Source organism: Pseudomonas jinjuensis (assembly GCF_900103845.1).
Classification (GTDB): Bacteria; Pseudomonadota; Gammaproteobacteria; order Pseudomonadales; family Pseudomonadaceae; genus Pseudomonas; species Pseudomonas jinjuensis.
Map to the genome: position 1 here is coordinate 114,092 of NZ_FNIJ01000008.1, position 112,816 is coordinate 226,907.

Consider the following 112,816-nt stretch of genomic DNA (forward strand, 5'->3'; position numbering starts at 1 on the left):
GACCGGCTTGCGGCGCAGGTGGTCGAGTGGACCATCCAGCAGGGTGCGGCACGCCAGTAGCCGCAGCGGAAACGTAACGGAGTATTTCTTCCAGGGAACCCCGCAAAAATGCGCCAGCCCCCATGCCTGGCGGGGTTCGGTGCGATCTCCGGAATCTCCCGGCTACGCATATTTTCCACGCCGTCCGCGACCACCCGATACGGGTAGCAACCCGCCGCAAAACCCGTCTGTACTCTCCCGCCAGAACGCGCCCACCCTGGGCGCCCTCGGTGAATACACAACAAGAACCAAAGGAGAACGACATGACCCGCGCAGGGAAATGGCTGTCCGGTTTGACCCTGGCGGCCTCCATGCTTGGCGCTGCCTCGAGTGCCCTTGCAGCAGACAAGCCCAACATTCTGGTGATCTTCGGCGACGACGTCGGCTACTTCAACATCAGTGCCTACAACAACGGGATGATGGGTTACGAAACCCCGAACATCGACCGCATCGCCCGCGAGGGCGCGATGTTCACCCACGCCTATGGCGAGCAGTCCTGCACCGCCGGCCGTTCCGCCTTCGCCCTCGGCCAGCACCCGTTCCGCACCGGCCTCTTGACCGTCGGCCTGCCGGGCTCCGAGCACGGCATCCCGGACTGGGCGCCGACCATCGGCGACGTGATGAAGCAGCAGGGCTACACCACCGGCCAGTTCGGCAAGAACCACCTCGGCGACCGCGACAAGCACCTGCCGACCAACCACGGCTTCGACGAATTCTTCGGCAACCTCTACCACATGAACGCCGAGGAAGAGCCCGAGACCTACCACTATCCGAAGGATCCGGAATTCCGCAAGAAGTACGGCCCGCGTGGGGTGATCCACTCCTATGCCGACGGCAGGATCGAGGACACCGGCCCGCTGACCCGCAAGCGCATGGAAACCATCGACGACGAACTGGTGCAGGCCACCGAGAACTTCATCGACAAGGCGCACAAGGCCGACAAGCCCTTCTTCGTCTGGTTCAACAGCACCCGCATGCACGTCTGGACCCACCTGAAGAAGGAATATGACGGCAAGACCGGCATCGGCCTGTATCCGGACGGCATGGTCGAGCACGACGACCACGTCGGCAAACTGCTGAAGAAGCTGGATGACCTCGGCATCGCCGACAACACCATCATCGTCTACACCACCGACAACGGTGCACAGAAGGTCTCCTGGCCGGATGCCGGCACCTCGCCGTTCCATGGCGAGAAAGGCACCTCCAACGAGGGCGGCCACCGGGTACCGCTGCTGCTCAAGTGGCCGGGCGTGCTCAAGCCGGGCAGCCGCTACGCCGACATGATCGCGCACAACGACTGGATGCCGACCCTGGCCGCCGCCGCTGGTGACAACACGCTCGTTGCCGACATGGCGAAAGGCGCCAAGCTCAATGGCAAGCAGTACAAGGTGCACCTGGACGGCTACAACTTCCTGCCGTACCTCAAGGGTGAAGCCAAGGACAGCCCGCGCGAGGAGTACTTCTACTTCAGCATGGGCGGCGACCTCGACGCGATCCGCTGGAAGGAGTGGAAAGTGTCGTTCGCGAAGATGGATGGCGACTTCGGTTCTGGAGTACGCAAGGTCACCAACGTACCGGAGCTGACCAACCTGCTGGCCGACCCGTTCCAGACCGCCCGCAGGGACTCGCCGATGGCGCGCCGCTGGGCCGCTGACCAGATGTGGCTGTTCGTGCCGGTCCAGGACAAGGTCAAGCAGTTCATGGCGACCATTCCGCAGTATCCGTTCCAGGAAGGCGTGACCTTCGGCGTGGGCAACATCAACTACCAGAGCCTGGCGGTGCGCAAGGCGATGATGGGGCTGCAGCAGCTGAAACAGCAGCAGGCCGAGTGATCTGACGCCGCGATGAAAAATGCCAGCCGGGTGATCCGGCTGGCATTTTTCGTTTTGAAGGGGGCACTAGGGCGGCACTCCCTGTAGGAGCAACTGTCTTCTGGTTTCCCGCTTTCCCGGGACAGCGCTTGCGCTGAACGCACTTCAGGCCCGAAGGGCGAGCGCAGCGAGTAATGACGGATTTTCCGGATGACTCCGTGCGGCTCTCAACTCCGTCTTCCCCGCGAACGCGGGGATCCAATAAATCGGTGACGTTGTAGGAGCAACTGTCTTCACATCGGCGCGGTGCATCCCCTCACCCTAACCCTCTCCCGAAGGGAGAGGGGACTGTCCTGAGTTGCCGGTTGGCACGTCATTTATCCCGACGCCGATCCGCCCCCTCTCCCTCTGGAGCGGGGCGCGCAGCCAGGGCTGGGGTGAGGGAGCCCTCAACGCCGAACGTCCTGTAGGAGCGGGCCATGCCCGCGACCGGTCGCGCCCAGGTGCGCTCCTACGGATGCCACCTCTGCCACGGGCCGCGCGGGAACCGCGACATCGTCCCCGCGCTCCTCCGGCCGGACGAGAGCCTCAGCCCACGTACTTCTGCAGGTTCGCCATCATCTCCCGCAGCGCCTCGACGTTGTCCGCCGGATGCGCCGCGCCTTCGAAATCGCAGATGCGCGCCCAGTTCTCCGCCACGTCCGCCACGTCGAACCCGGCCCGCGGGTCGAAGCCCACGCCCAAGCTGCGCTCCCAGCGCACCTTGCCGATCCAGCCGCCGCCGACCTCGAACAGGCCGGAAGTTTCCCGGCAGGCCTCGCTGCCCAGGTACACCACCAGCGGGCTGACCAGCTCGGGCTTGAGCTGCTCGAACACCTGCGGCGGGATCAGGCCCTCGGTCATGCGGGTGCCGCCGGTGGGGGCGATGGCGTTGACCAGGATGTTGCTCTTGCCGCCTTCCAGGGCCAGCGTGCGGGTCAGGCCGTAGAGGCCGAGCTTGGCCATGCCGTAGTTGCTCTGGCCGAAGTTGCCGTAGATGCCGGAGGTGGACGAGGTGAAGATCACCCGCCCGTAGCCCTGCTCGCGCATGAACGGCCAGGCGGCGCGGGTCACCTTGTAGGCGCCTTCCACGTGGACCTTGTAGACCAGGTCCCAGTCGGCGTCGTCCATCTTGTGGAAGGTCTTGTCGCGCAGGATGCCGGCGTTGTTCACCACCACGTCGACGCGGCCGAAGGCTTCGATCGCGCTGCGCACGATGTTTTCCCCGTCGGTCACCGAATCGTGGTTGGCCACCGCGGTGCCGCCGGCGGCGCGGATTTCCGCCACCACGCGGTCGGCGGCGGAGGCGCTGGCGCCCTCGCCATGGGTGCTGCCGCCGAGATCGTTGACCACCACCTTCGCGCCATGACGGGCGAACAGCAGCGCATGGGCGCGTCCGAGGCCGCCACCGGCGCCGGTGACGATCACCACCTTGTCGTCGAAACGCAGGGCATCACTCATGGTTGTACTCCTTGGCAGGGATGTCTTTCCGCGAGTGTCGGGCAGCGGCCGGTGCCTCACAAGGAAGACCGGCAGCCCTGAATGGTGGCGAATAAGGCGTGGGGATGATGGGGGCTGGCTTACAGGCAGTGCACCAGCAATGGCGCGAGGGCGAGGTTGAACAGGCCGGTGAGGACCATCAGCAGCCCCGCCGCGGAGCCCTCCTCGCCGCCGAACTCGTAGGCGCGGCTGGTGCCCGCGCCATGCGCACCGACACCCAGCAGCGCGCCGCGGGCCAGGGTGGTGCGCAGGCGCAGCAGGCGCATCAGCACGCCGCCGACCAGGGCGCCGAACACCCCGGTGATCATCACGAAGGCCGCGGTCAGCGCCGGCACGCCGCCGATGTCGTGGGACATTTCCATCGCCAGCGGCGTGGTGATCGAGCGCGGCAGCAGCGACAGGGTCACCTGGCCGTCCAGCGCCAGCGCATGGGCCAGCGCCCAGGAACTGCCGATCGCCACCGCCGAGCCGGCGCACATCCCGGCCAGCAGTGCCGGCCAGTGGCGGGCGAGCAAGGCGCGCTGTTCCCAGATCGGCACGGCGAAGGCCACGGTGGCCGGGCCGAGCAGCGCCACCAGCCAGGAGGTGTCGCGCGAGTAGTCGGCGTAGCTGGCGTGCAGCGGGATCGCCACGGCGAACAGCAGCGCCGGGACGAAGACGATGGGCGACAGCCAGTAGGAACGGAAGCGGCCGTAGAGGAAACGGCTGAGCAGATAGCCGCCGAGGGTCAGTACCAGCCAGAACAGCGGTTGTTCAACGAGGTTCACGGGCAGTCCTCCAGCGGCACATCCATTCCACCGCGAACGCGGTGGCCAGCATCACCAGCAGCGTGCTGCACATGATCACCAGCAGGATCTTCCAGCCCTCGCTGCGCAGCAGCTGGCCGTAGTCCAGCAGGCTCATCAGCGCGGGGATGAAGAACAGCAGCATCTCCGCCAGCAGCAGGCCGGCGCCGCCCTTCAGCAGGGCCGGACGGATCGCGCCGCAGGCGAACAGCACCAGCAGCAGCGCCAGGCCGATCACCCCGCCCGGAATCGGCAGGCCGGTGACCCCGGCGATCCAGCCGCCCAGCCACCAGAACGCGGCGAGGGCGGCGAGTTCTGCGAAGAGACGTAATCCACGGCGGAACATGGCGGCGAATCCGGAAATGAAGGGAGTTGACGCAAAGGATAAGACCGGGCTTACCATCCCCAAAGCGAATAGTTCGAATAGAGGCCATTCCAGAATGGAATTCCGTCAGCTGCGCAGCTTCGTCGAGGTGGTGCGCCAGGGCAGCTTCACCCAGGCCGCCGTTCACCTGCACGCCAGCCAGTCCGCCGTCAGCAAGCAGGTCGCCCAGCTGGAACAGCGCCTGCACGTGCAACTGCTGGAACGCAACGGGCCGAACGTGCGCCTGACCGCAGCCGGCGAGCTGACCCTGCGCCGCGCCGAGGAAATCCTCCGCCTGCAGCGCGAACTGCATACCGAACTGGACGACCTCAGCCAGCTCAACCGCGGCGAACTGCGCCTCGGCCTGCCGCAGCTGGGCGCCGACGCGCTGTTCGCCAGCCGCTTCGCCGAGTACCGGCGGCGCTACCCGAACATCGCCGTGCATCTGCTGGAGGGCGGCAGCAAGACCATGGAAGAGCTGGTGCACTCCGGCGAACTGGAACTGGGCGGCGGCCTGACGCCCGGCGGCGACGCCTTCGACTGGCAGCCCTTCTGCAACGAGCCGCTGGACGCCCTGCTGCCCACCGACCACCCGCTGGCAAGCCGCGACAGCCTGAGCCTGGAGGAGCTGGCCGAGACGCCATTCCTGCTCTACCAGCAGAGTTTCACCCTCAACGACCGCCTGCTGCGCGCCTGCCGCGAGGCCGGCTTCGAACCGCGCGAAGGCGGCCGCAGCGGCCAGGCGGACTTCCTCGGCGCGCTGGTCGCCGCCGGCCAGGGCGTGGTGCTGCTGCCGCGGGTGGTGGCGCGGGAACTGGAACGCCCCGGCGTGGCGCGGGTGGTGCTCAGCGAGCCGGACCTGCGCTGGGACATCTGCTTCATCTGGCGCCGCGGCGCCTACCTGTCCCGCGCGGCGCAGGCATGGCTGGAGTTGATGAAGGAGTTTCCGCTGGAGGCGGAATGAAGGGAGCGTTTGGCTCCCCCTGCAGGAGCGCACCTGGGCGCGACCAGTCGCGGGCATGGCCCGCTCCTACAGGTACGGCACACGTAGGGTGGATGGCGCTCTTCCATCCACCATTGCGGGGCCGCCTGCGCGGCCGTGGTGGATCGATGGAGCGTGATCCACCCTACAGCAGCTCGGGAAACTCTTGCGCCAGTCGCGGCCAATCCCGCTGCGCCTGCGCGTCGTCAGCGAGCAATTCGAACCCGGCGAACTCGAACGCCGGCGACACCGTGCAGCCCACCAGCACGTAGTCGCCCAGGCAGCGCGCCGCCTGCCAGGCATGGGCCGGGACGGCGCGTTGCGGCAGGCTGCCCTCGCCCACCGGGCCGAGGATTTCGCTACGCACGGCGGCGTCCGGCTGCCCGGCGATCAGCAGCTCCAGCGGGCCGCCTTCGTGGTAGTGCCAGAGCTCGTCCGCATCCACCCGGTGCCAGCGGCTCACGCTGCCGGCGGGCAGCAGGAAGAGAATGGCCGATGATTGCGGCCGGCCATCGGCGCCACGCAGGCTGGACTCGAACACGCGGCGGTAGAAACCGCCCTCCGGATGCGGGGCGAGCTTCAGCCTGTCGATCAGCTCGCGGGCGCGCGGATGCATCAGGCCTTCAGCGCTGCAATGAAGTCGGCCAGCCACGGCTCGGAATCGGTTTCCTGGTCCACCGTCTCGCTGCCGTCCAGGCGCAGCATGGGCACGACTTCGCGCACGCCCAGTTCGGCGAACAGCTCGCGGATCTGCTCGCCGCCGCCGCAGTAGGTGTCGCCATAGCTGGTGTCGCCGAGGCCGATCACCCCGCCGGGCAGGCCGCGCCAGGCGGCGGGCAGGCGCTCGCGGATGCTGTGGAAGAGCGGCTGGAAGGTGTCCGGCAGCTCGCCCATGCCGGTGGTGGAGGTCACCACCAGGAAGGCTTCCGGGGCGAACTCGAGGAGCCCTTCGAAGGTGGCGCGCGGGTCGTGCCAGGCCTGCAGGCCTGCTGCCTCGAGCAGGCGCTTGGCGTGGCGGGCGACCTCTTCGGCGGTGCCATAGACGGATCCGGACAGAATGGCGACTTTCATGAACGATTCTCTCTTCGCACGGCAAGGCCGCCCATTATGCCGCAAAGCACGGGAAGCATCCCGTCATCACGGCGGAGCTTGTACCTGTACTGGCAACGTATCAGCAAGAACGCAGCCCTTGTAGGAGCCAGCAAGCTGGCTCCTACAAGGGCCGTGCCATGCCAAGGCCGTGCCACGCCAGTCGGCCGGCTGGTATAGTTCCTCAATTTCCCCAGCGGGGCGCTCGGATATCGGCGTCCCCTCGAACCGCACGAGGCTCGCATGGGCACTGCTTCGGCCCCCATCCTGATCACCGGCGCCAGCCAGCGCGTCGGCCTGCATTGCGCGCTGCGCCTGTTGCAGGACGGCCACCGGCTGATCGTCAGCTACCGCAGCGAGAAGCCCGGCGTCGAGCAGCTGCGCGCCCAGGGCGCCCTCTGCCTGCAGGCGGATTTCGCCGACGAGGCCGGCATCCTCGCCTTCATCGAACAGGTCCGGGAGCACACCGACAGCCTGCGCGCCGTCGTCCACAACGCGTCCGACTGGCTGACCGAAGCGCCGGGCCACGAGGCCGGGGCGTTCCGCGAGATGTTCAACGTGCACATGCTCGCGCCGTACCTGATCAACCTGCGCTGCGCTGCGCTGCTGGAACGCTCGCAGCCGGCGGACATCATCCACATCGGCGACGACGTGGCGCGCAAGGGCAGCGCCAAGCGCATCGCCTACTGCGCCAGCAAGGCCGGGCTGGACAACCTCACCCTGTCCTTCGCCGCGCGTTTCGCGCCGCGCATCAAGGTCAACACCATCGCCCCGGCGCTGGTGATGTTCAACGCCGGGGACGACGCCGCCTACCGCGAGCGGACCCTGGCGAAGTCCGCGCTGGGCATCGAGCCCGGCCCGGAAGTGATCTACCAGAGCATCCGCTACCTGCTCGACAACCCCTACGTCACCGGCACCACCCTGACCGTCAACGGCGGGCGCCATCTCAAATAGGCGCCGTCGCGGCGCGAGGATGCACGATGAACGAATCGCTCACCCAGCATTACCGCGGGATTCTCCAGGGCCTCGGCGAGAACCCGGAGCGCGAAGGCCTGCGGGATACGCCCAAGCGCGCGGCCAAGGCCATGCGCTACCTCTGCCACGGCTACGAGCTGACCCTGGAGGAAATCGTCAACGGCGCGCTGTTCGCCTCGGACAACGACGAGATGGTGATGGTCAAGGACATCGAGCTCTACTCGCTGTGCGAACACCACCTGCTGCCCTTCATCGGCAAGGCCCACGTGGCCTACATCCCCACCGGCAAGGTGCTCGGCCTGTCGAAGGTGGCGCGGATCGTCGACATGTACGCGCGGCGCCTGCAGATCCAGGAGAACCTCACCCGCGAGATCGCCGAGGCGGTGCAGAGCGTGACCGGCGCGGCCGGCGTGGCGGTGGTGATCGAGGCGCAGCACATGTGCATGATGATGCGCGGGGTGGAGAAGCAGAACTCGGTGATGAACACGTCGGTGATGCTTGGCGCGTTCCGCGCATCCAACACCACCCGCCAGGAATTCCTGCAACTGATCGGACGGAGCAAGTGAAATGACACGACTGGAGCCGGGCATGGCGCGAATCCGGGTCAAGGATCTGCGCGTGCGCACCTACATCGGCATCAAGGAGGAAGAAATCCTCAACAAGCAGGATGTGCTGATCAACCTGACCATCCTCTACCCCTCGGACGACGCCGTGCAGGTCAACGACATCGACCACGCGCTGAACTACCGCACCATCACCAAGGCGGTGATCCAGCACGTCGAGGAGAACCGCTTCGCCCTGCTGGAACGCCTCACCCAGGAAATCCTCGACCTGGTGATGGCCCACCCGGCGGTGCATTACGCCGAAGTGGAAGTGGACAAGCCGCACGCCCTGCGCTTCGCCGAATCGGTGTCGATCGCCCTGGCCGCCGAGCGCTGAGACGCCACGGCCATCCGGCCAGCGGACATTGCTGGCGAAGCGAGCCACTCTTATCATCTCGCCAGCCCCGGAATACCGTGCGTACCAATAAGAGAGCCCTGCCATGAGCAAGCCCAGCGAACTCACCGACGAACAACGTACCGAACTCGAGGCCGCCGCCTTCCGCACCCTGATCCTGCACCTGCGCAGCCGCAAGGACGTGCAGAACATCGACCTGATGAACCTCGCCGGCTTCTGTCGCAACTGCCTGTCCAAGTGGTACAAGGCGGCGGCCGACGACATGGGTGTGGAGATCAGCGCCGACCAGGCCCGCGAGGAAATCTACGGCATGCCGTATGCCGAGTGGAAAGCCAAATACCAGAAGGAAGCCACGCCAGAGCAGCAGGCCGCCTTCGACACCGCGAAAAAGCACTAAGAGCCAGCCTTGATGACCCTGACCGATTTCCGCGCGCGCCTGCGCAGCGAGCAGCACCTGTTCTCCGACACCCTGCAGTACATCGCCGAGCACTACAGCTACACGCCCAGCGCCTTCACCAACGGCGATGTGGAGAATCCGGCCGGGCAGAACGAAGGTTCCTGCAAGACCCTCGCCTTCGCCATCCTCGAAGGGCTGAGCCTGGAAGAGACCCTGCTGGCCTTCGGCGAGCACTACCGCGCCGTGCGCGACAACCCGGACGGCACCGACCACGCCAACATCCGCGCCCTGCAGGCCACCGGCCTGGCCGGCGTGCGCTTCGAGCGCCAGCCGCTGTCGCGCCGCGGCTGAAGCCGCACCGACATGAAAAAGCCCCGGATTTCCGGGGCTTTTTCATGTCGGCTCGCGGGCATGGCCCGCTCCAGGTACGGGCGCATCCCGGACGCTCCTTCCCAAACGGCGGATGACGCTGGCGCGTCATGCGCCCTACAGGTCGGCTCGGTGTAATGCGAACCCTTGTAGCGGGCCATGCCCGCGACCCGTGCGTATGGCGCGCTACAGTGGCTTGACGCCGCGAATACAAAGGAAAGAGCCCCGACCAGCGGGGCTCCTTCCTGCACGCCGGCTCTTCGGGCCGTTATAGCGAATCCAGGTAGCGTTCCACATCCAGTGCCGCCATGCAGCCGGCGCCGGCGGAAGTGATCGCCTGGCGATAGACATGGTCGGCCACGTCGCCCGCGGCGAACACGCCGGGGACACTGGTCGCCGTGGCGTTGCCGTCGCGGCCGCCGTTGACCACCAGGTAGCCGTCCTTCAGCTGCAGCTGGCCTTCGAACAGCGAGGTGTTCGGCGTATGGCCGATGGCGACGAACAGGCCGTCGACCCTCAGCTCGTCGCTGCTGCCGTCGTTGTTCTTCAGGCGCACGCCGGTGACGCCCATGTCGTCGCCCAGCACTTCGTCCACCTGGGCATTCAGCTTGAGCACGATCTTTCCTTCGGCGACCCGCGCACGCAGCTTGTCCTGCAGGATCTTCTCGGCGCGGAAGCTGTCGCGGCGGTGCACCAGGGTTACCCGGCTGGCGATGTTGGCCAGGTACAGCGCCTCTTCCACCGCCGTGTTGCCGCCGCCGACCACCGCCACTTCGCGGTTGCGATAGAAGAAACCGTCGCAGGTGGCGCAGGCGGAAACGCCCTTGCCCATGAATGTCTCTTCCGACGGCAGGCCGAGGTAACGGGCGCTGGCGCCGGTGGCGATGATCAGCGCGTCGCAGCTGTAGGTGCCGCTGTCGCCCTTGAGGATGAACGGCTTGCCGGCCAGGTCGACGGCGTCGATATGGTCGAAGACGATCTCGGTCTCGAAGCGCTCGGCATGCTCCTGCATGCGCTGCATCAGCGCAGGGCCGGTGAGGCCGTGGGGGTCGCCCGGCCAGTTGTCGACTTCGGTGGTGGTGGTGAGCTGGCCCCCGGCCTGCAGGCCGGTGATCAGCAGCGGCCTGAGGTTGGCGCGGGCCGCGTAGACGGCGGCGCTGTAGCCGGCGGGACCGGAGCCCAGGATGATGACGCGTGCATGACGGGTTTCGGACATCGAGGACTCCTGCCGGCCTGGCCACGGAAAGAAAAGGGAGCTGCCAGAATACCGGGGGAAGGTTTGAACAGCGGCAGCTCCGGGAAAAACTCCTGCAAGGCTTCGAGGTCGCCAAGTATCGCCAGAAAAATCCGAACTACCGTTGAGATATCTCAGACATATCCGAACCACTGCGGTGGCGTTGCCCGTTGCCAAGCTGGAGCGAAGGTTACGGGACGTCCCTGCGCAGCGGAAATGTGACCTTTCAATTCATCCGATAGAACCTGCCTATCCGCCTGAGGTCGATTGATCGATCGGCCGCGGAGGCATGAGGAAGCGGAATGACACTGCGCAAGCGCCTGTTCTGGCTGTTTTTGCCATTGCTGGCCGTCACCCTTTCCAGCGTCTGGCTATTGTCCGAGCGGATTCTGCTCGTCCGCTACGACAGCGTGGACAAGCAGCGTCTCTACGACCAGGTGCGCATTCTCAACAACCGGCTCAACTTCGAGCGCAAGCGCAATCTCGAACTCCTGCGCATCTATTCCTGGTGGGACGAGACCCGGGAATTCCTCGCCAAGCCGAATCGCCAGTACATCGAGGAAAATCTCGAACTCGACATGCTCGAACACATAGGGCTGGATTTCGTCTTCTTCCTCAACCCGAAGGGCGAGGTGGTAGCGCAAAAATGGCAGCTGCCGGCCCCGGGCGAACGCATCACCGCCGGCCCCTCGCCGATGAGCAGGGAGCCTCTCCAGGCGGCGATCGTTTCCCGGGCGAAGGCCGTAGGAGCGCTGGATTTCGCCAGCAGCCCGCTCGGCTTCACCCAGATGCTGATGATCGGCGGCTCCCCGGTGATGCTGATCAGCCATCCCATCAGCAGCAACCTCGGCACCCTTCCACCCAACGGCGCCATGGTGGCGGGCATCGTGCTCGGCAATGCCCGGCTCGAACACCTGCAACTGCAGGTGGGCGCGGAAATGAAGGTATCCGCCAGCACGGTCCCGAATGCCAGCTGGCGGGCCCTCACCCCGCCCAGGGCCAACGGCGGGGTATTGCTCAGCGAGGTCAGGGCCGACGACACGCGCCGGCGGATCGACATGATGTTTCTCGACTCCCGCGCCGAGCCGCAATTCCGCATCCAGCTCAGCACGCCGCGGCAGGTCTTTCTGCAGGGCCAGGCCGCCATACGCCTGTTTCTCGACCAGGCGCTGGCGATCCTGCTCAGCGTGCTCGCCCTTGCCTACCTCGTCCTCGAACTATGGATCATCCGCCCACTGAACCGCCTGAACCGCGAGGCCGCCAGCATCGGCCAGAACCATCATCCGGAGCGGCTGAGCGAAGTGGGCGCCGACGAGTTCCGCCGCCTTACCGGCGAACTGAACCGGATGATCGCGCGCCTGGAGCGGAGCGAGGAACGCGACCGGGCCCTGCTCGACGCGATCCGCGAGGGCTATTTCGAAATGGACAGCGCCGGCCGCTTCCTCATGGTCAATGCCGCGTTCTGCAAGATGGTCGGTCGAAACGAGGACGAGCTGGTCGGCCAGCCCTGCGGCATGCTGCTGAACCGGGAGGATGTCGCGCGCGCCCTGGGTGTGCGCAACCAGGCCCTGCGGGGGGAAACGGAGCTGACCTTTTCCGCCCCCTTCAAGCGGCCGGACGGCAGCCTGGTCATTCTCGAAACGAACATGTCGGTCCTGCCCAGCGTGGACGGCGAACTGGCCGGGGTGCGCGGCATCATTCGCGACATCAGCGTCCAGGTGGCCTACCAGAACCAGCTGCTCGGCATGGCCTACCAGGATGCCCTGACCGGCCTGGGCAACCGCAAGGCCTTCAGCGAACAGCTTGCCCAGGCCCTGCACGGCCCCGCGGGGCAGCAGATCCTTGCACTGCTGTATTTCGATCTCGACAAGTTCAAGCAGGTCAACGACCAGCTCGGCCACGCCGCCGGCGACGCCGTGCTCGGCGCCGTGGGCGTGCGGCTGCGCAATCATCTGCGCGGCCAGGACAAGGCCTACCGGCTCGGCGGCGACGAATTCGCCGTGATCCTCGCCAATGCCGACGCTACCCATGCGCTGCAGATCGCCAGCCGTCTGCTGGGCGTGCTCGGCGAACCCTACGAATTCGGCACCCGCTCGATCGACTACATCACGCCGAGCATCGGCATCGCCCTCGCCCCCCGGGATGCCCAGGACCCGGAAGCCCTCACCCGCGCGGCGGACCAGGCCATGTATGCGGCCAAGCGCCAGCGCAACGCCTGCTGCCTGTATTCCGAAACGTCCGGCTGAGCGCGCAACACACCCGGCAAAACAGCCCGCTCGCGGGAGCCGCGCCACGTCTGCTAAGGTCGCCGACTGCACACCGATGGAGATGCCCATGTCGACCCTGCACGGCCCGCAATACCTCGGCGAAGGCCTGAAACTGATGCTGCGCCCCAACCTGCGCCTGTTCGTCCTGCTGCCGCTGACCGTGAACATCCTGATCTTCGCCGGCCTGATCGGCTTCGCCGTCAGCGAATTCGGCGGCTGGGTGGACCATCTGATGCCCAGCCTGCCGAGCTGGCTGAGCTTCCTCGAATTCATCCTCTGGCCGCTGTTCGTGGCGCTGGTGCTGCTGATCCTGTTCTTCACCTTCACCCTGGTGGCCAACCTCATCGCCGCGCCGTTCAACGGCTTCCTCGCGGAAAAGGTCGAGGTGGTGGTACGCGGCCAGGACAACTTCCCCGAATTCAGCTGGGGCGAACTGGCCGCCATGGTGCCGCGCACGGTCGGCCGCGAACTGCGCAAGCTGGCCTACTTCCTGCCGCGCGCCATCGGCCTGTTCGTCCTCTCCCTGATCCCCGGCCTGAACATCATCGCCGCGCCGCTGTGGCTGCTGTTCGGCGTATGGATGATGGCCGTGCAGTACATCGACTACCCGGCGGACAACCACAAGCTCGGCTGGAACGAGATGCTCGCCTGGCTGCGCAGCAAGCGCTGGTCGTGCATGGGCTTCGGCGGGGTGACCTACCTGGCGCTGCTGGTCCCGGTGGTGAACCTGCTGGTGATGCCCGCCGCCGTGGCAGGGGCGACGCTGTTCTGGGTGCGCGAGGGTGGGGATAAGGCGCTCAGCACGCAGCGCTGAGCGCCCTGTTCTTCAGTTGAAAGGAACCGGCGGCGCGGCGAAGCCGATGCTCATGGCGCCGGCGCCGAGGTTGATTCCGCCGGTGGGGCTGAGCATCGCCAGGTGTACCTGGATGCCTTTCGCCCGGCAGCTCGCCTCCAGGGCGGCGAAACCGGGCAGGTCGCGCAGCGCCGAGGGATCGCCGGCGTAGCTCAGGCACATGTGCGGCGCCAGCAGCTCGCCGGCTTCCACCCGTGCCGTGGCGAAGGCCAGCAGGCGCTCGGCGGATTTCTCGTAGCTCGGCGATACCGACACCGGCTTGTCCTCGCCCTGCACCAGGCTCAGTACCGGTTTCATGTCGAGCATCGAGCCGATGCCGAGGAAGGCGCCGCGCAGGCGGTCGCTGAGCTTGTTGCGCTCGCCCTTCTGGAAGCCGCGGCGGCGCACGTGGCCGAGATCGTCGGCGATGACGAAGGTACAGAGCTGGTGGCTGAGTTCTTCCAGGCGGGTGCGCACGGCGTTCGGGTGGCCGCCTTCGGCCAGCAGCCGCGCGCCTTCGGCGGCCAGCACGCCGAGGCCGCCGAACACGCTGCGGCTGTCGATCACGCGCAGGGTGAAGGGGCCGCCGATGCCGGCCGCGTTGCGCCGCTCGTGGTAGTTCTGCAGCAGGCCGAAGGAGGCCTGGGTGGCGTTCTCGAAGATCGGGCTGCGCTGGCGGGTCACGGTCAGGCAGATCACGTAGTCGAAATCGGTGACCAGCTCGTCGAGGAACCAGTTCTGGGTCTCGGCCGCGGACAGCGGCACGCTGGCGTCGTCCGGCCCTACCGAGGGCAGTTCCTCGGCGTAGAAGCGCGCGGTGGCTTCGACGTCGCGCGCATCGACGATGCGGCGTTCACCGAGACGGATGCCGATGGGCAGGATGCGGATGTCGTGGGCGGCAAGAAATTCGGGGGGCAGGTCGCAGGTGGCATCGACAACCAGGCCAACTCGCATGGCGTACTCCTCTGGTCTGGCCTTTTAGCGGCCTATTGTTGTGTGATCGCGGCGTACAATGCACTTTTCCGCCCAATCTGTCAGCAAACCGGCCCACAGGTTTCGGAAATTTTTTGTAGCGCGGCGGGAGTTTTCTCTGCGAGTTGCGGGGATGCCCGATCTCCGCCCGCAAGGACGAGGACCGGGGCAAGCGGGGAGATCAGGCCAGCGAGGCCAGCGCCGCGCGGCTGAACGGCTTGATGTCCTGCAGGCGGCCGGCTCGCACCTTCAGCGCCCAGTCGGCATCCACCAGCAGGGCGCGGCCCACGGCGACGAGATCGAACTCCTGCCTGTTCAGACGCTCCAGCAGACCGTCGATGCCGGACGGCTGGGCGACTTCGTCGGTCCTGGTGAAGAACGCCTGGAACTCGCTGCCATCCAGGCCGACGTTGCCGACGGTAATGGTCGGCTTGCCGGTGAGCTTGCGCGTCCAGCCGGCCAGGTTGAGGTCGGAGCCTTCGAACTCGGCAATCCAGAAGCGGCGGGTCGAGCAGTGGAAGATGTCGACGCCGGCCTCGGACAGCGGTTTGAGGAATTCGCCCAGGGCTTCCGGGGTTTCCACCAGCCGCGCGCTGTAGTCCTGCTGCTTCCACTGCGAGTAGCGGAAGATGATCGGGAAGTCCGGGCCGACCGCCTCGCGCACCGCGCGGATCAGCTCGATGGCGAAGCGCGAGCGGTTGGCCAGGCTGCCGCCGTACTCGTCGGTGCGCCTGTTGCTGCCGTCCCAGAAGAACTGGTCGATCAGGTAGCCGTGGGCGCCGTGGATCTCCACGCCGTCCATGCCGATGGCCCTGGCGTCGCGGGCGGCCTGGGCGAAGGCGGCGATGACGTCGCGGATGTCCTCGTGGGTCATCTCGTGGACCAGCACCTTGCCGTCCTTGACCTTGCCGCTCGGGCCGTAGCCCGGAACGCCCGGGTCGGGCTCAGTACCCAGCCGGCGCACCGCGCCGACGTGCCACAGCTGCGGGACGATCCGCCCGCCCTCGGCGTGCACGGCGTCGACCACCTGCTTCCAGCCGGCCAGGGCCTCTTCGCCATGGAACTGCGGCACGTCCGGATAGCCGTTGGCAGCCTGGTGCCCGACGGTGGTGCCCTCGGTGATGATCAGGCCGACCCCGGCCGCCGCGCGGCGCCGGTAGTACTCGACCATCTGCGCGTGCGGCACGCTGCCCGGGCACAGGTTGCGGGTCATCGGCGCCATCACCACGCGGGTCGGCAGTTGCAGGTTGCCGAGCTGGAACGGCTCGAACAGGGCCTCGACGGGTGCACTCATTTGCAGTCTCCACTCAGGACGGTCAGGCGATCGGACGCCGGGCAGGGCCGGCAGGATATGACCGGTCGTCTCGCCCGCCCAGCATCATTGACGCGGATGATCGGGCGTGATGCCTTTCATTGGGTCCCCGCGTTCGCGGGGATGGCGAAAAGACTTACAACCAGCTGACGTGCTGCTCCAGCGGGAAGCGCAGGCGCGGGTTGTAGATGCCCTTCTCGCCCATCCGGCCGACCGCCAGGATCATGACCGGGATGGCCTCGCGGGGGATGTCCAGCACCTGGCGCAGGCGCACCTCGTCGAAGCCTTCCATCGGGCAGGTGGCATAGCCGTGGCTCTGGAACGCCAGCATCAGGTTGGCCGCCGCCAGCGCGGTGGATTTGACCGCCCAGGTGCGCATCTGCGCCTTGCTGTTGGGGGTGCGCATCAGCGGCGTGCGCAGACCCTTGAGGCGCACCAGTTGGCGCTTGACCAGCCCGAGCAGGCCCAGCGGCCCCTGGTTGTACTGGAACTGCGCCCTGCCGGAATAGAAAGCGCGGGTGATTTCCGGGACCTTTTCCTGCGGCCAGTACTTCAGCACGTTGTCACAGGCCTCGCGCCAGGTGTCTGGCCGCGCCAGCACGGCGATCAGCAGCGGAGCCTTCGCCGCATTCTGCTTCAGGCACACCGGATGCAGCCGCTCGCGCAGCTGCGGATCGCGGATCACCTGGAAGCTCCAGGGTTGCAGGTTGCAGGAGCTGGGCGCGAGAACAGCCATCTCCAGGCAGTCGCGGATCACTTCGTCGGGCACCGCCTCGGACGTGAAGCGACGCACCGACCGGCGCTGCTCGATCAGCGCGCGCAGCGCCTCGTGGGTCGCCGGCTGGCAGGAGGTGTCGGAAACGAAACTGTTCATTCGGGGGCTCCTTGGACAAGAGCCCGATTAAGCCGCCGCCCGGCGGGGCGGACAAGGGAATTACGGAAATGCCGGAGGGATTGGCGCTTGTGCCCTGCTCCTCCGGTATCTCCGCGGGATTCGCCCGTTCAGCCGAGCGCCTTCTCGATGGCCTGCACCAGCGCCGGGTCTTCCGGCGGTGTCCGCGGGCTGAAGCGCGCCAGCACGCGGCCGTCGGGGCCGAGGAGGAATTTCTCGAAGTTCCAGGTGATGTCGCCGGGGAACTCCGCGCCCTCGCCGGCGAGCAGGCGATACAGCGGGTGGCGTTCCGACCCGTTGACCTCGATCTTGCCGCTCATCGGGAAGCTGACGCCGTAGTTCAGCGAACAGAACGACTGGATGTCCGCCTCGCTGCCCGGCTCCTGTCCGGCGAACTGGTTGCACGGCAGGCCGAGCACCACGAAGCCCTTGTCGCGGTACTGCTGGTAGAGGTTCTCCAACCCCGCGTACTGCGGCGTCAGCCCGCATTTGGAAGCGACGTTCACCACCAGCACCACCTTCCCCTTGAGAGGCGCCAGCGGCAGATCCTGGCCATCGAGGCCATGGAGAGTCAGATCGTGAAAAGCGCTCATGGATTACTCCTTGACGAGACGGCACGGTGTGCCGCGCACCGCGGCGGACAAGGCGTCCGTTCACGACGCATCCCAATCGGTTCGGGAAAAAAGCCCTAGCGTGAAAAAGGCGCCCGAAAGCGCCTTTCCCATGAACAGCCTAGCAGCTTCGCCGCGGGCGTACCCGCGGCGGCACCGTCATCAGTGGTGATGACCGCCTTCGCCGTGGATGTGGCCGTGGGCGATCTCTTCCGCGGAAGCGTCGCGCACGTTGACCACCTTGACCTTGAAGTTCAGGCGCTGGCCGGCCAGCGGGTGGTTGCCGTCGACGGTCACGTCGTCGCCGTCGATGTCGCGGATGGTGACGATCTGCATGCCGCCGTTCGGAGCGGAAGCATGGAACTGCATGCCGACTTCCAGCTCGTCCACGCCTTCGAACATCTCGCGGCTCAGGGTGGCGACCAGCTCGGCGCTGTACTCGCCGTAGGCTTCTTCCGGCTCGATGATGACGTCCAGCTCGTCGCCGACCTGCTTGCCTTCCAGGGCCTTTTCCAGACCGACGATGATGTTGCCGGCACCCTGCAGGTAGACCAGCGGCGCGCCGCCGGCGGAACTGTCGATGACCTCACCTGCGTCGTTGGTCAGGGTATAGTCGATGGAAACCGCCTTGTTGGCCGCGATCTGCATGGTACGAAACCTTTCTAATAAAGAAGATGAACGCGCAAGTGTACGCCTGGCCGGGGATGAATGCGACCCGACGGCGGACGGACGGCCCTGCGCCGGGCTCCCGCGGCTGCTTGACTTTCATCAGGACGAGGATGGCCACTGGGTGGCAGTCTTGTCCTGCGGTCATACCCAGCACCTGCGCCACCAGCCGCCCTGGCAATTGCGCGCCTGGGTGCTCGACGAGGAACAACGGCACCGCCGCATCGGCCACCCCTTCCCCTGCGGCTGGTGCGCCAGGGAAGACAAGGAGTAAGGCATGCCATCGCGCAACATCCTGGTAATCAATTGCGGTAGTTCATCGATCAAGTTCGCCCTGGTGCGCGAAGGCCGGCGGGACTTCGTCCTGCACGGACTGGCCGAGCGCCTGGGAACGCCAAACGCGGTCCTGCACTGGCAGCAGAACGGCCGCAACGACAGCCAGTCGCTGTCCGGCGGCGATCACCGCGCCGCCCTCGCCAGCCTGCTGCCGCTGGTCTCCGGCGCCGCCCAGGGCGAGCTGCACGCCATCGGCCACCGCGTGGTGCATGGCGGCGAACGCTTCACCCATGCCACCCGGCTCGATGCCGAGGTGATCGAGGCGATCCGCGACACCGCGCCCCTGGCGCCGCTGCACAACCCGGCCAACCTGCTCGGCATCGAAGCGGCCATGGCGCTCTACCCTGCGCTGCCGAACGTCGCCGTGTTCGACACCGCCTTCCACCAGAGCCTGCCGGAGCACGCCTACCGCTACGCCCTGCCGGACAGCCTGTACCGCGAGCAGCACGTGCGCCGCTACGGCTTCCACGGCACCAGCCACCGCTACGTCAGCCACGAGGCGGCGGAGATGTCCGGCCTCGCAGTCGGCGACAGCAACTGGCTGTCCGCGCACCTCGGCAACGGCAGCTCCACCTGCGCCATCGTCAACGGCCAGAGCCGCGATACCAGCATGGGCCTGACCCCGCTGGAAGGCCTGATGATGGGCACCCGCAGCGGCGACGTAGATCCGAACCTGCACAGCCACCTGGCGCGCACCCTCGGCTGGAGCCTGGAGCGCATCGACGACATGCTCAACAACGAGAGCGGCCTGCTCGGCCTCTCCGGGCTGTCCAACGACATGCGCACCCTGGAGCAGGCCCGTGAACAGGGCCACCCCGGCGCCGCGCTGGCGATCGAGGTGTACTGCTACCGGCTGGCCAAGTCGCTGGCGGCGATGAGCTGCGCCCTGCCCCGTCTCGACGGCCTGATCTTCACCGGCGGTATCGGCGAGAACTCGGCGCTGGTGCGCAACAAGACCGTCGCCCACCTGCACCTGCTGAACCTGGAGCTGGACAGCGAGGCCAACGCCCATTGCGTGCGCGGCGTCGGCGGGCCGATCCACGCCGCGGGCCATCCGCGGGTGCTGGTGATCCCGACCAACGAGGAACTCCAGATAGCTCTCGACACGCTGGCCATACTCGACTGAATATCGCCCGTCCGCCTGCGCCCCGCCTCACGAGGGCGGTCATCCGTCACTTGCGCAGCAATCCCGATCAAGGTTCTAAAAAGGAGCCCGGATGCACACGTTTTTCATCGCCCCGACCGGTTTCGGCGTCGGCCTCACTTCCGCCAGCCTGGGCCTGATCCGCGCCCTGCAGCGCGCCGGCCTGAAGGTCGGTTTCTACAAGCCGATCGCCCAGCCGCACCCCGGCGACGAGGGCCCGGAGCGCTCCAGCGAACTGGTCGCCCGCACCCACGGCCTCGACGCACCGAAGCCGCTGTCGCTGGGCAAGGTCGAGCGCATGCTCGGCGAAGGCCAGCTCGACGAACTGCTGGAAGAGATCATCTCGCTGTTCCACAAGGCCGCCGAAGACAAGGACGTGATGATCGTCGAGGGCATGGTGCCGACCCCGCAGGTCAGCTATGCCGCGCGGATCAACTCGCACATGGCGAAGAGCTTCGACGCCGAGGTGATCCTGGTCTCGGCGCCGGAAAGCGAATCGGTTTCCGAACTGTCCGACCGCATCGAGATCCTCGCCCACCTGTTCGGCGGCCCGCGCGATCCCAAGCTGCTCGGGGTGATCGTCAACAAGGTGCGCGCCGCCGACGCCGAAGGCCAGCCGCTGGACAGCGAAGCCGCCGCCAGGGATTTCGCCCGGCGCCTGCAGGAACAGTCGCCGCTGATGCGCGACAGCGAGTTCCGCCTGCTCGGCTGCATTCCCTGGCAGAACGAACTGAACGCCCCGCGCACCCGCGACGTCGCCGACCTGCTCGGCGCCCGCGTGCTCAACGCCGGCGACTACGAACAGCGGCGGGTGCAGAAGATCATCCTCTGCGCGCCCTCGGCGCCGAATACCGCGCACCTGCTCAAGCCCGGCGTGCTGGTGGTGACCCCCGGCGACCGCTACGACATCATCCTCTCCGCCAGCCTGGCGGCGATGAACGGCGTGCCGCTGGCCGGCCTGCTGCTGTGCAGCGACCTGATGCCCGACCCGCGGATCATGGAACTCTGCCGCAGCGCCTTCCACGGCGGCCTGCCGGTGCTGATGGTCGGCACCGGCTCGTTCGACACCGCCGGCAACCTCAGCCAGATGAACAAGGAAATCCCGGTGGACGACCGCGAGCGCGCGGAACTGGTCACCGAGTACGTCGCCGGCCACATCGATTTCGAATGGCTCAAGCAGCGCTGCGGCGAACCCCAGGAACTGCGCCTGTCGCCGCCGGTGTTCCGCTACCAGCTGACGCAGCGGGCGAGCAAGGCGAACAAGCGCATCGTCCTGCCCGAGGGCAGCGAGCCACGCACCGTGCAGGCGGCGGTGATCTGCCATGCGCGCAACATCGCCCGCTGCGTGCTGCTGGCCAAGCCGGACGACGTCCAGGCGGTGGCGCAGATGCTCGGCATGGAGCTGCCGGAAGACCTGGAGATCATCGACCCGGACCTGGTGCGCAGCCGCTACGTCGAGCCGATGTGCGGCCTGCGCAAGGGCAAGAACCTCAACGCGCCGATGGCCGAACAGCAGCTGGAGGACAACGTGGTGCTCGGCACCATGATGCTCGCCCTCGACGAGGTCGACGGGCTGGTCTCCGGCGCCATCCACACCACCGCCAACACCATCCGCCCGGCGCTGCAGCTGATCCGCAACGCGCCCGGCTACAAGCTGGTGTCGTCGGTGTTCTTCATGCTGCTGCCGGACCAGGTGGTGGTCTATGGCGACTGCGCGGTGAATCCCGATCCCAGCGCCAGCGAACTGGCCGACATCGCCCTGCAGAGCGCCGACTCCGCCCTGGCCTTCGGCATCCCGCCGCGGGTGGCGATGATCAGCTACTCCACCGGCGAATCCGGAACCGGCGCAGATGTCGATAAAGTGCGGGAAGCGACGCGCATCGCGCGGGAAAAACGCCCCGATCTGTTGATCGACGGACCCTTGCAGTATGATGCCGCCGCCATCGCCGACGTGGGCCGGCAGAAGGCCCCGGAGAGCCCGGTGGCCGGACGCGCCACGGTGTTCGTGTTCCCCGACCTGAACACCGGCAACACCACCTACAAGGCGGTGCAGCGCAGCGCCGACTGCATCAGCATCGGCCCGATGCTGCAGGGCCTGCGCAAACCGGTGAACGACCTGTCGCGCGGCGCGCTGGTGGAGGACATCGTCTACACCATCGCCCTCACCGCGATCCAGGCAGACAGCGTCAGGGAAGACAGGGGCTGATCGCTCCCGGGCACGAGGATGTGCCGCAACCACGCGCCCGGCCCGTCCGGGCGTTCACGTACAAGGACTCCTCGATGTTGAGCTTTCTTCCCCCTGCCGTTCGCGGTGTGCTGGCCAGCCTGCTGCTGTTCCTCAGCACCGTGTTCTGGGCCCTGCTGCTGTTCTCGATGACGCTGGTCAAGCTGCTCCTGCCCTTCGCCCCGGCCCAGCGCCTGTGCAGCAGGATCATGAGCCTGATCGCCGAAGGCTGGATCGGCTGCAACAAGTTCTGGATGAACCTGGTGCAGGGCACCCGCTGGAACGTCCAGGGCCTGCAGGGACTGCAGTACGGCCACTCGTACCTGGTGACCAGCAATCACCAGAGCTGGGTCGACATCCTCGTCCTGCAGTACCAGCTCAACCGGCGCATCCCGCTGCTGCGCTTCTTCCTCAAGCAGGAACTGATCTGGGTGCCCATCATCGGCCTGTGCTGGTGGGCGCTGGATTTCCCCTTCATGAAGCGCTACAGCAAGGCCTATCTGGCCAGGCACCCGGAGAAGCAGGGCCAGGACCTCGCCACCACGCGCAAGGCCTGCGACAAGTTCAGGCGCATCCCGGTGGCGGTGTTCAACTTCCTCGAAGGCACCCGCTTCACCCGCGCCAAGCACGACCAGCAGCAGTCGCCGTTCGACACCCTGCTCAAGCCCAAGGCCGGCGGCATCGCCTTCGTCCTCGACGCCATGGGCGAACAGCTGCGCACCCTGGTCAACGTCACCATCCACTATCCGGACGGCGCGCCGACCTTCTGGTGCCTGCTGTCCGGCAAGCTGAAGAACGTGGTGGTGCGCTTCGAGGAACTGGAAATCCCGCGCCAGTTCCTCGGCCGCAGCTACGACCAGGACGAGGCCTACCGCCTGGAGTTCCAGCAGTGGGTCAACCAGTTGTGGGAGCGCAAGGACCAGTTGCTGGTGCAGCTGCGCCGTGATTTCCCCGCCGGAGCGCAGGCCTGACACGGGAGCCGCAAGTGGCGGGTTGCACCCGCCCGCGGAACACAAGGGGGTCAGCGAAACGTAGGGTGGATGGCGCTCTTCCATCCACCATCCCGAGGGCCGCATGCGCGGCCATGGTGGATCGATGGAGCGTGATCCACCCTACGCGTGTATTCCCCCGTAACCCGCCATCTGCCCCAAAACGAAGAAACCCGCCAATCGGCGGGTTTCTTCGTCATTGCAACGGTCGCTTACTGCACGGTAGTGCCCTGGGCACCTGGCAGCGCGCGCAGGTTCACTTCCACGCGACGGTTCTGGGCGCGGCCGTCGGCGGTGGAGTTGCTGGCGACCGGCTGGTCCGGGCCCATGCCGCGGGTGGAGACGCGGGTGGCATCGACGCCCTGGGAGGTCAGGTAGGTGGCGACGCTCTGCGCACGACGCTGGGACAGGTCCATGTTGTGCTGGCGGCTGCCGGTGCTGTCGGTGTAGCCGACGATCTCGATGCTGTTCTGGTTGAACTGCTTGAAGGAGTTCGCCAGGTTGTTCAGCGGGCTGTAGAAGGACGGCGCGATGTTCGCCGAGTCGGTGGCGAAGGTGATGTTGCCCGGCATGATCAGCTTGATGTCGTCGCCCTGGCGCTCGACCTGCACGCCGGTGCCCTGCATCTGCCGACGCAGTTCGGCTTCCTGCTTGTCGGCGTAGTAGCCGTAGCCCGCGGCGGCGGCGCCGACCGCGGCGGCGCCGATCAGCGCACCCTTGCCACGGTTGTCATGGTCGATGGCGGCACCGGCGACGGCGCCGGCCAGTGCGCCCAGCGCGCCGTACTTGGCGGTCTTGCTCACGCCACCCTCGGCCGGAGCCTGGGTGTTGGGGTCGTAGGGATTCTGCGAGGCGCAACCGGCCATGAGGGCAAATGCGGTGACGGCCGCGACCATGGACAGACGACGTGCGGTAAACATGAAGGAAAACTCCTTGGAGGAAGGATTCGCCCTGGCGGGCGGTTTTGCTTGGAACCTGCCACGGGGCTGCGGCACGACGCGGCTGCGGCCCCGGAATCGGCCATTGGATCATCGAAGCGGGAGAAAATTCCCTGCCCCGATGCAATTTGCCATCAGGCCCTGACGAAGGGATTCTCGCGCATTTCATCACCCAGGCAAGTCTCCGGGCCATGACCGGTGACAACCGCCGCGTCCTCGTCCAGCGTGTACAGGCGCTGCCTGATCGAGCGCTCGATGGTGGCGTAGTCGCCGCCCCACAGGTCGGTGCGGCCAATGCCACGGAAGAACAGGGTGTCGCCGGCGATTAGCAGTTTCGCCTCGGGGAACCAGAAGCTCATCGAGCCCGGCGTATGCCCCGGCGTGTGCAGCGCCACGCCGCAGCCGCAGGCCAGCTCCTCGTCGTCCTGCAGCCACTGGTCCGGCGCCGGCACCGGCTTGTAGGGAATGCCGAACATGTTGCACTGCATTTCCAGGGCGTCCCAGAGGAACTGGTCGTCCTTGTGCAGGTGCAGGCTGGCGCCGGTGCGCTTCTTCATCTCGCCGGAGGCGAGGAAGTGGTCGAGGTGCGCATGGGTGTGGACGATGCTCACCAGCTTCAGCCCGTGCTTCTCCAGCCGCGCCATGATCAGGTCCGGGTCGCCGCCCGGATCGACGACCATGGCTTTCTTCGTCAGCGGGTCGCCGATCAGGGTGCAGTTGCACTGCAGCGGACCGACGGGGAATGTTTCTCGGATGATGGCGGGCTTCACGGCGTCCATGGGCAATCCTGGTCGATAGGGATGGCGCATTTTCGCGCAATGCGCGGATGAAGGCGACGCCGTTCGATTAGCGAACACTTTCCTGCATGTTCCAGAACCGCTGAAGGCCTTGCCCCACAAGGCTTTCCGGGCGGCTTGCGCAGGCCGGCCAAACCCTGGCTCCCAGGGTCGATTGACGAAAGTAACTAAACGGTACATTTTGCAGGTACGCACCCCACGCCCTATCCGGGCGAGGTCCCATACGAACAAGAGACCCTGCGAAATGACCCTGCCGATCCTCATCCTCAACGGCCCCAACCTCAACCTGCTCGGCACCCGCGAGCCGGCCACCTACGGCCACGAAACCCTCGCCGACGTCGAAGCCCTCTGCCAGCGCACTGCGGCGGGCCTCGGGCTGGAAGTGGAATTCCGCCAGACCAACCACGAGGGCCAGTTGATCGACTGGATCCACCAGGCGCGTGGCCGTTGCGCCGGCATCGTCATCAACCCGGCGGCCTGGACCCACACCTCGGTGGCGATCCGCGACGCCCTGGCCGCGGTGGAGCTGCCGGTGATCGAGGTGCACCTGTCCAACGTGCACAAGCGCGAGGAGTTCCGTCACCACTCCTTCGTCTCCCCGGTCGCCGTCGGCGTCATGGCCGGTTTCGGCTCCAACGGCTATCGCCTGGCCCTCGAACACTTCGCCCACCTGCTGCAGGCCTGACGTCATGACCGAGAAGAAAACCTCCGTACTCGCCGGCCTGATCGGCGCCGGCATCCAGGCCTCGCGCACCCCCGCCCTGCACGAACGCGAAGGCGACGCCCAGGGCATCCGCTACCTGTACCGCCTGATCGACCTCGACCAGCTCAAGCTCGACAGCGCCGCCCTGCCGGACCTGCTCGGCGCCGCCGAGCGCATGGGCTTCACCGGGCTGAACATCACCTTCCCCTGCAAGCAGGCGGTGATCCCGCTGCTCGACGAACTGTCGGACGAAGCGCGCGGCATCGGCGCGGTGAACACCGTGGTGCTGGAGAACGGCAAGCGCATCGGCCACAACACCGACTGCCTGGGCTTCGCCGAAGGCTTCCGGCGCGGCCTGCCGGACGTCTCGCGGCGCCGCGTGGTGCAGATGGGCGCCGGTGGCGCCGGTGCGGCGGTGGCCCATGCGCTGCTCAGCGAGGGTGTCGAAGTGCTGACCATCTTCGAAGTCGACCCCACGCGCGCCCAGGGCCTGGTGGACAACCTCAACGCCCACTTCGGCGACGGCCGCGCCCGGGTCGGCCTGGACCTGCCCGGCGAGATGCAGGAAGCCGACGGCCTGGTCAACACCACCCCGGTGGGCATGGCCAAGCTGCCGGGCACGCCGCTGCCGCCGGAGCTGCTGCACGCCGGCCTGTGGGTCGCCGAGATCATCTATTTCCCGCTGGAAACCGAACTCCTCCGCCACGCCCGCGCCCTCGGCTGCCGCACGCTGGACGGCGGCAACATGGCGGTGTTCCAGGCGGTCAAGGCGTTCGAACTGTTCAGCGGCGCGCCGGCCGATGCGGGGCGGATGCTGGCGCATTTCCATGGCATGAATGCATAGACGTCTGTCGCGGGCATGGCCCGCTCCTACAGGGGGCAGTGCCGGGCTTTACCGTAGGAGCGGGCCATGCCCGCGACCCTTTCAGCCCTGCCAGTTCTGCACCAGCAACTGCACCCCGGTCACCAGCAACCCCAGCCGCGCGATGCGGTAGAACCAGGTGTGGTTGACCTTGTCCTGCAGCCAGATGCCCAGCCATACCCCCGCCACCACAACGGGCGCGAGCATCAGGCTGGCGCCGAGGTTGTGCCAGTTGAACTGGCCGAGCAGCGCGTAGGGAATCAGCTTGATCGCATTGGTCAGCAGGAAGAACACGTTCACCGTGGCGATGTAGCGGATCTTCTCCAGTTGCTGCGGCAGCAGGTACATCAGGACCGGCGGGCCGCCGGCGTGGGCGACGAAGCTGGTGAAGCCGGCGACGCCGGACAGCACCACGCCCTTGCCCACCGCCGCCCGGGCCGGCTGTGCCGCCGCGCGGGAAACCACGGCATTGAGCAGCACGAAGCCGATGGCGATCGCACCGATCAGCAGGCCGATGAAGCGCTCGCTGAGCAGGCCGAAGGTCAGGCTGCCGATCAGCACGCCCAGCAAGGCGCCGGGCAGCATGATCTTCAGGTTGCGCGAATCCCACTTGCCGTAGAAACGCCGCAGCCCGGTGATGTCCGCCATGCACAGGATCGGCAGCATGATCGCCGCGGCCTGGGTCGGCGGCATCGCCAGCGCCATCAGCGGCACGGCGATCCCACCCAGCGCGCCGCCGAAACCACCCTTGGAAACCCCGGTGAGCAGCACGGCGGGCAAGGCGACGAGAAGGAACTGCAGGGTCATGAGGAACTCGCTATGGCAAGGCGGCGGACATTATGAAGCGTTCGCCGCCCAGTCCGGGCAAAAAGTGCGATCAGCGAACGTAATTGCTCGATGCCCACGCACCGAACCCCTACAAAAAGCCGCAGCCATTCAATCCAACACCGGCTTCAACAACGCCTGCGCCTCGTACAGCGGCGCCAGGTAGCGCAGGCGCATCTCGTCCACGCTCAGCCGCGAGGCATGGGTGGTGATCGCCAGCGTCGCCTTCAGGCGGCCGGCGCGGTCCAGCAGCGGCACGCCGAGCACGCGCATGCCGATCTCGTATTCCTGGTCGACGATGCTGAAGCCCTGCTCCGCCACCCGCTGCAGTTCTTCCTTCAGACGCGCCACGTGGGTCTGCGTATAGGGCGTGAGCGGGCGCGGCGGGTTGCGTGCGAAGTAGGCGTCCAGCTCCGCCTCGTCCAGCGACGCCAGCCAGACCCGCCCACCGGCGGTGCAGTACATCGGCACCCGCGAGCCGGGGCGGATCGACAGCGAGGCGATGTGGCTGTAGCGGCTGCGCACCACGTGGATGATCTCGTCGCCGTCGCGGGTGCCCACCGAGACGTGCTCCTGGGTCTGCCGCGCCACCTGCTCGACGATCGGCCGCAGCATGCGCGGCAGCTGCGCTGAATCCACGTAGGCCTGGCCGATGCGCAGCGCCTTGGGCGTCAGCCAGTAATGGCGGTTGTCGGTCTCGGCGAAGCCTTCGTGCACCAGGGTCAGCAGGAAGCGCCGCGTGGCGCTCGGCGTCATCCCGGACAGTTTCGCCGCCTGCGGCACGCTCAGGCGCGGCTGGTCGGCGCTGAATAGCTGCATCAGCGCCAGGCCCTTCTGCAGGCCGGCGATCAGGTCGCGGGGGTGGATGTCGGGTTTGTCCATGGATTTCACTCGCAGGAAGGGGCCATGCCCCCGATTGGATTGTCGCGGGCATGGCCCGCTCCTACAGGGGGAAATTCTATCGATTGATGCGATTACCGATTCATGACTGCGATTATCGCATCAAACAGCCGATAACCGCGTTGTTGCCCTGCCCTACCCGCGTCAACCTTGCCTCCACAACAACGCCAAGAACGGAGGTCAGCATGATCCGTGGTTCAACCGAACTGGTCGCCATCGTCGGTTCGCCCATCGCCCAGGTGAAATCGCCGGAAAACTTCAACATCTGGTTCACCAACAATGGCCGCAACCTGGCGATGCTTCCCATCGACATGCAGGAAACCGCGCTCGACGCCTTCCTCGACAGCCTGCGCGGCTGGCGCAACCTGCGTGGATGCGTGGTCACCGTGCCCTACAAGCAGAGCATCGCCACGCGCCTCGACGGCCTCAGCGTCCGCGCCGCCGCGCTGCGCTCGGTCAACGTGATCCGCCGCGAGGCCGATGGCCGCCTGCTGGGCGACAACGTCGACGGCGCAGGCTTCCTCGGCGCGACGCAGAAGCACGGCTTCCAGGCTGACGACAGGAGCGCGCTGCTGATCGGCGCCGGCGGTGTCGGCAGCGCCATCGCCTATGCGCTGGCCGAGGCCGGTATCCGCCGGCTGACGATCGCCGACCCCGGCACCGAGCGCGCCGGCGCCCTCGGCGAACTGCTCGGCAACGCCTTCCCCGCCCTGCAGATCGCCACGCAGTACAGCTCGCTGGAAGGCTTCGACCTGCTGGTCAACGCCTCGCCGGTGGGCATGGGTGGAACCGGCGAACTGCCGCTCCCGGCCGCGCTGCTGGAAACCCTGCAGCCCTCCACCCTGGTCGCCGACGTGGTCACCTCGCCGGAAATCACCCCGCTGCTGGAAGCGGCGCGCCAGCGCGGCTGCGCCATCCAGACCGGCCCGGAAATGGCCTTCGCCCAGCTCGGCCACCTCGGCGCCTTCATGGGCGTCACGCCGCTGGAGATCTGACGCCATGACCCACTTCGAACAACCCCAGCGCGAGTACGACCTGGTCGTCCTCGGCAGCGGCGCCGGCGGTTTCGCCGCTGCCGCCACCGCCGCCTGCCGTGGCCTCAAGGTGCTGGTCGTGGAAAAGGCCGACACCTTCGGCGGCACCTCGGCGATCTCCGGCGGCGCGGCCTGGATATACGGCACCGACCAGGCCCGCGCGGCCGGCGCCAAGGACTCCCCGGAGGCCATGCGCACCTACCTGAAGACCATCATCGGCGCCGGCTACGACCCCGAGCTGGTGGATGCCTTCATCGAGCGCGGCCACCAGGCGCTGCGCTGGCTGGAGGCCAACACCGAGCTACGCTACGCCCTGCGCCCGCATTCGCCGGACTACTACCCGGACGAGCCCGGCGCCACCGAATCCGGCCGCGCGCTGGAGATGGTCGAGTACGACGGCCGCCACCTCGGCGAACGCTTCAGGGACCTGAAGATGCCGCCGCCGGGGATGCTGCTGTTCGGCGGGATGATGGTCAATCGCGTCGACATCCAGCATTTCCTCAGCTTCCGCCGCTCGCCGAAGTCGCTCTGGCATTGCCTCAAGCTGATGGCGCGCTACGGCCTCGACCGCCTCTCCCACCATCGCGGCACCCGCCTGACCACCGGCAACGCGCTGATCGCCCGCCTCGCCACCAGCGCCTTCGGCAAGGGCGCCGAGCTGTGGCTGAACAGCGAGGCGCAGGAGCTGATCGTCGAGCAGGGCGCGGTGACCGGCGTGGTGGTGAAGCGCGACGGCCGCAGCCAGCGGATTCGCGCCCGCGGCGGCGTGGTCTGCGCCATGGGCGGGTTCGCCGCCGGCGCCATCGCCGCGGCCAACCGCCCGCCCAGCGAGGCGCCGCATCTGACCATGTCGCCGCCGAGCAACGACGGCGCCGCCCTGCGCCTCGGCGAAGCGGTGGGCGCCGCCAGCGGCCAGGACATGGCGGCGAACTTCTTCTGGGCGCCGGTTTCCGAGCTGCGCCATGCCAACGGCGAAACCGAGCGCTTCCCGCACCTGGTCACCGACCGCGCCAAGCCCGGCGTGATCGCGGTGAACCGGGCCGGGCGGCGCTTCGTCAACGAATCCAACTCCTACCACCACTTCGTCCAGACCATGTTCGCCAGCGGCAATTCACCGGTCTGGCTGATCTGCGACGCCGAAGCGCTGAACCGTTACGGCCTGGGCCTGGCGCGGCCGAAGCCGGTGGACAACTCGGCGCTGATCGAGGCCGGCTACCTGCACCGCGCCGACACACCGGAAGCCCTGGCCCGCGCCATCGGCGTCGATCCGCAGGGTCTGCGGCAGACCCTGGAGCGCTTCAACGCCGACGCCCGCGACGGCATCGACCGCGAATTCGCCAAGGGCGGCAACAGCTACAACCGCTACATGGGCGACCCCGAGCACAAGCCCAACCCCTGCCTGGCGCCGCTGGCGAAAGCGCCGTTCTATGCCATCCGCATCCACACCGGCGACCTCGGCTCGGCCCGCGGCCTGGTCACCGACGCCAATGCCAACGTGCTCGACCGCGGCGGCGCGCCGATCCCCGGCCTGTACGCCGCCGGCAACGACATGAACTCGCTGATGGACGGCACCTACCCCGGCCCCGGCATAACCATCGGCCCCGCCCTGACCTTCGGCTGGATCGCCGCCAGCCATATCGCCGAACGCCTGCAGGCACCGGCCATTCCCACGGAGACCCGCGCATGTACTACGAACTGAGAACCTACACCATCGATCCGCTGAAGCTGGGCGACTGGCTCGCCCTGTACCGGAGCCACGCGCTGGAGGTACAGACCGAGCATCTCGGCAAGCTGGTCGGCTTCTTCACCACCGAGTTCGGCGAGGCCAACCAGGTGGTGCATATCTGGGCTTACGAAAGCCTCGACGAGCGCATCGCCCGCCGCGCGGCGATGGCCGCCGATCCACGCTGGGCGGAATTCTCCCGGCGCAACCGGGAGCTGGGCGCGGTGCTGAAACTGGAGTCGCGGCTGATGCGCCCGACGGGGTTTTCGCCGTTGCAGTGAAAGCCCCTCTCCCAGAGGGAGAGAGGACTGTTTGGCATGAAGCGAAGCAGCATGCCGACCCGCAATCCCGAGCCGCCCCCTATCCCTCCGGGAGAGGGCTGGGGTGAGGGCAAACCCAACCACCAGAGTCACCGGCATGCACGACACCCTCCACTGCGACGTCCTGGTCATCGGCTCCGGCGCCTCCGGCCTGGCCGCCGCGGTCACCGCCGCGCACCACGGCCTGAAGGTGATGGTCGCGGAAAAGGCCAGCCAGCTCGGCGGCACCAGCGCCTGGTCGGGCGGCTGGCTGTGGATTCCGCGCAATCCGCTGGCCATCGCCGAAGGCATAGTCGAGGACGGCGACGCGCCGGAACGCTACCTGTGCGCCCAGGTGCGGGCCGCCGAGCTGGACGAGCGCCAGCGCGCCTTCCTGCGCCATGGGCCGGAGATGATCGAGTTCTTCCAGCGGCATACCGCCGTGCAGTTCCTCTCCGGCTCGAAGATGCCCGACATGCGCGACGGCGATGGCAGCGCGCAAGGTGGCCGCTCGCTGTGCGCGCAGCCGTTTGACGGGCGCCTGCTCGGCCCATGGATCGACAAACTGCGGCCGCCGCTGGATATCGTCAGCCTCGCCGGCATGGGCATCGCCGGCGGCGCGGACATGGCCGCCTTCTTCAATGCCACGCGCTCGCCGAAGGCCGCGCTGCACGTCGGCAGGCGCCTGCTGCGGCATTTCCGCGACCTGCTGCTGCATCGCCGCGGCATGCAGCTGGTCAACGGCAACGCCCTGGTGGCGCGGCTGCTGCGCAGCGCCCTCGATCTCGGCGTGACCCTGCTCACCGATGCGCCGGTCGCACGGCTGCTGCAGGACGGACGGATCACCGGCGCGCAGCTCGGCGATGGCCGGGAAATTCATGCCCGGCGGGGTGTGGTGCTGGCCTGCGGCGGCTTCCCCCACGACCGCCAGCGCATCGCCCGGCTGATGCCCCATGCGCCGAACGGCCACGAACATCGCTCGGCCGCGCCGAAGGAAAACAGCGGCGACGGCCTGCGCCTGGGCGAACAGGTCGGCGCCCGCGTCGGCGAGACGCTGGCCCACGCCGGGGCCTGGGCGCCGGTCTCGCTGGTGCCGCGCAACGACGGCAGCCTCGGCCACTTCCCGCACCTGGTCGACCGCGCCAAGCCCGGCTTCATCGCCGTGCGCCGCGACGGCCGGCGCTTCGTCAACGAGGCCGACTGCTACCACGACTTCATGAATGCGCTGTTCGCCGCCACGCCGGAAGGCGAGCCGCACGAGGCCTGGCTGATCTGCGACCACCCGGCGCAGCGCCGCTACGGCATCGGCTGGGCCAAGCCGTTCCCCTTCCCTGCCGGCTTCCATGAACGGCGCGGCTATCTGTTCAGCGGCCGCACCCTGGCGGAACTGGCGGCGCGCTGCGGGATCGACCCGGCGCAGCTGCAGGCCACTGTGGAAGGCTTCAACCGGCATGCCGCACGGGGCGAGGACCCGGACTTCCAGCGTGGCGTCTCGGCCTACAACCGGGCCCAGGGCGAACCGCTGCACGGGCCGAATCCGTCGCTGCGGCCGCTGCAACACGGACCGTTCCATGCGGTGAAACTCGTTCCAGGGAGCCTCGGCACCTTCGCCGGCCTGCGCACCGATGCCTCGGCGCGGGTGCTGGATGACGGGGACCGGCCGATACCCGGCCTGTTCGCCGTGGGCAACGACATGCAGAGCGTGATGGGCGGACATTACCCGAGCGGCGGGATCACCCTCGGGCCGGGGATGACGTTCGGCTACCTGGCGGGGAAGGCGCTGTGCGAGTGATCTCGGCGGCGCCGGAATGTCGCGGGCATGGCCCGCTCCTACACCACGCCGAGGTGCAGCCCCGTAGGGTGCATAACGCGCCAGCGTTATCCACCATCCCCGCTGCAGGCTTACGCCTGGATATAGCGCAGCACCGCCTCGCAGATCATCTGCTTGTGGCGCGCCTTGGCCTGTTCGTCCGACAGGTCGGTCTGGAAGATCTCGCCGAAGGTGTGGCGGTTCGACACCCGGTAGAAGCAGAAGGAGCTGATCAGCAGGTGCACGTCGAGCGGGTCGAGGCCGCCGCGGAACAGGCCCTCCGCCTCGCCGCGGCGGAGGATTTCGGCGAGGGAGTGCAGCATGGTGTTGCTCATCGAGCGGATCGCGTTGGACTGCTTGACGTACTCGCCGTGGTGGATGTTCTCGATGCTGACGATGCGCACGAAGTCGACGTTGCGGTCATGGTGGTCGAAGGCGAATTCCACCGTGCGGCGGATCGCCTCGCGCGGCTCCAGCTCGGCCAGGTGCAGCTGGCTCTCGGTGCGGCGGATGTCGCCGTAGAGCTTCTCCAGCACCTCGACGTAGAGCTGCTCCTTGCTGCCGAAGTAGTAGTAGATCATCCGCTTGGAGGTGTGGGTGCGCTCGGCGATGGAGTCCACCCGCGCGCCGGACAGCCCCTCCTGGACGAATTCGGTGATCGCCGCCTGGAGGATGTCCTCGCGGGTCTTTTCCGGGTTGTTCTTGCGGCCCTTGCGTTGCGGGGCGACGGGTTCGGCAAGGGTTTCGGGGAGATTCGACATACAGGACTCACAGCCAGCGGCAAGGTCTGGCGATTATGGGACCGGCCGCAGCCCGAAGGAAGGCCGCGGCCGGTCCGGATCACAGCCTGGCCGGCCGCGTCGCGCCGCTGCGCGCCTTGGCCATGGCCGCCAGGCGCACGGCGACGTTGGCCGCGCCATAGCCGACGTAGCCGTTGCGGCGCTGGATGATCTCGAAGAAGAAGCGCCCCTCGAACGGCTCGCTGTAGACGTGGAACAGCTCGCCGCCCTGGGCGTCGCGGTCGTACAGCACGTTGTAGTAGGCCAGCTCGCTGAGGAACTCGTCGTCGAAGTCGAAACGCGCGGCAAGGTCGTCGTAGTAGTTGAGCGGGATTTCCAGCAGCGGCACGCCGGCCTCCTTGGCCCGGGCGACCTCGGCGAAGATGTCCTCGCAGGCGAAGGCGATGTGGTGCACGCCGGAGCCGCGATAGCTGGACAGCGCGTGGGAGATCGCCGTGTTGCGGTTCTCCGAGATGTTCAGCGGCAGGCGGACGCTGCTGCAGCGGCTGCGGATCGCCCGGCTCTTCACCAGGCCGTAGGGATCGGGCAGCACCACCTCGTCGTCGGCCTCGAAGTCCAGCACGCTCTTGTAGAACAGCACCCAGCTGTCGAGGCTGTCCGCCGGCAGCGCCATGGCCATGTGGTCGATGCGCTGCAGGTTGCCGGCGGGCGCGGCCTGCGGGTCGAGGACGAAGTCGCTGTCGTAGATGGTCTGGCCCGGCTCGCGTTCCTCCACCAGGTAGATCAGGCTGCCGTCCGGCGCGCGCACGGCGGGAATCTCGCGTTCGTTGGGGCCGACCAGGCCGCGGAACGGCTGCGCGCCGAACGCCTGGGCGCGCTCCAGGGCGCTGCCGCCGTCGCGCACCCGCAGCGCGGTGGCGCACAGCGACGGGCCGTGGGCCTCGAAGAAGTTGTGGGCGAAGGAGTACGGCTCGGCATTCAGCACGATGTTGATGTCGCCCTGGCGCAGCAGGCTGACTTCCTTGGAGCGGTGCTGGCCGGCGCGGGCGAAGCCGAGCTTTTCCAGCCAGCCGGCGAGGCGCGCGCCCTGCTCCTCGTCGACGGCGAATTCGAGGAACTCCACACCGTCGTAGCGGCTGGCCGGCGGCGGCGCGAAGAGGATGCCGGTGTCGACCGGCGCCGCTTCCTTCTCCAGCAGCTTGCGGGTCTTCTCCTCCAGGTAGAGCAGCGAGCGCAGGCCGTCGGCGGCGTTGGAGCGGGTCGGCGCGGCGCGGAAGCCGTCGTTGAAGATTTCCAGCGACAGCGGCCCCCGGTAGCCGCTCTTCAGGATCGGCGCGAGGAAGCCCGGCAGGTCGAACTCGCCCTGCCCCGGGAAGCAGCGGAAGTGCCGGCTCCACTCCAGCACGTCCATGGCCAGGATCGGCGCGTCGGCCATCTGCACGAAGAAGATCTTCTCCCCGGGAATCTCGGCGAAACCGCTGGGATCGCCCTTGATCGACAGGGTGTGGAAGCTGTCCAGCAGCACGCCGAGGGCGGCATGGTCGGCCTGGCGGACGATGTCCCAGACCTGCTGCCAGGTGTTCACATGGCGGCCCCAGGCGAGCGCCTCGTAGCCGATGCGCAGGCCGCGCGCGCCGGCGCGTTCGGCCAGCCGGCGGAGGTCGTCGACGAGAATCTGCTCGTCGCCCAGCGAATCCGCCGCCACGTTGCTGCAGACCAGCACCAGGTCGGTGCCCAGTTCCTGCATCAGGTCGAACTTGCGCTCGGCGCGGTCGAGGTTCTTCTGCAGGCGGTCGCGGCGGCAGCCCTCGAAGTCGCGGAACGGCTGGAACAGGGTGATGGCGATGCCCAGGTCGGCGCACATCTGGCGAATCTCGCGCGGGCTGCCGGCGTAGTAGAGAAGATCGTTCTCGAAGATTTCCACGCCGTCGAAACCGGCGGCGGCGATGGCCTCGAGTTTTTCCGGCAGGGTTCCGCTCAGGGAGACGGTGGCGATCGAGCGCTGCATGCTTCTGCTCCTGTGAAAGGGGCGACCTCTGCGGGCCGCGACCGTGGATGCCGTGTCGCGCCGGTCATCGGAATGGCCGGTCGAGGGGACGAACCGGCGGGCGCAACTCTGGTGCATCGATTATTTGCGGAGTATTTTCGAACGGCAACGAAAATTGTACGAACCAGTTAGTTTTCGTTCGATTAACGAACAAAAGGCCGGTTATCGAATTGACGGTTTTTCGATCACTGCGCACCATCGAATTACGTCGCGGGCACCACCTGCCTTGTGCCACCCCGCGATGGAACGCCGCCAGCGGCCGATAACAATTTCAAGAAACAGGTACAGCCACCATGCCCGCATCTACCGTCCCGTCCCCCAGCCTCCGTTCCCTGGCCCACGAGTCCCCGACTCCCCGTTCCGGCGCCTGACCGGTTCCGCCAGCCGCCTCCGCCGCCCGCCAGCGCCCATACTGGGTAACGGCCGGCCCCGGGCAGAGGCATCACAGTCACGACTGCTCGCAGTCCTCGAACGAACGGATGGCCACGACATGATCCACTCGCAGACCGGCACCGCCATGCCCAGCGCTTCCCACGGCTCCATCGGTGACAAGATTCGCGGCGCCTTCGCCGTCGGCAAGACCCGCTGGGGCATGCTCGCCCTGGTGTTCTTCGCCACCACGCTGAACTACATCGACCGCGCCGCCCTCGGCGTCATGCAGCCGATCCTCGCCAAGGAAATGAGCTGGACGGCGATGGACTACGCCAACATCAACTTCTGGTTCCAGGTCGGCTACGCGGTGGGCTTCCTCCTGCAGGGACGGCTGATCGACAAGGTCGGCGTGAAGCACGCCTTCTTCGCCGCGGTGCTGCTCTGGAGCCTCGCCACCGGCGCCCACGGCCTGGCCACTTCAGCGGCCGGCTTCATGGTCTGCCGCTTCATCCTCGGCCTGACCGAGGCGGCCAACTACCCGGCCTGCGTGAAGACCACCCGGCTGTGGTTCCCGGCCGGCGAACGCGCCCTCGCCACCGGCCTGTTCAACGCCGGCACCAACGTCGGCGCGATGATCACCCCGGCGCTGCTGCCGCTGATCCTCGCCACCTGGGGCTGGCAGGCCGCGTTCATCGCCATGGGCTGCCTGGGCCTGGTCTGGGTGGTGCTGTGGGGCCTGAAGTACTTCAACCCGGAAGAGCATCCGAGCGTGCGCCAGAGCGAACTGGAATACATCCAGAAGGACGTCGAGCCGGAGCCGACCCGCGTGCCCTTCAGCCGCATCCTGCGCATGCGCGGCACCTGGGCCTTCGCCCTGGCCTACTCGATCACCGCGCCGGTGTTCTGGTTCTACCTGTACTGGCTGCCGCCGTTCCTCAACCAGCAGTACGACCTGGGCATCAGCGTCACCCAGATGGGCATCCCGCTGATCCTGATCTGGCTGACCGCGGACTTCGGCAGCGTCGGCGGCGGCATCCTCTCCTCCTGGCTGATCGGCCGCGGCGTGCGCGCCACCACCGCGCGGCTGGTGTCGATGCTGATCTTCGCCTGCACCATCGTCAGCGTGACCTTCGCCGCCCACGCCAGCGGCCTGTGGGTCGCGGTGCTGGCCATCGCCCTGGCGGTCGGCGCGCACCAGGCCTGGACCGCGAACATCTGGAGCCTGGTGATGGACTACACGCCCAAGCACCTGGTGAGCACGGTGTTCGGCTTCGGCGGCATGTGCGCGGCGATCGGCGGGATGTTCATGACCCAGATCGTCGGCACCGTGCTGACCGTCACCAACAACAACTACGCCGTGCTGTTCACCATGATCCCGGCGATGTACTTCATCGCGCTGGTCTGGATGTACTTCATGGCGCCGCGGAAGATCGAGGTGGTGTAAGAGCGAATCCGGTTCCACTCTCCGAGGCCCGCGTGGGCCTCTTTTTTTTTGTGTGGATACAAGTGCAATTCATGGTTCCCACGCTCCTGCGTGGGAACCCATCCGGAGACGCTCCGCGTCCCATCGACGCGGGAGCGTCGAGAGCGGCATTCCCACGCAGGAGCGTGGGAACGATAGTACGAGGCCCCCTGTAGGAGCGGGCCATGCCCGCGACCCGCGCGCATGACGCGCACCTGCGTTCAGGCGCGGCGGATGGTGGATAACGCTGGCGCGTTTTGCCCTACGATCGCCCGGCACGGTTCCGCAAAACGAAAACGCCCGGCGCAAGGCCGGGCGTCGGTACCGCGTGTTGCAGCTCAGACCTGCGCCAACACCTCCAGCGCCTTCTCCAGCGCCATCCGCGCGCGCTGTTCGGCGCTCACGCCCTGCTCCATCAGTTGCCGCGTCGGGATCTCCAGGCTCAACGGAACGTTCGCCGGCAAGGTACGCAGCAGGCCGAGCAGATCGGCGTCGCCGTCGCCCGGGAAACGCCGCTCGTTGCGCGCCTGGCGCAGGATCTCGTCCATGTCGGCCGGAACCGGGCCGGCCACGTCGCACAGCTGGGCATAGCGCATGCGCTGCGGCTCCAACATTGCCAGGTCGTCCAGCGAGGAGCGGGAACGATTGAAGTGGAAGGCGTCGACCAGCACGCAGCCGTTCGGCCGGTCGGCGTTGGCGACGATGCGCATGGCCTGCTGCAGGTCGCGGGCGTCGGTCCAGGGCATGAATTCGAGGTGCGGGTGGATGCCGTAGCCGGCCGCCAGATCGCATAGTTCGGCGAAGTTGGCGGTCAGGCGCGCCTCGTCCGGATCGTTGCCGGCGACCAGCAGCTCGGTTCCGCCGAGCTCGGCGCCCACGGCCAGGATGGGGTCGAAGTCGGCGACGCGGGTTTCCGGCTTGAGACGGAGGATTTCCAGGTCGAGCACCCCGATGCCGGTGTCGCGCAGGCGCGCCTGGGTTTGCCGGCGCAGATCGGCGTCGGCCACCAGCGGGAAATGCTGCTCCTCCGCGGTGGCCGGCACCAGGCGCAGGCCGACGTGGCTGTAGCCGGCCCGGGCGGCGACTTCCACCATTTCCGGTGGCGACAGTTCGAGCACCGTGAGGGCGGCGAGGGAAAGGATTCGGTCGGTCATGGTTTTCACTTCATGCTGCATGGGTCGAGTGTAGGTGCGGCTGGTGGCCGCTGGTCGCGGGCATGGCCCGCTCCTACAGTTGATCGGGCGCGCAGGCGCGGCCGCTTTCCGCGGCCTGGCGGATCGCCTCGATCAGCGCCAGGGTGCGACCGCCGTCGGCGGCGTCGATCAGCGGCGCCTCTTCGCCACGAGCGACGCGGACGAAGTGCTGCAACTGCAGGGTCAGCGCCTCGCCCGGCGGAATGCTTTCCTCGCTCCCCAGCAGCGGCGTGTGCCAGCCGGAGCCGGCCTCGGCGTAGTGCCAGCGCTTGAGCTGCGGAATGCTCAGCGCGCCGTGGGTGCCCGCCAGCAGGTAGCACGGCTGGTCGGCCTGGCGCGGGTAGAGCGGGCTTTCGCCGGAATCCAGCTCCCAGCTCCAGGGCGCGGCCACCGCGTCGGAACCGGTCAGGCTGCCCAGCGCGCCGTTCTCGAACTGCAGCAGCACCGCCGCGCTGTCCTCGTTGGCGAAACCGCGCACGTCGTTGCGGGTGAACGCCTGCACCTGCACCACCTCGCCGCACAGGTGGCGCAGCAGGTCGAGGTCGTGGATCAGGTTGGTCAGCAGGAAACCGGCGCCCGCTTCGCGGCGCCAGGGCGTTTCGAAATAGCTGTCGGGCTTCTGCAGCTGCCACAGCGCGGTGACGTTGATCAGCCGGCCGAGCGCACCGCCGGCGATCACCTGATGCGCCCTGGCGATCAGCGGATTGTGCCGGCGGTGGTGGCCGACCAGCACCGGCACGCCACGGCTGCGCGAAGCCTCGACCAGCGCACGGACTTCATCCAGATGCACACCCACCGGCTTCTCCAGCAGCACCGGCACGCAGGCCTCGATGCAATCCAGGGCGGTGGCGACGTGCAGGTTGTTCGGGTTGGCGACTATCACCGCCTCGGGCCGGATGCTTTCCAGCATCCGCCGGTGATCGGCGAAATACGGCACCCCGCACCCGGCGGCGAATTCCGCGGCCTGCGGACCGGGGTCGGCCACCGCGCAAAGCTGGGCCTGCGGCACGTTGCGCAGATGCTGGTAATGCTGCCGGCCCATGATGCCGGCGCCGATCAGGGCGATACGAAGCGGTGAGTTCAACTGCCTGTCCTCTTGTGGTTGTTGTCTCATGGATTCCGAAACCAGGTTCCGGAATTAACTTTTCAGTTAATTTAGAACCATGTTCCATTTTCCAAAAGAACAGACAGGACAGACTGTGCGGTTATCGACCGCAAAAGACGGGCGGTGAAACGTAGGGTGCATAACGCGCCAGCGTTATCCACCATCCCGCCCCGCCAGGGCGCTGGGCGCTGGGCTTTTCGTAGGAGCGAGCTTGCTCGCGAATCGCGGGCATGGCCCGCTCCTACAAGGGCGGGCGGTGACCGGGAGTCTCAGACGAACAACTCGCTCGCCTGGCTCGCCGCCGACAGCTCGGCCACTGCCGCCAGCAGCAGCGGCGCCAGTTCGTGCAGGCGCTCTTCCGGCAGGCGGGCGCTGGGGCCGGCGATGCTCAGCACGCCGATGACTTCGGCGTCCTGCGGGCGGCGCACCACGGCGGCCAGCGCCGAGGTGCCGACCGCCGAGGTTTCCTCGACCCAGGCGTAACCGCGCTCGCGGGCGCGATGCAGGTAGTGCAGCAGCTCGTCGGTGGAACGCGGCGCATTCGGGCCGAACTGCGCGGGGTCGGCGATGCCCTGGCGCAGCACCAGTTGCAATGCCGCCTCATCGCTCAGGCTGGCCAGCCAGGCGTGGCCGGAAGCGGTATAGAACAGCGGCGCGTCGCGGCCCATGTCCGGGTCGTAGCGCAGGCCGGAGCGCGCGCCCTGGGACTTGGCGATCCAGGTCTGGCGGGTGCCGTCGATCACGCCGAGGCGCACCAGTTCGCCGCTGTCCTGGGCCAGGCGATCGAGGATCGGCTGGACGATGTCGGCGCCGCTGCTGGACAGGTAGCGGAAGCCCAGCGCCACCAGCTTGGTGGACAGCTGGTAGCGGCTGTTCTCCGGGTTCTGCCGCACGTAGCCGAGGCGGATCAGCTCGGCGAGCATGCGGTGCGCGGCGCTCTTGGGAATCTCCAGGCGCTCGGCGAGGGTCTGCAGCGGCAGGCCGCGCGGCTCGCCGGCAAGGCTTTCCAGAAGACTGAAGGCGCGTTCGATCTGACTACCAGCCATGACGAGGGGTCCGTTGCGAGTTTCGGCGGATTCTAGAAGAGAATTCCGGAATCTCGAAGCACCCGACGCCCTTTAAAAATGTTCGAACTGGTTAATTACTGTTCGATAATCGCCCCAAACGACGATTATCGAATTGATCCACGGGATGGGGAATTCCACTATCGGCCTCGAATCGCACCGCTGTCGTCGCCCGACCGCAGCCGGCAGCGCCTTGCCATAAATATAAAAAGGTCCACCGCAATGCCTCACGTCCAGATTCCATCCGCCACCCGCATCCTGCCCGGCCTCCTGGTTCTGGCGAGCGCAGCCAGCCTGCCCGCCCTCGCCGCCGACGGCGGTTTCCTCGAAGACGCCAAGGCCAACCTCAACCTGCGCAACTTCTATCTGAACCGCAACTTCGTCGGCGACAGCGCCCAGGGCAAGGCGGAGGAATGGACGCAGAGCTTCATCCTCGACGCCAGATCCGGTTTCACCCCGGGCACCATCGGCGTCGGCATGGACGTGCTCGGCCTGTACAGCGTCAAGCTCGATGGCGGCCGCGGCACCGCCGGCACCCAGTTGCTGCCGGTACACGATGACGGCCGCCCGGCCGACGATTTCGGCCGCCTCGCCGTGGCCGGCAAGGCGCGCCTGTCGAAGACCGAACTGAAGGTGGGCGAGTGGATGCCGGTGCTGCCGATCCTGCGCTCCGACGACGGCCGCTCGCTGCCGCAGACCTTCCAGGGCGCGCAGGTGACGTCCGGCGAAATCACCGGCCTGACGCTCTACGGCGGGCAGTTCCGCCAGAACAGCCCGCGCAACGACGCCAGCATGGAAGACATGAGCCTGTTCAATCGCACGGCGTTCAAGTCCGACCGCTTCAACTTCGTCGGCGGCGAGTACCGTTTCAACGGCGACCGCACCCTGGTGGGCCTGTGGAATGCCGAGCTGAAGGACATCTACCAGCAGCAATACCTGCAGGTGCAACACTTCCAGCCGCTCGGCGACTGGGTGCTGGGCGCCAATCTCGGCTACTTCCTGGGCAATGAGGACGGCAGCGCGCGCGCCGGTGACCTGGACAACCGCACCGCCTCCGGGATGTTCTCGGCCAAGCGTGGCGGCAACACCTTCTACGTCGGATTGCAGAAGGTCATGGGCGACGACGAGTGGTTCCGCGTCAACGGCACCAGCGGCGGCAGCCTGGCCAACGACAGCTTCAACTCCAGCTACGACAACGCCAGGGAACGCTCCTGGCAGCTGCGCCACGACTACGACTTCGCCGCGCTCGGCGTGCCCGGCCTGACCCTGATGAACCGCTACATCCACGGCGACAACGTGCATATCGCCAACGTCACCGACGACGGCAGCGAGTGGGGCCGCGAGAGCGAGCTGGCCTACACCGTGCAGAGCGGCGCGCTGAAGAACCTCAACCTCAAGTGGCGCAACTCCAGCATGCGCCGCGACTGGGGCAGCAAGAACAGTTTCGACGAAAACCGGCTGATCATCAGCTATCCGATTTCGCTGTTCTGATTTCCCCAATGAATCCCTCGCCCGCCCAGCCCCGGCGGGCTTTTTTTGTTTGGCGGAAGGGGACGCGGGAGCGGTGGATCATGCAGAACCGTGTAGGAGCGGGCCATGCCCGCGACAGCAAACGGGGGGCGCGCGCATGACAGGGCAGCAAGGCTGGTGGTCGGTTATCGACCACTAATTCCCGCAGAAGTCGGTATTCGCTTGCTCCCGAACGGACCGCCCATAAAATATGGAATCAAGTTCCATATTTACTCAGGAGACTCCAGGATGCCCGCCGACACCCATCAAGCCGAATGCGATGTACTGGTCATCGGCTCCGGCGCCGCCGGGCTGGCGGCCGCCGTCACTGCCGCCTGGCATGGCCAGAAGGTCATGCTGGTGGAGAAGGACCCGGTGTTCGGCGGCGCCACCGCCTGGTCCGGCGGCTGGGCCTGGGTGCCGCGCAATCCGCTGGCGAAACGTGCGGGTATCGAGGAAGACATCGAGCAGCCGCGCACCTACCTGCGCAACGAGCTGGGCGAGCACTACGACGCCGCGCGCGTCGATGCCTTCCTCGAAGCCTGCCCGCACATGGTCGCCTTCTTCGAGAAGCACACCGCGCTGCAGTTCGCCGACGGCAACGGCATTCCCGACATGCATGGCGACACGCCCGGCGCCGCCAGCGGCGGGCACCAGGTGATCGCCGCGCCCTACGACGCCCGCGAAGTCGGCGCGCTGCTGCCGCGCCTGCGCCGGACCATGCGCGAGACCTCGTTCATGGGCATGCCGATCATGGCGGGCGCCGATCTCGCCGCCTTCCTCAACATGACCCGCTCGCCGCGCGCCTTCCTGCATGTGTGCAGGCGCTTCGGCAGCCATCTCTATCACCTCGCCCGCCACGGCCGCGCCATGCATCTGGTCAACGGCGTGGCGCTGGTGGCGCGTCTGGCGAAATCGGCGGAAGACCTTGGCGTGCGCCTGCTGGAATCGGCGCCGGCCAGACGGCTGCTGATCGAGGACGGCGCCGTCCGCGGCGCGCTGGTCGGCACGCCCCATGGCGACATGCGCATCCGCGCGAAGGCCGTGGTGCTCGCCGCCGGCGGCTTCCCCAACGACGACGCGCGGCGCCGGCAGCTGTTCCCGCGCGACGCCAGCGGCCACGACAACCTCGCCTTGCCGCCGCAGTCCTGCTCCGGCGACGGCCTGCGCCTCGGCGAATCGGCCGGCGGCGTGGTCGCCACGGACCTGAAATCGCCAGTGGCCTGGGCGCCGGTATCGAAGGTGCCGCATCGCGACGGCAGCGTCGGCCACTTCCCGCACATCATCGAGCGCGGCAAGCCGGGCATCATCGGCGTGCTGGCCAGCGGCAGGCGTTTCGTCAACGAGGCGCACGGCTACTACGACTACGTCTCGGCGATGGTCGAGGCGGTGCCGGAAGGCGAGGAAGTCTGCTCCTGGCTGATCTGCGACCACCGCTTCCAGCGCCGCTACGGCCTCGGCCATGCGCGCCCCGCTCCGCTGCCGGTGTGGCCGCACCTGCGCAACGGCTACCTGAAGCGCGGCGACAGCATCGAACAACTGGCCCGCGCCTGCGACATCGACCCGGCGGGGCTCGCCGCCACCGTGGCGGAATTCAACCGCCATGCGCGCAACGGCGAGGACCCGGCATTCGGCCGCGGCTCCACGCCGTTCAACCGCAAGCAGGGAGATCCGCTGCACAAGGGGCCGAACCCCTGCGTCGCGCCCATCGAGCACGGGCCGTTCTATGCGGTGAAGGTCCAGCCGGGCTGCTTCGGCACCTTCGCCGGGCTGAAGACCGATGGCCACGCCCGGGTGCTGGATGGCGACGGCCAGCCGATCCCCGGCCTGTATGCGGCGGGCACCGACATGGCCAGCGTGTTCGGCGGCTGGTATCCGTCCGGCGGCATCAACCTCGGCCCGGCGCTGACCTTCGGCTACGTGGCCGGACGGCACATCGCCGGGGCGACGAAATATGAATGAGGCGCAACGGCAAGCTGGCATACTGATGGGCCGATTTCCCTGCCGCTGGAGCGCAGAACATGTATCAAGACACCGCCACCGTCACGGTCAGCGCAGAACAATTCGGCCGCGAGACCGAAGCCGTGGATAACAATGGGTGAGCATCGGCCTGGAAACCGTCTCGCCCGGCGTGTTCAAGGCGCATTTCAGGGGCCAGCTGGATGCGCCGGATGAGCCGACCCATGTGTGCGTGACGCTGAGCAACGGGCTGGCGTACTACGGCCCGATCACCGGCGGCGAGGCGAAGCCCGAAGGGGGCTGGCTGTCGTTCGAGTGCGACATGATCGAGCCGGAGTTGCTCTAGGTCGCGGGCATGGCCCGCTCCTACACGGTTTAGCTGGAATGTCCGTGTAGGGCGCATAACGCGCCAGCGTTATCCGCCACTACATCGGCACGGCCGCCAATGGCGGATGAAGCGTTCCGCTTCATTCGCCCTACACCTGCAACGACTCCACCCCCAACTCGTCCCACACCTCCTCGGCCAGGTGGAAGGTGGCGTTGGCCGCCGGGATGCCGCAGTAGATCGCGCTCTGCATCAGCACTTCCTTGATCTCCTCGCGGGTCACGCCGTTGTTCTTCGCGGCGCGCAGGTGCAGCTTCAGTTCGCCCTCGCGGTTCATGCCGATCAGCATGGCGATGGTGACCAGGCTGCGGGTGTGGCGCGGCAGGCCGGGGCGGGTCCAGATGTCGCCCCAGGCGTGGCGGGTGATCATTTCCTGGAATTCCTCGTTGAACGGCGTGAGGTTCTTCAGGCTGCGGTCGACGTGGGCGTCGCCGAGTACCGCGCGGCGCACCTGCATGCCGGCTTCGTAGCGTTGTTTCTCGTCCATCGGTTCTCTCTCAGGGCTTGAAGTTGCGATGTTCGGCCACGGCGCGCTGTACCCAGCGCTGCGCCTGGCCGAGGTAATGGGCGGGATCGAGCAGGCGGTCGAGGTCTTCGGCGGACAGCTGTGCGCCGACCTCGGCATTGGCGCCGAGCACCGTGCGCAGGTGCGCGCCCTCCTGTACCGCCTGCTTGCAGCACTGTTCGACCAGATGGTGCGCGGCGTCGCGGCCGATGCGCCGGGCCAGGGCGATGCTCACCGCCTCGGCCAGCACCAGGCCGTGGGTGAGGTCGAGATTGCTGCGCATGCGCGCGGCATCCACTTCCAGCGCCGGCACCACCAGCAGCGCCTGCTGCAGCGCGCCGGAGACCAGGCAGCACAGTTCCGGCAGGGTTTCCCACTCGGCGTGCCAGAGGCCGAGGCTGCGCTCGTGTTCCTGCGGCATGGCCGCCAGCATGGTTGCCACCAGCCCTGGCGCGCGGGTGGCGGCGCCAATCAGCACGGCGGCGCTGACCGGGTTGCGCTTGTGCGGCATGGTCGAGGATCCGCCCTTGCCCGGCGCGGAAGGTTCGAACAGCTCGCCGGCCTCGGTCTGCATAAGCAGGCTGAGGTCGCGGCCGAGCTTGCCGAGGCTGCCGGCGATCATCCCGAGCAGACCGGCGAATTCCACCAGGCGGTCGCGCTGGGTGTGCCAGGGCTGTTCCGGCAGGTTCAGGCCAAGCTCGTCGGCCAGCGCCTCGGCCACCGGCCAGGCCTGCTCGCCCAGCGCGGCGAGGCTGCCGGAAGCGCCGCCGAACTGCAGGCAGAGCAGGCGCGGCTTCAGTTCGGCGAGACGCTGGCGATGACGGGTGACGGCGCCGAGCCAGCCGGCGATCTTCATGCCGAGGGTCACCGGCGTCGCATGCTGCAGCCAGGTGCGCCCGGCCAGCGGCACGTCGGCATGCCGTTCGGCCTGCTCGGCGAGATGGGTCGCCAGCGCGCCGAGATCGTATTCCAGCAGGTCCAGCGCGCTGCGCAGCTGCAGCACCAGGCCGGTGTCCATGGCGTCCTGGCTGGTCGCGCCAAGGTGCACGTAGCGCTCGGCCTCGACGCTTTCGGCGGCGACCTGCCGGCCCAGCGCCTTGACCAGCGGAATCGCCGAGTTGCCGGCGGTGGCGATGGCCCGGGCCAGCGCCGCGAAGTCGTACTGGTCGGCCGTGCAGGCCGTCGCGATGGGCGCCACGGCGGATTGCGGGATCAGCCCGACCCGCGCCTCGGCGCGCGCCAGGGCGGCCTCGAAGTCGAGCATGCCCTGTATCCGCCCGGCGTCGCAGAACACCGCGCGCATGGCCGGCTGGGTGAAATAGGTATCGAAGAGTTGATTGCTCACGCCGGTTCTCCAGTCGTGTTCATGATCGGATTCCGCCCTTCAGCGCAGCAGCGCGATGAAGGCGCTGATGCTGAGGAACGACAGCAGCGTGCTCGCCACCAGCGCGGCGGCGCAGCGACCCTCCAGGCCATAGCGCTGGCCGAGGATCGGATAGATGCTGAGCATAGGCGCGCTGGCATAGAGCACGGCGGCGCTGCGCAGCGCCGGATCGGCCACCGGAAACGCCAGAAGGAACAGCAGCACCGCCAGCGGATGCAGCAGCAGCTTGCCGATACCCAGTTGGACCACGTCGGCGAACAACTTGCCGATCTTCAATCCGTAGAGATTGCCGCCGATGACGAACAGCGCCACCGGCGCCGAGGCCTGCGCCAGCATTTCCACGGCCTTCAGCGGCACCGCCGGCAGGCGGATCTGCAGCAGCGAGAGGCACAGGCCGATGCTGATGGCGATGATGATCGGGTTGCGCAGCAGCCGCCCGAAGGTCTCCCGCAGCACCCGGCCGATGCCGGCGCCGCGCTGGTCGCCGGCCTCCGCCAGGACCAGCGCCAGCGGCAGCATCAGCAGGTTCTCCACCATCATCCCCAGCGCCAGGCCGACCGCGGCCTTGGGCCCGACCACCATGGCGACTATGGGATAGCCGATGAAGCCGCTGTTGGACATCGACATGCCCAGCCCGCCCAGCGCACTGCCGCTCAGGCTGTCGCCGCGCACCCGGCGGGAGAACAGGAAGCCCGCGGCGAACACCGCCAGCGAGGCGGCGCCGTAGGCCAGCAGGTAGTTGCGCTCGAACACCTCGTGCAGCGGGTTCTCGGCGAGCGCCTTGATCACCAGCGCCGGCAGCGCCAGGGTGATGACGAAGCGGCCCATGCCGACGAACTGCTCGCGGCCGAGCAGGCCGGCGCGCGCGCAGAGGAAGCCGATGCCGATGATCAGGAAGATCGGGGCAGTGATACCGAGGATCTGCAGCATCGTTCGCGTCCTTCGACCGGGCCGGGTAACGGCGGGCGGCGAACCGCCCGCCCGGCCTTCAGAAGTCGAAGAATACCGTCTCGCCCTCGCCCTGGATGCGGATGTCGAAGCGGTAGGCGGCCTTGCCGTCCACCTCGGTGCGGGTGGCGACCAGCGTCTCGCGCCGCTGCGGCTGCTCGATCAGGTTCAGCACCGGGTCCCTGGCGTTCGCCTCCGCCTCGTCGTCGAAGTAGATGCGCGTCTGCAGGTGGATGTTGATGCCGCGGGCGAACAGGCTGACGTTGATGTGCGGCGCCATCGGCACGCCGGCGGCATTGTTCACCACGCCCGGCTTGATGGTCTGCAGCGTCCACTCGCCGGCATCGAAGGTGGTCGCGGTGCGGCCGAAGCTGTTGAACGGCTTCTCCAGGTCGAAGGCTTCGTCGTAGACGCCCTCATGGTTGGCCTGCCAGAACTCCAGGAAGGAGTCGCGCACCAGGTGACCGTTGCCGTCATAGACGTTGCCGATCAGCAGGATGTGCTCGCCGGGCGCTTCCGGGCGGGCCATGCGGTTCCAGATTTCCTGCGGGCGGGTCGGGTTGCCGGCGGCGGCCAGGGCCAGGCCGATGTGCACGTAGGGGCCGGCGGTCTGCGAGGGGGTTTCCGGCAGCAGTTCGATGGACATGGCGGGTCTCCTCACTTGTTCTCGAAATGGGTGCGGCGCTGGCCGCGCAGGACGATGTCGAAGCGGTAGGCCAGGCAATCCATGGGATTGGCCATGCTCATGTCGAGCTTCGCGATCAGCGTCTGCACCGCGTCCGGATTGGCGATCGACCTGACGATCGGGCACATCGGGATCAGCGGGTCGCCCTCGAAGTACAGCTGGGTGATCAGCCGGGTGGAGATCGACGGGCCGCTGATGGAGAAGTGGATGTGCGCCGGACGCCAGTCGTTCGGACCATTGCGCCACGGATAGGGGCCGGGCTTGATGGTGCGGAAGACGTAGCGGCCCTCGCTGTCGGTCAGCGCGCGGCCGACACCACCGAAATTGGGATCGAGCGGCGCCAGGTAGCGGTCGTTCTTGTGCCGGTAGCGGCCGCCGGCGTTGGCCTGCCACATCTCCACCAGGGTGTGCGGGACCGGCTTGCCGTACTGGTCCATGACCCGCCCGGAGACGATGATGCGCTCGCCGATCGGCAGGCCGCCGTGGTCGAAGTTGAGCAGCAGGTCGTTGTCGTGCTCGCCCATCTTCAGGTGCGAGAAGTCCGGCCCGCTGGTTTCCGAGACGGACTGCGGAATGCTCACCAGCGCCTGGCGCGGCGAGCGGGCGATGGAGGTCTTGTAGTCGGGAATGAAGGCCTTGGGGTGCCAGTTGCGGTCACGGATGACGAAGCGACGGGATTCGGCGTCGTGCATGTCAGGCTCCTGTTGTTGGATTTGTGGAGTCATGGCCCGACAACGATCGGACCCTGCGTTTCCGTGAAGTCTCGGCCAGGAAGCCGTCCGCGAACAGTGAAATCACGCCCCCGATACATAACCATACGGTTATGTATCGGCGAATTGCTCCGCCACTTCGCGCAGCATGCCGCAGAACCACTGCCCGGCCACCGGCAACGGCAGCGCGACGCTGGTGCAGATGCCCACGGAGCCGCCGGGCTCCTGGATGCCCAGCGCCAGTTCGGCCAGTTCACCGGCCTGGATGTCCAGGCGCACCGCATCGCGCGGCGCGACCCAGATCGCCTCGCCGTCGGCGACGTAGCGGCGGCTCAGCACCAGCGACAGGGTCTCCAGGCGCCGCGCGGTGAGCGGGATGCCCCACTGCACGAAGAAGGCGTCGGCGTACTTGCGGATGGTGGTGCCGGCCAGCGGCAGCACCAGCGGGAAATCGCCGAGCCGGCGCAGGTCGCGCAGGTCCTCGCCGAGCAGCGGATGGCCGGGGCGCACCACCAGGGTCATGGCCTCGCTGTACAGGTGCTCGAAGGCCAGGCCGTGGATTTCCGGGCTGTCGGTCATGCGCCCGACCACCAGGTCCAGCTCGCCGACCTTGAGCTGCGCCAGCAGGTGCGCGCTGGAGCCGGTGAGCACGCTGACGGTCACGCTCGGATGCGCGCGCTGCAGGCGCAGCACGGCCTCGGGCAGCAGCAGGCTCTCCACCGTGGACAGCGCGCCGACCCGCAGCAGACTGCCCTCCTCCTCCTGCGCGCGCAGCACGTTCACCCCGTCGCGCAGGGCCTGCACGCAGGGGCCGGCGTAGCGCAGGAAGGTGTCGCCGGCGGGCGTCAGGCTCACTCCGGCCTTGCTGCGCTCGAACAGGCGCGCGCCGAGCAGTTCCTCCAGCTCGCCGATGGTCTTGGAAATCGCCGGCTGGCTGACCGCGACGAGGTCGGCGGCGCGGGCGAAACTGCGCTGCCGGGCGACTTCGAGGAAGCACTGCAGGTGACGGAACTTGATGCGCTGGTCGATGTTCATGGGCGGGCTTCGCAACGGGCGATGCGCAACTTTCGCACAGGGGATGCATAACCAGAAGCATCAGCTTCAGCGCAGCAGGCCGAGCTCCTTGGCGCGCGCCACCGCCTGGGTGCGCCGCTCGACGCCGAGCTTGTCGTTGATGTGGCGGGCGTGGCTCTTCACCGTGTGCAGGGAGATGAACAGGCGGTCGCTGATTTCCTGGTTCGAGCAGCCCTGGGCGATCAGTTCCAGCACCGCCAGTTCCCGCCCGCTCAGCGCTTCGCCACCCGCCTGGAGGCGTTCGGACTGCATCGGGAGCATTCCGCCCAGCCGCTCCAGCAGCGGGCAGGCGGCGCGTCCCGCGAGTTGTTCGCGGATCCAGCCGGAGCATTCCTGCAGCAGCCCGTCCAGCGGCAGCAGCGCACCGCCGGCCGCGCCCGTCAGGCACTGCTCGAACAGGGAAGCGGCCTCGCGTTCGCGGCCGTCGCGCAGCAGCAGCTTGAGCAACTGGCCCTGGGCCAGCTGCACCGGCAGCAGCGCTCCGCTCCGCGAGCCGGCCTCGATGACCGCGCGCAGGCCGCGCTCGGCATCCTCCGGCTGCTCCAGGCGCAGCGCCAGCAGGGCCTGCAGCAATTCGACATGGCCGGGCAGCAGCGGGCTGCATTCCGGCGGCGTGGCCGGCTGGTGGCCGGTGTAGGTTTCCGCGAGGCGGGTCAGCCAGGCGGAGGCCAGCTCGACCTGCCCCTGCGCCAGCCACAGCTCGCACTTCGCCAGGGTGATGACCGACAGGTAGTAGACCGGCGGCACGTCCCACACGTGCATCAGCCGTTCGATCTCGCCAAGCAGGGCGAAGGCGCGGGTGTAGTCGCCCTGCCGCCCTTCCAGGCCGGCCAGTGTGCAGAAGCCCATCACCAGGCTGACGTCGCGGCAGCGGCGCGCTTCGTCGATCCCGGCCTGCAGCGCGCGCCGCGCCTCGTCGGTGCGCAGCGCCAGGGCGTGCAGGCAGCCCTGGACGATCAGCAGGCGCCCGCGCGCGGTGGAATGCCGCTGCGGCGACAGGTCGCCGAGACAGGCGAAGCCGAGGCGGACCTCTTCCTCCGCGCGGAATACCTCGCCGCGGGCATGCAGCACGCGGGCACGCTCGTAGCGCGCGAGCGCCTCGAACATCGGGTTGCCGAAGCGCTGGGCGAGTTCCAGGGCGTCGCGGTTGAGTCCGCGGGCGCGCCATAGGTCGCCGCGCACGATGGCCAGGTTGCCCAGGGTGGAGAGACACAGCAGGCGCGGGCCGGAGCGCTTCTGCGGCAGCTCGTCCAGGGCCTCGCCGCAGTGCCGTTCGGCGGCCTCGATATCGCCGCGGCCGCGGGCGATCACCCCGGCCAGCGCCTGCCACTGCGCCAGCAGGTCGCGCTGGGTGTCCGCATCGGCAGCGGGCAGGAAGCGCGCCAGATGCAGGGCCAGGTCCTCGGCCGCGTCCAGCTGGCAGGCCAGGGCCAGCGCCCAGCCGTAGAGCATGATCAGGCGCGGCGAACTGGCCAGCAGGCTGTCGGGCAGGCCCATCTTCCAGCGCAGCAGGGTAGCGGGATTCTGTTCCGCCAGCAGCTGTTCCTCGGACAGGCTCTGCACCAGGCTCGCGGCGACTTCCGGATGGCCGGCGCGCAGGGCTTCCTCGACCGCCTCTTCCAGCATGCCGCGGGCGCTGAACCAGCGGCAGGCGCGCAGGTGCAGCGCCGCGGCGGAGGGGCCGGATTCCGGCAGGTCGCGCGCCTGCAGCAGGTCGGAGAACAGGTGGTGATAGCGGAACCACTGGCCCTGCTCGTCCAGCGGCACGAGGAACACCTGGTGCTGCTGCAGGTGCTGGAGGATCGCCGCGCTGTCGTGGGCGTCGCGCAGGGCGTCGCAGAGTTCGGCGGAGAAGCGCTCGAAACGCGCGGTCTGGCTGAGGAACATCTGCACCTCGGCCGGCAGCCGGTCGATGACCTCCTCCAGCAGGTAGTCGCGGATCAGTTCCTCCGTGCCGCACAGCGCCACGTCGCAGGCGTTCGCCGCCAGCTCGCTGCCGTGGGCCAGCAGCCACAGGCGCAGGCCGGCGATCCAGCCTTCGCTGCGCTCCAGCAGGTTTTCCAGGTCTGGCCCGCGCAGCTGCGCGCCGCTCAGGCTGACCAGTTCGGCGGTTTCCTCGGCGCTCAGGCGCAGGTCCTGTTCGTTGAGTTCGAGCAACTGGCGCGACAGGCGCAGGCGCGCCAGGTGCCAGTCGGGCCGGCAGCGGCTGGTCACCAGCAGCACCAGCCCGTCCGGCAGGTGATTGAGGAGGAACTGCAGGCAGCGGTCGAGCACCGCGCCCTGGGCCAGGTGGTAGTCGTCCAGCACCAGCAGCAGGGGCGATTCCGTCGACACGCGGAGCGTGAGTTCGTCGAGCAGGTCGTCGAGCCAGGCCTCGTAGGCGAACGGCTGGTGCCGCTGGCGCATCTTCAGCAGGCTCATGGCGTCTTCGCCGAGGCCGGGGAAATACAGGCGCAGGCCGTCCAGCAGGCGTTCGAGGAAGCGCCCCGGATCGCTGTCGCGGGCGCTCAGCCCCAGCCACAGGCTGCGCCATTGCGGATCGAGCTGCTCGCAGAACTCGATGGCCAGCGAACTCTTGCCGAACCCCGCCGGCGCCGAGACCAGCACCAGGCGGCCGGCCAGACCGGCGCGCATGCGCTCGCAGAGCCGCGAACGGGCGACATGGCCGTCGGGCAACGGTGGACGGAAGAAGCGGCTGGGGGTTCGGGTCAGTACTGGCAGAGTCGGGAATTCGGTCATGCGGCCCTGGCTCACTCCGGCTCGTGGACGGTACCTGCTGCAAGGCAGCCTAGCTGCTTGTCCGGCCTATTTGAAGACAGATTTGTTACTGTTCGCGATCAATGGCGTTTATATCGGGGCAAGGTGCGCGCCAGTGGTGAAGCATCCTGACGGACAGATTGCGTGGGAACGAAGGACAAGGCAGGCCAGACACGGACCTGTAGGAGCCAGCTTGCTGGCGATCAGTGGTGGGGAAAAGCTTCGCGAGCAAGCTCGCTCCTACAGGTGCGGCATGAGGCTGATAAAAAAGCCGGCCCGAAGGCCGGCTTCCTGCGCAACGCGGGTTCTCAGCGAACCCCCGCCTGCCGCAGCGCGGCCGGGGTGTAGTCGCTTTCCGAAGCGCGGTAGTTGTAGTCGTAGGAGGATTTTTCCTCGTTCTTCAGGCCCAGGGTCAGGTAGCGGCCGGAGAGCAGGTCGTACAGGGTTTCCGCGGTGTACCAGTTGACCTGGTTGTTGTAGTAGTACTGCTGGAACGCCTCGGCCACGCGCCACAGCTGGCCACGACCGTCGTAGTGGTCGATCTCGGCGGCCTGCCAGGAGTCCTCGTCGATGTAGAAGTCGCGCTTGGCGTAGATGTGCCGCTCGCCCGGCTTCAGGGTCGCGACCACGTGCCAGACGCGGTGCAGCTCGTAGCGGGCCAGGTCCTGGTTGAGGTGGCCGGGCTTGATGATGTCGCTGTACTTCAGCTTGGGATCATCCATCTTGTAGTTGTTGTAGGGGATGTAGATCTCCTTCTTGCCTACCAGCTTCCAGTCGTAGCGGTCCGGCGCGCCGTTGTACATGTCGAAGTTGTCCGAGGTGCGCAGGCCGTCGGCGGCGGTGCCCGGGCCGTCGTAGGACACCTGCGGCGCGCGGCGCACGCGGCGCTGGCCGGCGTTGTAGAGCCAGGCCAGGCGCGGCTCCTTCACCTGGTTGAGGGTCTCGTGGACCAGCAGCACGTTGCCCGCCAGGCGCGCCGGCGCGGTGACCCGCTGCTTGAAGTAGAACAGCACGTTGCTCGGCTTGGCCGGGTCGTAGTCGGTCAGGTTGGTGCGGAAGGTGAACTCGTCCTGGAAGTACACCAGCGAGTAGCTGCCGCCGGGCTGCGGGGTGGCCTGGGTGACCAGGCGGCGCACGCTGCCGCCGCGATAGCGGGTGATGTGGTTCCAGATGACTTCCAGGCCGTTCTGCGGGATCGGGAACGGGTTGGCGGTATCGAAGTTCTCCAGGCCGTTGCCGCCCTCCACCAGCTTGGTGGTGGTGGCGTTCTTCTTCGTCGCGGCGATCACCGCGTCCGGCGCGCTGGCGCTGCGGTGGGTCTTGTACACCGGAATCTTGTAGCTATTCGGATAGCGCTTGAACATCGCCAGCTGGCCGGGGGTCAGCTTGTCCTTGTACTGGTCGACGTTCTGCGCGGTGATGGTGAACAGCGGCTGCTCGCCGGCGAACGGGTCGGAGAGGAAGCCCTTGCTGTCCACGGATCCCGCATTCTTCGACAGGCCGCCGTCCCAGGCCGGGATGCTGCCATCGGCGTTGCCGGCCTTCTCGGCACCCAGCGGCGTCAGGGTGGTGCCCAGCTTCTCCGCTTCGCTGGCGGAAACGGCAGCCATGACCTGGGTCGCCAGCAGGCTGAGCGCCAGCGCCCCGGTTTGCAGAAGGATCTTTGTTGTTTTCATTGATACGCCCCTCGATGAGTCGTTATCGGCCGCGCGCAGGCCGCTGCCGGCTGCGCGTGGCTCATGTCTCTCAGTATCGGCCCGTGGCCGGAAATCGATCAGAAGTTCACGCCGAAGCTGAGGGCGACGAAGTCGCGGTCGTCCACGGTGCTGTACTTGCCGTCGAAGAAGCTGGTGTAGGCCAGGCTGGCGGTGTAGGTGTTCTGGTATTCGGCATCCACACCCAGGCTGACCGCCTTGCGGCCTTCCTCGAAGTTGGCGCCCGGGCCGGGCGAGTAGCCGTCGACATCATGCGACCAGGCCACGTTCGGCCGCAGGTTCACCCCGGCGAACACGTCGTTGTAGTCCCAGATCGCCCGCACGCGGTAACCCCAGGAGTCGGCGGTGGTGAAGCCGTCGTTCTCGCAGTAGCGGCTGACGTTGTTCTGCGGGCCGCCGGCCAGGGTCGAGGTGTTGAGCGCCTCGCACTGCCCCGCCGGCAGCGGGCCGGGGCCGAACACCGGGTCGCGGCCGTAGCGGACCTTGGAGGTGCTTTCCAGGCCGCCGACGTGGGTCCAGCCGACTTCGCCGACCATGGTCAGGCGCTCCGCCCCCATCACCTGGTCGAAGAAGTGGGTGAAGGTGGTCTGCAGCTGGGTGATTTCCTTGCGGCGGTAGCCGTGGGTGTCGCGCCCCGGGGTGGCCTGCAGCAGGGAAACGTTGGGGTTCAGCGGGGTCAGGCCGCCGAACAGGATGTCGGTGGTGTTGATCTGCACCGGGGCGTTGGGCCGGTAGCTGATCTCGCCGCTCCACGCGGTGCCGGTGGGCAGCGTGGTGGAGAAGCTGAGGCCGTACAGCTGGATGTCTTCCGGGTACTCGATGAAGTAGCTGGAGTTGCCGGCCACCACCAGCGGCGCGATCTGCTGGGCGACGGCGCCGGCGTTGGCCAGCGGTACGCCGGCGGCGACCAGCTGCGCGCCGATCCCGTTCGGGTTGAGCGGGCTGAACAGGCCGAACACCGACGGATCGGCGGCATGGCCGCTGAAGATCGGCAGGCGGCTGTGGTAGTTCATGTAGTAGGCGCCGAACTCGGTATCCAGCTCGTTGGCGAAGTAGCGCATGGAGAAGCCGTACTGGCCGCTGTCACGGGCATCCCGGTCCCCGCCGCGACGGACGATCACGCCCTCGTCCGGGTTGCCGAAGTTCACGCCGTTGTTGCTCAGCACGTTGCCCACCGGCACGCCCAGCGGGCCCAGGGCGCCGGCCAGGGCCTGCTGGGTACGCAGCACAGCCAGGTTGCCGTCGCAGCCATCGGCGACCACGTCCGGCTGGGAGAAGAAGGTGCCGCAGTTGTCGATCACCGTCTGGTCCCACTCCAGCTGGTAGAAGGCCTCGGCGGACAGGCTGTCGGTGAAGTTCTGCGACAGGTAGAACATGTTCACCGGCACCAGCGCTTCCTTCAGCTCGGCGCCCGGGCGGCGCAGGGCGGAAACGTCGACCGGGTTGATCGAGCTGACGCCGTTCTGGATGAAGGTGCTCTCGCCCCAGTTCACCACCTGCTTGCCGAGGCGCACGGTGCCGGGCTGATCGGCGATGCTGTAGTTGTGATAGACGAAGGCGTCGAGCAGTTGCGCGCCGGAGGACTTGGCGCCTTCCTTGCGGCCATCGTCGTCGATGTCCTTGAACAGGCGGTGCTCGTCCTTCAGCTCGAAGTCGTACCAGTACTTGCCGCGCAGGAAGACCCCGGTGTCCTGGTATTTCAGTTCGAGGTCATGCACACCCTTGAAGATCTTCGAGAAGGTCTCGCCCTTCTTGAAGTTCAGGTGGCCGTCGTCGGAGGTCTGCGACAGGCCGCGGCCGCCGTTGTTGACCCCGATGAGGTCCTTGTTCGGGCTCTCGGTCGACCAACTGGCGCCGATGGACAGCGCCGAGTCGAACGAACCCTCGATTTCCCCAACGTTGAAGCTGACGGCGGATGCGGGGGCCGACAGCGAGGAGGCCAGGCTGACGGCCAGCGGCAGTTTAGCCAGGCGCCAGAGCTGCTTGATTGTTGTCATCGACGCTACTCCATGTGTTTCTTGTTATGAGTGCATCGACTATAGCCAGCCCCCTTTCATGCTTGATCGCACCAAAGTGTGATTTGTCCTTCCGCGGTTTGACAAAGCCACCCGAACGGGTGTGGACGGCGCGGCCCGCCTGACTTGCAGCGTGCCAAGCGCTTGCTCGGCACGCTGCGAAGAGGCTCAGACGGTGGACAGGAAGGCGCTGCCGGAGGCCTGCCACTGGGCGATGTCGACACGGATGCGCTTCTTGTCGAGCTTGCCGACGCTGGTCTTGGGAATTTCTGTAACAACGGCGATCTGCGAGGGAATCGCCCACTTGTTGATGTGGCCTTCCTCGACGAAGGGCTTGAGGTGCTCCTTCAGCCCCTTGGCATCCAGTTTCAGCCCTTCCTGCAGGATCAGCAGGGCGAACGGCCGCTCGCCCCACTGCGGGTCGGGCACGCCGACCACCGCCACCTCGCGCACCGCCGGGTGGCGGCTGATCAGGTCTTCCAGGTCCAGCGAGGACAGCCATTCGCCGCCGGTCTTGATCACGTCCTTGATGCGGTCGCGGATGTCGATGAAGCCCATGCCGTCGATGGTCGCCACGTCGCCGGTGTGCATCCAGCCGCCTTCCCAGAGTTCCGCGCCGCGCTCCGGCTCGCGGAAGTAGCCCTGGGTCAGCCAGGGCGAGCGCAGCACCAGTTCGCCCTGGGAGTCGCCATCGGCGGGAAGGAAGTTGCCCTCGGCATCCATGATCGCCGCTTCCACCAGCGGCACCGGCACGCCGGCCTTGATCCGGTAGGTGGTGCGTTCGTCCTCGCTGCCGGCGCGCAGTTCCTCGTTGAGGTAGGCGCAGGAGATCAGCGGGCAGGTCTCCGACATGCCATACGCGGCGGTGAGCTGGATGCCCCGCGACATCGCCTTGTCGTACAGCGAGTGGTTCAACGCGCTGCCACCGATGATGATCTTCCAGCCGCCGAAGTCGACGCCCTGCGCGGCCCTGGCGTTCATCACCATCTGCAGGATGGTCGGCACGCAGTGGGAGAAGGTGACCTTCTCGCGCTTCCACAACTCGACCAGCATTTCCGGCTCGTAACGGCCCGGGTAGACCTGCTTGACCCCGAGCATGGTGGCCACGTACGGCACGCCCCAGGCGTGGACGTGGAACATCGGGGTGATCGGCATGTACACGTCGTTGTTACCGAGCAGGCGGATGCTGTCCAGGCTGGCGATGGTCGAGGCCATGGCCAGGGTGTGCAGGACCAGCTGGCGGTGGGTGAAGTACACGCCCTTCGGGTTGCCGGTGGTGCCGGTGGTATAGAAGGTGGTGGCCACCGAGTTCTCGTCGAAGTCGGGGAAGGCGTAGCGCGGGCTGGCCGCGTCCAGCAGGGCCTCGTACTCGCCGACGCAGTTAGGCAGGGCGCAGCTCTTGTCGGCGGCGTCGGTTAGCAGGATGGTCTTCTCCACGGTGGTCAGCTGCGATTCGATGCCCTGGTAGAGCGACGCGAACTCGCTGTTGACCAGCACGAAGCGGTCCTCCGCGTGGTTCATGGTGTAGAGGATCTGGTCCGGCGAAAGACGGATGTTGATGGTGTGCAGCACCGCGCCGATCATCGGTATGGCGAACATGCATTCCAGGTAGCGGTGGCTGTCCCAGTCCATCACCGCCACGGTGTCACCGGCCTTCACGCCCGCTTCGCTGAGCACGTTGGCCAGGCGCGCCACCCGCTCGTTGAAGGTGGCGTAGCTGTAGCGCACCAGGTCGCGGTAGACGATCTCGCGGCTCTTCTCGTAGCGGCTGCCGGACAGCAGCAGGCTCTTGATCAGCAGCGGATACTGGTGGGCGTTCTGGGCGGGCGGGATGATGCGGGTCTGGAGCATGGGGCACACCTTCAAGGCACGGTTTTCATTATCGATGGTGAATGACTCTATGGTCACGGCTCGCTCGGATCATCCAACCAAAGAGTGATTTGCTGATGACTGTTTTGAAGTTTTTGGTCACGCGCTAGAATCCCGGGCTCCCGGTCGTTCATGACCGCCTTCCAGAACAAGAGCCAAGAGGTACTGCTTCATGTCCGAAATCGTCATCGTCAGTGGCGCCCGCACCCCGATGGGCGGCCTGCAGGGCAGCCTGTCCGGCGTTTCCGCCGTAGACCTGGGCGCCGCGGCCATCCGCGAAGCCGTCAGCCGTGCCGGCATCCAGCCGACCGACGTCGAGGAAGTGATCATGGGTTGCGTGCTGCCCGCCGGCCTGAAGCAGGGCCCGGCCCGCCAGGCGGCGCTGAACGCCGGCCTGCCGAGCGCCGCCGGCTGCACCACCATCAACAAGCTGTGTGGCTCCGGCATGAAAGCGGTGATGCTGGCCCATGACCTGCTCAAGGCCGGCAGCAACAGCGTGATGGTCGCCGGCGGCATGGAAAGCATGTCCAACGCCCCCTACGTGCTGGAGAAGGCGCGCACCGGCCTGCGCATGGGCCATGCCGAGATCAAGGACCACATGTTCCTCGACGGCCTGGAAGACGCCCGCAGCGGCCGCCTGATGGGCTCCTTCGCCCAGGAAACAGCCGACAAGTACGGCATCACCCGCGAGGAGATGGACGCCTATGCCATCGAGTCGCTGAAGCGCGCCCAGGCCGCCATCGCCGATGGTTCGCTGGCCTCCGAGATCGTCCCGGTGACCGTTGCCACCCGCAAGGGCGAGGTGGTGGTGAAGGACGACGAGCAGCCGCTGACCGCCAACCTGGACAAGATCCCCGGCCTGAAGCCGGCGTTCCGCAAGGACGGCACCATTACCGCCGCCAACGCCAGCTCGATCTCCGACGGCGCCTCCGCGCTGGTCCTGATGACCGCCGAGGAAGCCGCGCGCCGTGGCCTCAAGCCGCTGGCGAAGATCGTCGGCCACGCCACCCAGAGCCAGGACCCGAGCGAATTCACCATCGCCCCGATCGGCGCCATGACCAACCTGTTCAAGAAGACCGGCTGGAGCAAGGACGACGTCGACCTGTTCGAGATCAACGAAGCCTTCGCCATGGTCACCATGCTCGCCATGCGCGAACACGGCCTGGACCACGCCAAGGTCAACGTCTACGGCGGCGCCTGCGCCCAGGGCCACCCGGTCGGCTCCACCGGCTCGCGCATCATCGTCACCCTGATCAACGCCCTGCAAAGGAAGGGCGGCAAGCGCGGCGTGGCCTCGCTGTGCATCGGCGGCGGCGAAGCCACCGCGGTAGCGATCGAGCTGCTGTAAGCGTAACGCGGTAACAACGAAGGGCGCGGTGGTTACCGCGCCCTTCGTTTTTGGGGAGCCGCCTGCCGGCTGTCGTAGGGTGAATGACGCACCAGCGTCATCCACCGATGGGCGTTCGCGCCGGGCTTTGCGGCGGATAACGCTGGCGCGTTATACGCCCTACCCATCCTGCTGTTACGCCGTTGCGGCCTGCGACTCCGCCTGCGTGCGCGGAAACACCACGGAAGCAGCGAAGGTCAGCACGCCGAGCCCCGCCAGGATCAGATACAGCCCCGCCAGCCCCTGCCGCGGCTCGATGTAGGCGATCAGCGGAATCGCCGCCGCGCTGGCACCGAAGGAAACGAAGTAACGCAACGCGAACACCCGCGCCTGCCACTGCGGCGCGACGAAGTTGGCGACCATCGCGTCGTTCACCGTCACCTGGCCGAACACCGCGAACATGAACAGCGCGCCGCAGACGATCACCGGCCAGCCCTCGACATAGGCCAGCGCCAGCAGCAGCGGCCCCTGGCAGAGGGTCATCAGCATGAACGGCCCCTTGAGGCTGAAGCGATCCAGCAGGCGGCCCATGATCAGCTGCGCCACCGCGCCGAAGGCATAGGCCAGGCTGACTACCACGCCAAGGCTTTCCGGCGAGGCGAGCAGGTCCTGCAGGCGCACCTGGAACAGCCGCGGATAGGTCACGGTGCTGGCGTTGAACACCACGCCGCCGGTCAGGGTGACCACCGCCAGTACGCCGAACACCAGGCGCATCGACACCTTCTGCCCGCCGACGCCGCGCGGCGCCGAACGCTGCACCGCCACCGGCGCCTCGGCGCGCACCTGCCAGGCGAAGCCCAGCCCCAGCAGCACCGCCACCCCCCCCGGCAGGATGAACGCCGCGCGCCAGCCGAAGTGCGCGGTGAGGAAGCCGGTGAGCAAGGCGGCGAAGGCCACGCCGAGATTGCCCCACATGCCGTTGATGCCGATCTCGTGGCCGCGGTTCTCCGCGTGCGCCACCAGCATCGCGGTGCCCACCGGGTGGTAGATGGCGGCGAACACGCCGATCAGCGTCAGTCCCGCCACCAGCATGGTTACCGAGCTGCTCAGTCCGGTAACGATCGCCGCAACCCCGATGCCCAGGAAGAACACCTGCAGCATATGCCGGCGATCCCACTTGTCGCCCAGCCACCCGGCCGGCAGCGAACAGGCGCCGAAGGCGATGAAGCCGCCCAGCGACAGGCCGATCAGCTCGGCGTAGCTCAGGCCGAAGCTGCGGGTCATGCCCAGCACGGCGGCGGGGAAGATCAGCATGAACATGTGGTCGATGACATGCGCGGCGTTGATGTAGCGAATGATGGTTCGGGCTTGGCTCATGGCGGTGGTCCGCTGTTGTCGTTGTCAGGTCCGCCCATGCTAGGCTGACGCCAAAGCGCATACCTGACAGAAAAGTCATCGAACCGGACATGAACATCGAGCTGCCGCCCAACGCCCGCCTCGCCGCCGTCGGTATCGATTATTCTGACGGCGCCCACGTCGAGCCGCATGCCCACGAGGAGGCGCAATTCCTCTATGCCGCCAGCGGCCTGATGCGCGTGGTGACCGGGCGCGGCGCCTGGGTGATCCCGCCGACCCGCGCGGTGTGGATACCGCCACGCACCGAGCACCAGATCCACATGTCCGGGCAGGTGCGCATGCGCACCCTGTTCATTCCGGCTCACGCCTGCCCGGCGGCGCTGGACGAATGCTGCGTGCTGGCGGTGACGCCGCTGCTGCGCGAACTGATCCTGCGCGGCATCCGCCTGCAGCAGGAGAACGACGAGCGTTCGCAGCCGCTGGTGGAGCAACTGATCCTGCTGGAAATCTCCGCCCTGGAACACCTGCCGCTGGCGCTGCCGATGCCCGCCGACCGGCGCCTGCAGGTGATCTGCCGGACGCTGCTGAAGACGCCGGAACATCCCTACACCCTGGAGGACTGGGGCCAGCGGGTCGGCGCCAGCCCGCGCACCCTGGCGCGGCTGTTCCGCCAGGAACTGGACATGAGCTTTCAGGAATGGCGCCAGCAGCTGCGCCTGACCGAGGCCCTGCCGCGCCTGCTGGCCGGCGCCGGCGTGCAGGAAGTGGCGCAATCCCTGGGCTACGGCAGCTCCCGCGCCTTCAGCGCCATGTTCCGCCGTCTGCTCGGGGAAAACCCGCGGGAATACCTGCAGGCCCTGGCGCAGCTGGCGGAGCTGAAGGACGCCTGATTGCACGGCTCAACGCGGCGGACGACACACCCTGTAGGAGCAGCTGTGTTGGTATCTCAACGCATTTTGTTCGCGAGCAAGCTCGCTCCTACAAGGAACACCGACAGCCAGTAGGGCGAATGATGCGACTCGGCAGCGCTCTTCGTAGGAGCCAGCTTGCTGGCGAAAGCCGCACTATCCGGCCACACCGGCGCTGAAGGAAAACCGGATCGCCAGCAAGAACCAGGCGTCCCCCTGGCTCCTACAGGTCCGGTGTCAAGCGGGCTATGTCTGCGAACGCGGGGGGCCGATAAACCTGTAGGTGCTGCGGTGCCATGCTCAACGCAACTCGGTCAACGCCAGCTTCACCCCCAGCGCCACCAGCACCCCGCCCATCAGCCGGTCGAACCAGTGCCCCATGCGCGCGAAGCCGGAGCGCACGCGCTGCTGGCTGAACAGCATCGCCACCAGGCAGAACCACAGGGCGGTGGCGCAGGCGAGGTAGATGCCGTAGCCGGCCTGCACCGCCAGCGGGGTGTGCGGGTTGATCACCACGGTGAACAGCGAGAGGAAGAACAGCGTGGCCTTTGGGTTCAGGCCGTTGGTGACGAAGCCGGACATGAAGGCGCCGCGCGACGAACGCTGCTCCACGGCGATCCGCTCCGCACTGGCCGGATCGGCCGGGCGCGCGCGCAGGGCCTTGATGCCGATATAGAAGAGGTAGGCCGCGGCCAGCCACTTGAGGATGTTGAACAGGGTGACCGACTGGGAAACGACCAGGCCGATGCCCAGCAGCGAATAGGTGACGTGGATGAAGATCCCGCAGCCCACGCCCAGCGCCGTCCAGGTGCCGGCGCGGCGGCCGTGGGCGACGCTCTCGCGCACCACCACGGCGAAATCCGGGCCCGGGCTGGCCACCGCCAGCAGGTGAACCAGCGCTACCGTGAGAAACTCCGCCCAGTACATGCAACCTCCGCAGGATTGGAATAAGCCTTTCGAGCTGCCAACCTTACCCCCGTCCCCACCCTCCGCAACAGGTACAGCCAGCCATGAACAGCGCGCGCGCCGTGTTTCTCGACCACGCATCCCTCGACCTCGGCGACCTCGACATGCAGCCGCTGCACGACGCCTTCGGCGAACTGCTGCTGCACGACCAGACCGCCGCCGGCGACGTGGCAGCCCACCTGCAGGGCGCCCAGGTGGCGATCAGCAACAAGGTGCTCATCGACGCCGAAAGCATTCGCCAATGCCCGCAGCTGAAGCTGATCCTGCTCACCGCCACCGGCACCAACAACGTCGACCTCGCCGCCGCCAGCGAGCGGGGCATCGTGGTCAGCAACTGCCGGGGCTACGGCACGCCGTCGGTGGCGCAGCACACCCTGATGCTGCTGCTCAACCTGGCGACGCGCCAGGCCGACTACCGCGACGCCGTGCGCGCCGGCCGCTGGCAGCAATCGACGCAGTTCTGCCTGCTCGACTTCCCCATCGTCGAGCTGCAGGGCAAGACCCTCGGCCTGCTCGGCCACGGCGAACTGGGCGGCGCGGTGGCGAAGCTGGCGGAAGCCTTCGGCATGCGCGTGCTGCTCGGCGCCCTGCCCGGCCGCCCGCCGCGCGCCGACCGCCTGCCGCTGGACGAACTGCTGCCGCAGGTCGATGCGCTGACCCTGCACTGCCCGCTCACCGAATCCACGCGCAACCTGATCGGCCAGCGCGAACTGGACCTGATGAAACCCGGCGCCTTCCTGGTCAACACCGCCCGCGGCGGCCTGGTCGACGAGCAGGCTCTGGCCGACACCCTGCGCCGCGGCCACCTCGGTGGCGCCGCCCTCGACGTGCTGACGGTGGAGCCGCCGAAGGACGGCAACCCGCTACTGGCACCGGACATCCCGCGCCTGATCGTCACCCCGCACAACGCCTGGGGCAGCCGCGAGGCGCGGCAGCGCATCGTCGGACAGGTGGCGGAGAACGCCGCCGCCTTCTTCGCCGGCGCGCCGTTGCGGGTGGTCAATCCCTGATATGTCGGGCGCAAGCCTGCTAAGCTTGCGCCCTTTTTCGAGGAGGCCCGCATGTCCAAGGGCGCCATGGAACCCGGCAGCGAAGTCCTGCTTCGCCAGGCCGAACGCTTCGAAGGCCGCGTGCTGCTGGCCGGTCTGCCGGCCGACGGCCTGCTCGGCGAACTGCCGCAGGCACAGGGCTGGAGCTGGCATGCCGGCGAGCACAAGTTGCTCGACATGCGCTATCCCGGCCGCTGTCACTTCGGCGTGACACCGCCGCAAGGCGACTTCGCCGCCGCCGTGCTGTTCCTGCCGAAATCCCGCGAACTCACCGACTACCTGCTCGCCGCCCTGGCCAGCCGGGTGCCTCATGGCGAGCTCTACCTGGTCGGCGAAAAGCGCGCCGGCATCGAGCGCGCCAGCAAGCAGTTGGCCGCCTTCGGCCGCACCGGCAAGCTGGACAGCGCGCGGCACTGCCAGCTCTGGCACACCCGCATCGACGAGGCTCCCGCCGCGCCGGACCTGCAGGCCCTGGCGCAACGCTACGAACTGCCGCTGGACGACGGTCCGCTGCATATCGTCAGCCTGCCCGGCGTGTTCAGCCACGGCCGCCTGGATCGCGGCAGCGCCCTGCTCCTCACCGAGCTCGACGGCCTGCCCGGCGGCCATCTGCTCGACTTCGGCTGCGGCGCCGGAGTGGTCGGCGCCAGCCTCAAGCGCCGCTATCCGGACAGCCGCCTGACCCTGCTCGACGTGGACGCCTTCGCCGTCGAAAGCAGCCGCCTGACTCTCGCCGCCAACGGCCTGGAAGGCGAGGTGATCGCCGGCGACGGCATAGACGCGGCGCCCCGCGAGCTGGCCGCCATCGTCAGCAACCCGCCCTTCCACCAGGGCGTGCACACCAGCTACGAAGCCACCGAACGCCTGCTGCGCGAAGCCTCGCGACATCTGCAGCCCGGCGGCGAACTGCGCCTGGTGGCGAACAGCTTCCTCAGGTATCCGCCGCTGATCGAGCAGCACCTCGGCCCCTGCCGCACGCTGGCCGAGGCGGACGGATTCCGTATCTACAGCGCCCGCCGCCCCTGATTCCCGCGCGCCGCCTCGCACTCGCCAGCGCAGCACTACACTGCATCTAGCCCATGGACCGGCGCACTTTTTCGTGCGCCCCGCGAGTCGAGGTCTGTCGTGAAAAGCAACGTAAAAGAAGCCGAACTGACTTTCGCAATGTCTCCGGAACAGACTCCCCCGCACCTCAAGCGCTCGCTCAAGACCCGTCACCTCAACATGATCGCCATCGGCGGCTCGATCGGCACCGGCCTGTTCGTCGCCTCCGGCAGCACCATCGCCACCGCCGGCCCCGGCGGTGCGCTGGTGGCCTACGCGCTGATCGGCATGATGGTGTTCTTCCTCATGACCAGCCTCGGCGAACTGGCCGCCCACATCCCCGACTCCGGCTCGTTCTGCACCTACGGCAGCCGCTTCATCGACGAAGGCTTCGGCTTCGCCATGGGCTGGAACTACTGGTACAACTGGGCGGTGACCATCGCCGCGGAGCTGGTGGCGGCGCAGCTGGTGATGGGCTTCTGGTTCCCCGACGTGCCCGGAATCTACTGGAGCGCGATCTTCCTCGGCATCATGTTCATGCTCAATTTCGTCTCGGTGAAGGGCTTCGGCGAGAGCGAATTCTGGTTCGCGCTGATCAAGGTGGTCGCCGTGGTGCTGTTCATCGGCATCGGCCTGGCGAGCATCGTCGGCATCATGCATGGCATCGAGTCGCCCGGCTTCAGCAACTTCTCCACCGGCGACGCGCCCTTCGTCGGCGGCCTGCAGGCGATGATCGGGGTGGCGATGATCGCCGGCTTCTCCTTCCAGGGCACCGAGCTGATCGGCATCGCCGCCGGCGAATCGGAAAACCCGCGCAAGTCCATCCCGATCGCCATCCGCCAGGTGTTCTGGCGCATCCTGATGTTCTACATCCTGTCGATCTTCGTCATCGGCATGCTGATCCCCTACACCGATCCCAACCTGCTGAAGACCGATACCAACGACATCAGCACCTCACCCTTCACCCTGCTGTTCGAGCGCGCCGGCCTCGCCGCGGCGGCCGGGGTGATGAACGCGGTGATCCTCTCGGCGATCCTCTCGGCCGGCAACTCCGGCATGTACGCCTCGACCCGCATGCTCTACACCATGGCCACCCAGGGCAAGGCGCCGAAGCTGTTCACCAAGCTGTCCGAGAGCGGCGTGCCGCGCCGTGCGCTGTACGCCACCACGCTGATCGGCGCGCTGTGCTTCCTCAGCAGCTTCGTCGGCGACAAGGTGATCTACACCTGGCTGCTCAACACCTCGGGCATGTGCGGCTTCATCGTCTGGCTCGGCATCGCCATCTCGCACTACCGCTTCCGCAAGGGCTTCGTGGCCCAGGGCGGCAATCTCATGGACCTGCCCTACCGCGCCAAGCTGTTCCCGTTCGGCCCGATCTTCGCCTTCTGCCTGTGCCTGGTCATCACCCTCGGGCAGAACTACCAGGCCTTCATCGCCGGCGGCGACGGCATCGACTGGGCCGGGCTGGTCGCCACCTACATCAGCCTGCCGCTGTTCCTCACCATCTGGTGGAGCTACCGGCTGAAGAACGGCAGCCGCTTCGTCCGCTACGAGGAGATGGACGTCAGCTCCACCCGTCCGGACGATTGAGCGGAGGCGCATTGACCCGCAACAAGCGCTTGCCCGATCAGGACGAGTCCGGCAGAATGCCGGCCGTCCTAGGGGAGTAGTCTCCCGCGAGCGCCCAGCTCGCCCGGTACGCGTCAACACACTTGCTCCGCAGAGCATGGCGCGCACGACCCAAGGCCCGCGCAGTCGGGCCGGGTTTGACAAGACCTATGACACGTGTGACCTGACCCGGGGTGGGCAGGCGTGCGTGTCATGGTGATTAGTCGACCCACCCCCTATGGAAGCCTGATGGAATCCCTCTTCGTCCCAACCCTGATCGTTGCCTTGGCCGAAATCGGCGACAAGACGCAACTGCTCGCCCTCGTCCTCGCCGCGCGTTTCCGCAAGCCCTGGCCGATCATCGCCGGCATCATCGCCGCCACCATCGCCAACCATTTCGCCGCCGGCGCAATCGGCAGCTGGGTCGCCGGCTTCTTCTCGGAAACCCTGCTCAGCTGGGTGCTGGCCGCCTCCTTCCTGGCCGTGGCCGCCTGGACCCTGATTCCGGACAAGCTGGATGACGACGAGGAAGGCGGCCTGAAGAAGTACGGCCCGTTCCTCACCACCCTGATCGCCTTCTTCCTCGCCGAGATGGGCGACAAGACCCAGGTCGCCACGGTGATGCTGGCCGCGCAGTACCCGCACTTCTGGCTGGTGGTGATCGGCACCACCCTCGGCATGCTGATCGCCAACGTCCCGGTGGTACTGGCCGGCAACTTCGCCGCCGACCGCCTGCCGCTGAACCTGATCCGCCGCCTCGCGGCAGCCGCCTTCGCGGTGCTGGGCCTGGCGGCGGTGTGGCATGCGTTGAAGCTGGGCGGGGTGATCTGAGGCGCGCATCCGGCCATGACAGGTGGATGAAAAAAGCCTCATCCACCCTACGTGAGGCCCATGTGCGAGATGTTCTTGTCGCGGGCATGGCCCGCTCCTACACGGTTTATTGGATCCCCGCGTTCGCGAGGATGACGGGTTGAGAGTCACACGGAGTTATCCGAGAAATCCGTCATTCCCGCGAACGCGGGACAGCGCTTGCGCTGAACGCACTTCAGTGCGGCCCGAAGGGCGAGCGCAGCGAGTAAACCAGAAGACAGTTGTTCCTACGAAGAGCAACGTAGGGTGAATAACGCCGAAGGCGTTATCCACCATCCCCCCTACAGGTACCCGTTCTCCCTGAACCAGGCGATCGCCCGCTTCAGGGTGGACTCCAGCGGCACCCGGCATTCGAAGTCCAGTTCCTCGCGCGCCTTGCGCCCGTCGAGGAACTGGCCGCCGGCCATCACTTCGATGGCGGTGTCGTCCAGCAGCGGCACCTTGCCGGTCAGCCGGTAGCGCCAGCGGCCGAGGGTCGCCAGGGCGCGGGCGCGGTGCAGCGGCATGGGGTCCGGCGCCGGTTTGCCGAGCAGTGCGGCGATGGTCGCGGTCAGCTCGGCCATCTCCACGTTGTGCCCGGTGAGCAGGTAGCGTTCGCCGACCCGCCCGTGTTCCAGCGCCATCAGCAGGCCGCGCCCCGCTTCGCCGGCATCGATGACGTTGCGCCGGCCGGGCACGTAGTGGGACATCTCGCCGCGGCCGATGGCGGTGATCAGGCGGCCGGTGGTGGGGCCGATGTCGAATTCGCCGAGCACCATCCCGGGGATGCCGATCACCACCGGCAGCCCGCCCCGCGCCTGCTCGCGAGCCTGCTCGTCGAGCGCCCACTTGCACATCACGTAGGCGCTCTTGCCGGTCGGCAGGCCGTCGTAGAACAGCCCTTCGTGGCCGGGCAGCCCCTGCGGATGCGGCGGCATGGCGAAGGCCGAGCCCACATAAAGGATGCGCGGCACCTTCACCTGCTGGCAGGCGGCGTAGAAGTGGTTGGTCAGGTCCAGCGCGCTGGCGACTTCCTCCTGCCAGCGGCGCGGGCGCAGCGGGTAGTAGCCGGCGCTGAAGATGACCCCGTCGAGGCCTTCCAGCGCGCGCGCCAGGGCCTGGTGATCGAAGAGTTCGGCGACCCGGCATTCAGGTTCGAGATAGGCCAGCCGCTGGATCTGCGAGGACGGCCGGTGGATGAGGACGAGTTCGTGCCCGGCGGCCTTGATGGCCCGGGCGGCATGATGGCCCAGGAGCCCGGTGGCTCCGAGTACAGCGATTTTCACAGGCGCTCCCTGGGGTCTGCTAACCGGCCCGCGAGGGCCGGTTCAGGGCTGATCGGGAAATACGTCAAGGGCTTCAGTTGCGGCCCTTGGCCTGTTCGTACAACGGCATCACCTTCGGAATCGCCGCCTGCAGGTTGGCCATCCGGGTGCTGTCGGCCGGGTGGGTGCTGAGGATTTCCGGCGGTGAGCTGCCACCGGCCGCCTGGCCCATCTTCTGCCACAGGGTCATCGCGGCGTTGGGGTTGTAGCCGGCGCGGGCGGCCAGTTCCAGACCGATCAGGTCGGCCTCGGTCTCGTTCGAGCGGCTGTTCGGCAGGGTCAGGCTGTACTGCACCACCTGGTCGGCGATCTGCATGCTGGTCTGGCCGAGGCCGAGCAGCGCGCCGCCGAGGTTCTCGCCCATCTGGATGGCATAGGCGCGGGACATCGCCTCGCGGCCGTGCTCGCGCAGGGCGTGGGCGATCTCGTGGCCCATCACCGCGGCGATCTCGTCGTCGGTGAGCTTCAGCTTGTCGATCAGGCCGGTGTAGAAAATGATCTTGCCGCCCGGGCCGCAGTTGGCGTTGAGTTCATCGCTCTTCACCACGTTGACCTGCCAGTCCCAGCTCGGCGCATCCGGGCGGAAGGCGCCGGTCTGGGGGATCAGGCGCTGGGCGATGGCCTTGACCCGCTTGGCGTCGCTGCTGCTGTTGTCCAGCGCGCCTGCCGCGGAGGCTTCGCTGAGGGTCTTCTGGTAGGACTGCGAATACATCTGGTCGACCTGCTCGGCCGACAGCATGCTGAACATGTACTGCTTGCGCTCGACGCCGACGGCGCCGCCGCTGGTGGTGTTGACCGCCTGGCAGCCGGCCAGCAGCAGGGCCATGGACAAGCCGGCGATGCGGAACAAATGGGACATACAACTCTCCTGGCGCGAAGCACTCTCCCTTGGAACAACGCGCATGGTAGGCCGCCCCCCCGCATACCGGCAACCATGCCCGGGTAGCAGTTCATGTCAGCGGCGCCGGGACGCCCGACGCCGCCCTGCCGGCCCGCCCGAAGGAGATATGCCCGGCGCCGTCAGGCCGTGGCGCCGCCGCCGCGGGCCTGCTGTTCCAGATGCGCCTGCAGTTCGGGCTCGATCTTCAGTTGGTAGGCCAGTTCATCGAGATAGGTACGCTCGGCCGGCTGCTGGAAATCCACCAGCATCACGCTGGCCAGGTACATTTCCGCGGCCATGCCCGGGTCCCGGGCGGACTGCGCGACGTCGGCCGCATCCAGCGGGCGCTGGACTTCCTGGTCGAGCCATTCCTGCAACTGCGGATCGTCGGTATGGCGGGAGATTTCGGCGTAGATCAGCTGCTTTTCCTGCTCGTCGATGCGTCCGTCGGCCTTGGCTGCGGCGATCAGCGCGCGCAGGATCGCATTGCTGTGATCCTCGAATTCCGGCCCGGACAGCTGGTCCAGGGTGCGCAGCCCCTGCATCTGCGGGGCCTGCGCGGACTGCGTGGCCTGCCGCTGCTGCCAGCTCTGGTAGGCCTGGAACGCCATCATGCCGAGCGACGCCAGCATGGCGTAGTTCACTCCGCCGCCACGGCCCTGGCCGCCATGCCCGCCGGCAGCACCTCCGCCACCGCCGCCGAGCATGCCGCCGAGGATTCCTCCCAGGCCGCCGCCCATGCCACCGGAGGCTCCGGCGCCACCGCCGAGCAACCCTCCGAGCAGGCCGCCCAGGCCTCCGAGGCCGCCACCCATTCCACCCTGCTGGCCGCCGTAGTCATTGCCGCCCTGCTGCCGCATCGAAGCCTGGCCGGCCTGCAGCAGTTGTTCGAGCAGATCACTGGTGTTCATGGCACGTCCTCGCGTCGTCGACCTTTGCCAGTCAGGCAACCATAGTCCCGACAGGGGAAACCGCCACGACCGTCCGGCTGCCGGGGTTCCGCAGTTGCCGGCGGGGCCTGGCGGGTCCTAGGCGGGCACCTGCTGCTGGGCCTTGCGCGCCTCGCTTTCCAGCTCGCTCCTGAGGCTGGCGTCGAGGCTCAGCTGGCGCGCCAGTTCGTTGAGGTAGGCGCGCTCCATGAAGTTCTCCTCGTCGACCATCAGCAGGCTGGCGAGGTACATCTCGGCGGCCATCTCCTCGCTCTGCGCGGCGCGCGCCACTTCCGCCGGATCGAGCGGCTTGGCCAGCTCGCGGTCGAGCCAGGCCTGCAGGTCGGCGTCGGCGGTGAACCTGGCGATCTCGCCATCGATCATCTCGCGCTCGCGATCGTCGATATGCCCGTCGGCCTTGGCCGCCGCGACTATGGCGCGCAGGATCGCCTGGCTGTGCAGCTCCATTTCGGCCGGCGGCAGGCGGTCGACGGTCTGCGGCTCGCCACGCGGCGCGCTGGCCTGCTGGCTCTGCCAGTTGCCATAGGCCTTGTAGGCGAGCACGCCGAGGGCGGCCAGGCCGCCGTAGGTCAGCACCTTGCCGCCGACCTTGCGCGCCTTTTTATTGCCCAGGAGAAGGCCGAGCGCGCCCGCCGCCAGGGCACCGCCACCAGCGCCGGAAAGCAGGCTGCCGAGCTGGCTGGTGCCACCGCCCTGGCGCTGCGAGGACGATTTGTTGTTCTGCAGGAGGTCCTGGCCGGATTTGAGCAACTGGTCGAGAAGGCCTCGGGTATTCATGGCGGTCTCCGTATTCGGGGGGAAATCGAGATTTCGACTCTAGACCGGAGAGGGGTATGGGCGGGGGGCGAGTGTGCTTCGGGATATTGCGGGGCGGGTCGGCATGTTGCGAAACCTGTAGGAGCCAGCTTGCTGGCGATCCAAGTGTCATTCGGATATGGCGTACCGGCTGGCACGCTTGATCGCGAGCAAGCTCGCTCCTATAGGGTTTGGCGCGGCGGCGAGAGTGGAGTGTTCGCCAAAACAGAACGAGCATATAAACTTTCGAAAATATCAAACGAAATCCGCCTCCCATGATGACCCTCCGCCAGATCCGCCACTTCATCGCCGTCGCCGAGACCGGTTCGATCTCCGCCGCCGCACAGGCGGTGTTCATCTCGCAATCCACGCTGACCCTCGCCATCCAGCAGCTGGAAGAGGAAATCGGCGTGCGCCTGTTCGAGCGTCACGCCAAGGGCATGACCCTCACCCACCAGGGCCACCAGTTCCTGCGCCAGGCGCACCTGATCCTGGCGACCGTGGAGAACGCCAAGCGCAGCCTGCAGCAGAGCACCGACAAGGTTTCCGGCAGCCTGACCATAGGCGTGACCAGCCTGGTGGCCGGCTATTATCTGGCCGACCTGATCAACCGCTTCCAGCGCGCCTACCCCAACGTGCAGACCCGCGTGGTGGAAGACGAGCGGCCTTATATAGAGCACCTGCTGGTGGCCGGCGAAATCGACGTCGGCGTGCTGATCCTGTCCAACCTGGAAGACCGCCACGCCCTGCAGACCGAGGTGCTGACCCACTCGCCGCACCGCCTCTGGCTGCCGGCGCAGCACCCGCTGCTGGAGCGCGACAGCATCAGCCTGGCGGACGTCGCCGGCGAGCCGCTGATCCAGCTGAACGCCGACGAGATGGGCCTGCACACCCAGCGCATCTGGTCGCGCGCCGGGCTGGTGCCGCAGGTGACGCTGCGCACCGCCTCGGTGGAAGCCGTGCGCAGCCTGGTGGCCGCGGGGCTCGGCCTGTCGATCCAGCCGGACATGACCTACCGCCCCTGGTCGCTGGAAGGCGACATCATCGAGGCGCGGCCGCTGGTGGATCTCGGCGAGCCGCTGGACGTGGGCCTGGCCTGGCGGCGCGGTACGGCGCGGCCGGCGCTGGTGGACCCGTTCCTTACCGTGGCCCGCGAACAGCCGAACAGCCGCAGGCCTTCGATTTAATCGAACGCCGCTTTCAATAATTAGAATTTGTCGACCTCACGCCCGGAATCTAGTCTCTCGTCGCATAAACAGGGGCAGGCCGGGCACAGTCCGGAGCAGCAACCATGGCCCCAGAAAACAAGAGCGAAAAGAAACGAGCTTCGAAGATGACCGGCGCCGCCAGCACTCCCACCCTGCACACCGAACTGCTGATCGACGGTCAGCTGGTGGTCGGCGCGGGCATGGTCGAGCCGATCGTCAACCCGGCCAACGGCGAAACCCTGGTGTCCATCGCCGAAGCCTCCCCCGACCAGGTCGAACAGGCCGTGCAGGCCGCCCAGCGCGCCTTCCCCGGCTGGTCGCGGACCACCCCGGCGCAGCGCTCCGCCGCCCTCCTCGCCATCGCCGACGCCATCGACAGGCGCGCCGACTCCCTCGCCCGCCTGGAAGCCCTGAACTGCGGCAAGCCGCTGCATCTGGCGCGGCAGGACGACGTGCCCGCCACCGCCGACGTGTTCCGCTTCTTCGCCGGCGCCGTGCGCTGCCAGCAGGGCCAGCTCGCCGGCGAATACGTGCCCGGCCACACCAGCATGGTGCGCCGCGACCCGCTCGGCGTGGTCGCTTCCATCGCGCCATGGAACTACCCGCTGATGATGGCCGCGTGGAAGATCGCCCCGGCGCTGGCCGCCGGCAATACCGTGGTGTTCAAGCCGTCCGAGCACACGCCGCTGTCGGTGCTGGCGCTGGCGCCGGCATTCGCCGAGATCCTTCCGCCGGGCGTGCTGAACCTCATCTGCGGTGGCGGCGAGAGCGTCGGCAGCCCGCTGGTCAGCCACCCGCGCGTGCGCATGGTGTCGCTCACCGGCGATATCGTCACCGGCCAGAAGATCCTCCAGGCCGCCGCCCGCACCCTCAAGCGCACCCATCTGGAACTCGGCGGCAAGGCGCCGGTGATCGTCTGCAACGACGCCGACATCGACGCCGTCGTACAGGGCGTGCGCGCCCACGGCTACTACAACGCCGGCCAGGACTGCACCGCCGCCTGCCGCATCTACGCCCAGGCCGGTATTCACGACCGCCTGGTGGCCGAGCTCGGCGACGCCGTCGGCAGCATCCGCTTCGCCCGCAAGCGCGACCAGGACAACGAGATCAGCCCGCTGATCACCGCCCGCCAGCGCGACCGCGTGGCCAGCTTCGTCGAGCGCGCCCTCGGCCAGCCGCATATCGAACGTGTCACCGGCGCCGCCGTGCATTCCGGCCCCGGCTTCTATTACCAGCCGACCCTGCTGGCCGGCTGCAAGCAGCAGGACGAGATCGTCCAGCGCGAAGTCTTCGGCCCGGTGGTCACCGTGACCCGCTTCGACGAACTGGAGCAGGCGGTGGACTGGGCCAACGATTCCGAATACGGCCTGGCGTCCTCGGTATGGACGCAGAACCTCGACAAGGCGCTGCAGATCGCCAACCGCCTGCAGTACGGCTGCACCTGGATCAACACCCATTTCATGCTCGCCAGCGAGATGCCACACGGCGGGCTGAAGCGCTCAGGCTACGGCAAGGACCTGTCCAGCGACTCGCTGCAGGACTACAGCGTGGTGCGCCACATCATGGCGCGGCACGGGCGGGAGCTTGGCTGAAACACCCCGGCGCAGGTCGGGAATAACTAGAAACCGGTTGCTCGATTGATCACTGCCCCACCAATAGAGACAACAACGAGGGAAATCTCGACATGCGCAAGACAGCACTGCTCAGCGCCATCACCACCGCCCTGCTGGCCTCCGCCGCCGCCCAGGCCGCCGAAGTCGGACCGGGCGAAGGCCGCCTGGATATCGTCGCCTGGCCCGGCTACATCGAGCGCGGCGAGAGCGACAAGAGCTACGACTGGGTGACCAAGTTCGAGAAGGACACCGGCTGCAAGGTCAACGTGAAGACCGCCGCCACCTCGGACGAAATGGTCAGCCTGATGGCCAAGGGCGGCTACGACCTGGTCACCGCATCGGGCGACGCCTCCCTGCGCCTGATCTACGGCAAGCGCGTGCAGCCGGTGGACGTTTCCCTCATCCCCAACTGGAAGACCGTGGACGCGCGCCTGCAGAACGCGGCGTGGCACACCGTCGACGGCAAGCACTACGGCACCCCGTACCAGTGGGGCCCGAACGTGCTGATGTACAGCACCCAGGTCTTCCCCAAGGCGCCGGACAGCTGGGCCGTGGTGTTCGCCCCGGAGAACCTGCCGGACGGCAAGCCGAACAAGGGCCGCGTGCAGGCCTACGACGGCCCGATCTACATAGCCGACGCCGCGCTATTCCTGAAGGCGACCCAGCCGGCGCTGGGCATCACCGATCCGTACCAGTTGAACGAAGAACAGTACGGCGCCGTGATCGAACTGCTGCGCAAGCAGCACGCGCTGATCCATCGCTACTGGCACGACACCACCGTGCAGATGAGCGACTTCAAGAACGAAGGCGTCGCCGCGTCCAGCGCCTGGCCGTACCAGGCCAACGCCCTGAAGGCCGAGGGCCAGCCGATCGCCACCACCTTCCCGAAGGAAGGCGTCACCGGCTGGGCCGACACCACCATGCTGCACGTCGACTCCAAGCACCCGAACTGCGCCTACAAGTGGATGAACTGGTCGCTGGAACCGAAGGTCCAGGGTGACCTGGCCGCCTGGTTCGGCTCGGTGCCGGCGGTACCGGAAGGCTGCAAGGCCAGCGCACTGCTCGGCGCCGAAGGTTGCGCCAGCAACGGTTTCGACCAGTTCGACAGGATCGCCTTCTGGAAGACCCCGCAGGCCGAGGGCGGCAAGTTCGTGCCGTACAGCCGCTGGACCCAGGATTACATCGGGATCATGGGCGGCAGATAAACGCCGCCTTCTGTAGGTTCGTGCCACGCCGAGCACTCGAGCCAATCCACATCTTCGTTTCACCCGATTTCAATTCGGGCAGGCCCTTCGCACGCCGGATTTCCTGCCCCCTGGAGCGTTCCCCATGACCACCGCCGCTGTTCAATTCACCCAGGTCTCCCGCCAGTTCGGCGAGGTGAAGGCCGTCGACCGGGTGTCCATCGATGTCAGGGACGGCGAATTCTTCTCCATGCTCGGCCCGTCCGGCTCGGGCAAGACCACCTGCCTGCGTCTGATCGCCGGTTTCGAGCAGCCCACTTCCGGCTCCATCCGCATCCATGGCGAGGAGGCCGCCGGCCTGCCGCCGTACCAGCGCGACGTCAACACCGTGTTCCAGGACTACGCGCTGTTCCCGCACATGAACGTGCTGGAAAACGTCGCCTACGGCCTGAAAGTGAAAGGCGTGGCGAAGGCCGAGCGCCTGGCCCGGGCCGAGGAAGCCCTGGGCATGGTCGCCCTCGGCGGCTACGGCTCGCGCAAGCCGGTGCAGCTCTCGGGCGGCCAGCGTCAGCGCGTGGCCCTGGCCCGTGCCCTGGTCAACCGTCCGCGCGTGCTGCTGCTCGACGAACCGCTCGGCGCCCTCGACCTCAAGCTGCGCGAGCAGATGCAGAGCGAGCTGAAGAAGCTGCAGCGCCAGCTCGGCATCACCTTCATCTTCGTCACCCACGACCAGAGCGAAGCGCTGTCGATGTCCGACCGCGTGGCGGTGTTCAACAAGGGCCGCATCGAGCAGGTCGACACCCCGCGCAACCTCTACATGAAGCCGGCCACGCCGTTCGTGGCGGAGTTCGTCGGCACCTCCAACGTGCTGCGCGGCGACCTCGCCCAGTCCCTGACCGGCAACGGCCAGCCGTTCTCCATCCGCCCGGAGCACATCCGCTTCGCCAATGGCGAGCGCGCGACCTCCGACGTGGAGATCAGCGGCCTGCTGCACGATATCCAGTACCAGGGCGCGGCGACCCGCTACGAAGTGCGCCTCGACAACGGCCAGAACCTCTGCATCAGCCAGCCGAACAGCCAGTGGGGCGACATCGCCGCCGTCCACCAGCCCGGCCAGCGCGTGACCGCCCGCTGGGCGCGCGACGCCATGGTGGCCCTGCGCGAGGACGCCTGACATGGAACTGACGCTCAACGCCCCGCGCACCGAGGCCGCCAGCGGCCCGCTGCGCAGCCTGTCGAACCTGCTGTACCGCAAGCCGACGCTGTACCTCTCGCTGCTGCTGGTACCGCCGCTGCTGTGGTTCGGCGCGATCTACCTCGGCTCGCTGCTGACCCTGCTGTGGCAGGGCTTCTACACCTTCGACGACTTCACCATGGCGGTGACGCCGGACCTGACCTGGGCCAACTTCGCCGCCCTGTTCAACCCGGCCAACTACGACATCATCCTGCGCACCGTGGCCATGGCCGTGGCGGTGTCGATCGCCAGCGGCGCGGTCGCCTTCCCCATCGCCTACTACATGGCGCGCTACACCAGCGGCACGACCAAGGCGTTCTTCTACATCGCGGTGATGCTGCCGATGTGGGCCAGCTACATCGTCAAGGCGTACGCCTGGACCCTGCTGCTGGCCAAGGGCGGCGTGGCCATGTGGTTCATCCAGCACCTCGGCCTGGAACCGCTGCTGAACCTGCTGCTGGGCATGCCGGGCGTGGGTGGCAACACCCTGTCGACCTCGCACCTGGGGCGCTTCCTGGTGTTCGTCTACATCTGGCTGCCGTTCATGATCCTGCCGATCCAGGCCTCGCTGGAACGTCTGCCGCCATCGCTGCTGCAGGCTTCGGCCGACCTCGGCGCGCACCCGCGGCAGACCTTCATGCAGGTGATCCTGCCGCTGTCGGTGCCGGGCATTGCCGCCGGCTCGGTGTTCACCTTCTCGCTGACCCTGGGCGACTTCATCGTCCCGCAGCTGGTCGGCCCGCCGGGCTACTTCATCGGCGGCATGGTCTACGCCCAGCAGGGCGCGATCGGCAACATGCCGATGGCCGCAGCCTTCACCCTGGTGCCGATCGTGCTGATCGCCATCTACCTGTCCGTCGTCAAGCGACTGGGGGCATTCGATGCACTCTGACTCGTCTTCTCAAGATCGGGCTTCGTTCGGCCTGAAACTGGCCGCCTGGGGCGGGCTGGTGTTCCTGCACTTCCCGATCCTGATCATCTTCCTCTACGCCTTCAACACCGAGGACGCGGCGTTCAGCTTCCCGCCGAAGGGCTTCACCCTGCACTGGTTCAGCGTGACCTTCGCCCGCCAGGACGTGCTGGAATCGATCAGGCTGTCGCTGCAGATCGCCTCCATCGCCACCCTGATCGCCATGCTGCTCGGCACGCTGGCCGCGGTCGCGCTGTACCGTCGCGACTTCTTCGGCAAGGAGAGCATCTCGCTGATGCTGATCCTGCCGATCGCCCTGCCCGGCATCATCACCGGCATCGCGCTGCTCTCGGCGTTCAAGACCCTCGGCATCGAGCCCGGCATCCTGACCATCGTCATCGGCCACGCCACCTTCTGCGTGGTGACGGTCTACAACAACGTCATCGCCCGTCTGCGCCGCACCTCGCACAGCCTGATCGAGGCGTCCATGGACCTCGGCGCCGACGGCTGGCAGACCTTCCGCTACGTGATCCTGCCGAACCTCGGCTCGGCGCTGCTGGCGGGCGGGATGCTGGCGTTCGCCCTGTCGTTCGACGAGATCATCGTCACCACCTTCACCGCCGGCCACGAGCGCACCCTGCCGATCTGGCTGCTCAACCAGCTGACCCGTCCGCGCGACGTGCCGGTGACCAACGTCGTCGCCATGCTGGTGATGCTGGCGACCATGCTGCCGATCCTCGGCGCCTACTACCTGACCAGGGGTGGTGAGAGCGTCGCGGGCAGCGGCAAATGACCATTCCCCTCACCCCCGATAGAGGAACTGCTGAATGCAAACCAAACTGCTGATCAACGGCCAACTGGTCGCCGGCGAAGGCGAGAAGCTCGCCGTCCTGAACCCGTCCCTCGGCACCACCCTGGTGGAAATCGCCGAGGCGACCGCCGCCCAGGTCGACGCCGCCGTGCAGGCAGCCGACGCCGCCTTCGACGCCTGGTCGCAGACCGCGCCGAAGGATCGTTCCCTGCTGCTGCTCAAGCTGGCCGATGCCATCGACGCCAACGCCGAAGAGCTGGCCCGCCTGGAATCGAACAACTGCGGCAAGCCCTACGCCGCCGCGCTGAACGACGAACTGCCGGCCATCGCCGACGTGTTCCGCTTCTTCGCCGGCGCCAGCCGCTGCCTGCAGGGTTCTGCCGCCGGCGAGTACCTGCCGGGCCACACCTCGATGATCCGCCGCGACCCGGTGGGCGTGGTCGCCTCCATCGCACCCTGGAACTACCCGCTGATGATGGTGGCGTGGAAACTCGCCCCGGCCCTGGCCGCGGGCAACACCGTGGTGCTCAAGCCGTCCGAGCAGACCCCGCTGACCGCCCTGCGCCTGGCCGAACTGATCGCCGGCATCTTCCCGGCAGGCGTGGTGAACATGGTCTTCGGCCGCGGCCCGAACGTCGGCGAGCCGCTGACCACCCACCCGAAAGTGCGCATGGTTTCCCTGACCGGCTCGGTCGCCACCGGCAGCCGCATCATCTCCGGCACCGCCGACACCGTTAAGCGCATGCACATGGAACTGGGCGGCAAGGCCCCGGTGATCATCTTCGACGACGCCGACATCGACGCAGCCGTGGAAGGCATCCGCACCTTCGGCTTCTACAACGCCGGCCAGGACTGCACCGCCGCCTGCCGCATCTACGCGCAGAAGGGCATCTACGCCAAGTTCGTGCAGAAGCTCGGCGAAGCGGTTTCCAGCATCAGGTACGGCGAGCAGGACGATCCCGAGACCGAACTCGGCCCGGTCATCACCGAGCAGCACCTGGAGCGCATCGTCGGCTTCGTCGAGCGCGCCCGCCAGGTGCCGCACATCGAAGTGGTCACCGGCGGCAAGCGCGCCGACCGTCCGGGCTTCTTCTTCGAGCCGACCGTACTGGCCGGCGCCCGCCAGGACGACGAAGTGGTCCGCCGCGAGATCTTCGGCCCGGTGGTCACCGTCACCGAGTTCGACGACGAAGCGCAGGCGCTGTCCTTCGCCAACGACTCCGACTACGGCCTGGCCTCCTCGGTGTGGACTTCCGACATCGGCCGCGCCCATCGCCTGGCTTCGCGCCTGCAGTACGGCTGCACCTGGGTCAACACCCACTTCATGCTGGTCAGCGAAATGCCCCACGGCGGTACCAAGCACTCCGGCTATGGCAAGGACATGTCCATGTACGGCCTGGAGGACTACACCCTGGTTCGCCATGTGATGTTCAAGCACTAAGCTGTAAAGCGCACCCGTAGGATGGGTTGAGCCTGCGATACCCATCATCCCGAGCGATGGGTATCGCTCCGCTCAACCCATCCTACGTCGGTCATGAGTTGCCGCCCGCCGCCGTCCTGGCGGCGAGCCCCCTCTCCGGGCCATCCGGCCCTCACCCCGCGGGGCACACCCGCAACGGAGGCAAGCATGCGTCAAATCGCCAGGGCGTTTTACCTGCTGTCGCTGTTAACCCTCGCCGGCCTGGCCCAGGCCGCGGACTCACCCAAGCAGATCATCGACGACTACATGGCGGCGTGGAACGCCCATGACGCCGAGAAGGCGGCCAGCTACCTGGCCGAGGATGCGGAATACTTCGACGTCACAGTCGGCACCCCGCAGAAAGGCCGTGAAGCGGCGCGGGACAACGTGATCAAGGTATTCGTCGGCGCCGTGCCGGACCTGACGTGGAAGATGAATGGCACACCCATCGTCGACAAGGACGGCATCGCCTTCCAGTGGACCTTCAGCGGCAACAACACCGGCGCCTGGGACGCCCAGACCCCGGCAACCAACAAGCCGCTGTCGTTCGCTGGCGTCAGCTACGTGAAAGTGAAGGACGGCAAGATCGTCTACCAGGGCGACTACTACGACGCGCTCGGGCTGCACAAGCAGCTGGGCTGGTAAAACGCGCGCCCCGTAGGAGCGGGCCATGCCCGCGACCGCCGGTACGGTGATATTTTCGCGGGCATGGCCCGCTCCTACGGTTTCTGGTGGTTACGCCGGAAGGTCTCTTCGCCCATCGCCGCGATCTGCCCGTCGATCAGCGCCTCGAATGGCCGCAGCAACTCATCGAAGCTGGCCGATTCCAAAGCATTCAGCGCATGCACCACCGCCTCGATGGTCGACAGCGCGCCTTCGGCCGGCGCCTTTCTCAGGCGGTAGCGCGAACTCAGCCCCTCCGGCAGCACCACCCGCGGCAACGCCGCCAGCTCCGGATTCACATGCAGCAGCTTGCGCGCCTTGCGCCAGGTGCCGTCGGGGACGATCAGCAGGCAGGGTTCGTCCGTGCAGCCAGAAGCCACCTCCGCCAGCGAACAAGCCTCATCGCCAGGGAATAGCAGCCACGGCCGGTATCCCTCCCGCTGCCATTCCTGCGGCTCGAAACGCTCGCCCACCAACAGCCCGGCGTTCTCCAGCCCCAGCACCGCCAGCCGCGCCGTATTCAGCGCGTGGCCGACCTCGCTCGGATGCTGCAGCACCAGCACCCGCGTACGGCTGGGCAGATGCGGGATCAGCGCGCACAGGCAGTGCGTCAGCGGCCGCTCGCAGCGCGGGCAACGCGGACGGGCGCTCATGCCAGCCCCGTCTGCGTGCGCAGCAGGTCGCGGAAGTTCTGGATCAGCGGTTCGCGGGTGCGGCCGCGGCGGAGGATCAGCGAGAACGGCGCCTGGTAGCCGAAGGTCGCCGGCAGCAGCGCGCGCAGGCGCCGCTGCTCGACCCAGGAGTGCGCATAGTGCTCGGGCAGGTAGCCGATGTAGCCGCCGGAAAGGATCAGGATCAGCTGCGCCTCCATGCTCTCCACCGTCGCCGCGCTGTGCTTGAAGCCGTGCCGCGCCAGCTCCGCCTGGCTCCAGTAGCCGCGGCCGACCATGCGCTGCTGGGTGATCACTTCCGCCGGGATGCGCCGGCCGTCGAACAGCGGGTGGCGGTCGCTGCAGTACAGCCAGTGCTGCTCGCGATAGAGCGGCTGGTAGACCAGGCCGTTCATGCGGCTGAAGAAGGAGCCGATGGCCAGGTCCAGGCGGTTTTCCAGCACCGCCATCTGCAGGTCGTAGGGACTCTGCACCTGCAGATGCAGGTGCACCGCCGGATACAGGCTGCTGAACGCGCCGATCACCTCGGCCAGCGGCAGTGCCGCATCGCTCACGGTGGAATCGAGCACGCCGAGATTGAGGGTGCCGCGCAGTTCGCCCTTGAGCGCCGCCGCGTAGCGTTCGAAGCCGTCCAGCTCACCGAGGATGCGCAGGACTTCCTGGTGGAACAGCTCGCCCTTCTCGGTCAGGCCGAAACCGCCGCGGCCACGGTGGCAGAGGACGATGCCGAGCTGGCTCTCCAGCTGGCTCATGTAGGTGCTGATCGCCGAGGTGGAAAGGTTCAGCTCCTGCTGGGCGGCGGCGAAGCCCTGGTTGCGCACGATGCTGGCGAAGATGCGCAGGAGCTTGATGTCGGGCAGGGCGCTGGCGCTCATGGGCGGCTCCGGGAGGGATGGAAAGGGCGCTACTTTACGGGTCCCTTGAGTGACACGCGCCTGACATATATCAGCGGCCGCCCTTCAGCCCCGATGGTTGCTGACTGCCAGACGGCACCTGCGACAAAAGCGCGCAGACCGGGCCGCAGCTGATAGTTTAGAAAATCCTGAACTGATTATTTGCCCTCAGCGATTTTTCCCCCTGCCCCTCCTGAAGAAAATCCGTCCTCAGTAGCGAAAAGCTATCCCGATAACAAAACATCAGCGTGAGGCCTCCCCATGGACAAGCAACTTCACCAGCCCCTGGGCGGAAACGAAATGCCGCGATTCGGCGGCATCGCCACCATGATGCGCCTGCCGCACATCCAGGCCCCCGAAGAACTCGACCGGCTGGATGCCGCCTTCGTCGGCGTACCGCTGGACATCGGCACCTCCCTGCGTTCCGGCACCCGCTTCGGGCCGCGCGAAATCCGCGCCGAATCGGTGATGATCCGTCCGTACAACATGGCCACCGGCGCCGCCCCGTTCGACTCGCTGAACGTGGCCGACATCGGCGACGTGGCGATCAACACCTTCAACCTGCTGGAAGCCGTGCGCATCATCGAGGAGGCCTACGACAGGATCCTCGACCACGGCATCGTCCCGATCACCCTTGGCGGCGACCACACCATCACCCTGCCGATCCTCCGCGCCATCCACAAGAAACACGGCAAGGTCGGCCTGGTGCACATCGACGCCCACGCCGACGTCAACGACCACATGTTCGGAGAGAAGATCGCCCACGGCACCACCTTCCGCCGCGCCGTGGAAGAGGGCCTGCTGGATTGCGACCGCGTGGTGCAGATCGGCCTGCGCGCCCAGGGCTACACCGCCGAGGACTTCAACTGGAGCCGCAAGCAGGGCTTCCGCGTGGTGCAGGCCGAAGAATGCTGGCACAAGTCGCTGCAGCCGCTGATGGCGGAAGTCCGCGAGAAGGTCGGCGGCGGCCCGGTGTACCTGTCCTTCGACATCGACGGCATCGACCCGGCCTGGGCGCCCGGCACCGGTACCCCGGAAATCGGCGGCCTGACCACCATCCAGGCGATGGAAATCATCCGTGGCTGCCAGGGCCTCGACCTGATCGGCTGCGACCTGGTGGAAGTCTCCCCGCCCTACGACACCACCGGCAACACCTCGCTGCTGGGCGCCAACCTGCTCTACGAAATGCTCTGCGTGCTGCCGGGTGTAGAACGCCGCTGAGCCGGCGCGCTGCCGTCGTCCACCGCCGGCAGCGCCGATCGACCGTAGTACCCCAGCGACCGGCCACCACCGGTCCGATGCTTCACCGCCCGTAGTCCGGGCCGACAACAATTACAATCCAAGTGAGGGGCCGAAAATGAGCCTGGATATCTTCGTTGTACTGATCTATGCCGCCGGCATGATCGCCCTTGGCTGGTACGGCATGCGCCGCGCCAAGACCCGTGACGACTATCTGGTGGCCGGCCGTAACCTCGGCCCCGGCTTCTACCTCGGCACCATGGCCGCCACCGTGCTCGGCGGCGCCTCCACCATCGGTACCGTGCGCCTCGGCTACGTCCACGGCATTTCCGGCTTCTGGCTGTGCGCCGCGCTCGGCCTGGGCATCATGGGGATCAGCCTGTTCCTCGCCAAGCCGCTGCTGAAACTGAAGATCTACACCGTCACCCAGGTACTGGAGCGCCGCTACAACCCCACCGCGCGCCATGCCAGCGCCGCGATCATGCTGGTCTACGCGCTGATGATCGGCGCCACCTCGACCATCGCCATCGGCACCGTGATGAACGTGCTGTTCGGCCTGCCGTTCTGGGTATCGATCCTGATCGGCGGCGGCGTCGTGGTGCTCTACTCCACCATCGGCGGCATGTGGTCGCTGACCCTCACCGACATCGTGCAGTTCCTGATCATGACCATCGGCCTGGTGTTCCTCCTGCTGCCGATGTCGATCAGCGACGTGGGCGGCTGGGACGCCCTGGTAGCCAGGCTGCCGGCCAGCTACTTCGATTTCACCGCGATCGGCTGGGACACCATCGTCACCTACTTCCTGATCTACTTCTTCGGCATCTTCATCGGCCAGGACATCTGGCAGCGCGTGTTCACCGCCCGCACCGAGAACGTCGCCCGCGTCGCCGGCTCCGCCGCAGGCATCTACTGCGTCCTGTACGGCCTGGCGGGCGCCCTGATCGGCATGGCCGCCAAGGTGCTGCTGCCTGACCTGGACAACGTCAACAACGCCTTCGCCAGCATCGTCCAGCTGAGCCTGCCGAACGGCATCCGCGGACTGGTAATCGCTGCCGCCCTGGCAGCCCTGATGTCCACCGCCAGCGCCGGCCTGCTCGCCGCCTCCACCACCGTCACCCAGGACCTCCTGCCGCGTCTGCGCAAGGGCCGTGGCGAGGACGCGAACGGCGACGTGCACGAGAACCGCCTGTCCACCCTGCTGCTCGGCCTCGTGGTGCTGGCCATCGCCCTGGTCGTCAGCGACGTGATCAGCGCCCTGACCCTGGCCTACAACCTGCTGGTCGGCGGCATGCTCATCCCGCTGCTCGGCGCGGTGTACTGGAAGCGCGCGACCACCGTCGGCGCCATCTCCAGCATGGCCCTCGGCAGCCTGACCTCGATGGCCTTCATGCTCAAGGACGGCCTCGACGCCAACACCCCGATCTACTACAGCCTCGCGGTGGGCGCCGTCAGCTTCGTGGTCATCAGCCTGCTGTCGCGCCGCCCGGCGGCGGTCGCCAGCGCGGTCTGATCGACGCATCGGCAAGAAAAGGGGGCGCGGTTTCGCGCCCCTTTCATTCATAGCGAATCCAAAGGAACTGCCATGACCACCTGCGGCGAATTCCTCGTCAAGCAACTCGAAGCCTGGGGCGTCGACACCGTGTTCGGCATCCCCGGCGTGCACACCGTCGAGCTCTATCGCGGCCTGCCGGACAGCGGCATCCGCCACGTCACCCCGCGCCACGAACAGGGCGCCGGCTTCATGGCCGACGGCTACGCGCGCGTCACCGGCAAGCCGGGCGTGTGCTTCATCATCACCGGCCCGGGGATGACCAACATCCTCACCGCCATGGGCCAGGCCTACGCCGACTCGATCCCGATGCTGGTGATCTCCAGCGTCAACGAGCGCTCGCGCCTCGGCCACGGCAACGGCTACCTGCACGAACTGCCCAACCAGCGCGCCATGACCGCCGGCGTCAGCGCCTTCAGCCACACGCTGATGAGCGTCGAGCAACTGCCCGCCGTGCTGGCCCGCGCCTTCGCCGTGTTCGACAGCGAGCGCCCGCGCCCGGTGCACATCGAGCTGCCGCTGGACATCATCACCGCCCCGGCCGACCACCTGAAGATCCAGCCGCGCGTACAACTGCCCCGCCCTGCCCCGGCCCTGGCACAGCTGCGCGAAGCGGCGACCAGGCTGCGCACCGCGAAGAAGCCGCTGCTGCTGCTCGGCGGCGGCTGCGTCGAGGCCCAGGCCGAAGCCCGCGCCCTGGCCGCCGCGCTGGACGCGCCGACCGCGCTGACCATCAACGCCAAGGGCCTGCTGCAGCCGGACCATCCGCTGCTGATCGGCAGCAACCAGTCGCTGGTGCCGGTGCGCCAGCTCGCCGAAGAGGCCGACGTGGTGCTGGCCATCGGCACCGAACTGGGCGAGACCGACTACGACGTGGTGTTCGACGGCAACTTCCGCATCGGTGGCGAACTGATCCGAATCGACATCGATCCGCAGCAACTGGTGCGCAACTTCGTGCCGAGCATCGCCATCCACAGCGACGCCCGCCTGGCCATGCGCGTGCTGCTGGCGGACCTGCCGGCCGCCGAAGCCCGCCCGGACAGCCCCGGCGCCCGGCGCGCGGCTGCCGTGCGTGCGCAGTTGGCGGAGGACTTCTCCGGCTGGGCGCACTACCGCACGCTGTTCGACAGTATCCTCGAGGTGCTGCCGGAGGCGCGCTTCGTCGGCGACTCCACGCAGACCGTGTACAGCGGCAACCACCTGGTCGAACTGGACGGCGCGCGCCGCTGGTTCAACGCCTCCACCGGCTACGGCACCCTCGGCTACGGCCTGCCGGCAGCCATCGGCGCGAAACTTGGCGATCCGTCGCGCCCGGTGATCAGCCTGATGGGCGACGGCGGCCTGCAGTTCACCATGACCGAACTGGCCAGCGCGGTGGAAGCCAAGGTCGGCATCATCGTGTTGCTGTGGAACAACCACGGCTACGGCGAGATCAAGCGCTACATGGAGCGCCGCGAGATCACGCCGCTGGGTGTGGATATCTACACCCCGGACTTCCTCGCCATCGCCCGTGGCTTCGGCTGCGCCGCCGAACGCGCCCGCGACCATGCGCATCTGCAGGAACTGCTGCGCAATGCACCGGCGGATCGACCGCTGATCGTCGAAGTGCTGGAGGCGGCGCCGTTCGCGCCCTGAGTGGAAGCCGGCACCCTTTCCTCCAATGAGCGAGGGTGCCACCTTGTAGGAGCGCGCCATGCGCGCGAATCGCGGGCATGGCCCGCTCCTACAGGTTCCCGACTGGAACAAGGACCGGCTCCATGAAAATCGTCACCCGCGACCAGTGGTTCGAGATCCGTCACTGCTACGACGGCATCGCCCTGATCCACGAGCCGTACATCCGGCCCTTCTACCGCTGCAACATGTGGCATATCCAGGGCCGTGACCGCGACCTGCTGATCGACAGCGGCTCCGGCCTGGTCAGCCTGCGCGAGCAACTGCCCTGGCTCACCGAACGCCCGCTGCTGGCCGTCGCCAGCCACACCCATTTCGACCATATCGCCGGCCACCACGAATTCGCCGAACGCCTGGTGCATCCCGCCGAAGCCGACATCCTCGCCTCCCCCGACAACCGGCGCACCCTGGCCGACCTGTGCATCGGCGACCCGATGTTCGACGCCCATCCGGATTGCCCGCTGTGCTACGCCGAATACGCCATCAAGGCCGCCCCGGCGACGGGCACGGTCGAGGATGGCGACGTGCTGGACCTGGGCAACCGCGTGCTGGAAGTGCTGCACACCCCCGGCCATTCACCGGGCGGCATCAGCCTGTGGGAAGCGGCGACGCAGACGCTGTTCTCCGGCGACATCATCTACGACGGCCCGCTGGTGGAAGACGCCTACCACTCCAACCTCGACGACTACGCCAGAAGCCTGGAACGCCTGCGCGCATTGCCGGTGCGCACGGTGCATGGCGGGCATTTCCCGAGTTTTTCCGGAGAACGCTTGCGGGAAATGATCGACGAGTGGTTCAGCGCGCACAGGTCGTAGGAGCGGGCCATGCCCGCGGCCCACGATTTCGCGGGCATGGCCCGCTTGTACAAAAATCGGACGCCCAAACGCAACCTACCCGCATATAGCGGGCAGGAAGTTGGCATTGGTACAGCTGGATATCAGCGGCGGCGCTGCCTTTCGGAGGGGATTGGGATGGGTTGCAACCGCGGAGGCTCGATCAGACCGAGCGTGACTCCGATTTTCCACGCCAGAGCTTGCAGCCAGAGTTTCATGGTTGACCCCCTTTGAGGAGAGTGAAGTGGGTGGCCCCTTTCTTAAGAAAGAGAAGGGGCCACCCTCGGAAAGAGTAGCCCGGCGTCCCACTCTCCGCCCGTGCCACTCATTCCTTGAAACAAAGCTTACGGGCTGTAGGGATTTTCCTGCCTGACCTGAATCAAGCGCGGCCCAGGTTGTTCGCCAGAAACCGGCGCACCCACTGTTCGCTGCTGACCAGAGTTATCCCCAGCAGCACCAGCACGGCGCCGGCGATGAAATTGAACGTCAGCGGCTCGTCCAGCAGCAGCACACCGAAGGTGACGCCGAACAGCGGCGTCATGAAGGAAAACACGCCGATGTTCGACGCCAGGTAGCGGCGCAGCAGCCAGAACCAGGCGAAGTAGCTGAAGAACGACACCAGCACGCCCTGGAACAGCACGCTGCCCACGCCCAGCGGTGTCAGCCGAACCTTGCCGACGTCGCCGATCGCCACGGCCACCAGCAGCAACAGGATCGCCGCGACGAACAGCTGGTAGAACAGCGTCAGGCTCGGCGGCGCCTCGGACAACCGGGTGGTCCGCACCACCACCGTGGTGAAGCCCCAGGCCGCGCCGCCCAGCACGCCCAGCGCGTCGCCGAGCAGCATGCGCCGGTCCATGCTGGCGAAGTCCATGCCGCCGCCGAAGGCCACCGCCACGCCGCCGAAGCACACGGCGATCCCCAGCCACTGCAGGGACCGCAGGCGTTCGCTGGGCAGCAGGAAATGCAGCGCGAGTGCCGAAAAGATCGGCGCGGTATAGAGGAACACCGCCATGTGCGAGGCGGTGGTGTACTGCAGCCCGAGGGCGATGAACAGGAACTCCAGGGCGAACAGCACGCCCGCCGCCAGCCCGGCGCCCAGCGTGCCGTGCCGCATTCCCTCCCAGCCGCCGCGCCAGCACATCAGCAGGCCGACCAGCAGCGCGGCGATGGCCGAACGGCCGACCGCCTGCATGATCGGCGCGATGTCCGGGGCGGCCATCTTGATCATCACCTGCTGCATGCCCCAGATGATGCAGAGCACGACCATCAGTTGCAGGAGGAATCCATCGGCGCCCTTGCGTACTGCACTCATGGGCGCCTCCATGGACGGAAGGCGGACGACGGCTGGCACTCGAAGCAGGCAGGCATGGTCAGGCTCGGCAGAAGACGGGCAAGGCGCCCAGGAATGTGGAGGATTATCGACAATCGCGGGGCATGGATGCCAACGGCAATCCGACATCCACGGCTTCGGAACCGGCACCGGCCGGGGGAACTATGCTTGACGAACGGCTGACGGAGGGAAAAAGCGATGCTGTTCATCACCGTGAAGATCACCAAGCCGGACGACACCAACTTCATTCTCGGCCAGACGCATTTCATCAAGTCGGTGGAAGACATCCACGAGGCGCTGGTGGGCGCGGTGTCCGGCATCCGCTTCGGGCTGGCCTTCTGCGAGGCGTCCGGCCCCTGCCTGGTGCGCTGGTCCGGCAACGACGACGCGCTGGTCGAACTGGCGAAGAAGAACGCCCAGGCCATCGGCGCCGGCCACTCCTTCATCCTGTTCCTCGGCGACGGCTACTACCCGCTGAACGTGCTGAACACCCTGAAGATGGTGCCCGAGGTGTGCCGCATCTACTGCGCCACCGCCAATCCGACCGAAGTGCTGCTCGCCGAGACCGACCAGGGCCGCGGCATTCTCGGTGTGGTGGACGGTTTCGGCCCGAAGGGTATCGAGGGCGACGCGGACATCGCCGCGCGCAAGGACCTGCTGCGCAGGATCGGCTACAAGCTCTGATCCGCAGGGGCGTCGGCGCTGTCGCTCTCGGCGGTGATATCCAGCAGCTCGAACCAGTCCTCGCCCAGCGTCTCCATCGGATGCATGGTGCGGCTGGAGCCGTTGCCGCAGGCCATGTTGCTCGCCGGGCAGTACTTGTCGCAGCCCCAGCAGATGCGCTCGGGATGTTTCGGCAGAAGGGGGAATTTCTTGGCCATGGGGACGTCCTGCGGAGTGGGTGGACTCTTCCACAGCCTAACGACCATCCCCGGGGCACATCTTGATTCGACGCAAGGCTTATGCAGCCGTCCGTCGCCGCCCCGGCAGCGGCGCGCAGGATCGGCTGCAAGCCGTGAGGCTCAGCCGGCCCGCTCGCGGGCCAGGCGACTGCGCCGCCAGGCCGCCGGCGGTGCGCCGTACTCGCGGCGGAAGGCGCGGCTGAAGGCGGTATCGGTCTGGTAGCCGACGTCCTCGGCGATGCGCGCCAGCGGGGCGTTGCTGCGGCTGAGCAGGTTGGCCGCGAGCAGCATGCGCCAGCGGGTCAGGTAGTGCATCGGCGAGCTGCCCACCATCGTCTGGAAGCGCTCGGCCAGCACCGAGCGCGAGGTGCCGGCGCTGCGCGCCAGTTCGTCCAGCGTCCAGGGATGCGCCGGCTGCCGGTGCAGGGAATTCAGCGCGGCACCGACGATGCGGTCGCTGACACCGGCCAGCCAGCCGGTCCGCCCCTCGCCCTGCTCGTGCATGTACAGGCGCAGGACCTCGATGAACAGCACCTCGGCCAGCTTGGCCAGCACCCCGGCGCCGCCCGGCCGCGGCGAACGCGCCTCGTCCAGCGCGTAGCGCACCGAGGACTCCAGCCAGAGGCCCGCGCTGGAGCCGCGCACATTGACCTTCACCAGCGGCGGCAGCCCTGCCAGCAGCATTTCCGCGAGCCGCGCATCGCAGGCCAGGTAGCCGCACACCAGGCGCGTCACCGCCCCGCCGCCGCCATAGGACAGCTGGCGCGGCCGGCGCGACAGCACCGTTTCCAGCTGCGCGCCGCGGGCCGGCGGCAGGCCGGGCTGGGAGGTCATGCGATGGGCGTCGCCCTGGGGGAAGAGCACCGCATCGCCGGCCACCAGGCGGATGGCTTCCCCGCCCAGTTCCACGTGGCACTCGCCTTCGGTGATCAGATGGAAGATCACCACACGCTCGGCGCCGGGCTCCAGCAATGGCGCCACCGTGTCGGCGCGCGGCGACTGGTAGCACCAGGGCGCGGTGAAGCGTGCGTTGATGAAGATCGCCCCGATCAGGCGCACCACACGCAGGGTTTCCGAGAGCGCGTCCATCAGCGGTCTTCGACCGCGATGTCCACCCGCACCGGCAATGGCGCTTCCAGCGCGCAGGACACCGGCGACAGTTCCTGGCTCCGCTGCACCAGTTCGCGCAAGCGTTGCGCCGGGACGTCGCGCCCCGCGCGCACCAGCCAGCCCGGCGTCACCCCTGCGCCGGCACCGCCCAGCGCAGGCGCCAGATCGGTGCGCAATTGCAGGCCATCGACGTGGCTGGCGAGCGTGCTCACCCCGCCCGTCCAGCGCGCCGTCGCCGGCGCATCGTCATGCAACCCCGCCTCGGGACGCTGCTGCAGCAACGTCTCCACCCGCCGCAACGCGGCGCGAATGTCCTCGGTCGCCATGCCCGCTCTCCCGGCCCGCCGGAATCCCTCCATCTTGAGCGCGTCCCCGCGCCTCGCCTAGATCACCGCCGCGCCGGGCCGGATGAATGGCGGGCCGTTTCGACATCCGGTCGCCGGACGCTGGGATAGGGATCGCCGACGCTCAGGCAGGACTGCGGCCGGCGCCGGCGCAATAATCCGCCGCCATGAGGGCTTTCACCCACCGGGCGCCCCGCGTGCCCTTCAACTGCCTCAATGGAGGTCGTCATGCCGAAGTACGTCATCGAGCGTGAAATTCCGGGAGCCGGACAGCTCTCGGAGAGGGATCTGAAAGCCGCCTCGCAGAAGTCCTGCCGGGCGCTCGCCCAACTGGAGGGGCAGGTGCAATGGCTGCACAGCTACGTCACCGACGACCGGCTGTACTGCGTGTACATCGCACCGAACGAGGAGCTGGTCCGGGAGCATGCGCAGCTCGGCGGTTTCCCGGCGAACCGAATCTCCCAGGTCCGCTCGATCATCGACCCCACCACGGCGGAATGACGCCGGCCAATGTCCAGGCCGGGCGCCCGCCCGGCAATGTGGAGGCATGCCCCAATGAACAGCCCACTCGACCTCAACGCCCTGAAAACCCGCCAGATGGCCGCCTGGTCCAGCGGCGACTACGCGGTGATCGGCACCACCCTGCAGATCGTCGGCGAACTGCTGGCCGAAGCCTGCGACCTGCGCTGCGACGAAGCGGTGCTCGACGTCGCCGCCGGCAACGGCAACGCCACCCTGGCCGCGGCCCGTCGCGGCTGCCGGGTGACGTCCAGCGACTATGTGCCCGCCCTGCTCGAACGCGGCCGGGAGCGCGCCCAAGCCGAGCGCCTGGAGGTGCATTTCCAGGAGGCCGACGCCGAGGCCCTGCCCTTCGCCGACGCCAGCTTCGACGCCGTGCTGTCGACCTTCGGCGTGATGTTCACTCCCGACCAGGCCAGGGCGGCCGGCGAGCTGGCACGGGTCTGCCGCCCGGGCGGACGCATCGGCCTGGCCAACTGGACGCCGGAAGGCTTCATCGGCCAGGTGTTCAGGACCCTCGGCCGCCACCTGCCGCCAGCGCCCGGCGCGCAACCGCCGGCGCTGTGGGGCACCGAGGCGCACCTGAGCGAACTGTTCGGCGACCGCGCGGCGTCGATCGCCGCCACGCGGCGCCTGTTCAACTTCCGCTACCGCTCGGCTGCCCACTTCATCGAGGTGTTCCGCACCTGGTACGGGCCGCTCCACAAGGCCTTCGCCGCCCTCCCCGGCGAGCAGGGCGCGGCGCTGGAGGGCGATCTGACCGAGCTGCTGAACGGCCTGAACCGCGGCGGCCCGGATTCGCTGGTGGTGCCCAGCGAGTACCTGGAAGTGGTGATCACCCGCCGTTGAGCCGGGATGCGCTCCCGCCCCGGGGCGGGAGCGCATGCTCCATCATTCGGCAGCGAAGCAGTACAGCAGGCCGGCCCCGCCGGTCGCCGTGAGCGCCTCGCTGCTGCAGCCGCGCGAGGGGTGCGAGGAGTTCCACGACTTGGCCGGCGCGTCGTCGCGCAGGCCGATGCGGTCGTGGTGGCCGACCTGCGCCGAACCTTCGTCGCTGCTCGTCCAGTTGCGGCAGGTGTGGTCCTCGCTGCCGGGGAAGGCGGTGCCGTCGGACTGCGAACCGGTGAGGATGTCGTGCTGGTTCGGCGTGTCGCCGCGGCCCTTGATCTCCTGGCCGTGCTCGTCCAGCGCGGTCTGCTTGTTCAGGTTGTTCTCGGCGTGGAGATTCGCGACATCCGTGGCGATCACCACGCCCTTGGCGTTCTGCCACGGCCCCTTGCCGATGCGGTCGCGGGCGTTGATCGCGGCGGTGCCGTTGGCAGCGTTGGTGCTCAGGTAGGCGCGCCAGGTGTGCTTGTCGGCACCGACCGAGGCGGCCAGTTCCTGGCAGTACTTGTCGGCGCCGGCCAGGCCGCCGAGATCGGCGCCCTTGCCCGGGCCATGGCTGGTGACGAAGAAGGTCATGTCGGCCTGGCTGGCGAAACTGCAGGACATCGCCAGCAGGGCGGCGGGTAGGGCGAGGCGAAGAGTCGACTTGCGCATGGTGGTCCTCCTGCGGGAAAACACCCCCCTGTCTGGAGTGTTTGAGCCTAGCCCCGCACTGGCGCCACGGCCAGAAACGAAAACGCCCCCGAAGGGGCGCCCGTCATCGTCAACCGCGCGAGAGGAACCTCATCCCCTCCTCCAGCCCGGACAGGGTCAGCGGATACATCTGCTCCTTCACCAGTTCCTTCACCAGCTTGGTGGAATGGGTGTAGCTCCAGGTGTCCTTCGGGTAGGGGTTGATCCAGATGAGCTTCTTGTACTTCTCCATGAAGCGCTGCATCCAGACGTAGCCGGCTTCCTCGTTCCAGTGCTCGACGCTGCCGCCGGGCTGGGTGATCTCGTAGGGCGCCATCGCCGCGTCGCCGACGAACACGATCTTCCAGTCCGGCCCGTACTTGTGCAGCAGGTCGAAGGTGGCGGTGCGTTCGCTGCTGCGGCGCAGGTTGTTCTTCCACACCGACTCGTAGATGAAGTTGTGGAAGTAGTAGTACTCCAGGTGCTTGAACTCGGTCTTGCACGCGGAGAACAGCTCCTCGCAGACCTTCACGTGGGCGTCCATCGAACCGCCGATGTCCAGCAGCAGCAGGAGCTTCACCGTATTGCGGCGTTCCGGGCGCATCTGGATGTTGAGCAGGCCGGCGTCCTTCGCCGTGTGGTCGATGGTGCCATCGATGTCCAGCTCTTCCGCCGCGCCTTCGCGGGCGAACTTGCGCAGGCGGCGCAGGGCGATCTTGATGTTGCGGGTGCCCAGCTCGACCTGGTCGTCGAGGTTCTTGTACTCGCGCTGGTCCCAGACCTTCACCGCCCGCCCCTGGCGCTTGCCGGCGTCGCCGACGCGGATGCCCTCGGGATTGAAGCCGCCGGAGCCGAACGGACTGGTGCCGCCGGTGCCGATCCACTTGTTGCCGCCGGCATGGCGCTCCTTCTGCTCCTCGAGACGCTTCTTGAATTCCTCGATGAGCTTGTCCAGGCCGCCGAGGGACTGGATCTGCGCGCGCTCCTCGTCGGTCAGCATGCGTTCGAACTCCTTGCGCAGCCATTCCTCGGGAATCAGCGCCTGGAGGTAGTCGTCGAGCTTCTGCAGACCGTTGAAGTAGGCGCCGAAGGCGCGGTCGAACTTATCGAAATGGCGCTCGTCCTTCACCATGATGGTGCGGGCGAGGTAGTAGAACTCGTCCATGTCGGCGAACACCACGCGGTGCTTCAGCGCATCGATCAGGTCGAGCAGCTCGCGCACCGACACCGGCACCCTGGCCGCGCGCATTTCGTTGAACAGGTTGAGCAGCATGGCTGCACCCTCTCTAAAGCACATGCCCCTGTAGGAGCGAGCTTGCTCGCGAACCTTGCAGACTCGCCAAGAGCTTCGCGAGCAAGGACTAGGCGTCCCCCTCGCTCCTACGAAGAGCAGATCCGGTGATCAGCGCGAAGCGCGGCGGCTCATGAACGCCAGGCGTTCGAGCAGTTGCACATCCTGCTCGTTCTTCACCAGCGCCCCGGCCAGTGGCGGGATGGCCTTGGTCGGGTCGCGCTCGCGCAGCACGGCCTCGCCGATGTGGTCGGCCATCAGCAGCTTCAGCCAGTCCACCAGCTCGGAGGTGGAGGGCTTCTTCTTCAGGCCCGGCACCTTGCGCACGTCGAAGAAGATGTCCAGCGCCTCGCTGACCAGCGATTCGCTGATCTTCGGGTAGTGCACGTCGACGATCTTCTGCAGGGTCTCGCGGTCGGGGAAGGCGATGTAGTGGAAGAAGCAGCGGCGCAGGAAGGCGTCCGGCAGTTCCTTCTCGTTGTTCGAGGTGATGATGATGATCGGGCGCTGCGTGGCCTTGATGGTTTCGTTGGTCTCGTAGACGAAGAACTCCATCCTGTCGAGTTCCTGCAGCAGGTCGTTGGGGAACTCGATGTCGGCCTTGTCGATCTCGTCGATCAGCAGGATCACCCGCTCCTCGGCCTCGAAGGCCTCCCAGAGCTTGCCCTTCTTGATGTAGTTGCGCACGTCGTGGACCTTGTCCACGCCCAGCTGCGAGTCGCGCAGGCGGCTCACCGCATCGTATTCGTAGAGGCCCTGGTGGGCCTTGGTGGTCGACTTGATGTGCCAGGTGATCAGCCTGGCGCCGAAGGACGCTGCCAGTTGTTCGGCCAGCATGGTCTTGCCGGTACCCGGCTCGCCTTTCACCAGCAACGGGCGCTGCAGGGTGATGGCGGCGTTGACCGCCAGTTTCAGGTCGTCGGTAGCGACGTAGGACTGGGTACCTTCGAACTTCATCGGGAAAATCCTCGAGCGGTGTCGGCCGGGTACGCGCCCGGGCAGGGAAAATTCTTTGAGTGAGCCTCGGACTATAACGCGGCGGCTGCGCGTCTGTGAACGCAGGCAAGGTATTCAGTCATTGAATGGTCATTCGAATACCAGCCGGACACGGCCGACGAACGGTAGCGGATCGCCGCGCCTGCCGATCGACTTTCCGCCGCTGGACGCACGCGCGCCCTGGGAATAGGCTGCTTGATCAACTTCCCGCGACAAGGACATCCCATCATGAGCCGCATCTACGCAGACAACGCGCAGTCCATCGGCAACACGCCGCTGGTCCAGATCAATCGCATCGCCCCGCGCGGCGTCACCATCCTGGCCAAGATCGAAGGGCGCAACCCCGGTTATTCGGTGAAGTGCCGGATCGGCGCCAGCATGATCTGGGACGCCGAGTCCAGCGGCAGGCTCAAGCCCGGCATGACCATAGTCGAGCCGACCTCGGGCAATACCGGCATCGGCCTGGCCTTCGTCGCCGCGGCGCGTGGCTACAAGCTGATCCTCACCATGCCCGCCTCGATGAGCCTGGAGCGGCGCAAGGTGCTCAAGGCCCTCGGCGCCGAACTGGTGCTCACCGAACCGGCCAAGGGCATGAAGGGCGCGATCGCCCGGGCCGAGGAAATCGTCGCCGGCGATCCGGCGAAACACTTCATGCCGCAGCAGTTCGACAACCCGGCCAACCCGGCCATCCACGAGAAGACCACCGGCCCGGAAATCTGGAACGACACCGACGGCGCGGTGGACGTGCTGGTCTCCGGGGTCGGCACCGGCGGCACCATCACCGGGGTTTCCCGCTACATCAAGAACACCAGGGGCAAGCCGATCCTCTCGGTGGCGGTGGAACCGGTCAGCTCGCCGGTGATCAGCCAGACCATCGCCGGCGAGGAGCCGAAGCCCAGCCCGCACAAGATCCAGGGCATCGGCGCCGGCTTCGTGCCGAAGAACCTCGACCTGTCGCTGGTCGACCGGGTGGAAAAGGTCACCGACGACGAGGCCAAGGCCATGGCCCTGCGCCTGATGCAGGAAGAAGGCATCCTCAGCGGCATCTCCTGCGGCGCCGCCATGGCCGCCGCGGTGCGCATCGCCGAGGAGCCGAACATGCAGGGCAAGACCATCGTCGTCATCCTGCCCGACTCCGGCGAACGCTATCTGTCGAGCATGCTCTTCGAAGGCCTGTTCGACGACCAGGACCTGCTGCAGTAACTCCCTCCAGGCCGCGCGTCACGAGGCGCGCGGCCGTTGTTATGAGTTGATTGGATTCCCGCGTTCGCGGGAAAGACGAAGTTGGGGGCTGCACGGAGTTATCCAGCCAATCCGTCACCCTCGCGAATGCGGGGTCCGGAAGACCACCGCTTCCCCTCCCCCGCCCCACTGACTAAGCTCGCAACACACCCTGGCGAGAGACTCCCCCATGCCCCAGAACTGGCCGGCCGCCGAGATCGCGCAGCGCATCCTGCAGGGCTTCGACGACTACCGTGCGCGCTTCCAGCAGATCACCGAGGAAGCCCCGGCGCGCTTCGAGCAGGCGCAGTGGCAGGAGGCCCAGAGCGCCTCGGCGGAGCGGATCAACCTGTACGAGGTGAAGGTCGCCGAGACGGTGGCCCGGCTGGTGGCGGCGTTTCCCGGCATCGAGCTGGCCGACGTGGAGCGCTGGCCGATCGTCAAGAGCGCCTACATCGGCCTGATCGACCCGCGTCCGGACGACGAACTGGCGGAAACCTGGTTCAACTCGATCTTCTGCGGGCTGTTCAGCCACGACCACATCAGCGACGGCACCATGTTCGTGCACACCACCCGCCCCTCGCTGCGCGCCCGCCACCGCGACCCGCACACCCGCCTGTACCGCCCGCAGGGCCATCTGCGCGGGGCGCTGGAGAGGATCTTCGACGACTACCGCTTCAAGGTTCCCTACCAGGACCGCGAGCGCGACATCGCGCACATCGACCGCCTGCTCCACGAGAACCTGCCGGACTGGGTGTGCAAGGACCCGGAGCTCTGCATCGAGCTGATCGGCTCGGTGTTCTACCGCAACAAGGGCGCCTACCTGGTCGGCCGCCTGTTCACCCCGGACGAGCAGTGGCCGCTGGTGTTCCCGCTGCTGCACCAGGAGGGCAAGGGCATCCAGTTCGACACGGTGATCAGCGACGAGGCGGAGGTGTCGATCATCTTCTCCTTCACCCGCTCCTATTTCATGGTCGACGCGCCGGTGCCGGCGGAGATGGTCGCCTTCCTCAAGCGCCTGCTGCCGGGCAAGCACATCGCCGAGCTGTACACCTCGATCGGCTTCTACAAGCAGGGCAAGAGCGAGTTCTACCGCGCGCTGATCAACCACCTGGCGACCACCGACGACCGCTTCGTCATGGCCCCCGGCGTGCGCGGCATGGTGATGAGCGTGTTCACCCTGCCCGGCTTCAACATCGTGTTCAAGATCATCAAGGACAGGTTCAACCCGTCGAAGACCGTCGACCACGCCACGGTGATCCAGAAGTACCAGCTGGTGAAGTACCACGACCGCGTCGGCCGGCTGGCCGATACCCAGCAGTTCGCCGACTTCCGCTTCCCGGTGGACAAGTTCGCGCCGGAGTGCCTCGCCGAGCTGCTGGAGGTGGCGCCGTCCACGGTGGTGGTGGAAGGCGACGTGGTGCTGATCCGCCACTGCTGGACCGAGCGGCGCATGACGCCGCTGAACATCTACCTGGAGCACGCCAGCGAGAGCCAGGTGTACGAGGCGCTGAACGACTACGGCCTGGCGATCAAGCAGCTGGCGGCGGCGAACATCTTCCCCGGCGACATGCTGCTGAAGAACTTCGGCGTCACCCGCCACGGCCGCGTGGTGTTCTACGATTACGACGAGATCAGCTACCTCACCGAGGTGAACTTCCGCCACATCCCGCCGCCGCGCTATCCGGAGGACGAGATGGCGTCCGAACCCTGGTATTCGGTGGGGCCGATGGACGTGTTCCCCGAGGAGTTCCCGCGCTTCCTGTTCGCCGACCTGGCCCAGCGCCGGCTGTTCGCCAGGCTGCACGGCGAGCTGTACGACGCGGATTACTGGAAGGGCCTGCAGGAGCAGATCCGCGCCGGCAAGGTGATCGACGTGTTCCCCTACCGGCGGCCGGAGCGGGGGGAGATGGTGCATTGATGCCGTACCTGTAGGAGCCAGCTTGCTGGCGATCCCGTATTTACCGGCAACTACGGCGCGGCCGGCTGGCTCAGATGATCGCCAGCAAGCTGGCTCCTACACGTCAGGTTTGGCCGTGACCAGTGGTGGATAACGCTTCGCGTTATTCACCCTACGAAAAGCATCGGGCTCCCAGCCGCTACGCCGGCGTCAGGCACTCCGGCCCATCGCACGCCGGGTCGTTGACGAAGGTAGCCAGCGCCGCCTCGCGCAGTTGCACCTGCGGCCGGGCGAAGAGTTCCAGGAGGCGGAACTGCGGGCTGTCCGGCGCCAGCCAGAGGGCCTGGCCTTCCTCGTCGAGGATCACCGGGCGGCGCATGTCGGCGGCGGCGCGGGTGATCATCGCCACGCTGTAATAGGTGTGATCGCCCACCGGGTAGGCTTCCCACAACGCAGCGAAGTAGATCAGTCCCTTGCCGCTGGCCACCCAGTACGGCCGTTTGCGCACGCCGCGCCATTCGTAGAAGCCGTTGGCCGGCAGCAGGCAGCGGCGCTTGACGAAGGCGTCGCGGAACATCGGCTGCTCGGCCAGGGTTTCCGCCCGCGCGTGGGCCGGGGTGCGCGAAAGGTCGGTCAGCCATGCCGGGGTCAGGCCCCAGCGCGCCATGTCCAGGCGGCGTTGCCCGTCTTCCACGCGCAGCATCGGCAGCTGCGTGCCGGGGGCAAGGTTCCAGCGCGGCGCCAGGTCCTGTGGATAACCCGGCAGTTCGGCGAATTCGCGGGTCCAGCGGAACAGCGCGTAACGACCACTCATCGGCAACAGCTCGTCAACACAACAGGACGCCCGGGCAACCGTCGGTATCGTCGGGCGTTCCAGGCAGGGGTTGCGCGGCATTGTACGCGGCGATCAGGCTGCGCGCCTGCTCCGCCTCGTCATCCTCGACCCACAGCTGCAGCAGCCCGTGCAGCGGCAGCTCGCCGGCGCCGCCGAGCAGGTGTCCGCCGCCAAGGTGCGCCCGGATGCCCTCGCTGGCCAGCATGCCGGTGAGCAGCTCGGCTTCGGCCAGGTCGGCGGGTTCGTAGACACGCTGCATCAGTCGTCCTCCCGCTGCACTTCCAGCGTCCATTCGACGCCATCGGTGCACAACTGGAACAGAATCGGCCGGCAACATACCGGACAATCTTCATAGTAGCTCTGGTCGCCGCCGGAGAGGTCAAGCACGGCCTCCGCGGGCTCGCCGCAGTAAGGGCAGCTGTAGGGCTGGCTTTCGAGCATCACTGTTACCCCTGTGACTTCCCGTTATAATCGCCGGTCTTCATCGCTGCCCTGCTGCAAACCGCCACCGGCGCGGGCCCGCAGCGGACCTCCAGCCAATCCCGACCACAACAAGAGACCATGATGGGCGAGTTCGAAGCCATCCGACCCTACAACGACGCCGAAGTACCGGCCGTACTGCAACGCCTGCTGAGCGACGACGCTTTCCTCGGCACGCTGGTGCGTTACCGTTTCCCGCGTCTGGCCGGCCCCTTCGGCTGGCTGCTCAGACCTCTTATAGCCCATCGCCTGGCCCGCGAGGTCAACGGCATCGACAGCGTGGGCGCGCTGCAGGACAGGATCGAGCCCTACGTCGACCGCACCATCGAGCAGGCCACCGACGGCGTCACCTACTCCGGCATCGAGCGCCTGCAGCCCGGCCGCGCCTACCTGTTCATCGCCAACCACCGCGACATCGTGATGGACCCGGCCTTCTGCAACTACGCCATCTACCATGCCGGGCTGCCGACGCCGCGCATCGCCATCGGCGACAACCTGTTGCAGAAGCCCTTCGTCAGCGACCTGATGCGCCTGAACAAGAGCTTCATCGTGCACCGTTCGATCACCGGGCGGCGGGAGAAGCTGACGGCGTACCAGACGCTCTCGGCCTACATCAACCACTCGATCCGCGTGGACCGCGAGTCGATCTGGATCGCCCACGCCGAAGGCCGCGCCAAGGACGGCGACGATCGCACCGATTCGGCGATCCTCAAGATGTTCCACATGAGCCGCAAGAACGAGCCGTTCGCCGAGGTGATCCGCGAACTGCACCTGGTGCCAGTGTCGATCAGCTACGAATACGACCCCTGCGACCAGGCCAAGGCCCGCGAACTGCAGATCCGCGCCAGCACCGGCGAGTACCAGAAGTCGCCGGGCGAGGACGACGCCAGCATCGCCCTCGGCATCACCGGCTACAAGGGCCGCGTGCACATCAACTTCGGCGACGTGGTCACCGGCGAGTTCGGCGACGCCAAGCTGCTGGCCGCCGAACTGGACCGGCAGATCCTCGGCAACTACCGGCTGTTCCCGGTGCACTACCTGGCCTACGAGATGTCCCCGCAGCGCGACCCGGAACTGGCAGTGCCGAGCGCGGCCAGCCTGTTCCAGGGCGAGGAACTGCAGCGCGCCCAGGCGGAATGGAAACGCCGCCTCGCCGCCTGCCCGGAAGAGCAGCGGCCGTTCCTGATCATGCAGTACGCGACGCCGGTGGTGAACCAGTACCAGTTGCGGCTGGCTGCGGCGCAGTCGGCTTGACACCGTTCTTGTAGAAGCGCCGCCCCTGAAACACGCACAGAACCTGTAGGAGCCAGCTTGCTGGCGATCCAGGTTTTCCCTCAACGTCGGCGTGGAAGGAGAACACGGCAATCGCCAGCAAGCTGGCTCCTACAAGTATGGCGTCAAGCAGCCACGTAGGGCATGACGCGCCAGCGTTATCCGCCATCCCATCGGCGCGGCTTGGTCGGCGGATGAAGCGTTCCGCTTCATTCGCCCTACACCAGCGATTGGCCATGGCGCGAGACAGCTGGTCCTACAATCGCCCCCTCAGAACACCACCCCCACCGGATAGACGAAGGCATTCACGTCATGGAACGGCGTGCGCTGGTAGAACCACTGCAAGCGCGCCGCCGGGCTCTTCGCGAAGTCCTTGTCCTCCTTGAGCTTCTTCTCGAACTCCGCCTTCAGCTCCGGGTCCTCCGCCAGCATCTTCCGCGCCATCGGCTCCATCACGTATTCCTCGGGCTCCTCGGCCGATACCAGGGTCGAGTTGAAGAAGCCCCAGGCCCAGAACGAGTCCGGGCTTTCCGGATAGAGCAGGTCGATCGCCAGTACGCCCAGCGGCTGGTCGGTGTCGATCACCACCGAGCCGGCCGGGAAGCTCTGCATGCGCTGGAACGGCCTGGCCTTGCCGCTCACCAGCAGATGCCCCTCGTAGCCGGGAATCTCGTTGGGCTGGCTGCGGTCCGGCTCGAAACCGCCGGCGACCTGGATGCCGTCCATGCGGTACATCGTCACCTCGACCGGCGTCGGTTTTTCCAGGGTGCTCATCTGGATACCGTGCGCCTTGAGGCGGGCGATCACTTCGCGCCATTGCACCGGGACGATGTACTGCTTCGGCCGCCGGGTCACCAGGTCAGGCTCGGTGTTGCCGGTGACCGGCACCTTCAGCTGCTTCGGCTTGTTGCTCCAGACGATGGTCTTCGCCCCGGTGATCGGCGACTGCTCGTAGCGGTAGTTGCCCACGGTGAAGGGGATGATCTCCTCCTTGCCGGGCTTCCAGGTGAGGATCACGTCCTCCTGTTCGAGCAGGCGCTTGCGGTCCCTGTCGATGGCCTCCTTCAGCGAGGCGGCCTGTTCGCCGATCACCTGGAACATCGCCTTGAGCATCACGTAGTTGCCCAGCACCTGGGTTTCGTAGGGATGCAGCGCGTGCTGCTCGATCAGGATCGACGGCACGTTGCGGATGTCGCCGTACTGGTTGGAAAAGCGCGCCAGGTCGGTGCGGTACGGGTAGTAGCCCTTGGTCGGGTCCTGGTTGTCGTTGAAGCTGATGCACTCGTGGACCACGTGCCCGTGACCCTCCATTTCCTCGTACACCGGCGGGCGCATGACCTTGTCCATCCACTCGCTGCTCGCCGGCGACCAGCCGTTGCCGTTGTGGCAGTAGGAGCTGTCGTAGGGATACATGGCGCCGTCGGTGGAGTGGGTGTCGGCGAAGAAGCTCAGGTCGTAGTTGCTGAACACCCAGGCGACGTTGCGGATTTCCGCGCTGTCGAGCTTGGTGAAGTCGCGGTTGAGGTTGTAGTTCAGGCCGTTGACGCGCCAGCCGGTCTGCTCCGGGCCGTTCTGGTTGATCCGCCCGTAGGGACTCCTGCGCAGGTCGCCGTCGATGTTGATGGTCGGGATGAAGAGGATGTTGACCTTCTCCAGGATGCCCGCCAGGGGCTTGTCGCCGGTGGTCATGTCGCGCAGCAGCATGAACATCGCGTCCTTGCCGTTGGCCTCGCCCGGGTGGATTTCCGCCTCGACGAAGAGGGTCGGCTTGCCCGACTGGTTCAGCCCCTCGGGCGACTTGTCGACCTCGGTGGAGGCCACCACCAGCATCATCGGATGGCCCTCGGCGCTCTTCTCCGGCAGGTCGCCGAGCACTATCTGCCCGCCCGAGGCCGTCGCCAGCTTCTGCATGTAGGCGCGGGTCTCGTCGTAGTTGGTGGTCTGCCTGAAGCCGCTGGATTCGGCGAGGGTGACCAGCGGGTTGTCGCCCCTGGCGATGTACTTCGTGCTGGTCAGCTTCTGCTCGAACATCGGCGGCAGGATGCGCTGCTTCGCCGCGTCCGGGTAGCCGCTGTCGTCCACGTAGGCCGGCGGGCCGGGCAACGCCGCAAGGACCGGCAGGCCGCCGCCGAGCAGGATGGCCCCCAGCAACGGGCGCGAAATGGAATGACGCATGGTTCGCCTCCTTTCAATCGGGACGTGCCATTTCCATGCACTGCAGGCAACGACACCCCTGACACCTTAGACGAGAAGCCCGGCGCCGCTAGCTCCGTCGCCCTTGCCCTGCGGCAGCGACGGAGGCCGGGAAACGGCTAATCTGAAGCCATCCAATCCCCGGATCAGGGAGCGATCTTGACTCTGCAACTCGCCTGGGTGCTGTTCCTGCTGGCCACCACGGTCGGCCTGTTCGTCATCGGCAAGCCGCGGATGGACGTGGTGGCGCTGCTGGCGATGATGGCCCTGGCGCTGAGCGAGGTACTCAGCGTGCCGGAAGCGCTGGCCGGCTTCGCCGATCCCAACGTGATCCTCATCGCCGCGCTGTTCGTCATCGGCGACGGGCTGGTGCGCACCGGCGTGGCCTACCGCATCGGCGAATGGCTGACGCGCCGCGCCGCCAGCAGCGAGACGCGCCTGCTGGTGCTGCTGATGCTCTCGGTGGCCGGGCTCGGCTCGGTGATGAGTTCCACCGGCGTGGTGGCGATCTTCATTCCAGTGCTGCTCAACGTCGCCGCGCGCATGCACATCTCGCCGCGCCGGGTGATGATGCCGCTGGCCTTCGCCGGGCTGATCAGCGGAATGCTCACCCTGGTCGCCACCGCGCCCAACGTGGTGGTGCACAGCGAGCTGGTGCGCGAGGGCGCCCGGGGCTTCGGCTTCTTCGCCTTCACCCCGTTCGGCCTGGTGATCCTCGCCCTCGGCATCGGCTACATGCTGCTGGCGCGGCGCTGGCTCGGCCCCGATGCCCAGGATGGCGAGAAGCGGCCGCCCCGGCGCACCTTCCGCGACCTGATCCGCGACTACCGCCTGGCCGGTCGCGAGCATCGCCTGCGCATCCGCCCCGGTTCCCGGCTGATCGGCTTCACTCTCGCCGACGTGCAGCTGCGCAGCCAGCATGGCGCCAACGTGGTCGCCGTGGAGCGCATCGCCAAGCTGCGCCGCAAGATCCTCAGCCCCTCCCCGTCCATCCAGCTGCAGGCCGGCGACACCCTGCTGGTGGACCTCGTCGCCGACGGTATCGACCTGCCGGCCTTCTATCACGAATGGGGACTGGAGCGGCTGAACCTGGAAGGCCAGTACTTCACCGACCAGGCCCACGAGGTGGGCATGGCCGAAGTGACCCTGCCGCCGGAATCCGCCCTGCTCGGCAAGAGCGTGCGCGAGCTGGAGTTCCGCAGCCAGTACGACCTCAACGTGGTCGGCCTGCGGCGCAACCGCGAGGCGCTGGAGAGCGGCCTGCTGGAAGAGAAGCTGAAGCTGGGCGACACCCTGCTGGTGATCGGCACCTGGAAGGCGATCCGCCACCTGCAGGCGCGCGGCCGCGACTTCCTGGTGCTCAGCCTGCCCGCCGAGGTGGACGAGGCCGCCCCCGCCGCCAGCCAGGCGCCCCACGCGCTGCTCGCCCTCTGCGTGATGGTGGCGCTGATGGTCAGCGGCCTGGTGCCCAACGTGCTCGCGGCGCTGATCGGCTGCCTGCTGATGGGCCTGTTCCGCTGCATCGACACGGACAGCGCCTACCGCGCCATCCACTGGCCGAGCCTGCTGCTGATCGTCGGCATGCTGCCCTTCGCCCTCGCCCTGCAGAAGACCGGCGGCATCGCCTTGGCCGTCGACGCGCTGGTCGGCATGCTCGGCAACGCCGGCCCCCATGCGGTGCTGGCCAGCCTGTTCCTGGTCACCGCGGTGACCGGCCTGTTCATCTCCAACACCGCCACCGCGGTACTCATGGCGCCGGTGGCCATCGCCACGGCACGGGCCATGGGCGCGGCGCCGGAGCCCTTCGCCATGATCGTCGCCCTCGCCGCCTCGGCGGCCTTCATGACGCCGGTTTCGTCGCCGGTGAACACCCTGGTGCTCGGCCCCGGGCGCTATCGCTTCGGCGATTTCGTCAAGCTCGGCGTGCCCTTCACGACTCTGGTGATGATCGTCAGCGTGCTGCTGGTACCCTTGCTCCTACCGCTTTAGAACATGGAAGACCGACGATGGAAGTGAGCAAGACCAAGAGCAGTTTCTACCGCCGCCTGTACGTCGCCTGGCTGGTCGACAGCGGCCAGGCCAGCAGCGTGCCGGCGCTGATGGAAGCCACCGGCATGCCCCGGCGCACGGCGCAGGACACCCTCGCCGCCCTGGCCGACCTGGATATCGACTGCGTGTTCGAGCAGCAGGCCGGCGAGCGCAACAACGCCGGGCAGTACCGCATCCGCGACTGGGGCGCCATCGATCCGCGCTGGATCGAGGCGAATGTGGGGAAGATCAAGGCGGTGCTGGAGTATCCGTGACGCCATCGGCGGGTTTCACCCGCCCTACGGGTTCGCGAGCAAGCTCGCTCCTACAAGGCAGCGCCGACCTCCTGTAGGAGCGAGCTTGCTCGCGAATCCAATCGTTCCCACGCGGGAGCATGGGAGCCAAAGGCGTTCTGTGGGAAAATTCCCGCTCTGATCCCTGCCACAACGCCGCCATGCCCCAGCCACCGAAACGCCCCGCCCCGCGCGCGGAGAAAAAGCCCGACCTGCTGCACCCGCGCAACCGCCACCAGGGCCGCTACGACTTTCCCCAGCTGATCAAATCCAGCCCGGAGCTGGCGCGCTTCGTCATCCTCAATCCCTATGGCAAGGAAAGCATCGACTTCGCCAACCCCGAGGCGGTGAAGGTATTCAACCGCGCGCTGCTCAGGGACTTCTACGGCATCGCCCACTGGGACATCCCGGCCGGCTACCTGTGCCCGCCGATTCCCGGCCGCGCCGACTACCTGCATTATCTCGCCGACCTGCTCGCCGAAGGCAACCAGGGCTCGGTGCCGCGTGGCGCGGCGGTGCGGGTGCTGGATATCGGTGTCGGCGCCAACTGCATCTATCCGCTGATCGGCCAGCGCGACTACGGCTGGAAGTTCCTCGGCGCGGACATCGACGCCACCGCGCTGGCCTCGGCGCGCGCCATCGTCCAGGCCAACCGGCTGGGCGACGCCATCGACCTGCGCCGCCAGCCCGATCCGCAGCAGATATTCCTCGGCCTGCTGGAAGACGGCGAATGCTTCGCGCTGAGCATGTGCAACCCGCCCTTCCACTCTTCCGCCGAGGAGGCCCGCAGCGGCAGCCGGCGCAAGTGGAAGAACCTCGGCAAGCAGGACCCGTCGCGCAAGCTGCCGGTGCTGAACTTCGGCGGGCAGAGCAACGAACTGTGGTGCGAAGGCGGCGAGGCGGCCTTCCTCAAGCGCATGGCGACGCAGAGCGCGCAGGTGCCGAACCGCGTGCTGTGGTTCAGCTCGCTGGTGTCCAAGGCCGGCAACCTGCCGGGCTTCCAGGCCGCCCTGAAGAAGGCCGGCGCCCGCGAGGTGCGCACGGTGGACATGGCCCAGGGACAGAAGCAGAGCCGCTTCGTCGCCTGGACCTTCCTCGACCGGGATGGGCATCGCGCCTGGCGCGAACGCTGGCGCTCTTCGTAGGGTGGATCACGCTTCATCGATCCACCATTTCCGCGCGGGGACGCTCAAATAGCACCGCGCCCCCTGTAGGAGCGCGCCATGCGCGCGACATCGGCCTGCATGGCGGTCGCGGGCATGGCCCGCTACACAAAAAAGCCCACCTCAGCGAATGAACTCCCGGCTGATCTGCCGGAACAGGTCCGTCCCCGCCCGCTCCATCCACTCGAAGGCCACCATCTCCCGCGACACGATCATGGCCCCGGCCTGGCGCATACGCTCCAGTGCCAGCGCCTTGTCCTCCGGCCGCCGCGAGCCGACCGCCTCGGCCACCACGAACACGTCGCGGCCCCGGCGCAGCAGGTGCAGCACGGTCTGCAGCACGCAGACATGGGTTTCCGTGCCGCACACCACGAACTGCGCGCGGTCGCCGCCGGGCAGGGCGAACAGCGTGTCGTCGGAGGCGGCGGAAAAGGCCAGCTTCTCCATGATCGCCGCCGGCTCCAGCCGCTCGCGCAGTTGTGCCACGGTCGGCCCCAGGCCCTTGGTGTACTGCTCGCTGGCGAGCACCGGCACGCCCACGCGGCGCGCCACCTCGACCAGCCAGCCGGCCTGTTCGACCAGGGCGGCGCCGCCGTCGATGGCCGGCAGCAGGCGTTCCTGGATATCGACGACCAGCAGCGCCGATGTCTGGGCATTGATCAGCATCTTTCCCCCTCCTCGCCTCCGGCTACGGCCGGACCGGCAACAGTTGTATCTCTATTCCCAGCCGGGCGGCAGGCTCGCCTGCCGCCTCGACCTTCGTCACGCTGGCCCCGAGCTTTTTCAGCAATCCCTTCAGCTGCACCGCCTCCAGCCCGGGCTGCAGCGTATCGAGCACCTCCGCCAGCAGTGGCGCATCCTCCCCTCCTTCGCCGCGCAGCGTGAGCAGCAGGCCGACGAAGCCCCCCGGCAGCGGCCGGGTACGCAGGGCCAGCTCCAGCGCCGTGCCGGGCAAGGCCGCGCAGGTGTGGCCGGCCAGCAGTTCCAGCAGCTGACGATAGTGCCCGCTGTCGATCCAGACATCCTCGACCGTCACTCCGGACAAGTCCAGCAGCAGGCTGCCGCCCCGGTCCCTGGCGCGCTCCTGCAGCGGCGCGCTGGCCTGCCGGGTCAATTCGCCCAGCCGCTGCGCCTCGGGCACCAGCGCGGGCTGCTCGGCATCCAGGCGCACCAGCCGGTCGATCCGTCCCAGCACCAGGTGCATGGCGTCCAGCACCTCGGCGGCGGAAACGATCGCGGCATGCTCGCCGCTGCCCGGCGTGGCATGGCTGAGCGCCTGGTTCAGCAGGGACGCCTGCAGGCGCAGCAGCGGCGTCAGCTCGCGGTCGACGCCGGCCAGCGCCTGGCTCTTGCTGCGGCTTTCGGCCTGGGCCAGGAGATTGGCGTTGCGCAGTTCGGCCAGCAGCACATCGCGCGCGGTGAGGTCCTGCAGGCCGCCGAGCATGCCCAGTGTCTGCCCCAGCTCGTCGCGGTAGGGCGCGAACCAGACGTGCAGCACCCGCGGCTGGCCGTGCATCTCGGTGGCGATTTCCACGGAGATCGCCTCGCCACGCGCCACCGCCTGCTCGTAGCGCTGCTGCACCTGCTCGCGGCGCTCGGGCGAGAGCCACTGGGTTTCGCGGAAGGTGCGGCCCTGGACATCGCCCAGGCCGACAGCGTGGTAGTCGAGGAATGGCCGGTTGCACATCAGCAGGCGTCCCTCCGGGTCCCGGACGAACATGGGCGCGGGCGCGCTGTCGAGCAGGGCCCTGAGCATCCCGTATTCCCGCATCTGCTCCGGATTCGCCGCGCCGGGGTCCTCCTGCCCGGACGCCCCTTCCCAGGCGAGGGCGCCGCTGCGCCGGGCGATCTCCACCATCTTGATGGTCGACTCGACGTGCAGCTTCTGCTGCAGGCGCATCTTGTAGGTGCTGACGGTCTTGTGGCTGATCGACAGCTGTTCGGCGATCCGCTGGTTGCTCATGCCCTGGGCCAGCAGTTGCAGGACGGTCAACTCGCGGGAAGAGAGCTGGGCGATCTCGCTCGCCTCGTCCGCGGTGCCGGCGTCGATTTCCTGCGCGTGCAGCGCCGTCCGCGGGAAATAGCTGCGGCCGTGGATGACCGCGGTCAGCGCATGGCCGAGTTCGGACAGGTCCTCCAGCTTGCTGACGAAGGCGTCGGCGCCCACCTGCAGGCTGCGGCTGGCGTAGAGGTCGCTGTCCTGCACGCTGTAGACGAGGATCTTCAGCTCCGCGTGGCTGGCCTTCAGCCGGCGGATGACGTCCAGCCCGCCCAGCCTGGGGATGGCCAGCTCGAGGATCACCAGTTCCGGAAGCCGTTCGCGGCACAGCAGCAGCGCATCCATGCCATTGTCGGCCTCGCCGGCCACCTCGTGTCCCTGGTTTTCCAGCAGCACCCGCAGCGCCCGCCGGACGATGGGCAGGCTGTCCACGATCATGATCCGGCTCACACACCTGTCCCTTGTCAGCGGCTGATGCGGCAAAGCCTAGACCAGATGTGCTGGAAGTCCGGTTTGTGGACAGGTGTGATCGCGGCATGGGTATCGCTTCGCTCCACCCATCCTACGTTCCTTCAATCCACCGCGTAGCACGCGTCCAGCCGGCTGTAGCCCATGCCCACGCCCTTGTGCACCTTGAGCTGCACCGGGATGCGCTCCTTCATCGCCTCGACGTGGCTGATCACGCCGATGGTCTTGCCGCTGGCGTTCAGGCTGTCGAGGGCGTCCAGCGCCACTTCCAGGGTCTCGCCGTCGAGGGTGCCGAAGCCTTCGTCGAGGAACAGCGAGTCGATGCTGGTCTTGTGGCTGACCAGGTCGGACAGCGCCAGGGCCAGCGCCAGGCTGACCAGGAAGCTTTCGCCGCCGGACAGCGTGCGGCAGTCGCGGGCGGTGTCGCCCTGCCAGGTGTCGATCACTTCCAGCTCCAGCTCGCCGTCGCTGCGCCGGCCCAGCTGGTAGCGGCCATGCAGGCGCTGCAGCTGGCGGTTGGCGAGATGGACCAGATGGTCGAGGGTCAGGCCCTGGGCGAAACGCCGGTAGCGCGCGCCGTCGGCCGAGCCGATCAGGCTGTTCAGGCGCTGCCAGAGGTCGAATTCCTGCTCCTGCGCCTCGATCTGCGCGAACAGGCTCTGCTGGCTGGCGCGACGGGCATCGTCACCCTGCAGCATCGCGCGGATTTCGCCCTGGCGCTGGCCCAGCTCGCGGAGTTCGGCGTTCAGCGCCGCCAGTTGCTGGTCGAGTTCCTCCAGATTCAGCGTGCCCTGCGGCTCGGCCTGTAGAAGCTGCAACTGCCGGGTCGCGGAGCCGTGCAGGGCGATAGCCTGGGTCAGCGCGTGTTCCAGACGGTTCTTCTGCTCGACCAGCGTGCGGCGCTGCGGTTCGTCCAGCAGCGCCGCACGGAAGGCGGCGATATCGGCGAACGGACTCTGCTGCAGCGCCTGCTCCCAGGCAGCCTGCTGCTCGGCCAGGCGCTTCCGGGCCTGTTGCAGATGCTCGACCAGCGCACGCTCGCTGCCGGCCAGTTCGGCGGCCTGCTGTCGCGCTGTGGATATCTGCTCCGCGCTTTCCGCCAGCGCGTCCTGCGCTCGGGCATGTTCCGCCAGGGCGGCAAGCGGCTCGCGGCCGAGCGCCTGCCATTGCGCCTGCCAGTTTTCCGCAAGCGCCCGGGCTTCGCGCAGCGCAGCCTCGGCGTCGCGTTCGGCGGCCGCCAGTTGCTGGCTGCGCGTCTGCGCCTGCTGCCAGTCGCGCCATTCGGTTTCGCGTTCGGCCAGCCAGACGGCGTCGTCTTCCGGCATCGGGTAACCCAGTCCGGCCAGGGCTTCGCCGAGTTCGCCCTGCTGGCGGAGCTGTTCGGCCTGCTTCTGCTCGGCGCGCAGGCGCAGTTCCTGCTGGCGTTGCTGTTCGTTGTTCAGGTTGAGCTGCTGGAGTTCCAGCGTTTTCGCGGCCTCGTCTCTGGCTTTTTCCTGCTGCTGACGCAGCTCGCGGGCCTGCTGTAGGGCGGCCTTGCGGGTTTCCAGATCGTCCAGGGTGCGCTGCAGGTCGACGAGGCGCTGTTCGTGCTGCTGGCGCGCGGTGGCCAGGGCAGCGGCATCGGCCAGTTGCAGGCCCAGTTCGGCGCACTGCTGCTGCCAGAGATCGTCCTGTTTCCGATGCGCCGCCTGGGCGACGTCGAGCAGGTTCCGGTTCTGTTCGATGCGCTCGGCCAGGGTCGAGACTTCCTCGGACAGCTTCTGCCCGGACTCGGCCAGTTGTTCCAGGGCCTGACGCAACCGGTCCCGGGCCGTGCGCGTTTCCGAGACATCCAGCGCCTGGTATTCGGCGATCGCCGGGTGTTCGTGGGAACCGCATAGCGGGCAGGCCTCGCCCGGCTGCAGTTGGGCGCGGTACTGCTCCAGGGCCTGGATGCGCTGCTCCTGCTCCAGCAGCTTTTCCTTGTCGCGGACCTGCTGCTGCAGCTCCTTGTAGCGGCCGCGCAGGGCGGCCAGCTCGCCTTCCTTCTCTGCGTGCCGGCGGCGCTGCTCGTCAAGTTCCGGCTGCAGGCGGGCCACTTGGGCCTCGGCCTGGGCGCGGGCGGCGGCGATCTGCTCCAGGCGATCCAGCCCGCGCATCTGCCGTTGCAACTGCTGCCAGCCTTCGCGCAGGGAGGCTTCCGATTCGCCGGCCAGCAGCCCGTCCAGCTCGGCCTGACGGGCGCTCTCGGTCCCGCGGGCGGCGGCCAGTCGCTGCTGGGCCGTGGCGGCTGCCGCTTCCTGTGTGGCGCGCTGTTGTTGCAGCCGTTCGATGGCATTGCCCAACTGCGCCAGCTGTTCCTGCAGGGCACCGAGCTCCCCGGCCAGACTGCGGCGCTGGGCGAACTGCGCCTTCCAGCCGCCCAGATGTTCGCCCAGCCGTGCGCGCTCAGGGTGGCGGGCCAACTGTTCGTCCAGTTGCTGGCGTTCCGCATGCAGTCGCTCATGGGCAGCCTGCCGCTGCGCCGCCAGCTGCGCGCCGTACCGGCTGGCGCGCCACAGGCTGGCGGCGATGCTTTCGCCGGCCTGCTTCTGACGGGCGCGGTTGTCTTCCAGGGCGGCGAGGTCCCGCTCTACGCCCTGCCCCGCCGCCTGCCAGGCGTCGTGCAACGGCTGCAGGCGGGTGGCCGGTTCGCTGTCTGCCAGCCGGTGCAGTTCCGGCGCGGCATCGGCCAGCGCCTGGCGGGCCTGCTGTTCAGCCGCCTCGGCCTGGCGCTTCTGCTGTTCCGTGCGGGCCAGGTCCTCGCGCCAGCGGCGCTGGGACTGCAGCGCCTGCTGGCGTCCGCCCGCCTCGGCTTCACGCTGCGCCAGGTGCCCGGCTTCCGCTTCCAGCGCGGCACGCTGCTCGGCGCCAAGCAGTTCGACGCCCTCGGCGCGGGCGCGCAGCTGGTCCAGCGTCGCCCTCACCTCGCGGGTGCGTTCGAACACGCGCTGGGAGATCAGCCCGTAGATTTCCGTGCCGGTCAGCTCTTCCAGCAGCTCGGCGCGCTGATTGGCGCTGGCTTCGAGGAAGGCGGCGAACCCGCCCTGGGCCAGCAGCATGGATTTGGTGAAGCGCTCGAAGTCGAGGCCAGTGAGGCTTTCGGTCTGGCGCAGCTTGTCGCTGATCTTGTCGGTGAGGATGCGCCCGCTGCCGTCCTCACCCTCGATCTCGCACAGCTCGACCTTCGGCGCCTGCAGCGCGCCCTCGGCCTTGTCGCGGGCGCGGCGCTGGCTCCAGAAGGCGCGGTAGCGCCTGCCCTTCACTTCGAACTCAACTTCGGCGAGGCAGTCGGCGGTGTGCCGGGTCATCAGCTCGTTGCTGCTCTGCGACAGGCTGTTCATGCGCGGCGTGCGGTGGTACAGGGCCAGGCAGATGGCATCCAGCAGCGTGGTCTTGCCCGCCCCGGTGGGACCGGTGATGGCGAACAGGCCGTTGTCCTTGAACGGCTCGGCGTCGAAGTCGATCTTCCATTCGCCCTTCAGCGAGTTGAGGTTCTTCAGGCGCAGGCTGAGGATTCTCACGGGCGTTCCTCCTGCAGATCGGCGACGACCTGCCGGTAGAGCCCGGTCAGTTGCTCGCGCAGCGGCTCGTCGAGGGTTTCGCCGGCCAGGCGCTGCTCGAACACCTCCTCGGCGCTCAGCTCGTCGAGGGTTTCCCGGGTCTCGCTGGTCAGCCCGGCGCGGGCTTCGCCACGCTTGCGGCGGATGCGCAGCACTTC

Annotated in this window: 104 protein-coding genes, 1 pseudogene and 1 riboswitch (2 of these 106 cut by a window edge); of the genes and pseudogenes, 51 read left to right on the forward strand and 54 right to left on the reverse strand. The window is 67.4% G+C overall.

Features of this window, described 5'->3' with window-relative positions; translation table 11 throughout:
* Together BLR75_RS13160 and BLR75_RS13165 are read left to right on the forward strand one after the other, a co-directional pair.
* A protein-coding gene (locus tag BLR75_RS13160) for an ABC-type transport auxiliary lipoprotein family protein (protein ID WP_084309678.1) crosses the window boundary here: on the forward strand, positions 1-60 show its 3' end. The gene continues 552 nt to the left of window position 1, outside the view; only the last 60 of its 612 coding nucleotides appear in the window; its start codon lies off the left edge, out of view; its stop codon occupies positions 58-60.
* A 242-nt stretch (positions 61-302) separates the two neighbouring features.
* Positions 303-1,871 carry an arylsulfatase gene (locus tag BLR75_RS13165; RefSeq protein WP_090416072.1) on the forward strand — a complete coding sequence of 523 codons (1,569 nt, stop codon included), beginning with the start codon at positions 303-305 and terminating at the stop codon, positions 1,869-1,871.
* 567 nt (positions 1,872-2,438) lie between these two features.
* On the opposite strand, the gene BLR75_RS13170 is transcribed toward BLR75_RS13165, so the two are convergent.
* The 3 genes from BLR75_RS13170 to BLR75_RS13180 all read right to left on the reverse strand — a co-directional run bounded on the left by BLR75_RS13170 (position 2,439) and on the right by BLR75_RS13180 (position 4,520).
* On the reverse strand, positions 2,439-3,350 hold the full coding sequence (locus tag BLR75_RS13170) for an SDR family oxidoreductase (RefSeq protein ID WP_084309676.1): 912 nt from the start codon (positions 3,348-3,350) through the stop codon (positions 2,439-2,441).
* Positions 3,351-3,469: 119 nt separating this feature from the next.
* Positions 3,470-4,156 (reverse strand): LrgB family protein, encoded by a 687-nt coding sequence (locus tag BLR75_RS13175; RefSeq protein WP_084309675.1) that lies wholly within the window; start codon positions 4,154-4,156, stop codon positions 3,470-3,472.
* Positions 4,143-4,520 carry a CidA/LrgA family protein gene (locus BLR75_RS13180; protein ID WP_084309674.1) on the reverse strand — a complete coding sequence of 126 codons (378 nt, stop codon included), beginning with the start codon at positions 4,518-4,520 and terminating at the stop codon, positions 4,143-4,145. Before BLR75_RS13180 ends, BLR75_RS13175 begins: the two co-directional genes overlap by 14 nt.
* 94 nt (positions 4,521-4,614) lie before the next feature.
* Between BLR75_RS13180 and BLR75_RS13185 the strand changes: the two genes are divergently transcribed.
* A complete protein-coding gene (locus BLR75_RS13185; RefSeq protein WP_084309673.1) occupies positions 4,615-5,502 on the forward strand; it encodes a LysR family transcriptional regulator in 888 nt (295 codons plus the stop codon).
* A gap of 163 nt (positions 5,503-5,665) precedes the next feature.
* Here BLR75_RS13185 and BLR75_RS13190 read toward each other — a convergent pair whose 3' ends face one another.
* Positions 5,666-6,136 carry a cupin domain-containing protein gene (locus BLR75_RS13190; protein WP_084309672.1) on the reverse strand — a complete coding sequence of 157 codons (471 nt, stop codon included), beginning with the start codon at positions 6,134-6,136 and terminating at the stop codon, positions 5,666-5,668.
* The gene (locus BLR75_RS13195; protein WP_084309671.1) at positions 6,136-6,591 is read right to left on the reverse strand and encodes a flavodoxin; all 456 of its coding nucleotides are present in this window, start codon (positions 6,589-6,591) and stop codon (positions 6,136-6,138) included. Before BLR75_RS13195 ends, BLR75_RS13190 begins: the two co-directional genes overlap by 1 nt.
* A gap of 261 nt (positions 6,592-6,852) precedes the next feature.
* On the opposite strand from BLR75_RS13195, the gene folM reads away from it, so the two are divergent.
* The 5 genes from folM to BLR75_RS13220 all read left to right on the forward strand — a co-directional run bounded on the left by folM (position 6,853) and on the right by BLR75_RS13220 (position 9,289).
* Complete coding sequence (gene folM / locus BLR75_RS13200) at positions 6,853-7,563, forward strand: dihydromonapterin reductase (RefSeq protein WP_084309670.1); 711 nt, start codon at positions 6,853-6,855, stop codon at positions 7,561-7,563.
* A 26-nt stretch (positions 7,564-7,589) separates the two neighbouring features.
* Positions 7,590-8,150, forward strand: coding sequence for a GTP cyclohydrolase I FolE (folE, locus tag BLR75_RS13205; RefSeq protein WP_084309669.1), 561 nt, complete (start codon positions 7,590-7,592; stop codon positions 8,148-8,150).
* Position 8,151: 1 nt separating this feature from the next.
* Positions 8,152-8,523 (forward strand): dihydroneopterin triphosphate 2'-epimerase, encoded by a 372-nt coding sequence (gene folX, locus BLR75_RS13210; protein WP_084309668.1) that lies wholly within the window; start codon positions 8,152-8,154, stop codon positions 8,521-8,523.
* 103 nt (positions 8,524-8,626) lie between these two features.
* A complete protein-coding gene (locus BLR75_RS13215) occupies positions 8,627-8,938 on the forward strand; it encodes a DUF1244 domain-containing protein (protein WP_084309667.1) in 312 nt (103 codons plus the stop codon).
* 12 nt (positions 8,939-8,950) lie between these two features.
* Positions 8,951-9,289, forward strand: coding sequence for a HopJ type III effector protein (locus tag BLR75_RS13220; protein ID WP_084309666.1), 339 nt, complete (start codon positions 8,951-8,953; stop codon positions 9,287-9,289).
* A 286-nt stretch (positions 9,290-9,575) separates the two neighbouring features.
* On the opposite strand, the gene trxB is transcribed toward BLR75_RS13220, so the two are convergent.
* Positions 9,576-10,523, reverse strand: a complete 948-nt coding sequence (gene trxB, locus BLR75_RS13225) for a thioredoxin-disulfide reductase (RefSeq protein WP_084309665.1) — start codon at positions 10,521-10,523, stop codon at positions 9,576-9,578.
* 320 nt (positions 10,524-10,843) lie between these two features.
* Between trxB and BLR75_RS13230 the strand changes: the two genes are divergently transcribed.
* Together BLR75_RS13230 and cysZ are read left to right on the forward strand one after the other, a co-directional pair.
* Positions 10,844-12,787, forward strand: coding sequence for a sensor domain-containing diguanylate cyclase (locus BLR75_RS13230; protein ID WP_084309664.1), 1,944 nt, complete (start codon positions 10,844-10,846; stop codon positions 12,785-12,787).
* Between the two features lie 88 nt (positions 12,788-12,875).
* Complete coding sequence (gene cysZ, locus BLR75_RS13235) at positions 12,876-13,622, forward strand: sulfate transporter CysZ (RefSeq protein WP_084309663.1); 747 nt, start codon at positions 12,876-12,878, stop codon at positions 13,620-13,622.
* Between the two features lie 12 nt (positions 13,623-13,634).
* Here the strand turns inward: cysZ and BLR75_RS13240 are convergent, their stop codons facing one another.
* The 5 genes from BLR75_RS13240 to BLR75_RS13260 all read right to left on the reverse strand — a co-directional run bounded on the left by BLR75_RS13240 (position 13,635) and on the right by BLR75_RS13260 (position 18,075).
* On the reverse strand, positions 13,635-14,594 hold the full coding sequence (locus tag BLR75_RS13240) for a DegV family protein (RefSeq protein ID WP_084309662.1): 960 nt from the start codon (positions 14,592-14,594) through the stop codon (positions 13,635-13,637).
* A 199-nt stretch (positions 14,595-14,793) separates the two neighbouring features.
* The gene (locus tag BLR75_RS13245) at positions 14,794-15,906 is read right to left on the reverse strand and encodes an NADH:flavin oxidoreductase (protein ID WP_084309661.1); all 1,113 of its coding nucleotides are present in this window, start codon (positions 15,904-15,906) and stop codon (positions 14,794-14,796) included.
* Between the two features lie 154 nt (positions 15,907-16,060).
* Positions 16,061-16,798 carry a nitroreductase family protein gene (locus BLR75_RS13250; protein ID WP_084309660.1) on the reverse strand — a complete coding sequence of 246 codons (738 nt, stop codon included), beginning with the start codon at positions 16,796-16,798 and terminating at the stop codon, positions 16,061-16,063.
* A 128-nt stretch (positions 16,799-16,926) separates the two neighbouring features.
* The gene (locus BLR75_RS13255; protein WP_084309659.1) at positions 16,927-17,409 is read right to left on the reverse strand and encodes a glutathione peroxidase; all 483 of its coding nucleotides are present in this window, start codon (positions 17,407-17,409) and stop codon (positions 16,927-16,929) included.
* A gap of 180 nt (positions 17,410-17,589) precedes the next feature.
* The gene (locus tag BLR75_RS13260; RefSeq protein ID WP_084309658.1) at positions 17,590-18,075 is read right to left on the reverse strand and encodes an FKBP-type peptidyl-prolyl cis-trans isomerase; all 486 of its coding nucleotides are present in this window, start codon (positions 18,073-18,075) and stop codon (positions 17,590-17,592) included.
* Between BLR75_RS13260 and BLR75_RS13265 the strand changes: the two genes are divergently transcribed.
* From BLR75_RS13265 to BLR75_RS13280, 4 genes are all read left to right on the forward strand, one after another.
* Positions 18,044-18,367 carry a DUF3565 domain-containing protein gene (locus BLR75_RS13265; RefSeq protein ID WP_084309781.1) on the forward strand — a complete coding sequence of 108 codons (324 nt, stop codon included), beginning with the start codon at positions 18,044-18,046 and terminating at the stop codon, positions 18,365-18,367. The two genes, BLR75_RS13260 and BLR75_RS13265, sit on opposite strands and share 32 nt — an antisense overlap.
* A gap of 3 nt (positions 18,368-18,370) precedes the next feature.
* Entirely contained in the window at positions 18,371-19,555 is a 1,185-nt protein-coding gene (locus BLR75_RS13270) for an acetate kinase (RefSeq protein WP_084309657.1), read from the forward strand.
* Between the two features lie 91 nt (positions 19,556-19,646).
* Complete coding sequence (gene pta, locus BLR75_RS13275) at positions 19,647-21,779, forward strand: phosphate acetyltransferase (protein WP_084309656.1); 2,133 nt, start codon at positions 19,647-19,649, stop codon at positions 21,777-21,779.
* A gap of 74 nt (positions 21,780-21,853) precedes the next feature.
* Complete coding sequence (locus BLR75_RS13280) at positions 21,854-22,768, forward strand: acyltransferase (RefSeq protein WP_084309655.1); 915 nt, start codon at positions 21,854-21,856, stop codon at positions 22,766-22,768.
* A 230-nt stretch (positions 22,769-22,998) separates the two neighbouring features.
* Here the strand turns inward: BLR75_RS13280 and BLR75_RS13285 are convergent, their stop codons facing one another.
* Together BLR75_RS13285 and BLR75_RS13290 are read right to left on the reverse strand one after the other, a co-directional pair.
* A complete protein-coding gene (locus BLR75_RS13285; RefSeq protein ID WP_084309654.1) occupies positions 22,999-23,706 on the reverse strand; it encodes a YiaD family glycine zipper/OmpA-like lipoprotein in 708 nt (235 codons plus the stop codon).
* 152 nt (positions 23,707-23,858) lie between these two features.
* On the reverse strand, positions 23,859-24,503 hold the full coding sequence (locus tag BLR75_RS13290) for an MBL fold metallo-hydrolase (protein WP_084309653.1): 645 nt from the start codon (positions 24,501-24,503) through the stop codon (positions 23,859-23,861).
* A 262-nt stretch (positions 24,504-24,765) separates the two neighbouring features.
* On the opposite strand from BLR75_RS13290, the gene aroQ reads away from it, so the two are divergent.
* Both aroQ and BLR75_RS13300 read left to right on the forward strand, forming a co-directional pair.
* Positions 24,766-25,206: a type II 3-dehydroquinate dehydratase gene (aroQ, locus tag BLR75_RS13295; protein ID WP_084309652.1), complete on the forward strand. Its 441-nt coding sequence runs from the start codon at positions 24,766-24,768 to the stop codon at positions 25,204-25,206.
* 4 nt (positions 25,207-25,210) lie between these two features.
* Complete coding sequence (locus tag BLR75_RS13300) at positions 25,211-26,068, forward strand: shikimate dehydrogenase (RefSeq protein WP_084309651.1); 858 nt, start codon at positions 25,211-25,213, stop codon at positions 26,066-26,068.
* Positions 26,069-26,149: 81 nt separating this feature from the next.
* Here the strand turns inward: BLR75_RS13300 and BLR75_RS13305 are convergent, their stop codons facing one another.
* A complete protein-coding gene (locus BLR75_RS13305; protein WP_084309650.1) occupies positions 26,150-26,893 on the reverse strand; it encodes a sulfite exporter TauE/SafE family protein in 744 nt (247 codons plus the stop codon).
* Positions 26,894-27,022: 129 nt separating this feature from the next.
* On the reverse strand, positions 27,023-27,793 hold the full coding sequence (locus tag BLR75_RS13310; RefSeq protein WP_084309649.1) for an IclR family transcriptional regulator domain-containing protein: 771 nt from the start codon (positions 27,791-27,793) through the stop codon (positions 27,023-27,025).
* 203 nt (positions 27,794-27,996) lie between these two features.
* On the opposite strand from BLR75_RS13310, the gene BLR75_RS13315 reads away from it, so the two are divergent.
* The 4 genes from BLR75_RS13315 to BLR75_RS13330 all read left to right on the forward strand — a co-directional run bounded on the left by BLR75_RS13315 (position 27,997) and on the right by BLR75_RS13330 (position 32,659).
* Positions 27,997-28,806: a shikimate dehydrogenase family protein gene (locus tag BLR75_RS13315; protein ID WP_084309648.1), complete on the forward strand. Its 810-nt coding sequence runs from the start codon at positions 27,997-27,999 to the stop codon at positions 28,804-28,806.
* Positions 28,807-28,810: 4 nt separating this feature from the next.
* Positions 28,811-30,544 (forward strand): FAD-dependent oxidoreductase, encoded by a 1,734-nt coding sequence (locus BLR75_RS13320; RefSeq protein ID WP_084309647.1) that lies wholly within the window; start codon positions 28,811-28,813, stop codon positions 30,542-30,544.
* On the forward strand, positions 30,529-30,849 hold the full coding sequence (locus BLR75_RS13325; protein WP_084309646.1) for an NIPSNAP family protein: 321 nt from the start codon (positions 30,529-30,531) through the stop codon (positions 30,847-30,849). Before BLR75_RS13320 ends, BLR75_RS13325 begins: the two co-directional genes overlap by 16 nt.
* A gap of 136 nt (positions 30,850-30,985) precedes the next feature.
* Positions 30,986-32,659, forward strand: a complete 1,674-nt coding sequence (locus BLR75_RS13330) for an FAD-dependent oxidoreductase (protein WP_084309645.1) — start codon at positions 30,986-30,988, stop codon at positions 32,657-32,659.
* A 110-nt stretch (positions 32,660-32,769) separates the two neighbouring features.
* Here BLR75_RS13330 and BLR75_RS13335 read toward each other — a convergent pair whose 3' ends face one another.
* Together BLR75_RS13335 and quiC are read right to left on the reverse strand one after the other, a co-directional pair.
* A complete protein-coding gene (locus BLR75_RS13335) occupies positions 32,770-33,438 on the reverse strand; it encodes a TetR/AcrR family transcriptional regulator (protein WP_084309644.1) in 669 nt (222 codons plus the stop codon).
* 79 nt (positions 33,439-33,517) lie between these two features.
* A complete protein-coding gene (gene quiC, locus BLR75_RS13340) occupies positions 33,518-35,425 on the reverse strand; it encodes a 3-dehydroshikimate dehydratase QuiC (protein WP_084309643.1) in 1,908 nt (635 codons plus the stop codon).
* 529 nt (positions 35,426-35,954) lie between these two features.
* On the opposite strand from quiC, the gene BLR75_RS13345 reads away from it, so the two are divergent.
* Entirely contained in the window at positions 35,955-37,280 is a 1,326-nt protein-coding gene (locus tag BLR75_RS13345; protein WP_084309642.1) for an MFS transporter, read from the forward strand.
* Positions 37,281-37,636: 356 nt separating this feature from the next.
* Here the strand turns inward: BLR75_RS13345 and BLR75_RS13350 are convergent, their stop codons facing one another.
* The 3 genes from BLR75_RS13350 to BLR75_RS13360 form a co-directional block, all read right to left on the reverse strand.
* Positions 37,637-38,452, reverse strand: coding sequence for a sugar phosphate isomerase/epimerase family protein (locus tag BLR75_RS13350; protein ID WP_084309641.1), 816 nt, complete (start codon positions 38,450-38,452; stop codon positions 37,637-37,639).
* Positions 38,453-38,525: 73 nt separating this feature from the next.
* Positions 38,526-39,575 (reverse strand): Gfo/Idh/MocA family protein, encoded by a 1,050-nt coding sequence (locus BLR75_RS13355; protein WP_084309640.1) that lies wholly within the window; start codon positions 39,573-39,575, stop codon positions 38,526-38,528.
* A 290-nt stretch (positions 39,576-39,865) separates the two neighbouring features.
* Positions 39,866-40,642, reverse strand: coding sequence for an IclR family transcriptional regulator (locus tag BLR75_RS13360; RefSeq protein ID WP_084309639.1), 777 nt, complete (start codon positions 40,640-40,642; stop codon positions 39,866-39,868).
* Between the two features lie 240 nt (positions 40,643-40,882).
* Here BLR75_RS13360 and BLR75_RS13365 point away from each other — a divergent pair, with 240 nt between their 5' ends.
* From BLR75_RS13365 to BLR75_RS13375, 3 genes and pseudogenes are all read left to right on the forward strand, one after another.
* Complete coding sequence (locus BLR75_RS13365; protein WP_084309638.1) at positions 40,883-42,151, forward strand: OprD family porin; 1,269 nt, start codon at positions 40,883-40,885, stop codon at positions 42,149-42,151.
* Between the two features lie 267 nt (positions 42,152-42,418).
* Positions 42,419-44,131, forward strand: coding sequence for an FAD-dependent oxidoreductase (locus BLR75_RS13370; RefSeq protein ID WP_084309637.1), 1,713 nt, complete (start codon positions 42,419-42,421; stop codon positions 44,129-44,131).
* Between the two features lie 59 nt (positions 44,132-44,190).
* Positions 44,191-44,474: pseudogene (locus tag BLR75_RS13375) on the forward strand (hypothetical protein).
* Between the two features lie 130 nt (positions 44,475-44,604).
* Here the strand turns inward: BLR75_RS13375 and pcaC are convergent.
* The 10 genes from pcaC to BLR75_RS13425 all read right to left on the reverse strand — a co-directional run bounded on the left by pcaC (position 44,605) and on the right by BLR75_RS13425 (position 58,157).
* The gene (pcaC, locus tag BLR75_RS13380) at positions 44,605-45,000 is read right to left on the reverse strand and encodes a 4-carboxymuconolactone decarboxylase (RefSeq protein WP_084309636.1); all 396 of its coding nucleotides are present in this window, start codon (positions 44,998-45,000) and stop codon (positions 44,605-44,607) included.
* Between the two features lie 10 nt (positions 45,001-45,010).
* A complete protein-coding gene (locus tag BLR75_RS13385) occupies positions 45,011-46,363 on the reverse strand; it encodes a 3-carboxy-cis,cis-muconate cycloisomerase (RefSeq protein ID WP_084309635.1) in 1,353 nt (450 codons plus the stop codon).
* 39 nt (positions 46,364-46,402) lie between these two features.
* Positions 46,403-47,332, reverse strand: a complete 930-nt coding sequence (locus BLR75_RS13390) for an AEC family transporter (RefSeq protein WP_084309634.1) — start codon at positions 47,330-47,332, stop codon at positions 46,403-46,405.
* A gap of 58 nt (positions 47,333-47,390) precedes the next feature.
* Positions 47,391-47,996 carry a protocatechuate 3,4-dioxygenase subunit alpha gene (pcaG, locus tag BLR75_RS13395; RefSeq protein ID WP_084309633.1) on the reverse strand — a complete coding sequence of 202 codons (606 nt, stop codon included), beginning with the start codon at positions 47,994-47,996 and terminating at the stop codon, positions 47,391-47,393.
* A gap of 11 nt (positions 47,997-48,007) precedes the next feature.
* Positions 48,008-48,727 carry a protocatechuate 3,4-dioxygenase subunit beta gene (gene pcaH, locus BLR75_RS13400; protein ID WP_084309632.1) on the reverse strand — a complete coding sequence of 240 codons (720 nt, stop codon included), beginning with the start codon at positions 48,725-48,727 and terminating at the stop codon, positions 48,008-48,010.
* Positions 48,728-48,856: 129 nt separating this feature from the next.
* Positions 48,857-49,780, reverse strand: coding sequence for a pca operon transcription factor PcaQ (pcaQ, locus tag BLR75_RS13405; protein WP_084309631.1), 924 nt, complete (start codon positions 49,778-49,780; stop codon positions 48,857-48,859).
* A gap of 66 nt (positions 49,781-49,846) precedes the next feature.
* Positions 49,847-52,558 carry a winged helix-turn-helix domain-containing protein gene (locus BLR75_RS13410; RefSeq protein WP_084309780.1) on the reverse strand — a complete coding sequence of 904 codons (2,712 nt, stop codon included), beginning with the start codon at positions 52,556-52,558 and terminating at the stop codon, positions 49,847-49,849.
* A gap of 326 nt (positions 52,559-52,884) precedes the next feature.
* Positions 52,885-54,252 (reverse strand): DUF1329 domain-containing protein, encoded by a 1,368-nt coding sequence (locus tag BLR75_RS13415; protein ID WP_084309630.1) that lies wholly within the window; start codon positions 54,250-54,252, stop codon positions 52,885-52,887.
* Positions 54,253-54,350: 98 nt separating this feature from the next.
* A complete protein-coding gene (locus BLR75_RS13420; RefSeq protein WP_084309629.1) occupies positions 54,351-56,288 on the reverse strand; it encodes a DUF1302 domain-containing protein in 1,938 nt (645 codons plus the stop codon).
* 186 nt (positions 56,289-56,474) lie between these two features.
* A complete protein-coding gene (locus BLR75_RS13425) occupies positions 56,475-58,157 on the reverse strand; it encodes a fatty acid--CoA ligase (protein WP_084309628.1) in 1,683 nt (560 codons plus the stop codon).
* Between the two features lie 190 nt (positions 58,158-58,347).
* Here BLR75_RS13425 and BLR75_RS13430 point away from each other — a divergent pair, with 190 nt between their 5' ends.
* On the forward strand, positions 58,348-59,523 hold the full coding sequence (locus tag BLR75_RS13430; RefSeq protein ID WP_084309627.1) for a thiolase family protein: 1,176 nt from the start codon (positions 58,348-58,350) through the stop codon (positions 59,521-59,523).
* A gap of 174 nt (positions 59,524-59,697) precedes the next feature.
* Here BLR75_RS13430 and BLR75_RS13435 read toward each other — a convergent pair whose 3' ends face one another.
* A complete protein-coding gene (locus BLR75_RS13435) occupies positions 59,698-60,879 on the reverse strand; it encodes an MFS transporter (RefSeq protein ID WP_084309626.1) in 1,182 nt (393 codons plus the stop codon).
* Between the two features lie 89 nt (positions 60,880-60,968).
* On the opposite strand from BLR75_RS13435, the gene BLR75_RS13440 reads away from it, so the two are divergent.
* Entirely contained in the window at positions 60,969-61,748 is a 780-nt protein-coding gene (locus BLR75_RS13440) for an AraC family transcriptional regulator (RefSeq protein ID WP_084309625.1), read from the forward strand.
* A 318-nt stretch (positions 61,749-62,066) separates the two neighbouring features.
* Here the strand turns inward: BLR75_RS13440 and BLR75_RS13445 are convergent, their stop codons facing one another.
* Complete coding sequence (locus BLR75_RS13445) at positions 62,067-62,693, reverse strand: LysE family translocator (protein ID WP_084309624.1); 627 nt, start codon at positions 62,691-62,693, stop codon at positions 62,067-62,069.
* An 83-nt stretch (positions 62,694-62,776) separates the two neighbouring features.
* On the opposite strand from BLR75_RS13445, the gene BLR75_RS13450 reads away from it, so the two are divergent.
* The 4 genes from BLR75_RS13450 to BLR75_RS13465 all read left to right on the forward strand — a co-directional run bounded on the left by BLR75_RS13450 (position 62,777) and on the right by BLR75_RS13465 (position 67,264).
* Positions 62,777-63,742 carry a 2-hydroxyacid dehydrogenase gene (locus tag BLR75_RS13450; protein ID WP_084309623.1) on the forward strand — a complete coding sequence of 322 codons (966 nt, stop codon included), beginning with the start codon at positions 62,777-62,779 and terminating at the stop codon, positions 63,740-63,742.
* A gap of 66 nt (positions 63,743-63,808) precedes the next feature.
* Entirely contained in the window at positions 63,809-64,807 is a 999-nt protein-coding gene (locus tag BLR75_RS13455; protein ID WP_084309779.1) for a methyltransferase, read from the forward strand.
* Between the two features lie 138 nt (positions 64,808-64,945).
* Entirely contained in the window at positions 64,946-66,415 is a 1,470-nt protein-coding gene (locus BLR75_RS13460) for an amino acid permease (RefSeq protein ID WP_084309622.1), read from the forward strand.
* 59 nt (positions 66,416-66,474) lie between these two features.
* Positions 66,475-66,673: riboswitch (yybP-ykoY riboswitch) on the forward strand.
* A 9-nt stretch (positions 66,674-66,682) separates the two neighbouring features.
* A complete protein-coding gene (locus BLR75_RS13465) occupies positions 66,683-67,264 on the forward strand; it encodes a TMEM165/GDT1 family protein (protein ID WP_090416073.1) in 582 nt (193 codons plus the stop codon).
* Between the two features lie 320 nt (positions 67,265-67,584).
* On the opposite strand, the gene BLR75_RS13470 is transcribed toward BLR75_RS13465, so the two are convergent.
* The 4 genes from BLR75_RS13470 to BLR75_RS13485 form a co-directional block, all read right to left on the reverse strand.
* Positions 67,585-68,568: an NAD-dependent epimerase/dehydratase family protein gene (locus BLR75_RS13470; protein ID WP_084309621.1), complete on the reverse strand. Its 984-nt coding sequence runs from the start codon at positions 68,566-68,568 to the stop codon at positions 67,585-67,587.
* A gap of 73 nt (positions 68,569-68,641) precedes the next feature.
* Positions 68,642-69,466, reverse strand: a complete 825-nt coding sequence (locus BLR75_RS13475) for a M48 family metallopeptidase (RefSeq protein WP_084309620.1) — start codon at positions 69,464-69,466, stop codon at positions 68,642-68,644.
* Between the two features lie 161 nt (positions 69,467-69,627).
* The gene (locus BLR75_RS13480; protein ID WP_084309619.1) at positions 69,628-70,398 is read right to left on the reverse strand and encodes a tellurite resistance TerB family protein; all 771 of its coding nucleotides are present in this window, start codon (positions 70,396-70,398) and stop codon (positions 69,628-69,630) included.
* A gap of 117 nt (positions 70,399-70,515) precedes the next feature.
* Positions 70,516-71,214 carry a tellurite resistance TerB family protein gene (locus BLR75_RS13485; protein ID WP_084309618.1) on the reverse strand — a complete coding sequence of 233 codons (699 nt, stop codon included), beginning with the start codon at positions 71,212-71,214 and terminating at the stop codon, positions 70,516-70,518.
* Between the two features lie 293 nt (positions 71,215-71,507).
* Between BLR75_RS13485 and BLR75_RS13490 the strand changes: the two genes are divergently transcribed.
* From BLR75_RS13490 to BLR75_RS13525, 8 genes are all read left to right on the forward strand, one after another.
* Entirely contained in the window at positions 71,508-72,419 is a 912-nt protein-coding gene (locus BLR75_RS13490) for a LysR family transcriptional regulator (protein WP_084309617.1), read from the forward strand.
* A gap of 104 nt (positions 72,420-72,523) precedes the next feature.
* Positions 72,524-74,032: a gamma-aminobutyraldehyde dehydrogenase gene (locus tag BLR75_RS13495; RefSeq protein WP_174688555.1), complete on the forward strand. Its 1,509-nt coding sequence runs from the start codon at positions 72,524-72,526 to the stop codon at positions 74,030-74,032.
* A 92-nt stretch (positions 74,033-74,124) separates the two neighbouring features.
* Positions 74,125-75,258 (forward strand): putative ABC transporter substrate-binding protein YdcS, encoded by a 1,134-nt coding sequence (gene ydcS / locus BLR75_RS13500; RefSeq protein WP_084309615.1) that lies wholly within the window; start codon positions 74,125-74,127, stop codon positions 75,256-75,258.
* A gap of 124 nt (positions 75,259-75,382) precedes the next feature.
* Positions 75,383-76,411 (forward strand): ABC transporter ATP-binding protein, encoded by a 1,029-nt coding sequence (locus tag BLR75_RS13505; RefSeq protein WP_084309614.1) that lies wholly within the window; start codon positions 75,383-75,385, stop codon positions 76,409-76,411.
* 1 nt (position 76,412) lies between these two features.
* A complete protein-coding gene (locus tag BLR75_RS13510; protein WP_084309613.1) occupies positions 76,413-77,363 on the forward strand; it encodes an ABC transporter permease in 951 nt (316 codons plus the stop codon).
* Positions 77,353-78,174, forward strand: coding sequence for an ABC transporter permease (locus tag BLR75_RS13515; RefSeq protein WP_084309612.1), 822 nt, complete (start codon positions 77,353-77,355; stop codon positions 78,172-78,174). Before BLR75_RS13510 ends, BLR75_RS13515 begins: the two co-directional genes overlap by 11 nt.
* A 34-nt stretch (positions 78,175-78,208) precedes the next feature.
* Positions 78,209-79,633, forward strand: coding sequence for a gamma-aminobutyraldehyde dehydrogenase (locus tag BLR75_RS13520; RefSeq protein WP_084309611.1), 1,425 nt, complete (start codon positions 78,209-78,211; stop codon positions 79,631-79,633).
* A gap of 186 nt (positions 79,634-79,819) precedes the next feature.
* Positions 79,820-80,296 (forward strand): ester cyclase, encoded by a 477-nt coding sequence (locus BLR75_RS13525; RefSeq protein ID WP_084309610.1) that lies wholly within the window; start codon positions 79,820-79,822, stop codon positions 80,294-80,296.
* 74 nt (positions 80,297-80,370) lie between these two features.
* Here BLR75_RS13525 and BLR75_RS13530 read toward each other — a convergent pair whose 3' ends face one another.
* Complete coding sequence (locus BLR75_RS13530) at positions 80,371-80,967, reverse strand: tRNA-uridine aminocarboxypropyltransferase (RefSeq protein WP_084309609.1); 597 nt, start codon at positions 80,965-80,967, stop codon at positions 80,371-80,373.
* Positions 80,964-81,860 (reverse strand): LysR family transcriptional regulator, encoded by an 897-nt coding sequence (locus BLR75_RS13535; protein WP_084309608.1) that lies wholly within the window; start codon positions 81,858-81,860, stop codon positions 80,964-80,966. The genes BLR75_RS13530 and BLR75_RS13535 overlap by 4 nt, the downstream gene beginning before the upstream one ends.
* Positions 81,861-82,139: 279 nt before the next feature.
* Here BLR75_RS13535 and speB point away from each other — a divergent pair, with 279 nt between their 5' ends.
* The 4 genes from speB (at position 82,140) to BLR75_RS13555 (ending at position 87,152) form a co-directional block, all read left to right on the forward strand.
* On the forward strand, positions 82,140-83,099 hold the full coding sequence (speB, locus tag BLR75_RS13540; protein WP_084309607.1) for an agmatinase: 960 nt from the start codon (positions 82,140-82,142) through the stop codon (positions 83,097-83,099).
* Between the two features lie 136 nt (positions 83,100-83,235).
* Positions 83,236-84,627 (forward strand): sodium:solute symporter family protein, encoded by a 1,392-nt coding sequence (locus BLR75_RS13545; RefSeq protein ID WP_084309606.1) that lies wholly within the window; start codon positions 83,236-83,238, stop codon positions 84,625-84,627.
* Positions 84,628-84,699: 72 nt separating this feature from the next.
* The gene (locus BLR75_RS13550) at positions 84,700-86,301 is read left to right on the forward strand and encodes a 5-guanidino-2-oxopentanoate decarboxylase (protein WP_084309605.1); all 1,602 of its coding nucleotides are present in this window, start codon (positions 84,700-84,702) and stop codon (positions 86,299-86,301) included.
* A 122-nt stretch (positions 86,302-86,423) separates the two neighbouring features.
* Positions 86,424-87,152, forward strand: a complete 729-nt coding sequence (locus tag BLR75_RS13555; protein ID WP_084309604.1) for an MBL fold metallo-hydrolase — start codon at positions 86,424-86,426, stop codon at positions 87,150-87,152.
* A 122-nt stretch (positions 87,153-87,274) separates the two neighbouring features.
* On the opposite strand, the gene BLR75_RS27260 is transcribed toward BLR75_RS13555, so the two are convergent.
* The gene (locus BLR75_RS27260; protein ID WP_304363055.1) at positions 87,275-87,388 is read right to left on the reverse strand and encodes a PA1414 family protein; all 114 of its coding nucleotides are present in this window, start codon (positions 87,386-87,388) and stop codon (positions 87,275-87,277) included.
* A gap of 161 nt (positions 87,389-87,549) precedes the next feature.
* On the reverse strand, positions 87,550-88,485 hold the full coding sequence (locus tag BLR75_RS13560; protein WP_084309603.1) for a DMT family transporter: 936 nt from the start codon (positions 88,483-88,485) through the stop codon (positions 87,550-87,552).
* A 216-nt stretch (positions 88,486-88,701) separates the two neighbouring features.
* On the opposite strand from BLR75_RS13560, the gene BLR75_RS13565 reads away from it, so the two are divergent.
* Complete coding sequence (locus tag BLR75_RS13565) at positions 88,702-89,187, forward strand: adenosine-specific kinase (protein WP_084309602.1); 486 nt, start codon at positions 88,702-88,704, stop codon at positions 89,185-89,187.
* On the opposite strand, the gene BLR75_RS13570 is transcribed toward BLR75_RS13565, so the two are convergent.
* From BLR75_RS13570 to BLR75_RS13580, 3 genes are all read right to left on the reverse strand, one after another.
* Positions 89,175-89,384 (reverse strand): DUF3079 domain-containing protein, encoded by a 210-nt coding sequence (locus BLR75_RS13570; RefSeq protein ID WP_084309601.1) that lies wholly within the window; start codon positions 89,382-89,384, stop codon positions 89,175-89,177. The genes BLR75_RS13565 and BLR75_RS13570 overlap by 13 nt on opposite strands.
* Before the next feature lie 141 nt (positions 89,385-89,525).
* Entirely contained in the window at positions 89,526-90,494 is a 969-nt protein-coding gene (locus BLR75_RS13575; RefSeq protein ID WP_084309600.1) for an AraC family transcriptional regulator, read from the reverse strand.
* Positions 90,494-90,841 (reverse strand): hypothetical protein, encoded by a 348-nt coding sequence (locus BLR75_RS13580; RefSeq protein WP_084309599.1) that lies wholly within the window; start codon positions 90,839-90,841, stop codon positions 90,494-90,496. Before BLR75_RS13580 ends, BLR75_RS13575 begins: the two co-directional genes overlap by 1 nt.
* 246 nt (positions 90,842-91,087) lie before the next feature.
* On the opposite strand from BLR75_RS13580, the gene BLR75_RS13585 reads away from it, so the two are divergent.
* Complete coding sequence (locus BLR75_RS13585) at positions 91,088-91,360, forward strand: DUF4242 domain-containing protein (RefSeq protein ID WP_084309598.1); 273 nt, start codon at positions 91,088-91,090, stop codon at positions 91,358-91,360.
* A 54-nt stretch (positions 91,361-91,414) separates the two neighbouring features.
* Positions 91,415-92,227, forward strand: coding sequence for a class I SAM-dependent methyltransferase (locus tag BLR75_RS13590; protein WP_084309597.1), 813 nt, complete (start codon positions 91,415-91,417; stop codon positions 92,225-92,227).
* A 42-nt stretch (positions 92,228-92,269) separates the two neighbouring features.
* Here BLR75_RS13590 and BLR75_RS13595 read toward each other — a convergent pair whose 3' ends face one another.
* The 3 genes from BLR75_RS13595 to BLR75_RS13605 all read right to left on the reverse strand — a co-directional run bounded on the left by BLR75_RS13595 (position 92,270) and on the right by BLR75_RS13605 (position 95,186).
* Positions 92,270-92,920, reverse strand: coding sequence for a hypothetical protein (locus BLR75_RS13595; protein WP_084309596.1), 651 nt, complete (start codon positions 92,918-92,920; stop codon positions 92,270-92,272).
* Between the two features lie 109 nt (positions 92,921-93,029).
* Positions 93,030-94,211, reverse strand: a complete 1,182-nt coding sequence (locus BLR75_RS13600; protein WP_084309595.1) for a vWA domain-containing protein — start codon at positions 94,209-94,211, stop codon at positions 93,030-93,032.
* Between the two features lie 129 nt (positions 94,212-94,340).
* Positions 94,341-95,186 carry an AAA family ATPase gene (locus BLR75_RS13605; RefSeq protein WP_084309594.1) on the reverse strand — a complete coding sequence of 282 codons (846 nt, stop codon included), beginning with the start codon at positions 95,184-95,186 and terminating at the stop codon, positions 94,341-94,343.
* A gap of 267 nt (positions 95,187-95,453) precedes the next feature.
* Between BLR75_RS13605 and cysK the strand changes: the two genes are divergently transcribed.
* Both cysK and aceK read left to right on the forward strand, forming a co-directional pair.
* A complete protein-coding gene (gene cysK / locus BLR75_RS13610; RefSeq protein ID WP_084309593.1) occupies positions 95,454-96,428 on the forward strand; it encodes a cysteine synthase A in 975 nt (324 codons plus the stop codon).
* Positions 96,429-96,636: 208 nt separating this feature from the next.
* Positions 96,637-98,367, forward strand: coding sequence for a bifunctional isocitrate dehydrogenase kinase/phosphatase (gene aceK, locus BLR75_RS13615; protein ID WP_084309592.1), 1,731 nt, complete (start codon positions 96,637-96,639; stop codon positions 98,365-98,367).
* A gap of 178 nt (positions 98,368-98,545) precedes the next feature.
* Here aceK and BLR75_RS13620 read toward each other — a convergent pair whose 3' ends face one another.
* The 3 genes from BLR75_RS13620 to BLR75_RS13630 are packed head-to-tail and all read right to left on the reverse strand — an operon-like array spanning position 98,546 to position 99,622.
* Entirely contained in the window at positions 98,546-99,160 is a 615-nt protein-coding gene (locus tag BLR75_RS13620; protein ID WP_084309591.1) for an SOS response-associated peptidase, read from the reverse strand.
* A gap of 13 nt (positions 99,161-99,173) precedes the next feature.
* Positions 99,174-99,440: a putative signal transducing protein gene (locus BLR75_RS13625; RefSeq protein ID WP_084309590.1), complete on the reverse strand. Its 267-nt coding sequence runs from the start codon at positions 99,438-99,440 to the stop codon at positions 99,174-99,176.
* A complete protein-coding gene (locus tag BLR75_RS13630; protein WP_084309589.1) occupies positions 99,440-99,622 on the reverse strand; it encodes a CPXCG motif-containing cysteine-rich protein in 183 nt (60 codons plus the stop codon). The genes BLR75_RS13625 and BLR75_RS13630 overlap by 1 nt, the downstream gene beginning before the upstream one ends.
* A 120-nt stretch (positions 99,623-99,742) precedes the next feature.
* On the opposite strand from BLR75_RS13630, the gene BLR75_RS13635 reads away from it, so the two are divergent.
* Positions 99,743-100,915: a 1-acyl-sn-glycerol-3-phosphate acyltransferase gene (locus tag BLR75_RS13635; protein WP_084309588.1), complete on the forward strand. Its 1,173-nt coding sequence runs from the start codon at positions 99,743-99,745 to the stop codon at positions 100,913-100,915.
* 288 nt (positions 100,916-101,203) lie between these two features.
* Here BLR75_RS13635 and BLR75_RS13640 read toward each other — a convergent pair whose 3' ends face one another.
* Positions 101,204-103,108 (reverse strand): M14 family metallopeptidase, encoded by a 1,905-nt coding sequence (locus BLR75_RS13640; protein ID WP_084309587.1) that lies wholly within the window; start codon positions 103,106-103,108, stop codon positions 101,204-101,206.
* A gap of 177 nt (positions 103,109-103,285) precedes the next feature.
* Between BLR75_RS13640 and BLR75_RS13645 the strand changes: the two genes are divergently transcribed.
* The 3 genes from BLR75_RS13645 (at position 103,286) to rlmF (ending at position 106,592) form a co-directional block, all read left to right on the forward strand.
* Positions 103,286-105,115: an SLC13 family permease gene (locus BLR75_RS13645; protein ID WP_084309586.1), complete on the forward strand. Its 1,830-nt coding sequence runs from the start codon at positions 103,286-103,288 to the stop codon at positions 105,113-105,115.
* Positions 105,116-105,132: 17 nt separating this feature from the next.
* The gene (locus tag BLR75_RS13650) at positions 105,133-105,429 is read left to right on the forward strand and encodes a winged helix-turn-helix domain-containing protein (RefSeq protein ID WP_084309585.1); all 297 of its coding nucleotides are present in this window, start codon (positions 105,133-105,135) and stop codon (positions 105,427-105,429) included.
* Between the two features lie 179 nt (positions 105,430-105,608).
* Entirely contained in the window at positions 105,609-106,592 is a 984-nt protein-coding gene (gene rlmF / locus BLR75_RS13655; RefSeq protein ID WP_084309584.1) for a 23S rRNA (adenine(1618)-N(6))-methyltransferase RlmF, read from the forward strand.
* Between the two features lie 141 nt (positions 106,593-106,733).
* Here rlmF and BLR75_RS13660 read toward each other — a convergent pair whose 3' ends face one another.
* The 4 genes from BLR75_RS13660 to sbcD all read right to left on the reverse strand — a co-directional run.
* On the reverse strand, positions 106,734-107,276 hold the full coding sequence (locus BLR75_RS13660; protein ID WP_084309583.1) for a hydrolase: 543 nt from the start codon (positions 107,274-107,276) through the stop codon (positions 106,734-106,736).
* A gap of 22 nt (positions 107,277-107,298) precedes the next feature.
* Complete coding sequence (locus BLR75_RS13665; RefSeq protein ID WP_139207023.1) at positions 107,299-109,059, reverse strand: response regulator; 1,761 nt, start codon at positions 109,057-109,059, stop codon at positions 107,299-107,301.
* A gap of 122 nt (positions 109,060-109,181) precedes the next feature.
* Entirely contained in the window at positions 109,182-112,619 is a 3,438-nt protein-coding gene (locus BLR75_RS13670) for an AAA family ATPase (protein WP_084309582.1), read from the reverse strand.
* Positions 112,616-112,816, reverse strand: the end of a protein-coding gene (sbcD, locus tag BLR75_RS13675; protein WP_084309581.1) for an exonuclease subunit SbcD. 1,020 nt of this gene lie beyond the right edge of the window; only the last 201 of its 1,221 coding nucleotides appear in the window; its start codon lies beyond the right edge, outside the window; it ends in the stop codon at positions 112,616-112,618. The genes BLR75_RS13670 and sbcD overlap by 4 nt, the downstream gene beginning before the upstream one ends.

Coding starts and splice junctions, on each gene's coding strand:
- BLR75_RS13410 (WP_084309780.1), bottom strand. CDS start 52,558: ATGACCGAATTCCCGACTCTGCCAGTACTGACCCGAACCCCCAGCCGC.
- BLR75_RS13505 (WP_084309614.1), top strand. CDS start 75,383: ATGACCACCGCCGCTGTTCAATTCACCCAGGTCTCCCGCCAGTTCGGC.
- ydcS (WP_084309615.1), top strand. CDS start 74,125: ATGCGCAAGACAGCACTGCTCAGCGCCATCACCACCGCCCTGCTGGCC.
- BLR75_RS13255 (WP_084309659.1), bottom strand. CDS start 17,409: ATGAGCGCTTTTCACGATCTGACTCTCCATGGCCTCGATGGCCAGGAT.
- BLR75_RS13305 (WP_084309650.1), bottom strand. CDS start 26,893: ATGACCCTGCAGTTCCTTCTCGTCGCCTTGCCCGCCGTGCTGCTCACC.
- BLR75_RS13415 (WP_084309630.1), bottom strand. CDS start 54,252: ATGAAAACAACAAAGATCCTTCTGCAAACCGGGGCGCTGGCGCTCAGC.
- BLR75_RS13190 (WP_084309672.1), bottom strand. CDS start 6,136: ATGCATCCGCGCGCCCGCGAGCTGATCGACAGGCTGAAGCTCGCCCCG.
- BLR75_RS13520 (WP_084309611.1), top strand. CDS start 78,209: ATGCAAACCAAACTGCTGATCAACGGCCAACTGGTCGCCGGCGAAGGC.
- BLR75_RS13605 (WP_084309594.1), bottom strand. CDS start 95,186: ATGAAGTTCGAAGGTACCCAGTCCTACGTCGCTACCGACGACCTGAAA.
- BLR75_RS13430 (WP_084309627.1), top strand. CDS start 58,348: ATGTCCGAAATCGTCATCGTCAGTGGCGCCCGCACCCCGATGGGCGGC.
- trxB (WP_084309665.1), bottom strand. CDS start 10,523: ATGTCCGAAACCCGTCATGCACGCGTCATCATCCTGGGCTCCGGTCCC.
- BLR75_RS13220 (WP_084309666.1), top strand. CDS start 8,951: ATGACCCTGACCGATTTCCGCGCGCGCCTGCGCAGCGAGCAGCACCTG.
- BLR75_RS13560 (WP_084309603.1), bottom strand. CDS start 88,485: ATGAGTGCAGTACGCAAGGGCGCCGATGGATTCCTCCTGCAACTGATG.
- pta (WP_084309656.1), top strand. CDS start 19,647: ATGCACACGTTTTTCATCGCCCCGACCGGTTTCGGCGTCGGCCTCACT.
- BLR75_RS13425 (WP_084309628.1), bottom strand. CDS start 58,157: ATGCTCCAGACCCGCATCATCCCGCCCGCCCAGAACGCCCACCAGTAT.
- cysK (WP_084309593.1), top strand. CDS start 95,454: ATGAGCCGCATCTACGCAGACAACGCGCAGTCCATCGGCAACACGCCG.
- BLR75_RS13640 (WP_084309587.1), bottom strand. CDS start 103,108: ATGCGTCATTCCATTTCGCGCCCGTTGCTGGGGGCCATCCTGCTCGGC.
- BLR75_RS13315 (WP_084309648.1), top strand. CDS start 27,997: ATGATCCGTGGTTCAACCGAACTGGTCGCCATCGTCGGTTCGCCCATC.
- BLR75_RS13245 (WP_084309661.1), bottom strand. CDS start 15,906: ATGAGTGCACCCGTCGAGGCCCTGTTCGAGCCGTTCCAGCTCGGCAAC.
- BLR75_RS13215 (WP_084309667.1), top strand. CDS start 8,627: ATGAGCAAGCCCAGCGAACTCACCGACGAACAACGTACCGAACTCGAG.
- BLR75_RS13620 (WP_084309591.1), bottom strand. CDS start 99,160: ATGAGTGGTCGTTACGCGCTGTTCCGCTGGACCCGCGAATTCGCCGAA.
- folM (WP_084309670.1), top strand. CDS start 6,853: ATGGGCACTGCTTCGGCCCCCATCCTGATCACCGGCGCCAGCCAGCGC.
- BLR75_RS13435 (WP_084309626.1), bottom strand. CDS start 60,879: ATGAGCCAAGCCCGAACCATCATTCGCTACATCAACGCCGCGCATGTC.
- BLR75_RS27260 (WP_304363055.1), bottom strand. CDS start 87,388: ATGAAACTCTGGCTGCAAGCTCTGGCGTGGAAAATCGGAGTCACGCTC.
- BLR75_RS13360 (WP_084309639.1), bottom strand. CDS start 40,642: ATGGCTGGTAGTCAGATCGAACGCGCCTTCAGTCTTCTGGAAAGCCTT.
- BLR75_RS13525 (WP_084309610.1), top strand. CDS start 79,820: ATGCGTCAAATCGCCAGGGCGTTTTACCTGCTGTCGCTGTTAACCCTC.
- BLR75_RS13480 (WP_084309619.1), bottom strand. CDS start 70,398: ATGAACACCAGTGATCTGCTCGAACAACTGCTGCAGGCCGGCCAGGCT.
- aceK (WP_084309592.1), top strand. CDS start 96,637: ATGCCCCAGAACTGGCCGGCCGCCGAGATCGCGCAGCGCATCCTGCAG.
- folE (WP_084309669.1), top strand. CDS start 7,590: ATGAACGAATCGCTCACCCAGCATTACCGCGGGATTCTCCAGGGCCTC.
- BLR75_RS13550 (WP_084309605.1), top strand. CDS start 84,700: ATGACCACCTGCGGCGAATTCCTCGTCAAGCAACTCGAAGCCTGGGGC.
- BLR75_RS13265 (WP_084309781.1), top strand. CDS start 18,044: ATGGAAACCGCCTTGTTGGCCGCGATCTGCATGGTACGAAACCTTTCT.
- aroQ (WP_084309652.1), top strand. CDS start 24,766: ATGACCCTGCCGATCCTCATCCTCAACGGCCCCAACCTCAACCTGCTC.
- pcaG (WP_084309633.1), bottom strand. CDS start 47,996: ATGTCCATCGAACTGCTGCCGGAAACCCCCTCGCAGACCGCCGGCCCC.
- BLR75_RS13570 (WP_084309601.1), bottom strand. CDS start 89,384: ATGGCCAAGAAATTCCCCCTTCTGCCGAAACATCCCGAGCGCATCTGC.
- BLR75_RS13555 (WP_084309604.1), top strand. CDS start 86,424: ATGAAAATCGTCACCCGCGACCAGTGGTTCGAGATCCGTCACTGCTAC.
- pcaH (WP_084309632.1), bottom strand. CDS start 48,727: ATGCACGACGCCGAATCCCGTCGCTTCGTCATCCGTGACCGCAACTGG.
- BLR75_RS13530 (WP_084309609.1), bottom strand. CDS start 80,967: ATGAGCGCCCGTCCGCGTTGCCCGCGCTGCGAGCGGCCGCTGACGCAC.
- BLR75_RS13350 (WP_084309641.1), bottom strand. CDS start 38,452: ATGACCGACCGAATCCTTTCCCTCGCCGCCCTCACGGTGCTCGAACTG.
- BLR75_RS13485 (WP_084309618.1), bottom strand. CDS start 71,214: ATGAATACCCGAGGCCTTCTCGACCAGTTGCTCAAATCCGGCCAGGAC.
- BLR75_RS13565 (WP_084309602.1), top strand. CDS start 88,702: ATGCTGTTCATCACCGTGAAGATCACCAAGCCGGACGACACCAACTTC.
- BLR75_RS13625 (WP_084309590.1), bottom strand. CDS start 99,440: ATGCAGCGTGTCTACGAACCCGCCGACCTGGCCGAAGCCGAGCTGCTC.
- BLR75_RS13320 (WP_084309647.1), top strand. CDS start 28,811: ATGACCCACTTCGAACAACCCCAGCGCGAGTACGACCTGGTCGTCCTC.
- BLR75_RS13490 (WP_084309617.1), top strand. CDS start 71,508: ATGATGACCCTCCGCCAGATCCGCCACTTCATCGCCGTCGCCGAGACC.
- BLR75_RS13545 (WP_084309606.1), top strand. CDS start 83,236: ATGAGCCTGGATATCTTCGTTGTACTGATCTATGCCGCCGGCATGATC.
- BLR75_RS13290 (WP_084309653.1), bottom strand. CDS start 24,503: ATGGACGCCGTGAAGCCCGCCATCATCCGAGAAACATTCCCCGTCGGT.
- BLR75_RS13285 (WP_084309654.1), bottom strand. CDS start 23,706: ATGTTTACCGCACGTCGTCTGTCCATGGTCGCGGCCGTCACCGCATTT.
- BLR75_RS13495 (WP_174688555.1), top strand. CDS start 72,524: ATGGCCCCAGAAAACAAGAGCGAAAAGAAACGAGCTTCGAAGATGACC.
- BLR75_RS13390 (WP_084309634.1), bottom strand. CDS start 47,332: ATGCTGCAGATCCTCGGTATCACTGCCCCGATCTTCCTGATCATCGGC.
- BLR75_RS13440 (WP_084309625.1), top strand. CDS start 60,969: ATGAACATCGAGCTGCCGCCCAACGCCCGCCTCGCCGCCGTCGGTATC.
- BLR75_RS13475 (WP_084309620.1), bottom strand. CDS start 69,466: ATGTCCCATTTGTTCCGCATCGCCGGCTTGTCCATGGCCCTGCTGCTG.
- BLR75_RS13515 (WP_084309612.1), top strand. CDS start 77,353: ATGCACTCTGACTCGTCTTCTCAAGATCGGGCTTCGTTCGGCCTGAAA.
- BLR75_RS13335 (WP_084309644.1), bottom strand. CDS start 33,438: ATGTCGAATCTCCCCGAAACCCTTGCCGAACCCGTCGCCCCGCAACGC.
- BLR75_RS13165 (WP_090416072.1), top strand. CDS start 303: ATGACCCGCGCAGGGAAATGGCTGTCCGGTTTGACCCTGGCGGCCTCC.
- BLR75_RS13450 (WP_084309623.1), top strand. CDS start 62,777: ATGAACAGCGCGCGCGCCGTGTTTCTCGACCACGCATCCCTCGACCTC.
- BLR75_RS13460 (WP_084309622.1), top strand. CDS start 64,946: ATGTCTCCGGAACAGACTCCCCCGCACCTCAAGCGCTCGCTCAAGACC.
- pcaQ (WP_084309631.1), bottom strand. CDS start 49,780: ATGAACATCGACCAGCGCATCAAGTTCCGTCACCTGCAGTGCTTCCTC.
- BLR75_RS13300 (WP_084309651.1), top strand. CDS start 25,211: ATGACCGAGAAGAAAACCTCCGTACTCGCCGGCCTGATCGGCGCCGGC.
- BLR75_RS13650 (WP_084309585.1), top strand. CDS start 105,133: ATGGAAGTGAGCAAGACCAAGAGCAGTTTCTACCGCCGCCTGTACGTC.
- BLR75_RS13330 (WP_084309645.1), top strand. CDS start 30,986: ATGCACGACACCCTCCACTGCGACGTCCTGGTCATCGGCTCCGGCGCC.
- quiC (WP_084309643.1), bottom strand. CDS start 35,425: ATGCAGCGCTCGATCGCCACCGTCTCCCTGAGCGGAACCCTGCCGGAA.
- BLR75_RS13420 (WP_084309629.1), bottom strand. CDS start 56,288: ATGACAACAATCAAGCAGCTCTGGCGCCTGGCTAAACTGCCGCTGGCC.
- BLR75_RS13445 (WP_084309624.1), bottom strand. CDS start 62,693: ATGTACTGGGCGGAGTTTCTCACGGTAGCGCTGGTTCACCTGCTGGCG.
- BLR75_RS13635 (WP_084309588.1), top strand. CDS start 99,743: ATGATGGGCGAGTTCGAAGCCATCCGACCCTACAACGACGCCGAAGTA.
- pcaC (WP_084309636.1), bottom strand. CDS start 45,000: ATGGACGAGAAACAACGCTACGAAGCCGGCATGCAGGTGCGCCGCGCG.
- BLR75_RS13185 (WP_084309673.1), top strand. CDS start 4,615: ATGGAATTCCGTCAGCTGCGCAGCTTCGTCGAGGTGGTGCGCCAGGGC.
- BLR75_RS13510 (WP_084309613.1), top strand. CDS start 76,413: ATGGAACTGACGCTCAACGCCCCGCGCACCGAGGCCGCCAGCGGCCCG.
- BLR75_RS13260 (WP_084309658.1), bottom strand. CDS start 18,075: ATGCAGATCGCGGCCAACAAGGCGGTTTCCATCGACTATACCCTGACC.
- BLR75_RS13370 (WP_084309637.1), top strand. CDS start 42,419: ATGCCCGCCGACACCCATCAAGCCGAATGCGATGTACTGGTCATCGGC.
- BLR75_RS13535 (WP_084309608.1), bottom strand. CDS start 81,860: ATGAGCGCCAGCGCCCTGCCCGACATCAAGCTCCTGCGCATCTTCGCC.
- BLR75_RS13325 (WP_084309646.1), top strand. CDS start 30,529: ATGTACTACGAACTGAGAACCTACACCATCGATCCGCTGAAGCTGGGC.
- speB (WP_084309607.1), top strand. CDS start 82,140: ATGGACAAGCAACTTCACCAGCCCCTGGGCGGAAACGAAATGCCGCGA.
- BLR75_RS13365 (WP_084309638.1), top strand. CDS start 40,883: ATGCCTCACGTCCAGATTCCATCCGCCACCCGCATCCTGCCCGGCCTC.
- BLR75_RS13590 (WP_084309597.1), top strand. CDS start 91,415: ATGAACAGCCCACTCGACCTCAACGCCCTGAAAACCCGCCAGATGGCC.
- BLR75_RS13240 (WP_084309662.1), bottom strand. CDS start 14,594: ATGCGAGTTGGCCTGGTTGTCGATGCCACCTGCGACCTGCCCCCCGAA.
- BLR75_RS13465 (WP_090416073.1), top strand. CDS start 66,683: ATGGAATCCCTCTTCGTCCCAACCCTGATCGTTGCCTTGGCCGAAATC.
- folX (WP_084309668.1), top strand. CDS start 8,152: ATGACACGACTGGAGCCGGGCATGGCGCGAATCCGGGTCAAGGATCTG.
- BLR75_RS13180 (WP_084309674.1), bottom strand. CDS start 4,520: ATGTTCCGCCGTGGATTACGTCTCTTCGCAGAACTCGCCGCCCTCGCC.
- BLR75_RS13600 (WP_084309595.1), bottom strand. CDS start 94,211: ATGCTGCTCAACCTGTTCAACGAAATGCGCGCGGCCAGGGTGCCGGTG.
- BLR75_RS13280 (WP_084309655.1), top strand. CDS start 21,854: ATGTTGAGCTTTCTTCCCCCTGCCGTTCGCGGTGTGCTGGCCAGCCTG.
- BLR75_RS13585 (WP_084309598.1), top strand. CDS start 91,088: ATGCCGAAGTACGTCATCGAGCGTGAAATTCCGGGAGCCGGACAGCTC.
- BLR75_RS13455 (WP_084309779.1), top strand. CDS start 63,809: ATGGAACCCGGCAGCGAAGTCCTGCTTCGCCAGGCCGAACGCTTCGAA.
- BLR75_RS13230 (WP_084309664.1), top strand. CDS start 10,844: ATGACACTGCGCAAGCGCCTGTTCTGGCTGTTTTTGCCATTGCTGGCC.
- BLR75_RS13630 (WP_084309589.1), bottom strand. CDS start 99,622: ATGCTCGAAAGCCAGCCCTACAGCTGCCCTTACTGCGGCGAGCCCGCG.
- cysZ (WP_084309663.1), top strand. CDS start 12,876: ATGTCGACCCTGCACGGCCCGCAATACCTCGGCGAAGGCCTGAAACTG.
- BLR75_RS13250 (WP_084309660.1), bottom strand. CDS start 16,798: ATGAACAGTTTCGTTTCCGACACCTCCTGCCAGCCGGCGACCCACGAG.
- BLR75_RS13345 (WP_084309642.1), top strand. CDS start 35,955: ATGATCCACTCGCAGACCGGCACCGCCATGCCCAGCGCTTCCCACGGC.
- BLR75_RS13580 (WP_084309599.1), bottom strand. CDS start 90,841: ATGGCGACCGAGGACATTCGCGCCGCGTTGCGGCGGGTGGAGACGTTG.
- rlmF (WP_084309584.1), top strand. CDS start 105,609: ATGCCCCAGCCACCGAAACGCCCCGCCCCGCGCGCGGAGAAAAAGCCC.
- BLR75_RS13195 (WP_084309671.1), bottom strand. CDS start 6,591: ATGAAAGTCGCCATTCTGTCCGGATCCGTCTATGGCACCGCCGAAGAG.
- BLR75_RS13575 (WP_084309600.1), bottom strand. CDS start 90,494: ATGGACGCGCTCTCGGAAACCCTGCGTGTGGTGCGCCTGATCGGGGCG.
- BLR75_RS13270 (WP_084309657.1), top strand. CDS start 18,371: ATGCCATCGCGCAACATCCTGGTAATCAATTGCGGTAGTTCATCGATC.
- BLR75_RS13170 (WP_084309676.1), bottom strand. CDS start 3,350: ATGAGTGATGCCCTGCGTTTCGACGACAAGGTGGTGATCGTCACCGGC.
- BLR75_RS13660 (WP_084309583.1), bottom strand. CDS start 107,276: ATGCTGATCAATGCCCAGACATCGGCGCTGCTGGTCGTCGATATCCAG.
- BLR75_RS13310 (WP_084309649.1), bottom strand. CDS start 27,793: ATGGACAAACCCGACATCCACCCCCGCGACCTGATCGCCGGCCTGCAG.
- BLR75_RS13595 (WP_084309596.1), bottom strand. CDS start 92,920: ATGCGCAAGTCGACTCTTCGCCTCGCCCTACCCGCCGCCCTGCTGGCG.